The organism is Microbacterium sp. GW823-FHT02G05, assembly GCF_058797175.1.
Map to the genome: position 1 here is coordinate 1,691,639 of NZ_JBXAJK010000001.1, position 113,985 is coordinate 1,805,623.

General features: G+C 67.1%; 101 protein-coding genes and 3 tRNA genes (2 of these 104 only partly in view). 70 read left to right on the forward strand and 34 right to left on the reverse strand.

Features of this window, described 5'->3' with window-relative positions:
* Both AC1REM_RS08270 and AC1REM_RS08275 read left to right on the forward strand, forming a co-directional pair.
* Positions 1-60, forward strand: the 3' end of a protein-coding gene (locus AC1REM_RS08270; RefSeq protein WP_204939374.1) for an HNH endonuclease. The gene continues 438 nt to the left of window position 1, outside the view; the window shows 60 of its 498 coding nt (coding positions 439-498); the start codon falls outside the window, past its left edge; the stop codon is at positions 58-60.
* Positions 61-209: 149 nt separating this feature from the next.
* Positions 210-3,767 (forward strand): efflux RND transporter permease subunit, encoded by a 3,558-nt coding sequence (locus AC1REM_RS08275; protein WP_492514190.1) that lies wholly within the window; start codon positions 210-212, stop codon positions 3,765-3,767.
* A gap of 9 nt (positions 3,768-3,776) precedes the next feature.
* Here the strand turns inward: AC1REM_RS08275 and AC1REM_RS08280 are convergent.
* The 3 genes from AC1REM_RS08280 to AC1REM_RS08290 form a co-directional block, all read right to left on the reverse strand.
* Positions 3,777-3,853: transfer RNA gene (locus tag AC1REM_RS08280), tRNA-Arg, on the reverse strand.
* Positions 3,854-3,928: 75 nt separating this feature from the next.
* Positions 3,929-4,273, reverse strand: coding sequence for a histone-like nucleoid-structuring protein Lsr2 (locus AC1REM_RS08285; protein WP_378787926.1), 345 nt, complete (start codon positions 4,271-4,273; stop codon positions 3,929-3,931).
* 103 nt (positions 4,274-4,376) lie between these two features.
* Positions 4,377-5,225 (reverse strand): LuxR C-terminal-related transcriptional regulator, encoded by an 849-nt coding sequence (locus AC1REM_RS08290; protein ID WP_492514191.1) that lies wholly within the window; start codon positions 5,223-5,225, stop codon positions 4,377-4,379.
* 133 nt (positions 5,226-5,358) lie between these two features.
* On the opposite strand from AC1REM_RS08290, the gene AC1REM_RS08295 reads away from it, so the two are divergent.
* On the forward strand, positions 5,359-5,706 hold the full coding sequence (locus AC1REM_RS08295; RefSeq protein WP_492514192.1) for a DUF485 domain-containing protein: 348 nt from the start codon (positions 5,359-5,361) through the stop codon (positions 5,704-5,706).
* Complete coding sequence (locus tag AC1REM_RS08300; RefSeq protein ID WP_492514193.1) at positions 5,703-7,331, forward strand: monocarboxylic acid transporter; 1,629 nt, start codon at positions 5,703-5,705, stop codon at positions 7,329-7,331. Before AC1REM_RS08295 ends, AC1REM_RS08300 begins: the two co-directional genes overlap by 4 nt.
* A gap of 46 nt (positions 7,332-7,377) precedes the next feature.
* Here the strand turns inward: AC1REM_RS08300 and AC1REM_RS08305 are convergent, their stop codons facing one another.
* Positions 7,378-7,923: a methylated-DNA--[protein]-cysteine S-methyltransferase gene (locus tag AC1REM_RS08305; RefSeq protein WP_492514194.1), complete on the reverse strand. Its 546-nt coding sequence runs from the start codon at positions 7,921-7,923 to the stop codon at positions 7,378-7,380.
* Between the two features lie 205 nt (positions 7,924-8,128).
* On the opposite strand from AC1REM_RS08305, the gene AC1REM_RS08310 reads away from it, so the two are divergent.
* A complete protein-coding gene (locus AC1REM_RS08310) occupies positions 8,129-11,803 on the forward strand; it encodes an AAA family ATPase (RefSeq protein WP_492514195.1) in 3,675 nt (1,224 codons plus the stop codon).
* A complete protein-coding gene (locus AC1REM_RS08315) occupies positions 11,796-12,002 on the forward strand; it encodes a hypothetical protein (RefSeq protein ID WP_492514196.1) in 207 nt (68 codons plus the stop codon). The genes AC1REM_RS08310 and AC1REM_RS08315 overlap by 8 nt, the downstream gene beginning before the upstream one ends.
* Before the next feature lie 21 nt (positions 12,003-12,023).
* Here AC1REM_RS08315 and mscL read toward each other — a convergent pair whose 3' ends face one another.
* Genes mscL through AC1REM_RS08330 form a run of 3 tightly spaced genes read right to left on the reverse strand, consistent with a single transcriptional unit; the run spans position 12,024 to position 13,366 of the window.
* Positions 12,024-12,440, reverse strand: coding sequence for a large conductance mechanosensitive channel protein MscL (gene mscL, locus AC1REM_RS08320; RefSeq protein WP_204939381.1), 417 nt, complete (start codon positions 12,438-12,440; stop codon positions 12,024-12,026).
* 23 nt (positions 12,441-12,463) lie between these two features.
* Positions 12,464-12,739, reverse strand: coding sequence for an FmdB family zinc ribbon protein (locus AC1REM_RS08325; RefSeq protein ID WP_492514197.1), 276 nt, complete (start codon positions 12,737-12,739; stop codon positions 12,464-12,466).
* Positions 12,740-12,769: 30 nt separating this feature from the next.
* Positions 12,770-13,366: a 5-formyltetrahydrofolate cyclo-ligase gene (locus AC1REM_RS08330; RefSeq protein WP_492514198.1), complete on the reverse strand. Its 597-nt coding sequence runs from the start codon at positions 13,364-13,366 to the stop codon at positions 12,770-12,772.
* A 42-nt stretch (positions 13,367-13,408) separates the two neighbouring features.
* Between AC1REM_RS08330 and galU the strand changes: the two genes are divergently transcribed.
* The 11 genes from galU to AC1REM_RS08385 all read left to right on the forward strand — a co-directional run bounded on the left by galU (position 13,409) and on the right by AC1REM_RS08385 (position 23,584).
* Positions 13,409-14,296 carry a UTP--glucose-1-phosphate uridylyltransferase GalU gene (gene galU, locus AC1REM_RS08335; protein WP_492514199.1) on the forward strand — a complete coding sequence of 296 codons (888 nt, stop codon included), beginning with the start codon at positions 13,409-13,411 and terminating at the stop codon, positions 14,294-14,296.
* Positions 14,297-14,321: 25 nt separating this feature from the next.
* Positions 14,322-14,948 (forward strand): GNAT family N-acetyltransferase, encoded by a 627-nt coding sequence (locus AC1REM_RS08340; RefSeq protein WP_204939385.1) that lies wholly within the window; start codon positions 14,322-14,324, stop codon positions 14,946-14,948.
* A 58-nt stretch (positions 14,949-15,006) separates the two neighbouring features.
* A complete protein-coding gene (locus AC1REM_RS08345; protein ID WP_492514200.1) occupies positions 15,007-15,870 on the forward strand; it encodes a hypothetical protein in 864 nt (287 codons plus the stop codon).
* A gap of 28 nt (positions 15,871-15,898) precedes the next feature.
* Positions 15,899-15,971 (forward strand) — tRNA-Ala (locus AC1REM_RS08350).
* 133 nt (positions 15,972-16,104) lie between these two features.
* Complete coding sequence (locus AC1REM_RS08355) at positions 16,105-16,713, forward strand: hypothetical protein (RefSeq protein ID WP_492514201.1); 609 nt, start codon at positions 16,105-16,107, stop codon at positions 16,711-16,713.
* Positions 16,714-16,848: 135 nt separating this feature from the next.
* Positions 16,849-18,180 carry an MFS transporter gene (locus AC1REM_RS08360; RefSeq protein ID WP_492514202.1) on the forward strand — a complete coding sequence of 444 codons (1,332 nt, stop codon included), beginning with the start codon at positions 16,849-16,851 and terminating at the stop codon, positions 18,178-18,180.
* Entirely contained in the window at positions 18,177-20,396 is a 2,220-nt protein-coding gene (locus AC1REM_RS08365) for an arylsulfatase (protein ID WP_492514203.1), read from the forward strand. Before AC1REM_RS08360 ends, AC1REM_RS08365 begins: the two co-directional genes overlap by 4 nt.
* Positions 20,383-21,348: a nucleoside hydrolase gene (locus AC1REM_RS08370; protein WP_492514204.1), complete on the forward strand. Its 966-nt coding sequence runs from the start codon at positions 20,383-20,385 to the stop codon at positions 21,346-21,348. The genes AC1REM_RS08365 and AC1REM_RS08370 overlap by 14 nt, the downstream gene beginning before the upstream one ends.
* Positions 21,345-22,157: a ribokinase gene (locus tag AC1REM_RS08375; protein WP_492514205.1), complete on the forward strand. Its 813-nt coding sequence runs from the start codon at positions 21,345-21,347 to the stop codon at positions 22,155-22,157. Before AC1REM_RS08370 ends, AC1REM_RS08375 begins: the two co-directional genes overlap by 4 nt.
* Positions 22,158-22,164: 7 nt before the next feature.
* On the forward strand, positions 22,165-23,133 hold the full coding sequence (locus tag AC1REM_RS08380; RefSeq protein ID WP_492514206.1) for a LacI family DNA-binding transcriptional regulator: 969 nt from the start codon (positions 22,165-22,167) through the stop codon (positions 23,131-23,133).
* A gap of 37 nt (positions 23,134-23,170) precedes the next feature.
* Positions 23,171-23,584: an SIP domain-containing protein gene (locus AC1REM_RS08385; protein WP_492514207.1), complete on the forward strand. Its 414-nt coding sequence runs from the start codon at positions 23,171-23,173 to the stop codon at positions 23,582-23,584.
* On the opposite strand, the gene AC1REM_RS08390 is transcribed toward AC1REM_RS08385, so the two are convergent.
* Positions 23,566-24,435: an IclR family transcriptional regulator gene (locus AC1REM_RS08390; protein WP_492514208.1), complete on the reverse strand. Its 870-nt coding sequence runs from the start codon at positions 24,433-24,435 to the stop codon at positions 23,566-23,568. The genes AC1REM_RS08385 and AC1REM_RS08390 overlap by 19 nt on opposite strands.
* 52 nt (positions 24,436-24,487) lie before the next feature.
* Here AC1REM_RS08390 and hutH point away from each other — a divergent pair, with 52 nt between their 5' ends.
* The 5 genes from hutH to AC1REM_RS08415 all read left to right on the forward strand — a co-directional run bounded on the left by hutH (position 24,488) and on the right by AC1REM_RS08415 (position 31,182).
* Positions 24,488-26,029: a histidine ammonia-lyase gene (hutH, locus tag AC1REM_RS08395; RefSeq protein WP_492514209.1), complete on the forward strand. Its 1,542-nt coding sequence runs from the start codon at positions 24,488-24,490 to the stop codon at positions 26,027-26,029.
* Positions 26,022-27,698 (forward strand): urocanate hydratase, encoded by a 1,677-nt coding sequence (gene hutU, locus AC1REM_RS08400; protein WP_492514210.1) that lies wholly within the window; start codon positions 26,022-26,024, stop codon positions 27,696-27,698. The genes hutH and hutU overlap by 8 nt, the downstream gene beginning before the upstream one ends.
* Positions 27,695-28,882, forward strand: a complete 1,188-nt coding sequence (gene hutI, locus AC1REM_RS08405) for an imidazolonepropionase (protein ID WP_492514211.1) — start codon at positions 27,695-27,697, stop codon at positions 28,880-28,882. The genes hutU and hutI overlap by 4 nt, the downstream gene beginning before the upstream one ends.
* Positions 28,879-29,784, forward strand: coding sequence for an arginase family protein (locus AC1REM_RS08410; protein WP_492514212.1), 906 nt, complete (start codon positions 28,879-28,881; stop codon positions 29,782-29,784). The genes hutI and AC1REM_RS08410 overlap by 4 nt, the downstream gene beginning before the upstream one ends.
* Before the next feature lie 72 nt (positions 29,785-29,856).
* On the forward strand, positions 29,857-31,182 hold the full coding sequence (locus tag AC1REM_RS08415; protein ID WP_492514213.1) for a cryptochrome/photolyase family protein: 1,326 nt from the start codon (positions 29,857-29,859) through the stop codon (positions 31,180-31,182).
* A 5-nt stretch (positions 31,183-31,187) separates the two neighbouring features.
* Here AC1REM_RS08415 and AC1REM_RS08420 read toward each other — a convergent pair whose 3' ends face one another.
* A complete protein-coding gene (locus AC1REM_RS08420) occupies positions 31,188-32,462 on the reverse strand; it encodes a DUF445 domain-containing protein (protein WP_492514214.1) in 1,275 nt (424 codons plus the stop codon).
* A 61-nt stretch (positions 32,463-32,523) separates the two neighbouring features.
* Between AC1REM_RS08420 and AC1REM_RS08425 the strand changes: the two genes are divergently transcribed.
* Positions 32,524-32,796, forward strand: coding sequence for a metal-sensitive transcriptional regulator (locus AC1REM_RS08425; RefSeq protein WP_204939401.1), 273 nt, complete (start codon positions 32,524-32,526; stop codon positions 32,794-32,796).
* Between the two features lie 7 nt (positions 32,797-32,803).
* Here AC1REM_RS08425 and AC1REM_RS08430 read toward each other — a convergent pair whose 3' ends face one another.
* From AC1REM_RS08430 to AC1REM_RS08440, 3 genes are read right to left on the reverse strand one after another with little or no spacing between them, the layout of a single operon-like run.
* Positions 32,804-33,985 carry an acyl-CoA dehydrogenase family protein gene (locus AC1REM_RS08430; RefSeq protein ID WP_492514215.1) on the reverse strand — a complete coding sequence of 394 codons (1,182 nt, stop codon included), beginning with the start codon at positions 33,983-33,985 and terminating at the stop codon, positions 32,804-32,806.
* Between the two features lie 18 nt (positions 33,986-34,003).
* Positions 34,004-34,915, reverse strand: coding sequence for a sugar kinase (locus tag AC1REM_RS08435; protein ID WP_492514216.1), 912 nt, complete (start codon positions 34,913-34,915; stop codon positions 34,004-34,006).
* On the reverse strand, positions 34,912-36,078 hold the full coding sequence (locus AC1REM_RS08440; protein ID WP_492514482.1) for an MFS transporter: 1,167 nt from the start codon (positions 36,076-36,078) through the stop codon (positions 34,912-34,914). The genes AC1REM_RS08435 and AC1REM_RS08440 overlap by 4 nt, the downstream gene beginning before the upstream one ends.
* Positions 36,079-36,476: 398 nt before the next feature.
* Here AC1REM_RS08440 and nrdH point away from each other — a divergent pair, with 398 nt between their 5' ends.
* From nrdH to AC1REM_RS08465, 5 genes are all read left to right on the forward strand, one after another.
* On the forward strand, positions 36,477-36,710 hold the full coding sequence (gene nrdH, locus AC1REM_RS08445) for a glutaredoxin-like protein NrdH (RefSeq protein ID WP_204939404.1): 234 nt from the start codon (positions 36,477-36,479) through the stop codon (positions 36,708-36,710).
* Between the two features lie 18 nt (positions 36,711-36,728).
* Positions 36,729-37,163, forward strand: a complete 435-nt coding sequence (nrdI, locus tag AC1REM_RS08450; protein ID WP_378787776.1) for a class Ib ribonucleoside-diphosphate reductase assembly flavoprotein NrdI — start codon at positions 36,729-36,731, stop codon at positions 37,161-37,163.
* Positions 37,145-39,304: a class 1b ribonucleoside-diphosphate reductase subunit alpha gene (nrdE, locus tag AC1REM_RS08455; RefSeq protein ID WP_492514217.1), complete on the forward strand. Its 2,160-nt coding sequence runs from the start codon at positions 37,145-37,147 to the stop codon at positions 39,302-39,304. The genes nrdI and nrdE overlap by 19 nt, the downstream gene beginning before the upstream one ends.
* Before the next feature lie 33 nt (positions 39,305-39,337).
* A complete protein-coding gene (gene nrdF / locus AC1REM_RS08460) occupies positions 39,338-40,318 on the forward strand; it encodes a class 1b ribonucleoside-diphosphate reductase subunit beta (protein WP_204939407.1) in 981 nt (326 codons plus the stop codon).
* A gap of 678 nt (positions 40,319-40,996) precedes the next feature.
* Complete coding sequence (locus tag AC1REM_RS08465; RefSeq protein ID WP_492514218.1) at positions 40,997-41,353, forward strand: sigma factor; 357 nt, start codon at positions 40,997-40,999, stop codon at positions 41,351-41,353.
* A gap of 72 nt (positions 41,354-41,425) precedes the next feature.
* Here the strand turns inward: AC1REM_RS08465 and AC1REM_RS08470 are convergent, their stop codons facing one another.
* Positions 41,426-42,226: a metallophosphoesterase gene (locus AC1REM_RS08470; protein ID WP_492514219.1), complete on the reverse strand. Its 801-nt coding sequence runs from the start codon at positions 42,224-42,226 to the stop codon at positions 41,426-41,428.
* 862 nt (positions 42,227-43,088) lie between these two features.
* Between AC1REM_RS08470 and AC1REM_RS08475 the strand changes: the two genes are divergently transcribed.
* The 6 genes from AC1REM_RS08475 to AC1REM_RS08500 all read left to right on the forward strand — a co-directional run bounded on the left by AC1REM_RS08475 (position 43,089) and on the right by AC1REM_RS08500 (position 50,240).
* Positions 43,089-43,937 (forward strand): LOTUS domain-containing protein, encoded by an 849-nt coding sequence (locus AC1REM_RS08475; protein WP_492514220.1) that lies wholly within the window; start codon positions 43,089-43,091, stop codon positions 43,935-43,937.
* A 6-nt stretch (positions 43,938-43,943) separates the two neighbouring features.
* Positions 43,944-45,107, forward strand: a complete 1,164-nt coding sequence (locus tag AC1REM_RS08480; RefSeq protein ID WP_492514221.1) for a hypothetical protein — start codon at positions 43,944-43,946, stop codon at positions 45,105-45,107.
* 53 nt (positions 45,108-45,160) lie between these two features.
* The gene (locus AC1REM_RS08485; RefSeq protein ID WP_492514222.1) at positions 45,161-45,556 is read left to right on the forward strand and encodes a hypothetical protein; all 396 of its coding nucleotides are present in this window, start codon (positions 45,161-45,163) and stop codon (positions 45,554-45,556) included.
* Positions 45,557-45,725: 169 nt separating this feature from the next.
* Entirely contained in the window at positions 45,726-46,631 is a 906-nt protein-coding gene (locus tag AC1REM_RS08490; RefSeq protein WP_492514223.1) for a hypothetical protein, read from the forward strand.
* A 154-nt stretch (positions 46,632-46,785) separates the two neighbouring features.
* The gene (locus AC1REM_RS08495; protein ID WP_492514224.1) at positions 46,786-47,106 is read left to right on the forward strand and encodes a hypothetical protein; all 321 of its coding nucleotides are present in this window, start codon (positions 46,786-46,788) and stop codon (positions 47,104-47,106) included.
* 395 nt (positions 47,107-47,501) lie between these two features.
* A complete protein-coding gene (locus AC1REM_RS08500; protein WP_492514225.1) occupies positions 47,502-50,240 on the forward strand; it encodes an NACHT domain-containing protein in 2,739 nt (912 codons plus the stop codon).
* Positions 50,241-50,699: 459 nt separating this feature from the next.
* Here AC1REM_RS08500 and AC1REM_RS08505 read toward each other — a convergent pair whose 3' ends face one another.
* Complete coding sequence (locus AC1REM_RS08505; RefSeq protein ID WP_492514226.1) at positions 50,700-53,582, reverse strand: HAD-IC family P-type ATPase; 2,883 nt, start codon at positions 53,580-53,582, stop codon at positions 50,700-50,702.
* Positions 53,583-53,776: 194 nt separating this feature from the next.
* Here AC1REM_RS08505 and gad point away from each other — a divergent pair, with 194 nt between their 5' ends.
* The 3 genes from gad (at position 53,777) to AC1REM_RS08520 (ending at position 57,638) form a co-directional block, all read left to right on the forward strand.
* Positions 53,777-55,153 carry a glutamate decarboxylase gene (gene gad, locus AC1REM_RS08510; RefSeq protein WP_492514227.1) on the forward strand — a complete coding sequence of 459 codons (1,377 nt, stop codon included), beginning with the start codon at positions 53,777-53,779 and terminating at the stop codon, positions 55,151-55,153.
* Between the two features lie 11 nt (positions 55,154-55,164).
* Positions 55,165-56,682 carry a glutamate/gamma-aminobutyrate antiporter GadC gene (gene gadC, locus AC1REM_RS08515; protein ID WP_492514228.1) on the forward strand — a complete coding sequence of 506 codons (1,518 nt, stop codon included), beginning with the start codon at positions 55,165-55,167 and terminating at the stop codon, positions 56,680-56,682.
* 86 nt (positions 56,683-56,768) lie between these two features.
* Positions 56,769-57,638: an AraC family transcriptional regulator gene (locus AC1REM_RS08520; protein ID WP_492514229.1), complete on the forward strand. Its 870-nt coding sequence runs from the start codon at positions 56,769-56,771 to the stop codon at positions 57,636-57,638.
* Positions 57,639-57,704: 66 nt separating this feature from the next.
* On the opposite strand, the gene AC1REM_RS08525 is transcribed toward AC1REM_RS08520, so the two are convergent.
* Positions 57,705-58,499: an SDR family oxidoreductase gene (locus AC1REM_RS08525; protein WP_492514230.1), complete on the reverse strand. Its 795-nt coding sequence runs from the start codon at positions 58,497-58,499 to the stop codon at positions 57,705-57,707.
* A gap of 37 nt (positions 58,500-58,536) precedes the next feature.
* Positions 58,537-59,145, reverse strand: coding sequence for a GNAT family N-acetyltransferase (locus tag AC1REM_RS08530; protein WP_492514231.1), 609 nt, complete (start codon positions 59,143-59,145; stop codon positions 58,537-58,539).
* Between the two features lie 31 nt (positions 59,146-59,176).
* Between AC1REM_RS08530 and AC1REM_RS08535 the strand changes: the two genes are divergently transcribed.
* The gene (locus AC1REM_RS08535) at positions 59,177-60,115 is read left to right on the forward strand and encodes an aldo/keto reductase (protein WP_492514232.1); all 939 of its coding nucleotides are present in this window, start codon (positions 59,177-59,179) and stop codon (positions 60,113-60,115) included.
* A gap of 9 nt (positions 60,116-60,124) precedes the next feature.
* On the forward strand, positions 60,125-60,502 hold the full coding sequence (locus AC1REM_RS08540; RefSeq protein ID WP_492514233.1) for a PLD nuclease N-terminal domain-containing protein: 378 nt from the start codon (positions 60,125-60,127) through the stop codon (positions 60,500-60,502).
* Here AC1REM_RS08540 and AC1REM_RS08545 read toward each other — a convergent pair.
* The 3 genes from AC1REM_RS08545 to AC1REM_RS08555 are packed head-to-tail and all read right to left on the reverse strand — an operon-like array spanning position 60,499 to position 63,278.
* Positions 60,499-61,458, reverse strand: a complete 960-nt coding sequence (locus AC1REM_RS08545) for an epimerase (RefSeq protein ID WP_492514234.1) — start codon at positions 61,456-61,458, stop codon at positions 60,499-60,501. The two genes, AC1REM_RS08540 and AC1REM_RS08545, sit on opposite strands and share 4 nt — an antisense overlap.
* Positions 61,455-62,075 (reverse strand): DUF4166 domain-containing protein, encoded by a 621-nt coding sequence (locus tag AC1REM_RS08550; RefSeq protein ID WP_492514235.1) that lies wholly within the window; start codon positions 62,073-62,075, stop codon positions 61,455-61,457. The genes AC1REM_RS08545 and AC1REM_RS08550 overlap by 4 nt, the downstream gene beginning before the upstream one ends.
* A gap of 15 nt (positions 62,076-62,090) precedes the next feature.
* Complete coding sequence (locus tag AC1REM_RS08555) at positions 62,091-63,278, reverse strand: ROK family protein (RefSeq protein ID WP_492514236.1); 1,188 nt, start codon at positions 63,276-63,278, stop codon at positions 62,091-62,093.
* A gap of 114 nt (positions 63,279-63,392) precedes the next feature.
* Between AC1REM_RS08555 and AC1REM_RS08560 the strand changes: the two genes are divergently transcribed.
* From AC1REM_RS08560 to AC1REM_RS08590, 7 genes are all read left to right on the forward strand, one after another.
* Positions 63,393-64,496, forward strand: coding sequence for a Gfo/Idh/MocA family protein (locus AC1REM_RS08560; RefSeq protein WP_492514237.1), 1,104 nt, complete (start codon positions 63,393-63,395; stop codon positions 64,494-64,496).
* Positions 64,493-66,013 carry a sugar ABC transporter ATP-binding protein gene (locus AC1REM_RS08565; RefSeq protein ID WP_492514238.1) on the forward strand — a complete coding sequence of 507 codons (1,521 nt, stop codon included), beginning with the start codon at positions 64,493-64,495 and terminating at the stop codon, positions 66,011-66,013. The genes AC1REM_RS08560 and AC1REM_RS08565 overlap by 4 nt, the downstream gene beginning before the upstream one ends.
* Positions 66,010-67,035, forward strand: a complete 1,026-nt coding sequence (locus tag AC1REM_RS08570) for an ABC transporter permease (protein WP_492514239.1) — start codon at positions 66,010-66,012, stop codon at positions 67,033-67,035. The genes AC1REM_RS08565 and AC1REM_RS08570 overlap by 4 nt, the downstream gene beginning before the upstream one ends.
* Entirely contained in the window at positions 67,032-68,129 is a 1,098-nt protein-coding gene (locus AC1REM_RS08575) for an ABC transporter permease (protein WP_492514240.1), read from the forward strand. The genes AC1REM_RS08570 and AC1REM_RS08575 overlap by 4 nt, the downstream gene beginning before the upstream one ends.
* A gap of 2 nt (positions 68,130-68,131) precedes the next feature.
* On the forward strand, positions 68,132-69,340 hold the full coding sequence (locus AC1REM_RS08580) for a substrate-binding domain-containing protein (RefSeq protein ID WP_492514241.1): 1,209 nt from the start codon (positions 68,132-68,134) through the stop codon (positions 69,338-69,340).
* Positions 69,341-69,417: 77 nt separating this feature from the next.
* Positions 69,418-70,275 carry a sugar phosphate isomerase/epimerase family protein gene (locus AC1REM_RS08585; RefSeq protein ID WP_492514242.1) on the forward strand — a complete coding sequence of 286 codons (858 nt, stop codon included), beginning with the start codon at positions 69,418-69,420 and terminating at the stop codon, positions 70,273-70,275.
* Between the two features lie 24 nt (positions 70,276-70,299).
* Positions 70,300-71,307, forward strand: coding sequence for a sugar phosphate isomerase/epimerase family protein (locus tag AC1REM_RS08590; protein WP_492514243.1), 1,008 nt, complete (start codon positions 70,300-70,302; stop codon positions 71,305-71,307).
* A 12-nt stretch (positions 71,308-71,319) separates the two neighbouring features.
* Here the strand turns inward: AC1REM_RS08590 and AC1REM_RS08595 are convergent, their stop codons facing one another.
* Both AC1REM_RS08595 and AC1REM_RS08600 read right to left on the reverse strand, forming a co-directional pair.
* Positions 71,320-72,228, reverse strand: a complete 909-nt coding sequence (locus AC1REM_RS08595; RefSeq protein ID WP_492514244.1) for an NYN domain-containing protein — start codon at positions 72,226-72,228, stop codon at positions 71,320-71,322.
* 4 nt (positions 72,229-72,232) lie between these two features.
* Positions 72,233-73,219: a Gfo/Idh/MocA family protein gene (locus AC1REM_RS08600; protein ID WP_492514245.1), complete on the reverse strand. Its 987-nt coding sequence runs from the start codon at positions 73,217-73,219 to the stop codon at positions 72,233-72,235.
* A 33-nt stretch (positions 73,220-73,252) separates the two neighbouring features.
* On the opposite strand from AC1REM_RS08600, the gene AC1REM_RS08605 reads away from it, so the two are divergent.
* Positions 73,253-74,107: a sulfurtransferase gene (locus tag AC1REM_RS08605; RefSeq protein ID WP_492514246.1), complete on the forward strand. Its 855-nt coding sequence runs from the start codon at positions 73,253-73,255 to the stop codon at positions 74,105-74,107.
* Here the strand turns inward: AC1REM_RS08605 and AC1REM_RS08610 are convergent.
* The 4 genes from AC1REM_RS08610 to hrpA form a co-directional block, all read right to left on the reverse strand.
* Positions 74,104-75,648: a UDP-N-acetylmuramoyl-L-alanyl-D-glutamate--2,6-diaminopimelate ligase gene (locus AC1REM_RS08610; RefSeq protein WP_492514247.1), complete on the reverse strand. Its 1,545-nt coding sequence runs from the start codon at positions 75,646-75,648 to the stop codon at positions 74,104-74,106. The genes AC1REM_RS08605 and AC1REM_RS08610 overlap by 4 nt on opposite strands.
* 21 nt (positions 75,649-75,669) lie before the next feature.
* Positions 75,670-77,022 carry an O-acetylhomoserine aminocarboxypropyltransferase/cysteine synthase family protein gene (locus tag AC1REM_RS08615; protein ID WP_492514248.1) on the reverse strand — a complete coding sequence of 451 codons (1,353 nt, stop codon included), beginning with the start codon at positions 77,020-77,022 and terminating at the stop codon, positions 75,670-75,672.
* A 71-nt stretch (positions 77,023-77,093) separates the two neighbouring features.
* Complete coding sequence (locus tag AC1REM_RS08620) at positions 77,094-78,035, reverse strand: quinone oxidoreductase family protein (protein WP_492514249.1); 942 nt, start codon at positions 78,033-78,035, stop codon at positions 77,094-77,096.
* Positions 78,036-78,069: 34 nt separating this feature from the next.
* Positions 78,070-81,975, reverse strand: coding sequence for an ATP-dependent RNA helicase HrpA (hrpA, locus tag AC1REM_RS08625; protein WP_492514250.1), 3,906 nt, complete (start codon positions 81,973-81,975; stop codon positions 78,070-78,072).
* Positions 81,976-82,032: 57 nt separating this feature from the next.
* Here hrpA and AC1REM_RS08630 point away from each other — a divergent pair, with 57 nt between their 5' ends.
* From AC1REM_RS08630 to AC1REM_RS08655, 6 genes are read left to right on the forward strand one after another with little or no spacing between them, the layout of a single operon-like run.
* A complete protein-coding gene (locus tag AC1REM_RS08630) occupies positions 82,033-83,211 on the forward strand; it encodes a heparan-alpha-glucosaminide N-acetyltransferase domain-containing protein (protein ID WP_492514251.1) in 1,179 nt (392 codons plus the stop codon).
* Positions 83,212-83,243: 32 nt separating this feature from the next.
* Entirely contained in the window at positions 83,244-83,918 is a 675-nt protein-coding gene (locus AC1REM_RS08635; RefSeq protein WP_492514252.1) for a hypothetical protein, read from the forward strand.
* Positions 83,918-84,205, forward strand: a complete 288-nt coding sequence (locus AC1REM_RS08640) for a transcriptional regulator (RefSeq protein WP_492514253.1) — start codon at positions 83,918-83,920, stop codon at positions 84,203-84,205. Before AC1REM_RS08635 ends, AC1REM_RS08640 begins: the two co-directional genes overlap by 1 nt.
* Before the next feature lie 4 nt (positions 84,206-84,209).
* Positions 84,210-85,046, forward strand: a complete 837-nt coding sequence (locus AC1REM_RS08645) for an aldo/keto reductase (RefSeq protein WP_492514254.1) — start codon at positions 84,210-84,212, stop codon at positions 85,044-85,046.
* A gap of 18 nt (positions 85,047-85,064) precedes the next feature.
* Positions 85,065-86,906 (forward strand): thioredoxin domain-containing protein, encoded by a 1,842-nt coding sequence (locus tag AC1REM_RS08650; protein ID WP_492514255.1) that lies wholly within the window; start codon positions 85,065-85,067, stop codon positions 86,904-86,906.
* Positions 86,903-88,273: an amino acid permease gene (locus AC1REM_RS08655; RefSeq protein ID WP_492514256.1), complete on the forward strand. Its 1,371-nt coding sequence runs from the start codon at positions 86,903-86,905 to the stop codon at positions 88,271-88,273. The genes AC1REM_RS08650 and AC1REM_RS08655 overlap by 4 nt, the downstream gene beginning before the upstream one ends.
* Positions 88,274-88,276: 3 nt before the next feature.
* Here AC1REM_RS08655 and AC1REM_RS08660 read toward each other — a convergent pair whose 3' ends face one another.
* Together AC1REM_RS08660 and AC1REM_RS08665 are read right to left on the reverse strand one after the other, a co-directional pair.
* The gene (locus tag AC1REM_RS08660; RefSeq protein WP_492514257.1) at positions 88,277-88,510 is read right to left on the reverse strand and encodes a hypothetical protein; all 234 of its coding nucleotides are present in this window, start codon (positions 88,508-88,510) and stop codon (positions 88,277-88,279) included.
* Positions 88,510-90,060, reverse strand: a complete 1,551-nt coding sequence (locus AC1REM_RS08665) for a dolichyl-phosphate-mannose--protein mannosyltransferase (protein ID WP_492514258.1) — start codon at positions 90,058-90,060, stop codon at positions 88,510-88,512. Before AC1REM_RS08665 ends, AC1REM_RS08660 begins: the two co-directional genes overlap by 1 nt.
* A 22-nt stretch (positions 90,061-90,082) precedes the next feature.
* On the opposite strand from AC1REM_RS08665, the gene rsmI reads away from it, so the two are divergent.
* The 4 genes from rsmI to AC1REM_RS08685 all read left to right on the forward strand — a co-directional run bounded on the left by rsmI (position 90,083) and on the right by AC1REM_RS08685 (position 94,081).
* Positions 90,083-90,898: a 16S rRNA (cytidine(1402)-2'-O)-methyltransferase gene (rsmI, locus tag AC1REM_RS08670; RefSeq protein WP_492514259.1), complete on the forward strand. Its 816-nt coding sequence runs from the start codon at positions 90,083-90,085 to the stop codon at positions 90,896-90,898.
* Positions 90,895-91,533, forward strand: a complete 639-nt coding sequence (locus AC1REM_RS08675) for a class I SAM-dependent methyltransferase (RefSeq protein ID WP_492514260.1) — start codon at positions 90,895-90,897, stop codon at positions 91,531-91,533. The genes rsmI and AC1REM_RS08675 overlap by 4 nt, the downstream gene beginning before the upstream one ends.
* Before the next feature lie 69 nt (positions 91,534-91,602).
* Positions 91,603-93,180 (forward strand): methionine--tRNA ligase, encoded by a 1,578-nt coding sequence (gene metG, locus AC1REM_RS08680; protein WP_492514261.1) that lies wholly within the window; start codon positions 91,603-91,605, stop codon positions 93,178-93,180.
* A 13-nt stretch (positions 93,181-93,193) separates the two neighbouring features.
* Positions 93,194-94,081: a TatD family hydrolase gene (locus AC1REM_RS08685; RefSeq protein ID WP_492514262.1), complete on the forward strand. Its 888-nt coding sequence runs from the start codon at positions 93,194-93,196 to the stop codon at positions 94,079-94,081.
* On the opposite strand, the gene AC1REM_RS08690 is transcribed toward AC1REM_RS08685, so the two are convergent.
* Positions 94,060-95,298, reverse strand: a complete 1,239-nt coding sequence (locus AC1REM_RS08690) for an MFS transporter (protein ID WP_492514483.1) — start codon at positions 95,296-95,298, stop codon at positions 94,060-94,062. The two genes, AC1REM_RS08685 and AC1REM_RS08690, sit on opposite strands and share 22 nt — an antisense overlap.
* A 72-nt stretch (positions 95,299-95,370) precedes the next feature.
* Here AC1REM_RS08690 and rsmA point away from each other — a divergent pair, with 72 nt between their 5' ends.
* The 7 genes from rsmA to AC1REM_RS08725 all read left to right on the forward strand — a co-directional run bounded on the left by rsmA (position 95,371) and on the right by AC1REM_RS08725 (position 102,941).
* Positions 95,371-96,225: a 16S rRNA (adenine(1518)-N(6)/adenine(1519)-N(6))-dimethyltransferase RsmA gene (gene rsmA, locus AC1REM_RS08695; RefSeq protein WP_492514263.1), complete on the forward strand. Its 855-nt coding sequence runs from the start codon at positions 95,371-95,373 to the stop codon at positions 96,223-96,225.
* A complete protein-coding gene (locus AC1REM_RS08700; protein ID WP_492514264.1) occupies positions 96,222-97,286 on the forward strand; it encodes an aldo/keto reductase in 1,065 nt (354 codons plus the stop codon). The genes rsmA and AC1REM_RS08700 overlap by 4 nt, the downstream gene beginning before the upstream one ends.
* Before the next feature lie 7 nt (positions 97,287-97,293).
* Positions 97,294-98,229 carry a 4-(cytidine 5'-diphospho)-2-C-methyl-D-erythritol kinase gene (locus tag AC1REM_RS08705; protein ID WP_492514265.1) on the forward strand — a complete coding sequence of 312 codons (936 nt, stop codon included), beginning with the start codon at positions 97,294-97,296 and terminating at the stop codon, positions 98,227-98,229.
* Between the two features lie 73 nt (positions 98,230-98,302).
* Positions 98,303-100,114 carry an ABC-F family ATP-binding cassette domain-containing protein gene (locus tag AC1REM_RS08710; protein ID WP_492514266.1) on the forward strand — a complete coding sequence of 604 codons (1,812 nt, stop codon included), beginning with the start codon at positions 98,303-98,305 and terminating at the stop codon, positions 100,112-100,114.
* A gap of 126 nt (positions 100,115-100,240) precedes the next feature.
* Positions 100,241-101,152, forward strand: coding sequence for a MetQ/NlpA family ABC transporter substrate-binding protein (locus tag AC1REM_RS08715; protein WP_492514267.1), 912 nt, complete (start codon positions 100,241-100,243; stop codon positions 101,150-101,152).
* A gap of 86 nt (positions 101,153-101,238) precedes the next feature.
* Positions 101,239-102,282, forward strand: coding sequence for a methionine ABC transporter ATP-binding protein (locus AC1REM_RS08720; protein WP_492514268.1), 1,044 nt, complete (start codon positions 101,239-101,241; stop codon positions 102,280-102,282).
* Complete coding sequence (locus AC1REM_RS08725; protein ID WP_492514269.1) at positions 102,282-102,941, forward strand: methionine ABC transporter permease; 660 nt, start codon at positions 102,282-102,284, stop codon at positions 102,939-102,941. Before AC1REM_RS08720 ends, AC1REM_RS08725 begins: the two co-directional genes overlap by 1 nt.
* A 7-nt stretch (positions 102,942-102,948) precedes the next feature.
* Here the strand turns inward: AC1REM_RS08725 and AC1REM_RS08730 are convergent, their stop codons facing one another.
* Positions 102,949-103,896, reverse strand: coding sequence for a pseudouridine synthase (locus AC1REM_RS08730; RefSeq protein ID WP_492514270.1), 948 nt, complete (start codon positions 103,894-103,896; stop codon positions 102,949-102,951).
* A gap of 19 nt (positions 103,897-103,915) precedes the next feature.
* A complete protein-coding gene (locus AC1REM_RS08735; protein WP_492514271.1) occupies positions 103,916-104,410 on the reverse strand; it encodes a MarR family winged helix-turn-helix transcriptional regulator in 495 nt (164 codons plus the stop codon).
* A gap of 90 nt (positions 104,411-104,500) precedes the next feature.
* Here AC1REM_RS08735 and AC1REM_RS08740 point away from each other — a divergent pair.
* From AC1REM_RS08740 to AC1REM_RS08765, 6 genes are all read left to right on the forward strand, one after another.
* Positions 104,501-104,572 (forward strand) — tRNA-Gln (locus AC1REM_RS08740).
* A 1-nt stretch (position 104,573) separates the two neighbouring features.
* Positions 104,574-106,004, forward strand: coding sequence for a bifunctional UDP-N-acetylglucosamine diphosphorylase/glucosamine-1-phosphate N-acetyltransferase GlmU (gene glmU, locus AC1REM_RS08745; RefSeq protein WP_492514272.1), 1,431 nt, complete (start codon positions 104,574-104,576; stop codon positions 106,002-106,004).
* A 7-nt stretch (positions 106,005-106,011) separates the two neighbouring features.
* Positions 106,012-107,046 (forward strand): ribose-phosphate diphosphokinase, encoded by a 1,035-nt coding sequence (locus AC1REM_RS08750; RefSeq protein ID WP_492514273.1) that lies wholly within the window; start codon positions 106,012-106,014, stop codon positions 107,044-107,046.
* Positions 107,047-107,166: 120 nt separating this feature from the next.
* Positions 107,167-107,631 (forward strand): FMN-binding protein, encoded by a 465-nt coding sequence (locus AC1REM_RS08755; RefSeq protein WP_492514484.1) that lies wholly within the window; start codon positions 107,167-107,169, stop codon positions 107,629-107,631.
* 5 nt (positions 107,632-107,636) lie between these two features.
* A complete protein-coding gene (locus tag AC1REM_RS08760; RefSeq protein ID WP_492514274.1) occupies positions 107,637-108,524 on the forward strand; it encodes an FAD:protein FMN transferase in 888 nt (295 codons plus the stop codon).
* Positions 108,521-110,071: an FAD-dependent oxidoreductase gene (locus tag AC1REM_RS08765; RefSeq protein ID WP_492514275.1), complete on the forward strand. Its 1,551-nt coding sequence runs from the start codon at positions 108,521-108,523 to the stop codon at positions 110,069-110,071. Before AC1REM_RS08760 ends, AC1REM_RS08765 begins: the two co-directional genes overlap by 4 nt.
* Here AC1REM_RS08765 and AC1REM_RS08770 read toward each other — a convergent pair.
* The 4 genes from AC1REM_RS08770 to AC1REM_RS08785 form a co-directional block, all read right to left on the reverse strand.
* Positions 110,065-111,612 carry a sensor histidine kinase gene (locus AC1REM_RS08770; protein ID WP_492514276.1) on the reverse strand — a complete coding sequence of 516 codons (1,548 nt, stop codon included), beginning with the start codon at positions 111,610-111,612 and terminating at the stop codon, positions 110,065-110,067. The two genes, AC1REM_RS08765 and AC1REM_RS08770, sit on opposite strands and share 7 nt — an antisense overlap.
* Positions 111,613-111,634: 22 nt before the next feature.
* Entirely contained in the window at positions 111,635-112,366 is a 732-nt protein-coding gene (locus tag AC1REM_RS08775; RefSeq protein WP_378787641.1) for a response regulator transcription factor, read from the reverse strand.
* Positions 112,367-112,518: 152 nt separating this feature from the next.
* Positions 112,519-113,250, reverse strand: coding sequence for an orotidine 5'-phosphate decarboxylase / HUMPS family protein (locus tag AC1REM_RS08780; protein WP_492514277.1), 732 nt, complete (start codon positions 113,248-113,250; stop codon positions 112,519-112,521).
* A 5-nt stretch (positions 113,251-113,255) separates the two neighbouring features.
* Positions 113,256-113,985, reverse strand: the 3' portion of a protein-coding gene (locus tag AC1REM_RS08785) for an NAD(P)-dependent oxidoreductase (RefSeq protein WP_492514278.1). The gene runs 221 nt beyond the window's last position; only the last 730 of its 951 coding nucleotides appear in the window; its start codon lies beyond the right edge, outside the window — the gene reads right to left on this strand; it ends in the stop codon at positions 113,256-113,258.

Sequence of the window (113,985 nt, forward strand, 5' to 3'; positions counted from 1 at the left end):
GTGCGCGGTACCGAGCGCGGTGACCCGCAGTGGGCACCGTACCTGGGGCTCGCAGCCTAGGGGCATTCTGGCCGGAAGGCCGATGCTCGGGTCGTGCCGTCCGTCCAAAGGATGACAGGCGAATGGTCCCGTAGGGGGAAGCGCGTCAGGCGGGGTGCCGGAAACACTGGAAGGGTCCCTCTTCCCGTCAGTTGACCGCAAAGGCCCCCATGACGTCTCTCACCCGTGCCAGCGTGAAGAATCGCCTTCTCGTCGCGCTCCTCACCGCCGCCGTCGCTCTCTTCGGACTGATCTCGATGGGAGCCCTCAAACAAGAGCTCATGCCATCGATGACGGTGCCGATGGCGGCTGTGTCGTTCACCTCCGACGGGCTGAGTTCCGCGGAGATGTCGCGCAGCGTGACCGAGCCCGCGGAGAAGGCGCTCATGACGGTCCCCGGAGTGAAGAACGTCACCTCGACGACGAGCGCGGGAAGCAGCCTGATCCAGGTCGAATGGGCGTTCGGCAAGGACGACGAGGAGACCCTGCGCACACTGCGAAGCACAGTCGACGCGTTGAAGCCGGTGCTGCCGACCGGCAGCGAATCGCAGGTCCTCTCGGGAGGAATGGACGGCATGCCCGCGATGGTGGTCAGCGTCGCGAGCACGAAGGACGACCCGGCGTTCGGCGAGACGATCCAGACCACGGTCGTGCCAGCGCTGCAGGGCGTGGCCGGCGTGCAGCGCGTCGAGGTCGCGGGTCGCGACGAACAGCGGATCGTGATCGCGCTGCGTGCCGCGGATGTCTCCCGCCTCAAGGTGGAGCCGGCGGGGATTCCCGCCGCGCTGCAGGCCTTCGGGGCCACAGCCTCGGCTGGCGAGGTCGCCGGCGCGGATGGCAAGGTGTCGGTGACGGTCGGGCAGGGTCTGGCCTCCGTGGAAGACATCCAGGCGCTGCCGATCGCTACCGCGGACGGCGTCGTGGCAATGGCGGATTTCGCCGATGTCGTCCTTGAGACGGTTCCGCAGGGGAGCCTGTCGCGTGTCAACGGCAAGAGCGCGCTCACGCTGCAGATCCTGCCCGCACAGGGAGCGAACGTCGTCGACATCTCGCACGGTGTCAACGCGGAGCTGGATCGACTCGCGCCGACGCTGCGTGCTGACTTCGTGACGGTGTTCGATCAGGCCCCGTACATCGAGCAGTCGATCAAGGACCTCTCGGTGGAGGGCGGGCTCGGCCTCATCTGCGCCGTGCTGGTGATTCTCGCGTTCCTGGGTTCGTGGCGTTCGACGATCATCGCGGCCGTGTCGATTCCGCTCTCGCTGCTGATCACGCTGATCGGGCTGCTGTGGAGCGGCAACACGCTCAATGTGCTCACGCTCGGCGCACTCACGATCGCGATCGGGCGCGTCGTGGACGACTCGATCGTGGTGATCGAGAACATCACGCGCCGCCGCGGCAGCGGGCCACTCACGATCGAGGGCGTCGTCGCATCCGTGCGCCAGGTCGCCGGAGCGATCACGGCGTCCACTCTCACGACCGTCGCGGTCTTCGCGCCCATCGCACTCGTCTCGGGGATCACCGGTCAGCTCTTCCGGCCGTTCGCCATCACCGTGACGATCGCACTGCTGGCGTCTCTGCTCGTCGCTCTCACCGTGGTGCCCGTCCTCGCGTACTGGTTCCTCCGCAACCGCCCGGCGCACGGCGCGGCGGGCGAGGACGCTGCGGCATCCGCTGAGCACGAGGACGACCTCGCTGAGATCCACACGCGACCGGATCGTCTGCAGGGGGCGTTGATGCCTGCGCTCGCGGCGACGCGACGCCATCCGGTCATCACCGTGGCAGCGGCGAGCGTGATCCTCGTCGCCACACTCGGCATGAGTTCCCTTCTCCGCACTGACTTCCTCGGCTCGTCCGGGGCTGAGACCCTGCAGTTGGTGCAGACGCCGCCGACGGACGCGAAGGCGGATCCGCTGGAGGTCGTCGAGCCGGTCGAGCGGGCGCTTGCGGAGGTGAAGGGTGTGCGCGATGTGATCACCGCCATCCCTGTCGCCAAGTCCGGTGAGCGTATGAACATCACCTACGACGTGATGCTGGCCAAGGGCGCGACGGCCGAGCAGGTCCGCGGCGATGTCGACAAGGCACTGAAGGGCGTGAAGAATGCGGGCGACGTGCAGGTCGTCACACAGGACTCCTTCGCCGCCGGTGGGGCGATGACCCTCCAGATCCGCGGCAATGACGCGGATGCGCTCGCCGAGGCGAGCGACCAGCTGCAGAAGCGCCTCGCGGATGCGGACGGCGTGCAGTCGGTTCGCAGCGATGCCAAGGGGGAGCAGACGGTCGTGCGGGTGCAGCTCGACAAGATGCTGGCGGCTCGCCTCGGCTTCGATCCGGGCAGCATCGCACGGACGATCCACGCCGCGCTCGAAGGCCAGACCGTGGGACAGATCGTCCTCGATGGGCGCGAGCACGCGATCCTCGTCCGCACGCCAGGCATGGAGAACACCGCAGACGCGTTGAGCACGCTCATGCTGCCGGTGACACCGCAGCAGACCGCGGAGGCGCGAAAGGTCGCACAGGACCAGCTGACGGCAAAGGCAGAGGCGGAGATGGCGCAGGCGCGCAGCAAAGCCGAATCGCAGCTGAACTCGCAGATCTCGGATGCCGCCGACCAGCGCGCCCAGCTGGTGAGCCAGTCTCAGGAGCTGAACGCGCAGTTGCAGGCGCTTGCGGCCGCTCCGATCGTGCCGGCCCCGTATGACGACCTGGACGAGGAGGCCGTGGCGCGCGCGCACCAGGAGCGCGCGGAGCAACTGGCGGCCCTGCAGGGGGCGATCGCGGGAATGCAGGACGGGATCGCGGGCATCGACACGCAGATGTCGAGCCTGCGTGATGCGCAGCGCGAGGCATCCGATGCCGCCGCGGCACAGGACGCCGCCACGCAGGAGCAGCGCGCGGCGATGGACATCACTGGCGCACCGATCCCGCTTTCGGCGATCGCCACGGTGACGGAGGAGAAGACCGCGCCCACGATCACGCGGGCCAACGGAGAGCGGCAGGTCGAGCTCACGATCGAACCGAAGAAGGGGGCGTTCGACGCTGCGGATGCCGCAATGCAGGACGCGATCGCGGAGGCCGAGCTTCCCGCGGGAGTCAGCTTCGTCGTCGGTGGCGTCGGCGCTGATCAGGATGAGGCGTTCGCTCAGCTGGGACTCGCGATGCTCGCCGCCATCCTCCTCGTGCTGCTCGTGATGGTGGCGACGTTCCGCAGTTTCCGCGGCCCGCTGGTGCTGCTGATCTCGATCCCGTTCGCCGCCACGGGCGCGTTGCTCGGTCTGCTTCTGACCGATACTGCACTGGGCCTTCCGGCAATGATCGGTCTGCTCATGCTGATCGGCATCGTGGTCACGAACGCGATCGTGCTCATGGATCTCGTGGGACGCCTGCGCGCGGCCGGAGCCACACTGGACGAGGCGATCGAGCACGGCACGCGTCTGCGCCTGCGCCCGATCCTCATGACGGCGGCCGCGACGATCTTCGCGCTCGTGCCCATGGCCCTGGGGCTCACCGGTGGTGGGGTGTTCATCTCCAAGCCGCTTGCCATCGTGGTGATCGGCGGGCTCATCTCGTCGACGCTCCTGACGCTCATCCTCGTGCCGATTCTGTACGGATTCGTTGAGCGACGCCATGACCGCGCCGTCGAGCGCCGTCGGGCGCGACGAGAAGCACGGCAGGTGCGGGCGCAACACGACAGCGAGGGACAGATGGAGGAACTGCTCGAGGCGTAGCGGTACCGGTGGTGCCCTCGACAGGATTCGAACCTGCGACCTGCCCTTTAGGAGAGGGCTGCTCTATCCTGCTGAGCTACGAGGGCATTGCGTCCGCATGAAACGACGAGGGCGCCCCGCCAGTCTAATCGACCGGTGCGGGGCGCCCTCGTCGCGTCGAGTCAGTGCGCTGCGGCGTACGCGGCCGTGATGTCGGCGGGAATGCGGCCTCGCTCTGAGACCTTGTAGCCGTTGTCGAGCGCCCACGCGCGGATCGCGGCGATCTCGTTGTTGCGCGGAGCGCGCTTCGCGGGAGTGGATGCTGCGCGTGCCGCCGCACGCGGTGCCCGGCGACCTGCCGAGATGTAGGGCTTCAGTGCATCGCGCAATGCCTGTGCATTGGCGTCGGTCACATCGATCTCATAAGCGGTGCCGTCGAGCGAGAAATGTACCGTTTCTCCTTCTCCGGCCTCAAGAACGGTCCCGTCGATATCGTCGACGAGCTGGTGAATGATTTTGCGTGCCATTCGGCAACAATACGTCCCGCAATTCGCGGCGCGCAACGCGACGCACGGTGAATATCGTGCGCATCGGACAATGCTGTTTTCGTCAGCTACCCGAACAATTGGTTCAGGGGAGGAGTCCGCGTCTGCGTGCACCCGCCACGGCGGCATGACGGGTGGAAGCCCCGAGCTTTGTCATCGCTGTTCCCAGATAGGCCTTCACCGTTCCTTCGCGAAGGCTCAGTTCTGCGGCGATTTCCGCATTTGTCAGGCCGAGTGCGGCGCAGGCGAGAACGTCGATTTCACGCGGAGAGAGATGGATTGTCGTCATCGGCTGCGTGGTCACCGATTCGGTATCGCCGGAGAGGGAGAGCAGGCGATTCTCCAGAGATGCGAGACGCTCTCTCAACCGCGCATCTTTCAGTGCGGCCGAAATACTGCGCAATTCAGCGTAGCTCTCGCGCAGTTCTTCGCGCTGCACGGGAGTCAGCGCGGGAGGAGTGGTGTCGGGCGCCGGCAGTGTGCGCATTCTCCGCTCGACTTCTTCGCGGACGCGGATCTCCGAAGCGAGGAGTTCTGCGACCTGCACGGCGGGGGCTGTGCTGAGATCGCCCACCGGTGTTTCGGCCCACGCTCCCGCGTAGAGGACGCCGCGGGAGCGCCCGCCGACGATGACCGGGATGGCCAGTAATGTGCGCAGTCCCTCGCCGAGGACGAATCCGTCGTAGTCGTGCGTGATGAGCTGGGAGCTGCCGTAGTCATGGGTCATTCGGGGGCGTAGCTCGGTCATCGCGCGGCCGCCGAGTCCGCGCTGTGGCTGTACGCGCAGACCCTCGAGGCTTCGGGTGCGGTTGCCGATGATGGCTGTGACGGCGACGGAGTTGCCGTCGAGCAGCCCGCCGAAGGCCACGGGAAAGCGGGTACGGCGAGCAAGCTCGCGTACTGCGTATGACAACAGCTGCGCGTCGGTGCCCATCGACTCCATGGGATACATCGACTACCTACTTTCGGGAGTGTTGACCCGCTCCCCGGATTCGTAGCGTCGACGCTACCACTCGGATGCGAACGATGCACCGGGTGACTTTCCGACCATGTGGCAAGGAGGCCCCATGACCGAAACGACCGGAGAACCTGTGGCAGCGGGGATCGACTATGTGGGCGTGGAGGAGTCGCCCCAGTTCCAGAAACTGAAGCGGAATCAACGCTCGTTCATCTTCCCGCTCGCGGCGATCTTCCTCATCTGGTACTTCGCCTACGTGCTGCTCGCGGCATTCGCGCCGGAGTTCATGGCGCAGCGCGTGTGGGGCGATGTGACCATGGGCCTGCTGTTGGGGCTGGGGCAGTTCGTGACCACATTCGGCATCACGATGGGCTACGTCGCGTTCGCGAATCGCACACTCGACCCGCAGGCGCGTGCGATTCGCGAAGAGCTTGAAGCACAGGAGATCCGCGCATGATGGTCTCCTCGGCTGCCGGAGGGACGCTCATGGAGAGCAACCCCGTCCTGAATATCTCGGTGTTCCTCGCCTTCGTCGCGGTGACGCTCTTCATCGTGATCCGCGCGAGCCGCAACAACAAGACGGCCGCGGACTACTACGCGGCCGGTCGCTCGTTCACCGGCCCGCAGAACGGTTTCGCGATCGCGGGAGACTACCTGTCGGCCGCATCCTTCCTCGGGATCTGTGGAGCGATCGCCGTGAACGGATATGACGGATTCCTCTACTCGATCGGCTTTCTCGTCGCGTGGCTGGTCGCGCTACTGCTGGTCGCGGAGCTCATGCGCAACACCGGCAAGTTCACGATGGCAGATGTGCTGTCGTTCCGTCTGAAGCAGCGTCCGGTGCGCATGGCCGCGGCGATCACGACGCTCGCGGTCTGCTTCTTCTATCTGCTCGCACAGATGGCCGGTGCCGGCGGACTCGTGTCGCTGCTGCTGGGCATCGATGACAAGCTGGGCCAGTCGCTCGTCATCGCCGTCGTCGGCGTGCTGATGATCCTGTACGTGCTGATCGGTGGCATGAAGGGCACCACCTGGGTGCAGATCGTGAAGGCGTTCCTGCTGATCGGCGGCGCGGCGGCGATGACGATCTGGGTTCTGGCGCTCAACGGATTCAACCTGAACACGCTGCTGGAGAGTGCCGTGGCGGCGTCGGTGTCCGATCCGAAGGATGCCATCCTCGCCCCGGGCCTGAAGTACGGTGCCAATCCCTGGGACTTCATCTCCCTCGGACTCGCCCTCGTGCTCGGCACCGCGGGTCTGCCGCACGTGCTGATGCGCTTCTATACGGTCCCGACTGCGAAGGAGGCGCGTCGCTCGGTCGTCTGGGCGATCTGGCTGATCGGCATCTTCTACCTGTTCACGCTGGTGCTGGGCTACGGCGCCGGCGCACTCGTCGGTCCTGACGTGATCGCAGCAGCACCCGGCGGCGTGAACTCCGCCGCGCCACTGCTCGCGCTGTATCTCGGCGGACCCGTACTCATGGGATTCATCTCGGCGGTGGCGTTCGCGACGATCCTCGCGGTCGTCGCCGGTCTCACGATCACAGCGGCGGCATCGTTCGCGCACGACATCTACGCCAACGTGGTGAAGAAGGGCAAGAACGGCGACGGTGTCTCCGATTCAGACGGCGAAGTCAAGGTCGCTCGCCGTACGGTCATCGTGATCGGTGTGCTGGCGATCCTCGGTGGCATCGGTGCGCAGGGTCAGAACATCGCGTTCCTCGTGGCGCTCGCGTTCGCCATCGCGGCGTCTGCGAACCTGCCGACGATCGTGTTCTCGCTGTTCTGGCGGCGATTCACGACGCGCGGCGCGGTGTGGAGCATGTACGGCGGTCTGACAGCGGCGGTCGTGCTCATCATCCTCTCGCCGGTCTTCTCGGGATCGCCGACGTCGACGCTGCCGAATGTCGATTTCGCGATCTGGCCGCTGGAGAACCCGGGTATCCTCTCGATTCCGCTCGGTTTCTTCCTCGGATGGCTCGGATCCGTCACCGACAAGACCGTCGAGAGCCGCACTCTTGCCGCTGAGATGGAGGTGCGCTCGCTCACCGGCTTCGGTGCAGAGAAGGCCGTCGAGCACTGACGACCGTGTGAGTACGCCCGGTGAGCCCCGACCGAGACGTCGGGGCTCACCGCTGCGAGGCCGGAATGCCGCGCTGGCGCGCAGAGTCGGCCTCAAGGTCGAGAAGGTAGCGCTTGCGCTCGGGGTGCGCACCGTAGTGACCGGGGGTGCCGTCACTGCGCACGACCCGGTGCACGGGAACCACGATCGAGAAGGGGGTCAACCTGCAGGCGGTGCCGACAGCGCGGGCGGCTCCCGGGCTGCCGGCGAGGACGGCGACTTCGCCGTAGCTCGCGGTCTCCGCCCAGGGGATCTCACAGACCTCTTGGAGGGCACGCCTCGTAAAGCCGTCGGTGAGGGACCAGTCGAGCGGGATCTCGTCGTCGAATCGCACCGGCTCGCCATCGAAGTAGGCGTCGAGGAGATCGTTCAATGCCGCCGCATCGCCCGGTGCCGCGACCGGAGCGGAACGCAGCGCGCGACTGGCGCCGTCGAGGAGCCACGTCGCCGGGAAGTCGGATTCGGGAAGGTCGAAGCGAACGAGTCCGGCATCGGAGAACACGGCCAGCGCGTCGCCGAAGGGCGTCGGTGCGAAGTCGTAGCGAAATGTCATGGATCCATCCTGCGTCGGCGCCGCACAGGTGGCGCGGTTGTCCGCGCACCCGGGGAGAAGTCGAGAGAACGCCTCATCGGTGCAGAAAACGGCACGAATCGGGTGAAACTCGCTCACCTTACCGGAAGTCCGGGCAAGTCGCGCATACTCTCTAGATGTGTGGCGACGTGACGGAAAGACCGCTGAAGCGGTAGAGGCAGAGTCCTTGACGACGCCAGCCGACGTCGAGATCGTGGAGGTGCCCGCTCCGCGCAGCGTGCATGCGGCTGCGGCCGAGCGACGTCGTCTGCGTGCGGAGGCGAAGGAGCTGGGAGGATCCTCGCCGCTCATCAGCTACGTCGACACGGCGGAGGCGGGGATCGACATCTCCCGTGCGCACCCGGGCAGCCTGCCGCAGTTCATCACCGGCCGTTCGACGCTCCTCTCCAATCTCTTCCGCGATGAGGTCGGTCTGCGTACGGCCCGCCTGGCCGCTGAGCGGATCACCGCGAAGAACACCGAGCTGCGCACGGTGCGGGGCATCGAAGCCGTGCACCTCGCCGTCGGTCTCGCTGCGTGGAAGCTCGGTGGCCGCTCGTATGCGGCACCGGTGCTCCTGCGACCGCTGGCGATTCGACGGCACCACTCCGACTTCGAGCTGAAACTGCACAGCGGCTTCTTCGTGAACCCCGAGCTCGTGCGTATCGCAAGTGAGCACTTCGGCATCACGATCGATCCGGATGCGCTCGCTGCGCTCGCGTACGACGGCGGCATCTTCAAGCCGCAGCCGGCGATCGACCAGCTTCGTGCCGCGACCGAGTCCATCGACACCTTCTCGGTGCAGCCGCGGATCGTCGTCTCGACCTTCGCGGACGTGGGGGCGGCGATGGCACGGGACGCGCACGATCTCGACCACACGCTTCTGAACGCCCTGGCCGGCCACGCCGCCGACCGTGAGGCGGTCACGGCGCCGCGGAAGACACCGACGATCATCAGTCCGGACGATCGCGCACCGGCATCCGACAACCTGCTGCTGGACGCGGACGACGAGCAGGAGGCCGTCCTCGCCAAGATCGCCGCCGGTCACTCTCTGACGATCGCCACACTGCCTGGCACCGGTGGCACGCAGACCGTGATCAATGCGGCCGGCGAGCTCGTCCGCGCGGGCAAGCGCGTGCTGATCGTCTCGGCTCGCCGTTCAACCCTCGATGGCGTCCGGCATCGGCTCAGCGGCATCGGTCTCGACGGCTTCGCTGTCTCGCCGACGACAGTGCGTCGTGACCTGGTGCGCGCGATCGGCCGCAACGAGAAGGCGAAGGCCCCCAAGCTCGCGGAGATCGACGAGGCGCTCGTCCGTCTGCGCACGGTTCTGCGTGACTATCGCAGTGCGCTGGTCGACCGCGATCCGCAGCTCAAGGCGTCCGTCCTCGACGCCACCCGAGTGCTCACCCGTCTGGCGTCGTTGGAGACGCCGCCCACGACCACCGCGCGCCTCGACCGGCAGGCGCTCGCACGGCTTGCCGGCGACCGCACCCGCGCCGCGGAGGCGCTCGCGCTCGCCGCACGCCTTGGCGAGTTCCGCTTCGGACCGGATGACTCGCCCTGGTACGGGGTCACCTTCTCTTCGACGGATGCGGCGCGCGCCGCGCACGCGCTCGCCGAGCGTCTCCACGGCACGAGCGTGCCGACACTGCTGGAGCGCGGATACGAGATGGTCGCGCAGACGCACATGCGACCGTTCTCGACCATCAGTGAGCTGGGCGACTATCTGCGGCTTCTGCAGGGCATCCGTGATTCGCTGGACCGTTTCAGCCCCACCGTCTTCGAGCGCCCTCTCGGGGAGCTCATCCAGGCGCACGGGTCCCGCCGGGACGCCCCGAACATGACGGGCGCGAACAGGCGTCGTCTGCGTCGCCTCGCGAAGGAGTACGTCCGCCCCGGTGCGCACGTCAGTGACATGCATGAGGCGCTGACGCGTCTGCAGATGCAGCGCACGCAGTGGCAGCGTCTCGTCAACGCCGGTGTGGCCCCTGAGGTGCCCCTGGGGCTGGCCGATGTGCAGGTGGCATGGCAGCACGTGGAGGCGCAGCTCGCCGAACTTGATGCCGCGCTCGGACGGCGTGAGCCTCTCGCGACGCTTCCCGTTGCGCGCCTCGTCCGCACGCTCGCCGGGCTCGCGGCGAAATCAGATGTGTTCGACAACCTCGTCGAGCGCGCGCAGATCCGCGATGAGCTCGCCGGGCTTGGCCTGGAGCCGCTGCTCGTCGACCTGTCGGTGCGGCATGTCGCAGAAGACCGTGTCGGCGAAGAGCTGGAGTTCGCCTGGTGGCAGTCGCTCCTCGAGCTCTCGCTGCAGCAGAACCGCGCACTGCTCGGTGCGAACACGGCGGTCGTCGATCGGCTGGAGAAGGATTTCCGCCTCGTCGACGACGCCCACACGGCCGAATCCGGACCTCTGCTCGCCTGGCAGCTCGCGGGGCAGTGGCGCATCGGAATCGTCGACGAGAAGCAGGAAGCGGCGAACCTTCGGCGCGCGCTGACCGAGGGCAACGCCTCGACAGCAGAGATCGTCAGCGCCGCCCCCACCCTCATGCGTGCGCTGGCACCGGTCTGGATCTCCTCGCCGTACCACGTCGTCGACATCCCCGACAGTGTCGAGTTCGACACGGTGCTGCTGGTCGATGCCGCAGCGATCAACCTCGCTGAGGCGACGCCGGCGATCCGTCGTGCCCGCCAGGTCGTCGCGATCGGGGACCCGGTCACGCAGCGGCCCACCCCGTTCGAGGTCGCGACCGTCGCGTCTCCGGAGTGGGAGAGCGAGTCGGCCTTCGACACCGTCTCGGCATTCGAGCGTCTTGCGGAGCTCCTTCCGATCGTCACGCTGACTCGCAGCTATCGCGCCGGTGGCGAAGATCTCGCAGAGCTCATCAACGACGCGTTCTACGGCGGCGAGATCGTCTCGCTGCCCTGGGCAGGCTCGTACCTCGGGCGCGGCAGCCTGACCGTCGACTACGTCGAGGGCGGCACCGGCACTCCCGACCCCGTCTCGGGTGCCGTGGAGAGCCCGGATGCCGAGGTCGCCCGCGTCGTCACGCTTGTCGTCGAGCACGCCGTGCACCGCCCGAACGAGTCGCTCATGGTGATCACCGCGAGTCGCCGGCACTCGGAGCGCGTTCTCGCCGCCGTCACCGAAGCCTTCGCCGGTCGGGCGGACGTCGCAGATTTCGTGGGCCGCGATACGCCCGAGGCGTTCGCCGTCCTGACGCTCGAGGAGTCGGTGGCGGAGAGTCGCGACCGCGTCGTGTTCTCGCTGGGATTCGGTCTCACGAAGCACGGTCGCGTGCTGAGCGACTTCGGTGACCTCTCAACGCCGGACGGAGAACGTCTGCTCACCGTCGGAATGACGCGCGCCCGCCGCTCGATGGTCATCGTCTCGTCGATTCGCCCCTCGTCGTTCGACGATGGCCGGCTCTCGCACGGGGCGGCCACGCTGATGTCGATCCTCGGGGGACTCGCCGCACGGGCCCGCGAGGCACGTCTGGAAGATCTCGCCGATCCGCTCACTCTCGCTCTCGCCCGCGAACTGCGTCGCCTCGGCGCGTCCGTCGACGTCGACTACCGGGGCCTGCTCCCACTGGTCGCCCAGCACAAGGGCAAGGCGGTCGTGATCGAGGCGGATCCTGAGTCGCGTGGCGAATCGCTGCGTGAGTCGCTGCGTCTGCGTCCGCAGGTGCTGCGCCGACTCGGCTGGCACTACATCCGTGTGCACGCCTTCGACCTGTACAGCGATCCGGCCTCGGTCGCGCGTCGGATCGCCGAGGTCCTCGGCATCTCCGCGTCCGCGCCTCCTGCCGAGACAGACACGCAGCCGATCGCGACGGTGCCGTCGAACGATGACTGAGTCCGAGCCGCGTCAGCGGATCGTGCGTGTCGCAGGCTCTCGTCGAGCGAAGCTGACCTCTGTCGCCGGCTCGGAGCCCGAACCGGCCGTTCCTCGTGAGAACGATGAAGCGGCTGTGTCCTCCGTCGATGCGAAGGACACAGCCGCTTCCGGGCCGAACGATGCGCGTCTGCGCAGTGAGGTTCCGCCCCACTACTGAGGCGCGCCGCGCGGGACGCGCTTAGCTGCGGGCCTGGTTCTTCTCGAGCAGGTCGCGGATCTGGATGAGCAGCTCCTGCTCGCTTGGGACGACCTCTTCGTCTTCGACGCCGGCCGCGATCTTGGCGGCACGGTGCTCCTTCCACTTGTTCATGGGAAGAACGAAGACGAAGTAGACCACGAGCGCGACCGCGAGGAAGCTGATGATCGCGGAGATCAGGTCGCCCAGTGGGAAGGTGACGGGATCGCCGTAGATGTTGGTGATCGTGGGGCCGAACTTGCCCGCCTCATCCGCCTGGAAGAAGAGCGCGACGAGCGGGTTGATGATGCTGGCGACGACCGCGTTCACGATGGCCGTGAATGCACCGCCGATGACCACGGCCACGGCCAGGTCGATGACGTTGCCCTGGGCGATGAACTCCTTGAAACCCTTGAACACGGGTCCTCCTTTGACGTCGAACCTCAGGAAGTCGAGGTGCCGGTCGAGGCAGGCGCCGGGCTGGCGCTGCTCTTCGACTCAGACTTCGATGATGCCGAAGCGACGCCCGAATTGCCACCAGTGCCACGCGAATCGGTGCGATAGAAGCCGGAGCCGTTGAAGGTCACGCCGATGGATCCGTACTCTTTGCGCAGCGCGCCACGGCACTCGGGGCACTCTGTGAGTGCGGCGTCGGAGAAGCTCTGGACGGCGTCGAAGCGGTGCTGGCATGCAGTGCAGCGGTAGGCATAGGTGGGCATGGTGATTCTCTGCGTTCTGTGCGGGGTGAGTCAGCGCGCGGATGCCGCGAGCGTGAGTGTTCGGGTGGGAGTGACGACGCCCGTGACGGGCTGGTCGTGGAGATCGGCGGGGACGCCGGGCAGGAACTCGGTGTCGTAGATGACCGCATACACCGGGGGAGTGCGCTCCATCGATCCGAGGGTCTTGTCGAAGTAGCCGCGTCCCCAGCCCAGGCGCATCCCGGCCTCGTCGACGGCTGCGGCGGGAATGATCATGAGATCGACATCGCCGACCGCGATCGGCCCGAGCACCTCCCCGGTCGGCTCGTCGAGACCGTAGGCGCCGACGATCGTGTCGTCGATGCTGCCGGCGACGGCCCAGTCGAGCAGTCCGTCGGCGCGGGTGATCGGCAACAGCACGCGGATGCCGCGGGCGATCGCGGTCGTGAGGAAATCACGGGTTCCGGGCTCGGTCATCATCGACAGGTAGCAGGAGATCGACTGCGCGCCGTGTGCGCTGATCAGCGCATCGAGCTGCGCGGCGATACCGACGGAGGCCGACTCGCGCTGCGAATCGGAGAGCAGCTGTCGGCGCTCGCGAATCTCCGCGCGGAGCGCACGCTTCTCATTGTCGATGTCGTCGGACATGCCAATGAGTCTACGTCGGGCCCACGGGCTAGGCTGAGCGCCATGGGTTCACACAAGATCAAGGCCGTCATCCCCGCCGCAGGGCTCGGAACGCGGTTCCTCCCGGCGACGAAGGCGATGCCGAAAGAGATGCTCCCCGTCGTCGATAAGCCGGCCATCCAGTATGTGGTGGAAGAGGTCGTCGAAGCGGGTATCGACGACATCCTTGTGATCATCGGGCGCAACAAGAACGCGATCTCCGACCACTTCGACTCCGTGCCGGAGCTCGAGGTCAAGCTGCAGCAGAAGGGCGACACCGGTCGTCTGGAGCGCGTCATGAAGTCCAGCGACCTCGCCGACATCCACTTCGTCCGCCAGGGCGAGCCGAAGGGACTCGGCCACGCCGTGCTGCGCGCCCGCACCCACGTCGGTGACAGCTCCTTCGCTGTTCTCCTCGGTGACGACCTGATCGACGAGCGCGACCCGCTGCTGACCACCATGCTCGACAAGCACGTCGAGACCGGAGCGACGATCATCGCGCTCATGGAGGTCGATCCCTCCAGCATCCACCTCTACGGTGCGGCCGCGGTGGAAGCCACGGGTACCGACGACTTCGTCCGTGTGACCGGGCTCGTCGAGAAGCCCGCCGCCGAAGAGGCACCCTCGAACCTCGCCGTCATCGGACGCTACGTGCTTCCCCCCGCCGTCTTCGACATCCTCGAGCGCACAGAACCGGGCAAGGGCGGGGAGATTCAGCTGACGGACGCCCTGCAAGAGCTGGCCGCCGATCCGGCGGGCCCCGGCGTCTATGGCGTGATCTTCCGCGGACGCCGATACGACACCGGAGACCGCGTCGACTACATCAAGGCGATCGTGCAGCTGGCATCCGACCGAGACGACCTCGGCGAAGACCTCCGCCCCTGGCTGAAGGAGTTCGCTCAGACTCTCTGAGAGCCGGAGCGGAGAAAGGCCCACCGTGGACGCTCTTGCACCTCGCCAGCATGGCGCGATCAGCATCCGCCTCGTGCGCACGCGTGACGCGCGGGTGCTGCAGCAGGAGCTGCTGTCGAACCGCGCCTGGCTGCACCGGTGGGAGGCGACCCTTCCGGGAGCCCAGGTGGGTTTCGACATGCGAGTCAGCATCCGCCGTCTCCTGCAGCAGTACCGTGACGGTGGCGGGTATCCCTTCGTCATGGAGTATGAAGGCGAGGTCGCCGGGCAGCTCAACATCTGGGGCGTCGCGCGGGGTTCGTTGTGCTCCGCGACGATCGGCTACTGGGTCAGCGAGCGCTTCGCCGGCCGGGGGATCACCCCGACAGCGGTCGCGTTGGCGACGGATCTGGCCTTCACCGAGCTGGACCTGCACCGGATGGAGATCTGCATTCGTCCCGAGAACGCCGCGAGCGTGCGAGTCGTGCAGAAGCTCGGCTTCCGCTATGAGGGTGTGCGTCGGCGATACATCCACATCGATGGTGACTGGCGGGATCACCTTGCCTTCGCGCTCGTGAAGGAAGATGTGCCGCAGGGTGTGCTCGCCCGCTGGCTGGCCGGGCAGGTGCCGGCGGATGCTTCCGCCGTTCCGCCCGCGGATCTGCCGCGCTGAGCGCGACACGCGAGGCGCCTGTTGGCAGACGAGGGGTGTTGTCCCATACCGTGGACGTATGGATGGGCCAGTGCTGAGTGGGGGCGTGATCGTCCTCGTCGCTGTGCTCCTCTGGGTGCTGTACTTTCTGCCCTCGTGGCGAGGTCGGCACCAGTTCGAGGCGGCAGAGCGCAATGCGGTGCGCCTGAACCGTGCCCTGCGTGTCCTCGCGGAGACCAGCGAGACTCCGGAGGAGGTTCGCCTGGAGCTCACCGCCCGCACGGCCCTCGCGCAGCAGCGTCTGGCGAAGCGCGTTCAGTCCGAACGTGAAGCCGCCGAGCTCGAGAAGCTGCGTCAAGAGCTCGCTGCGACGCGGGCCGATCCGGCAGTACGACAGGCTCGGGCGCGCCGTCACACGCGGATGACCGCGACCGTCTTCCTTGTGCTGGGGTTGACGGCGGTCGGACTCGGTATCTGGCAGCTCGTCGTTGCCGGAGCATCCGTTGCGCTCTGGGTGGGCGCGGGCGTCACGGTGCTCAGCGCCGTGGTCTTGCAGCGGATGGCATCTGTGGCGTCGAAGATCGCGCGTCGCGCGCATCAGGAGACGGCAGCACCGCCCGTCGCCGTCGAGCGGGTCGCGCCGCCGCTGCACGATCAGGGGCGCCCGGAATGGACGCCTCGCTCGTTGCCGCAGCCCATGGTCTCCGTGGCGGGATCGCGCGCGCAGGCCGCACGTGCTGCCATCGAAGCACGTGAGGCTGCCGTGCGCGCGGCGCGTGCCGAGGAACTCCAGCGTCGCGCGGCCGAGATGGCCCCGCAGGCGCCTGCAGTGCTGGCTCCCGCGGCAGAAGCGACCTCGCCGTACGCGACGATGGGCTTCGTCGACGACGAAGAGATCGAAGCGCACGTGCGCCAGCTGCTCGAGCGTCGCGTCGCAGGGTGATGGGCGTGATAACCTAACTGAGGTTCACGGGCCTATGGCGCAGTTGGTAGCGCGCCTCGTTCGCATCGAGGAGGTCAGGGGTTCGAATCCCCTTAGGTCCACACTGTGTTGAGACAGTGAAAGAAGCCCCGCATTCGTGCGGGGCTTCTTTTCTTCCGCGGAGCACCTTCGGGCCGAGCTTCCAGACCCGTCTGGGGGCTCGCCGTCTGGGGAACTCGGCTATGGTCAGGTGCCATGAGCGTGCGTGGGTGGCGGATCATCGTCGGCGGTGTGGCGCTTCTGGTCGCAGCGCTCATCATCTGGGTAGACCTCGCGACCGATGTCTGGCAGAAGTACGTCGTCATCTCCGGGCTCGCCGGCGGACTGGTCACTTTCACGTTCACGGCGTTGATCGTGGATCGCTTCATCGCGAGGGCGGCCCATGAACGATGGGAGCCGGTGACACGTCTGGCGCTGGGTGACTTCCGTCGCCGTCTGAGTGATCCGCACGAGGAGCGGCGTGAGCGTCGGCTTCCGGATCCGCGGCGCGACCGCGCTGCGCTGCGTGCGTTGCGAGAGGCGTCGGAACGCGAGCGGGATCGGCTGATCGGAGCATTGGCGCGCTGGTCGTCCTTCCTGTCGTCGAGCGCGGATGTCGAGGACATCATGGATTCGATCGCCCTCGTGGCGACGGAGCTGGATCGCGTGGACGCGGAGGCCCGGATGCTCGCGCAGCCGGATGCCTCCGAAGACGGGTGGGCTCGGCTCTCTTCGGCGATCGAGGAGTATCACCGCACCGCTGAGGGACTGATCGCGCACATCGATGCGGCGCTCGCGCGGATCGAGAGGGTCGCCGTCCGCTGATCTCCGCTGTCGGAGGACGCGGAATATACCGATCCCGGCTGGACGGTGCCGACGGTGTGATCTATCATCAATGGAATCGATTCCAGGAATCGATTCCATTCTTGAATTGCTGATTCACTTTCGATGAGGAGAACCATGAACAGCACGGCAATATCGGCACCCGCGGAACAAAGCTCCGCCCGCACCGCTCGCACAGCGGTCGCCGCGAGCACGATCGGCTCGATTCTCGAGTACTACGACTTCTTCGTGTACGGGACGCTGTCGGCGCTCGTGTTCGGTCAGCTCTTCTTCCCCTCCGACAACGCCGCCATCTCGACGCTGCTGTCGCTGGCCAGCTTCGCGGTCGGCTTCGTCGCGCGCCCACTCGGCGGCATCCTGCTCGGGCACTTCGGCGACCGCATCGGACGCAAGCCGCTGCTGCTTTTCACGTTCCTGCTCACCGGCGTCGTCACGGTCCTCATCGGACTGCTGCCGACATATGCACAGATCGGCCTCGCCGCTCCGCTGCTGCTGGTCTTCCTGCGCATTCTGCAGGGGATCGGCATCGGCGGCGAATGGGGTGGCGCAGCGCTGCTCGCTGTCGAGCACGCGCCGGCCCACAAGAAGGGCCTCTACGGAAGCCTGGTTCAGGCCGGCGCGCCGGTCGGTGTGATCCTCTCGTCGGGAAGTGTGGCGCTTCTCACCGCGACGCTCACTCAGGAGCAGCTGCTCAGCTGGGGCTGGCGCATCCCGTTCCTCGCGAGCGCTCTGCTGCTGCTCGTCGGCCTCTTCCTGCGCTTCAAGGTCGCAGAATCCCCGGAGTTCGACATGATCAAGAAGACCGGCACCAAGGTCAAGCAGCCGGTCTGGCAGGCGATCCGCACGTACCCCAAGCAGATCGTCACCGCCATCCTCATCCACATGAGCGACACGACGCTCGGTCTCATCCAGGGTGTTTTCATCCTGGGCTACGCGTCGGGCGTGCTCGGCATGAACCCCACCATCGTGCTGCTGGCCAACATCTTCTCCTCCGTCATGAACCTCATCACCACGCCGCTCGCCGGCATGCTGGGTGATCGCATCGGTCAGAAGCGCGTCGTGATGATGGGTCTGGTGGGGCTCGCGCTCTGGGCGTTCCCCATGTTCCTGCTGATCGGCACGGAGACCGTCGTCGGTCTGTTCATCGCCATGGGTGTCGGCGGCATCCTGGTCGGCTGGCTGTTCTCGGGCCAGGCGACGCTGTTCGCCGCGTTCTTCCCCGCAGAGGTGCGCTACTCGGGCATGTCGCTCGGCTTCCAGATCGGCACGGTCTTCGGTGGTGGTTTCGGCCCCCTGATCGCGCAGGCGCTCACAGGTGCCACCGACGGCGCCACCTGGTCGGTGTCGCTCTACATGCTGGTCATCGCGATCGCCGCGCTGATCGCCACGAGCACCGTCAAGATGCAGCCCCGCGCGGCGCGCACGACGATCGGAGCGGATGCCGCATGAGCGCGTTCACCCCGCCCTTCGAAGGCACCGTCCGCACCACGGTCGCCGAGTCGACGCCGTGGTGGCCCTCCACGAACGGCACGAAGAAGCCCAACGTCGTCATGGTCATCCTCGACGACACCGGCTGGAGCGATCTCGGATGCTACGGCTCAGAGATCCACACGCCCACCCTGGATGGCCTGGCGCAAGGCGGCGTACGCTTCACCCGCTTCCACGTGACGCCGTTGTGCTCACCCACCCGTGCGGCACTGCTCAGCGGTCGGAACCACCACTCGATCGGCATGCGCTTCCTCGCCGACACCGACACCGGCTTCCCGAACTCCCGCGGGAGCATCCGCGACGACGTGCGCCTGCTGCCGCAGATCCTCGGGGAGAACGGCTATGCGTCGTACCTCGTGGGCAAGTGGCACCTCGCACCTCTGCACGAGATCACTCCTGCGGGCCCGCACCACAACTGGCCGCTCGCCCGCGGATTCGACCGCTACTACGGTTTCCTCGACGGGTGTGTCGACCAGTATGAGCCCGAGCTCTACGCGGACAATCACGCGATTCCGGTGCCGCAGCGTGAGGGATACCACCTCAGCGAGGACCTCGCCGACCAGGCGATCCGCCTCGTCACCGATCACACGACGTTCCGCCCCGATGCGCCGTTCTTCCTGCAGTTCGCGACGGGCGCTACACACGCACCGTTCCAAGCGCCGCGTGAGTATATCGACAAGTACGTCGAGGTCTTCACGAAGGGCTGGGACCAGACGCGTATCGATCGCCTCCAGCGGCAGATCGACATGGGTATCGTTCCCGAAGGCACGAACCTGGCCGAGCGCAACGACGGCGTCCTGCCCTGGGATGAACTGGATGACGAGCAGAAGCACGTCTACACATACCTCCAGGCGGCGTTCGCCGGATTCCTGGAGCACGCGGATGCGCAGCTCGGACGTGTGCTCGCCGCGCTCGACGAGCTCGGCGTCGCCGACGACACGATCGTGCTGGTGCTCTCAGACAACGGCGCAAGCCGCGAAGGCGGCCCCACCGGCGATGTCGACACGAACGCCCCCTACAGCGGAGTGCGCCGCGCGCCCGCAGAGCAGATTCCGCTGCTCGACGAGCTGGGCTCGCTCACCGGGGGTGCGCACTACCCGGAGGGCTGGGCGATGGCGGGCAACACCCCCTTCCGCCACTACAAGCAGTTCGTCGACCTCGGTGGTGTGCGCTCGCCGCTCATCGTCTCCTGGCCGAGAGCGGGCGAAGCCATGCGCGGCGTGCGGGAGCAGTTCGTGCACGCCGTCGACGTCACCCCCACGCTGCTGGAGATGCTCGGCGTGGCACCGGAGCGCGGTGTCGACGGCGAGAGCGTCGCGGCAGGGATGACCGACCCGACTGCTGTCGCCGGTCGCGAGACGCAGTACTGGGAGACGCTCGGGCACCGGGCGATCTGGAACGACGGCTGGAAGGCGGTGACCGCGCACGTGGCCGGGGTGCCCTACGAGGCGGATGCCTGGCGCCTGTACGACACGCGGTCAGACTTCTCCGAGTCGCGGGACGTCGCGGCGGAGCATCCCGAGCGACTGCAGATGCTGCAGCAGCTGTGGTGGCGCGAAGCAGGTCGTAACGATGTCTTCCCACTGGACGACCGTCCTCTGCGCGAACTGATCGAGGAGCGCGGTCCCATCGGGCTGTTCGCGCAGACGCACATCACGCTGCGCCCCGGGCAGTCTCACGTCCCGTATCCGAGCGCGATCACCGGATCCAACCGGAACATCGACGTCACCGCGCACGTCTCGCCTCTCGCCCGCTCTGTGAACGGCACGCTGCTCTCCAGCGGAAACGCGCAGGGGGGTTACCTGTTCTCGCTGCAGGACGGCGCCCTGTGCTTCGAGCACGGACATCTCGGTGAAACCGTGCTCGTGCGCGCCGAGCTTCCCGAGTCACCGGTGTCGGAGCTCGCCTTCCGACTTCGCACCGAGGATGACGGCTCCGTGACGGTGCAGCTCTTCATCGACGGTGCGGCCGTCGGCGACGCACGGATCCCGCGGTACTCGAGCCACCTCTCCTTCTGGGGACTCGATGTCGCACACATCCCCAACAGCACGTTCAGCTCGCGTGTGGCAGCGCCGTTCGCTCTGCCCGCGCGCATCCTGGACCGGATCGACATGATCGTGCATCCGGCGGCCGACGATGCCGCCGAGTACGCGGAGGTTCTCCTTGCCAGCGAATAGCATCCCCGTCATCCTCGACGTCGACACCGGGATCGACGACGCCCTCGCTCTGTTGCTCGCGGTGCGGCACCCGGCACTCGAGGTGCGGGCCGTCACCTGCGTCGGCGGCAACGTGCCGCTCGCGCAGGTCGTGGACAACACCCTGGGCGTGCTCGCGCTCGCAGGTGGGAAGGACATCCCCGTCGCCGCCGGGATGAGCGCGCCGCTCATCGAACCCGCCCGCGACGCCAGCTACGTTCATGGCGAGAACGGTATCGCCGATCTCCGGCTTCCCGCGCACTCGATGAGTCCCGTGCCCGTGCATGCAGTAGAACTTCTGCGCCGTACGCTCATGGACGCCGATGAGCCTCTGACCATCATCGCGCTCGCTCCGCTGACCAACATCGCCGTGTTGCTGCGGATGCACCCCGAGGTGATGAACAAGATCGAGCGCATCCTGTTCATGGGAGGGGCCGTGGGAGCGGGCAACGCGACGGCCGCGGCCGAGTTCAACATCTGGCACGATCCCGAGGCGGCCGACATCGTCGTGCGCAGCGGAGTGCCGACCACGATGTACGGGCTCGAGCCCTTCTATCGGGTGTGCTGCGACGCCGAGACGATCGCCTCGTTCGACGGTGCATCGGACCCGGTGGGTGCGACGGTGGGAGCGCTGCTTCGGCACCTGGCGCAGGTCACGGAAGACGAGGCGCGTATCGTGCATCCCTTCGGCGCCGCGATCGGCGATGCCGGCGCTGTGTGCGCCGTCATCGACCCCGCGGGTGTCACGGTGCGGCGTGCCCCTGTGTCCGTGGCCCTGCACGATGTGCAGACACGCGGGCAGACGGTCGTGGATCTCCGCTCCGGGCTCGGAGCGGGCGGCGAGGTCACGAAGGACGCACGGGGCAACATCGACGTAGTGCTCGAGGTGGACGGCGACCGCTACGCACGGCTGTTCCTCGACACGGTGCGATGATGGGGCGCGTCATCGTTGTCGGCTCGCTCAACATCGACACGGTTCTGCGGGTCGCCCGACACCCCCGGCCGGGCGAGACGGTGCATGCGCTCGGTGCCCAGAGTGTCCCGGGCGGCAAAGGCGGAAACCAGGCCGCTGCTGCGGCGGATGCCGGCGCGGAGACGCTCTTCATCGGCGCGGTCGGCGACGACGGCGCGCGCTACCTGCGGCACCTTCAGGCCGGCGGCGTGGACGTCTCTGGCGTCCAGCGGTGCACGGACATCGGCACAGGGGCGGCATCGGTCGTCGTCGACGATCGCGGCGAGAACTCGATCATCGTCGTCGAGGGTGCCAACGGGCGGGTGAGGGCAGCGCAGATCGACGCCCTCGACCTGCGCGAGGGCGACGTGGTCTCGCTGCAGTTCGAGCTGCCGGACGCGGTGAACGCGGAAGTCGCAGCGCGAGCCTCCCGTTGTGGCGCCACGGTGCTGATCAACCCTTCGCCCTGGCGCGAGTCGCGTGCGGATGTGCTCGCACTCGCAGATGTCGTGATCGTCAATGAGATCGAAGCCGAGCAGCTCGGCGATGTCGTCTCCGCGGGTGCGCTCTGCATCACTGCGGGGGGAGCTGGGGCGCGATGGGGTGACCTGAGCGCCGCAGCTCCTCGTATCGAACCGGTCGACACGACGGGGGCGGGGGATCGCTTCGCCGGCACGCTGGCGGCGATGCTCGCACGCGGGCGCACGCGGCAGGATGCCTTGGAGTACGCCGTCGCCGCGGCGAGTGAGGCCTGCCTGCGTCACGGTGCCCAGCAATGGCGTTCAGTATGATCGCACCGTGAGCAAGCCTTCCGAGAGCGCGACGATCCTCGATGTGGCGCGACGCGCGGGAGTCTCGCGGACGACGGTCTCCCGTGTGCTCAACGAGCCCGATCGAGTCTCGCCCGACACGTTGAAGCGTGTGCAGGACGCGGCGGAGGCGTTGAACTACGCGCCGAACAGCTTTGCACGGGGTCTGCGCAGCGGCCGCACTGGCGTCATCGCGCTCCTCGTCGGTGACATCTCGCAGCCATTCCACGGCAGTCTCGCCCAGGCGGTTGCGGCAGCCGCAGAGGAGCGCGGGCTCGGAGTGATGCTCTACGACCTCGGGCACAGCACAGCGCGGCTGGAGTCGGTGCTGCGCAAGCTGCCGCGACAGGGGGTGGATGGCCTGATCATCGCGACCGCAGATGACATCTCGACCGCGGCTGTGGCAGACGCGGTGGCGGATGCGCGCGCTCAGGGGCTTGCCGTGGTCACGGGCGTCGAGCAGTTCGGCGTCGAGGGCATTGCCTTCGTCCGCACAGAGCACGCAGAGGCCCCCCGCCTGGCCCTCGAGAAGCTGGCCGCCGCGGGTGCGCAGCATCCGGTGCTGCTGCTTGGCGACCGGCATGGTCCGATCGGTCGGCAGCTTGTCCTCGGGGCGGGGGAGGCCACCGTCATCGACGCGGGGTACTCCTTCTCGCACGCGGCCGAAGCGGTGCGCGCTCTCGGACCTGAACATGATGCGCTCGTCGTCACGACGATTCCGATGGCGCTCGGGGCCATGTCGGCCCTCGCTGCGATCGGTCGGCAGCTACCGGTCATCGTCTGCGAAGAGGTGCCGTTGGCGGCCCATGTCACGCCAGCCTTCTCTACGTCCGCGGTGCCTCCGGAGGAGACGGGGCGCGAGATGGTGCGGCTCATGGCAGCGCTGCTGGACGGCACGCAGGTCGAACCGCGTGTTCTCCGTCCGGTGTACACCGGACGAGACTCCTTCCCCATTTAGTTAGGTAAGGCTGCCCTAACTGTGCCATGCTGGTGGCATGGTCAGAGATCGCACCCATTTCCTGCTCGTCGGCGACGAGGGTGACATCGCCATGATCCACACGATCCTGCGCCGCCTGCCGGTCGACGCCTACGGGCAGGTCTACATCGAGGTCGACGAAACGAGGCCTCTTCCGTCGCTGGCCATGCCGGAAGGCATGACGCTCACCTGGCTGCGGCGTGATTCGCGAATGCGCCGAGATGGGAGTGCTCACGATCATGGGGCACTGGCCGCGGGAGCCATCGATGTCTGGCTGCAGGAGTGGATGCCGGATGCCGACGCCGCCGAAGATCCATACGTGATCTGGATCGGATGCACGGCGAGCGGCCGTGTGGACCTGCTCTATCGCGACCTGCGTGCGCGACTGCCGATGCTGCACGTCCATCATCCGCACTACGACAGTCCCCGCTGACGACCGGGCGCGCGGAACGACACGTCCGAGCGTTGTCCTGCGGCACCCGATCCGATGCTGCGCTCCAGCTCTCGGGCCCGCTCCTTCATCTCCGTGACGATCTCCGCCACATCGCGGCTGTCTGTCGACGTGTCACCGGGAGTCTCCCAGGTCACGGCGATCGCGGCGACGGGCCACCCGGTGTGGTCGTGCACGGCGACCCCGACGGAGGAGAAGCCGTCGGTGACCTCACCGTCTTCGGAAGCGTGTCCCGCTGTACGCACGGCACGCAGCAGCTCCCGCAGCTCTGAGGGGCGCGTGGGGCCGCGTCCCGTGCGCACGGTGAACGCAGAAGCATCCGGATACAGTGCGCGCACCTGCGGGCGGGGAAGCACGGCGAGCATCGCGCGGCCCGTCGCCGTCAGGTGCGCGGGCAGGCGCACGCCGACGTCGGTGACCAGCGCTGCGCGGCGCATCGCGCGCTCCTCGACGATGTAGAGCACGTCCCGGCCACTCATGACGGCGAGGTGCGCGCTCTCGCCCAGTCGGTCGGCGAGGGTTGCGAGAAGCGGCCGACCCAGGCGTGCGAGGGGCTCTTGCCGTGCGTAACCGCCGGCCAGTTCGAACGCCGCCGTGCCCAGTCCCCACCGCCGCTCCTGCGCGAGATGCACGACGAAACCGTGCGCCTCGAGCGTCGCGAGGAGGTGATAGACGGTCGAGCGCGGGATGTCGAGTTCTCGGGCGAGCGTCGACGCGGCGACGGGGCCGGGGCGGCGCGCGAGATGGCGCAGGATGCGGAGGGTCTGATCCGCTGCCGGCACCTGCGGGCGACCCGGCCCACCCTCATCGCTGTTGTCTGGGATCACAGACACAGAATGCCATGGATGCCTGTTGGCGGGAAAGCCGCCACGGTGGAATGAAGCCATGACCGAAGTTGCTCCCGTTCTCGTCGGCGCCGCGCCGCTGCATCCCGCCGCCGTCGTCGCCGTCGCTCGCCACAACGCCCCTGTCTCGCTCGACGCCGACGCCCTCGCGCGCGTCGTTCAGGCGCGCGCCGTGATCGAGTCGCTCGCGGTCGACCCCGTGCCGCACTACGGCGTCTCGACCGGATTCGGCGCGCTCGCGACCACCTTCATCGCCCCGGAGCGTCGTCACCAGCTGCAGGCGAGCCTGATCCGCTCGCATGCCGCAGGCACAGGTGCCGAAGTCGAGACCGAGGTCGTGCGCGCGCTCCAGCTGCTGCGGTTGCAGACCCTCGCCTCCGGGCACACGGGAGTGCGCCCGCTCGTCGTCGAGACCTACGCGGCCATGCTCAATGCGGGAATCACGCCGGTCGTGCGCGAGTACGGCTCACTCGGCTGCTCGGGAGACCTTGCCCCGCTCGCACACATCGCACTCGCCGCGATGGGCGAGGGTGACGTGCGCGATGCGTCCGGCGCTCTCATCCCGGCATCCGCCGCGCTCGCCGCCGCAGGCATCGAACCTCTTGTGCTGCTCGAAAAGGAGGGACTCGCGCTCATCAACGGCACCGACGGCATGCTCGGGATGCTCGTGCTGGCGCTGCATGATCTGGAGATGCTGCTGACGACGGCCGACCTGGCGGCGGCGATGTCGATCGAGAGCCAGCTCGGCACGGACGCCGTCTTCGCCGCCGACCTCATGGCGCTGCGCCCGCAGAGCGGGCAGGGGGAGAGCGCTGCGAACCTGCGCGCCTTCCTCGGCACGTCACCGATGGTCGCCAGCCACAAGGGGCCGGAGGATGGTCGGGTGCAGGACGCCTACTCGCTGCGCTGCTCGCCGCAGGTGCACGGCGCCGCCCGCGACACGATGGCGCACTCCGCGATGATCGCCGGTCGCGAGCTCGCCTCGGTCATCGACAATCCGGTGGTCACGAGTGACGGTCGCGTGCAGTCGAACGGCAACTTCCACGGAGCGCCCGTCGCGGCGGTTCTCGACTTCCTCGCGATCTCGGTCGCCGACGTGGCATCCGTCTCGGAGCGCCGCACCGACCGCGCCATGGACCCGGCCCGCAACCACGGACTGCCGCCGTTCCTCGCGCATGAGATCGGCGTCGACTCGGGCCTCATGATCGCCCAGTACGCCGCCGCCGGGATCGTCTCCGAGCTCAAGCGGCTCGCGGCTCCCGCGTCCGTCGACTCGATCCCCTCTTCCGCCATGCAGGAGGACCACGTGTCGATGGGATGGGCCGCTGCGCGCAAGCTGCGCCGTGCGATCGACGGCCTCGGCCGCGTGCTGGCCATCGAGATCCTCACCGGAGCTCGCGCCCTCGACCTGCGCGCCCCGCTCGTCGCCGGGCCCGCCACGGGTGCCGTGCGCGACCTCGTGCGCACCGTCGCCGAGGGCCCCGGGCCCGACCGCTTCCTCTCGCCGGAGATGGAAGCCGTCACCGAACTCGTTCTGTCGGGCGCCGTCGCCCGCGTTGCAAAGGAGCACATCCATGGTTGAGAAGACGACGCTGCCTGAGAACGTCGATCGCCGCAGCATCCGCGCCGCCCGCGGCCCTGAGCGCACCGCGAAGAGCTGGGGTGCCGAGGCCGCCAAGCGGATGCTCATGAACAACCTCGACGCCGAGGTCGCCGAGCACCCTGAGGACCTCGTCGTGTACGGCGGCACGGGACGCGCGGCGCGCAGCTGGGAGGCGTACGACGCGATCGTGCGGACGCTTGACGAGCTCGAACCCGACGAGACGCTGCTCGTGCAGTCGGGCAAGCCCGTCGGCGTCTTCCGCACGCACGAGTGGGCGCCGCGGGTGCTGATCGCGAACTCGAACCTCGTGGGCGACTGGGCGAGCTGGCCGGAGTTCCGCAGGCTCGAGGAGCTTGGACTCATGATGTACGGCCAGATGACCGCGGGCTCGTGGATCTATATCGGCACGCAGGGCATTCTGCAGGGCACCTACGAGACCTTCGCGGCCGTCGCCCGGTCGCTGGGACGAGAGTCGCTGCGCGGCACCCTCACGCTCACCGGCGGCGCCGGAGGGATGGGCGGCGCCCAGCCGCTCGCGGTGACGATGAACGACGGCGCCGTGCTGATCGTCGACGTCGACGAGACCCGCCTCGCCCGCCGCGTCGATCACGGCTACCTCGACGAGTACACGACCTCGCTCGATGAGGCGGTGGCGCGGGTTCTTGCAGCCAAGGATGCCGGGGAGGCGCTCTCGATGGGCGTCGTCGGCAATGCGGCCGAAGTGTTCCCCGAGCTCCTGCGACGGGGCGTCCCGATCGACATCGTGACCGATCAGACCAGCGCCCACGATCCGCTCGCCTACCTGCCGATCGGCATCTCGGTCGCCGACTGGAAGGCGGAAGCCGAGCGCGACCCGGAGGAGTTCACCCGTCGCTCGCGGGAATCCATGGCAGCGCACGTCGCGGCGATGGTCGCCTTCCAGGATGGGGGAGCGGCGGTCTTCGACTACGGCAACTCGATCCGTGCGGAGGCGAAGCTCGGCGGCTTCGACCGGGCTTTCGAGTTCCCCGGTTTCGTGCCGGCGTACATCCGCCCCCAGTTCGAAGAGGGCCGTGGGCCGTTCCGCTGGGCGGCGCTGTCTGGGGACCCCGAAGACATCTACAGGACCGACCGCGCGATCGCGGAGCTCTTCCCCGAGGACGCCGCTTTGCACCGGTGGCTGGCGAAGGCCGGCGAGAAGGTGCACTTCGAGGGCCTGCCTGCCCGCATCTGCTGGCTCGGCTACAAGGAACGCCACCTTGCGGGGCTGAGGTTCAACGAGATGGTCGCCTCGGGAGAACTCAAGGCGCCGATCGTGATCGGCCGCGATCACCTCGATTCGGGATCAGTCGCATCCCCGTACCGGGAGACGGAGGCGATGAAGGACGGCTCCGACGCGATCGCCGACTGGCCGTTGCTCAACGCGCTGCTCAACACGGCGTCGGGTGCGTCGTGGGTGTCGCTGCACCACGGCGGTGGTGTCGGCATCGGGCGCTCGATCCACGCGGGTCAGGTGACCGTGGCGGATGGCACAGCGCTCGCCGCAGAGAAGCTGGAACGGGTGCTCACGAACGATCCGGGCACCGGCGTCATGCGCCACGTGGATGCCGGCTACGAGCACGCGCGCGACATCGCCCGCGAGCGCGGTCTGAAGGTGCCGATGCTATGAGCGTCCTCCTCACGAACATCGGCGAGCTGACGACGAACGTCGCGACCGGCGACGACCTGCTCGGCACGCTGCACGACGCCGCGGTGCTGATCGACGGCGAGCGGATCGCCTGGGTGGGTTCGGCATCGGAGGCCCCCACGGCCAATGAGGTCGTGGATGCCGTGGGCAGAGCCGTCATTCCCGGGTTTGTGGACAGTCACAGTCACATCGTGTTCGGTGGCGATCGTGCCGCCGAGTTCGAAGCGCGCATGGCGGGGCAGAAGTATGCCGCGGGCGGCATCCGCTCGACCGTCGCCGCGACGCGCGCCGCGAGCGATGACGAACTGCGTGCGCGCCTCCACGGCTTCCTCGCAGAGATGCGGGCGCAGGGCACGACGACGGTCGAGATCAAGAGCGGGTACGGGCTCGATGTCGAGACGGAGGAGCGTCTCGTGCGACTCGCCGCCGAGGTCACTCCCGAGGTCACGTACCTCGGAGCACACGTCGTGCCCGCCGAGTACGCTGACCGCGCGGACGAGTATGTCGACCTCGTCACGGGACCCATGCTCGATGCCTGTGCCCCGCACGCCAAGTGGATCGACGTGTTCTGCGAGACCGGCGCTTTCACCGTGCCGCAGTCACGTCGTGTTCTCGAAGCGGGCATGGCCCGCGGACTCGTGCCCCGCGTGCACGCCAGCCAGCTCGGACCCGGCGAAGGCGTGCAGCTCGCGGTCGAGCTGGGCGCGGCATCGATCGATCACGGCACGTACCTCACCGATGTGGATGTCGCCGCGCTCGCCGCTTCCGACACGGTGCTCACCCTGCTGCCCGGCGTCGAGTTCTCGACGCGCCAGCCGTATCCCGATGCGCGACGACTGATCGATGCGGGCGTCACCGTCGCGATCGCCTGCGATACGAACCCCGGATCGAGCTTCACCTCGTCGATGCCCTTCTGCATCGCGGTCGCCGTGCGCGACATGGGCATGACGCCGTCCGAAGCCGTCTGGGCGGCGACGGCGGGCGGCGCGCGAGCCCTGCGACGCGACGGCATCGGTGTGATCGCTGCGGGGATGCGAGCGGACCTCGCGATGCTGGAGGCGCCCAGTCGTGTGCATCTCGCCTATCGTCCCGGGGTGCCGCTCGTCGCGAAGGTCTGGAAAGACGGCGTCTCCTCGCACGGCGCCGCCGCAGGAGGTGCCGCATGAGTCTGTCGCGTGACGTGCTCTGGCCGCGCGCGGGTGGCTGGCCCGTGCATACGCCGGGAGAGCGGGCGGATGCTGTGCTGCTGGGCGTTCCCACCTGGCGTTCGTCGCTCTCGCCGACCGGCGCGCATGCAACGCCCACGGCGATCCGCGAGGCGCTGCCGCGCTACAGCGCGACGCTCATGGGCCCGCCGGCCATCGATCTGAATGAGGCTCTGCGCGTCACGGATGCGGGTGACATCGCCGACCCGGACGGGGAGGACGGGATCGCCGTGACCGCTGACAGGGTGCGGTCTCTCGCGCACGACGCAGGCCTCGTGATCGCCCTCGGCGGCGACAACTCGCTGACCTACCCGGTGGCACGGGGAGCCGGTGCATCCGGTCTCATCACGATCGATGCGCATTTCGATCTGCGCGACGGCGTCTCCAACGGATCACCCGTGCGCCGCCTCGTGCAGGACGCTCCGGACGGCGAGCGGATCGATCCGACGCGGATCGTGCAGATCGGTATCGCTGACTTCGCGAACTCGGCTGCGTACGCGCGGCGCGCCGCGGACTGGGGCATCCGCGTCATCACGCTCGACGAACTGCGTCGCCGCGGCGTCACGGATGTCGTTGCCGAGGCCGTCGAGATCGCCGGGGCGGGCGTCGACGCACGGGTGCACCTCGACATCGATGTGGATGCGGCCGACCGTGCTGTCGCGCCGGGCTGCCCGGCGAGCGTGCCGGGTGGACTGCAGGCATGGGAGCTGCGTGCGCTCGTGCGGGCGATCGCCGAGGATCAGCGGATCGTGAGCGCTGACATCGCCGAGGTCGATGCCACTGCCGATGCCGACGACGCACGCACCGTGCGCCTCGCAGCCCTGTGCGTGCTCGAACTGCTGGCGGGCCTCGCCCGGCGGTGACTCCTCGTCCCGGGCGCGGAGCCCGGGGCACCGTGCTCATCGACGTTGCACCGTGCTGATTAGCATGGGGTGATGACGACGCTTGTGTGGTTTCGCGACGACCTGCGGATCACGGACCATGCCGCGTTGCACGCGGCCGCCGAAAGCGGCGACGACATCGTGGCCCTCTTCGTCTTGGAGGACGAATCCGCGCACGTGCGTGCCCTCGGAGGTGCCGCGGCGTGGTGGCTGCACCACTCTCTCACCGCACTGCGCGCAGCGCTTGCCGAGCACGATGTGCCGCTCATCTTGCGGCGAGGGGCGGCAGAGCAGGTCGTGCCCGCGGTCGTGCGTGAGAGCGGTGCATCGCGCGTGCTCTGGAACCGCCGTTACGGACAGGCACGCCACCATGACGCCGCGCTCAAGATCGCCTTGCGAGAGACCGGCTGCGACGTCGGCTCGTTCTCCGGCGATGTGCTGTTCGAGCCGTGGACCATCGCCACCCAGGACGGCGGCGCCTACAAGGTCTACTCCGCCTTCTGGCGTGCCTGCACGGCTGCTCCCGCTCCGGCGCTCCCGCTTCCTGCGCCTTCCGTCCTCGTCGCGGCGTCCACGCAGCCTCGCAGCGAGAGCCTCGACTCCTGGGAGCTGCTGCCGGCCGCGCCGGACTGGGCAGGAGGACTCGCCGAACGGTGGACACCGGGCGAGGTATCCGCGCAGCGCACTCTCGAGGAGTTCCTCGAAGAACGTCTGGCCCACTACGGCGAGCGGGACTACCCGGCCGAACAGAACTGCTCCGAGCTTTCCCCTCACCTGCGCTGGGGAGAGATCAGCCCCCGCACCGTCTGGCACCAGACGCTGCGGGCCACGGGAGATGTGGGACTGTTCCTGTCTGAGTTGGGCTGGCGCGAGTTTGCGAAGCACACCGCCTTCCACCTCGGACCCCTGCACCGTGATCACATCAACCACCGCTTCGACGGTTTCCCCTGGCGTGCGGACGGCGACGACGCTCTCGCCGCCTGGCAGCAGGGGCGGACCGGTTTCGGGCTGGTCGATGCCGGAATGCGCGAGCTCTGGCAGACCGGGGTGATGCACAACCGGGTGCGCATGGTCACTGCATCATTCCTCACCAAGAATCTGCTGCTCGACTGGCGCATCGGGGAGGCCTGGTTCTGGGACACGCTCGTTGACGCGGACGAGGCGAGCAACCCCTTCAACTGGCAGTGGGTCGCAGGATGCGGCGCGGATGCTGCTCCGTACTTCCGCGTCTTCAACCCCGAACTCCAGCAGAAGAAGTTCGACCCCGATGGGCGCTATGTCGCGCTGTGGGCACCGGACAGTGCCATGCTGCCGCCGATCGTCGACCTGAGAGCGACCAGGGCGCGGGCGCTGGACGCGTACCACTCGCTGCCTCGGTAGCCGTCTCAGACCGGGATGATCGCATGGGCGACGGCGAAGATCGCCAGCCCCGCCAGCGCGCCGACGACAGTGCCGTTGAGGCGGATGTACTGCAGGTCGCGGCCGACCATGAGCTCGATCTTCTCTGTGGTCTCGGCCGGGTCCCAGCGCTCGACGGTGTCGGTGATGATCGAGGCGATGTCGTGGCGGTAGCGGTCGACGAGGAAGACCGCCGCATCGGACACCCAGGTGTCGACGCGCGTCTGCAACGCGGCATCCGTCGTCAGTCTCTCGCCGATCTCTTGGAGCGCCTGACGCGCTCGCCGGCGCAGACCGCTCTCAGGGGCTGCGAGAGCCGCGAGCAGCCCTGCCTTGGCGGTGTTCCAGGCTTCCGCGGCGAGAGCGCCGACGCGAGGGCTGTCGAAGAGTGCGGCTTTCGCGTTCTCGAGCCTCGCGCGCGTGGCGGCGTCGTGCTGCAGGTTGTCCGCGAGGCGCGCCAGATACCCGTCGAGGGCCCTGCGGGCGGGATGGTGCGGATCGGCCTGCACCGCCTGGACGAACTTCACGGCCTCGTGATAGACGGTGTCGTCGACGAAGCGGTGCGCCAGCTTCGGCACCCATCCTGGTAGCCGTCGCGACACGAGCCCGGTGAAGGCGGTCGCATTGGCGTCGAGCCAGTGGGCGATCGAGTCGACCGCGAGGTCCACGGCACCGTGGTGGGCGTCCGCGTCGACGATCGTCCGGAGCCACGCGCCCGCGGGAGGCCCCCACTCCGGGGTGAGCAGGTGCTCCCGCGCGAGGTCGGAGATGAGATCCCGCACCTCATCGTCGCTGAGTGCGTGCAGCACGGCGGTGGCGATCGTCGCGCCTTCGGCAGCGACCCGCTCCGCGTGCTTCTCCTCCCGCAGCCACTCGCCGGCACGACGCGCGATGTCGGTCTGCGCGAGCTTCGTGCGTACGACATCGGATGCGAGGAAGTTCGTCTCAACGAACTCGCCGAGGCTGCGTCCGATCTCATCCTTGCGGGTGGGGATGATGGCCGTGTGCGGAATCGGGAGCCCCAGCGGGCGCCGAAACAGCGCGGTGACGGCGAACCAGTCCGCGAGGGCGCCGACCATGCCGCCTTCGGCTGCGGCGCGCACGTACCCGAGCCACGGATGCTGGCCCTGCAGCCAGAATGCGACGACGAACACGCCCGCCATGACGAGCAGCGCCCCCAGGGCGACGGCCTTCATCCGGCGCAGCGCGCGCAGGCGCTCCTGATCGGCGGGAGAGAGCAGTGCCAGAGGAGTGCGCGGCATGCGGCTATCCTCCCACGCTCGTTCTCGGCATTCCTGCTGCCAGGGGGAGTAGCCTCAAGTGGTGATCGAAGACATCAAGAAGCGTGCTCTGCACCGGACGAGCATCCTCGAAGGCCAGCTGCGTGGAATCACGCGCATGATCGAGGGCGAGGAGTACTGCATGGACATCATCACGCAGACCCGCGCGATCCAGAAGTCACTCGAGTCCCTCAACCGCCTGCTGCTGGAGAATCACCTTCGTACGCACGTGACGCACATGATCGAGGCCGGCGGAGACACCCGCGACCAAGCGGTCGCCGAACTCATGAAGGCGTTCGACTTCCAGGGCAAGTAGCCGCGACTCAGTCCTCGATCGGTCCCAGCAGGGCGCTCGCGACGGTGGAGTGCGCCGACTCCGGGTCGGAGGGATGGAACGCGCCCGCCAGCACATCGCGGTAGATCCGCGACAGCTCGTGCGCAGAGAAGTACGAGCTTCCGCCGGCGACGAGCATCGCCTCATCGGCCACCTGCTTGGCCATCATCGTGGCACGGTGCTTGAGTCCGGCGAGCTGCGGGAACCAGCGCGCGCCGTGATCGACGAGCTCGTCGACATCGCGCGCGAGTGCGGCGATCTGCGGGGGCAGGGCATCGACGGCGAGGCCCATCTCCGCGATCCGCCAGCGGATGTCGGGGTCCTGCGCGTAGGTCTTGCCGGTCTTCTTCGATCGGCGCTTCTGCGCGGTCTCGACCGCCAGCTCCAGCGCACGCTGCGCGATACCGGTGTACACCGAGGCGAGCAGGATCTCGAACACCGAGAAGATTCCGAAGATGATCGGATCGGGGGTGGGACCCGGATCGATGCGGCGCACGATGCGGTCGGCGGGGGCGACCGCGCCGTTGAGGCGCGTCGTGCGGCTCTGCGTGCCGCGCATGCCGAGGGTGTCCCAGTCGTCGCCGGTCACCACCGCGTCGGTGCGGTCGATGAAGCCGAACACGAGCTTCGGGGCATCCGAGCTCGTGGTGTCGAGGCCGTGCAGGCCCAGGCGCGTCCAGACGGGCGCCAGCGAGGTGAAGATCTTCAGGCCCGTGAATGCGTAGGAGCCGTCTGCCTGCGGCACAGCCTCCGTGTCGCTGCCGAAGAGCACGAGATCGTTGCCGCCCTCGCTGATCCCGAATGCGAAGACCTCGCCGGCGACTGCGCCGTCCTGTATGAACTCCATCCCGGGGACACCCCGATCGGAGAAGACCTTGGCGACGCCCGTCCACACGAGGTGCATGTTGATCGCCAGCGCCGTGGCGGGGGCGGCGCCTGCGAGGCGCTGCTGGAGGATCGCCGCCTGGGCGAGGCTCAGCCCCGCGCCGCCGCGTTCGGTCGGCACGAGGATGCGAAGGTAGCCCGCGTCGCGCAGTTCATCGAGGTCCTGCTGCGGAAACGTGTTCTCGCGGTCGTGGATCGGCGCGCGCTCGCGGATCCGGGCGAGCAGATCGTCCGGAAGGAAGGAAGTGGGATCGAACGGGGCAGGGGCAGCGACCGAAGCGGACATGCCCCCAGCCTATGACCGTCAGCGCAGGGGAGGCAGGTCGTGCGGCACGACCAGAACCCGCGCGGCGGCGGCGTGGCCGGCGGAGAGGCGCTCGGCGTAGGAGAGATCCTGCAGCGTCGCAGTGAGGAAACCCGATGCGAACGCGTCACCGGCGCCGACGGGCTCCACGACCTCGACCGTGGGGGCCGGAACGAACACCGGCGCCTCCGCACCGACGAACGCCGTCGCGCCCACATCGCCGTCCTTGACGATGAGGACCGCGCAGTCGGGAAGATGGCGGCGGATGTCTTCTGCTGTCGCGGTGCCCCAGAGGCGCTCGGCCTCGTCGCGGCCGACGAAGGTGAGGTCGGCGGCGTTGGCGTAGCGCGCGAGTGCGGATGCCGCCTCGTCCAGAGACCACAGTGCGCGGCGGTCGTTCACGTCGAAGGAGACGAGAGCGCCGGCGGCGCGAGCATCCGCGAAGAGCTGATCTGTCATCTCGGCGCAGGACACCGACAGCGCCGGAGTGATGCCCGTCGTGTGCACGATGCGCACGCCTGCGAGCTGCGCGGACGAGAGGAAGCCGCCGGTCATCCGCGACGCAGCGGAGCCCCGGCGGTAGTAGTAGACATCAGAGCTCTCGGCACCCGGATCCTTGAGCATGACACCGGTCGGAGCGTCGGAATCGCGCTCCGCCCACGCCTCGACGCCGCGCGCCTCCAACTCGGACAGCACGCGCGTGCCGAGCGGGTCATCGCCCAGACGAGACGCCCACACCGCACGGTATCCGTTCGCAGCGACCTGCGCGGCGACGTTCGATTCTGCTCCCGCCAGGCCGACCGTCGCCGTGTGCGCGCTCGAGAGCGGGGCATCGGTGGGGGTGATGAGTGCCATGCACTCGCCAACGCAGATCAGATCGGGGGCAGGAACGGAAGCAGGCGACGACGTCATGATGAAGGAAGGATGACCGGTTCTGTATCGGGGATCGGACTGGGATCCCGATCGCGAAGATCGGGGAAGGCCCGCACGAAGACTATCGAAACCAGGAGCCCCACGGCGGCGAAGAGCGTTGCGGCGAGATATGCGCCCTGCGCACCGCCGGTCTGGTCGATGAGGAACCCGGCGGTCGCGGATCCGGCTGCCGCCCCGATGAGCTGTCCGGTGCCCACCCAGCCGAAGGCCTCGGCCGACTCGCTGAACTTCACGCTCGCCGTGGTGATGGCGAAGAGGACGGCGAGAGCGGGGGCCACGCCGAGACCGGCGAGCAGCAGCGATCCACCCAGCCAGAACACGTTGAGGGAGATCATCGTGAGCGCGAGGCCGACCGTCACGATCGCGAAGCGGCGGGCCATCGCCCAGGGCCCGATCGGCACGCGGCCGCTGGCCAGACCACCGGCCAGACTGCCGACGGAGAACACGGCCAGGACGAGGCCCGCCTCCAGTCCGCCGTGGTCGAAGGTCGCGACGACGCCGACCTCGACCGAGGCGCAGGCGCCGATCAGGAGAAACCCGATGACGGTCGCCAGCATGACCGGCGGCTTGAGGACGACAGCCCCGAAGCCCCGTCGGCTGCGGGGGATGCGCACACGACCGACCTCGCGGGAGAGGATGAACCACGCGCCTCCCAGCACCTGGATCGTCGCGACGAGGAGCAGACCCTGCACGGTTCCCACCTGCGTGGACACGAAGGTGATGACGACCGGGGCGACGATCCAGATGATCTCCTGCAGCGATGCATCCAGAGAGAAGAGAGGTGTGAGCTGCGAGGAGTTGACCATCTTCGGATAGATGGTGCGCACCGCCGCCTGCACGGGCGGAGTGGAGAGCCCCGCGATGAGCCCGAGGGCCATGTACCCGGCGAGGTGGAGCGGGGCGAGTGCGAGAGCCGTGACGGCGAGCACGCAGACGAGCAGGGTGAGCGTGAGGACTCGACGCATGCCCCACCGACCCATCCAGCGGCTCGTCACGGGGCCGGCGACCGCCTGACCCACGCTGGTCGCGGCGAGGACCAGACCCGCCGCGCCGTAAGAGCCCGTCGTGTGCTCGACGTGCAGCAGGATCGCCAGACTTGCCATCCCGCTGGGGAATCGGGCGGTCAGCTGTGCGGCGATGATGCGCCCCACTCCGGGGGTGCGCAGGAGTTCGCGATATCCGGATGCGGCCACCTGACAACGGTACTCGCAGCGACACGCCCACGACACGCCGAACCACGGATTCCACACCCTGAGGAATGTCCGAAGTCGGCTGTAGCGTCCGATCTGTGGATGGATCCGAATGCCGTCGTTCCGAGGCGCGGGAATCCGCGCTTCGCGACCTCCTTCGGGGTGGTGTCGGCTGTGGATGAAACCGTGGAGAACCTGTGGGGGAACCCGTGGAAAGCGGTGGAAAACTACAGAGATGTAACTACTACCCCTTGTGGTCGCCCCTAATGTCCGTCCCTATATGTAGTATTGAAGTCCTGGTGGGGGGCCTGCCGGGAAACATCAGGTTCAAGGGAAGAAGAGGCGCAATTATGTCGATTACCGTCTACACGAAGCCGTCCTGCGTCCAGTGCAACGCGACCTACCGCGCGCTTGACGCGAAGGGCATCGAGTACGACATTCTCGACCTGTCGGAAGACCCGGCAGCGCTCGAGCAGGTCAAGGCTCTCGGCTACCTGCAGGCACCCGTCGTCATCACCGACGAGGACCACTGGTCGGGCTTCCGTCCCGACAAGATCGACGAGCTCGCATCGCGGCTCGCATAGTCTGCCGGCGGGTGTGCGATGAGTGCGGTCACGACCGCCGTTCCCCTGCTCGTCTACTTCTCGAGCATCTCGGGTAATACCGCGCGCTTCATCGAGAAGCTCGGCCTCCGCGCCGAACGTATTCCGCTGTACCGCACCGACGAAGAGCTCCTCATCGAGGAGCCTTTCGTTCTCGTCACCCCGACATACGGCGGGGGACTGGGGCGAAACGTCGAGACGGGAGCTGTACCCAAGCAGGTCATCCGGTTCCTCAACGATGAGCGCAACCGCCGACACATCCGGGGAGTCATCTCCACCGGAAACACCAACTTCGGCGACTCCTTCTGTCTCGCCGGAGAGATCATCAGCCGCAAGTGCCACGTGCCTCACTTGTATCGGCTTGAAGTATTCGGCACACAGGAAGACGTCGATCGCGTAGGCGACGGATTGGAACGATGGTGGAATCGACAGTGACAGACCCGGTGGCGTTCAAGATCAACCCCAACTATGAGGGTCTGGACTACCACGCCCTCAACGCGATGCTGAACCTGTACGACGCGAACGGACAGATCCAGTTCGACGCCGACCGTCGTGCCGCGCGGGAGTACTTCCTGCAGCACGTCAACCAGAACACCGTGTTCTTCCACTCGCTCAAGGAGCGGCTCGACTACCTCGTTGAGAAGGAGTACTACGAGGGTGCAGTGCTGGAGCAGTACTCGTTCGAGTTCATCCAGAAGCTCAACGACCTCGCCTACTCGAAGAAGTTCCGCTTCGAGACCTTCCTCGGCGCGTTCAAGTACTACACGAGCTACACGCTGAAGACGTTCGACGGCAAGCGCTACCTCGAGCGCTTCGAAGACCGCGTCGTCATGACCGCCCTCGGTCTCGCCGCGGGTGACGAGCAGCTCGCCATCAACCTGGTCGAAGAGATCATCTCCGGTCGCTTCCAGCCGGCGACGCCGACGTTCCTCAACTCCGGCAAGGCGCAGCGCGGTGAGCTCGTCAGCTGCTTCCTGCTGCGCATCGAAGACAACATGGAGTCGATCTCGCGCGGCATCAACTCCTCGCTGCAGCTGTCCAAGCGTGGCGGCGGCGTGGCGCTGCTGCTCTCGAACATCCGCGAGGCGGGTGCGCCGATCAAGCAGATCGAGAACCAGTCGTCGGGGATCATCCCCGTCATGAAGCTCCTCGAAGACAGCTTCAGCTACGCCAACCAGCTCGGCGCACGTCAGGGTGCAGGGGCCGTGTACCTCTCGGCGCACCACCCGGACATCATGAAGTTCCTCGACACCAAGCGTGAGAACGCGGACGAGAAGATCCGCATCAAGACGCTCTCGCTGGGCGTCGTCGTTCCCGACATCACGTTCGAGCTCGCCAAGAAGGGCGAGGACATGTACCTGTTCTCGCCGTACGACGTCGAGAAGGTCTACGGCGTGCCCTTCGGCGACATCTCGGTGACCGAGAAGTACCACGAGATGGTCGACGATGCGCGCATCAAAAAGACCAAGATCAACGCGCGCGAGTTCTTCCAGACGCTTGCCGAGATCCAGTTCGAGTCGGGCTACCCGTACATCATGTTCGAGGACACGGTGAACAAGGCGAACCCGATCAAGGGCCGCATCAACATGTCCAACCTCTGCAGTGAGATCCTGCAGGTGAACACTCCGACGACGTACAACACCGACCTGTCCTACGACCAGATCGGCAAGGACATCTCGTGCAACCTCGGTTCGATGAACATCGCCCTGGCGATGGACGCGCAGAACCTCGGCGCCACGGTCGAGACCGCGATCCGCGGCCTGACCGCGGTCAGCAATCAGAGCCACATCAGCTCGGTGCGCTCGATCGAGGATGGCAACGACCGCACGCACGCGATCGGTCTCGGCCAGATGAACCTGCACGGCTACCTCGCTCGCGAGCGTGTGTTCTACGGTTCGGAAGAGGGCCTGGACTTCACGAACATCTACTTCTACACGGTGCTGTTCCACGCGCTGCGCGCCTCGAACAAGATCGCCATCGAGCGTGGCGTCGCATTCGAGGGCTTCGAGGACTCGACCTACGCGTCGGGGGAGTTCTTCGACAAGTACACCGAACGGGCATGGGTTCCCGAGACCGAGAAGGTCAAGGAGCTCTTCGCGGGGCACCACATCCCGACCCAGCAGGACTGGGAAGAGCTGAAGGCGTCGATCCAGAAGCACGGCATCTACAACCAGAACCTGCAGGCGGTGCCGCCGACCGGCTCGATCTCGTACATCAACAACTCGACGTCGTCGATCCACCCGATCGCATCGAAGATCGAGATCCGCAAGGAAGGCAAGCTCGGTCGCGTCTACTACCCGGCGCCGTTCATGACGAACGACAACCTGGAGTACTACCAGGACGCGTACGAGATCGGCTACGAGAAGGTCATCGACACGTATGCCGCCGCGACGCAGCACGTCGACCAGGGTCTGTCGCTGACGCTGTTCTTCAAGGACACAGCCACGACGCGCGACATCAACAAGGCGCAGATCTACGCATGGCGCAAGGGCATCAAGACGATCTACTACATCCGTCTGCGCCAGCTCGCCCTTGAGGGCACCGACATGACCGAGTGCGTCAGCTGCATGCTGTGATCGCCGCTCACTGATTGATTCAAGGAACAAACGATGACTCCTACCCCGAAGCTGCCGCTGATCGATCACGTGCAGGCGATCAACTGGAACCGCATCCAGGACGACAAGGACCTTGAGGTCTGGAACCGTCTGGTGAACAACTTCTGGCTGCCCGAGAAGGTGCCGCTGTCGAACGACATCCAGTCGTGGCAGACGCTCACCGAAGACGAGAAGCTCATGACGATGCGCGTCTTCACCGGGCTCACCCTGCTCGACACCATTCAGGGCACGGTCGGTGCGGTATCGCTGATTCCGGATGCGGTCACCCCGCACGAGGAGGCCGTTCTCACGAACATCGCCTTCATGGAGTCGGTGCACGCGAAGAGCTACTCGTCGATCTTCTCGACGTTGTGCTCGACGAAGGAGATCGACGAGGCGTTCCGCTGGTCGGTAGAGAACCCGTATCTGCAGAAGAAGGCGCAGATCATCGTCGACTACTACCGTGGCGACGACCCGCTCAAGCGCAAGGTCGCCTCGACCCTGCTGGAGTCGTTCCTGTTCTACTCGGGCTTCTATCTGCCGATCTACTGGTCGTCGAAGGCGAAGCTCACGAACACGGCCGACCTCATCCGCCTCATCATCCGTGACGAGGCCGTGCACGGCTACTACATCGGGTACAAGTTCCAGCGTGCGCTGGAGAACGAGACCGAAGAGCGTCGCCAGGAGCTGAAGGACTACACCTTCAACCTGCTGTTCGAGCTCTACGACAACGAGGTGCAGTACACGCAGGACCTCTACGACGGCGTTGGGCTGACCGAGGACGTCAAGAAGTTCCTGCACTACAACGCCAACAAGGCGCTCATGAACCTCGGCTACGAGGCGATGTTCCCCTCGACGGTCACGAACGTGAACCCGGCGATCCTGTCGGCGCTCTCGCCGAACGCAGACGAGAACCACGATTTCTTCTCCGGGTCGGGCTCGTCGTACGTCATCGGCAAGGCCGAGGCCACGGAAGACGACGACTGGGACTTCTGAGTCCAGATGTGCGGCGTCACACATTGTGGCGCCACACCACGTTGAAGTTGGCACACATCACAGGAGTTGGCGCAGATTCCGTAGTTGGCGCAAGAAACCATTGAGAGTGGGGTGCAGGGTCCTATGCCCAACAAGCCGCACCCCACTCCCAGGGATCTCACCACCTCATGGCCAGACGAACCCTCTTCGGATCCCGCAGGCGAGGCAGCGCGCCGTTTCGTGGTGAACCTCCGTGCAGCGATGGGGGAGTCGAGCATCCGGAGCGTAGCTGCGCGTGCGGGAGTTGAAGAGGCTTCTCTGCGAAGAGTTCTTTCCGGTGCAGCATGGCCTCACCTGCGAACGATGGTGTTGTTGGAAGAGTCTCTCGGCGTGCGGCTGTACACAGCGCAAGAACGGCATTTGGGATGCCGAGAAGCATGGTTCACGGCGGATGAAGTCTGATCCGGGGTGAGGCGCCCTGGACCAGATCCGCGCCGATCCTCAGGCGATCATCCAGATGTTGGGGGACGAAGGTCAATGGGAGGTCCCCGGGCCCGGCGTAACACCGTCCCAAGACGATCTCTATGCGACCGCGCACTGGGTAGCGATACGCGAAGAAATACGCCAGCAGGCGAACGAGGCCGGCGTGGTGTTCGGCTTCGGCGGCGACCAGCATATGCAGTGCGAGGCCGTTGCCCCGTGACCTCGACCAATCGCAAGAAGCGGCTGTTGACCACGACGCTGCGCGATTCGAATGCGGACCTGCTGCGATTCCTGCACCGACGAGTCGGCACGGACGATGCTCCGGATCTCTTCGGCGAGACTCTCCTGATCGCGTGGCGACGGGTCGAGGACCTGCCGGACGACGCGACCGAAGCCAGAATGTGGCTGTTCGGTCTCGCGCGAGGGACGCTGTTGAATCACTCGCGGGGTCGGCGCCTCTTGGCTCTCGCCGACAAGGTGCGCCATCAAGACCTTGGCGACCGCAGGCAGGGCTGGCTCTCAACGCTCCGGAGCTTCCGGGTAGTTCGATGTCGTCTTCTCGACGCCAGCTGAGATTTTCTCCCCGGAGTGGCGTGCGCCCGCTTAGTCAACGTGCCGGATGAGCGCAGCCGTGGATCCTTGTCGTCATCGTTCTGCCGCGTCGCGGATTTCTTGGAGTGCGGGTGTCTGCATGGTGAGTGTTCGCATGTCGAGGATTGCGAGGCTGCCTTGCTGCATGTCCTTGCCGAGGCTCGCGACTCGTCGTCCATCGTCTGCGATGCCTCCTCCGGGTACATGTATGTGCCCGTGTAGGAGGAGCTCGGGGCGGGTGCTATCCCAAACCTCGGCGACGCGGGCGCGCGAGGCCGCAGATTCTTTCAGTGCGTCAGCCGGGAGACGCATCGGGTTGGTTCGCAATGCCTCCCGTACTGCGCGGACGGGAGTGCGGGCGGGGGAGTCGTGAGTGAGCATGAGGTCAGCAGGCCCGCCTGCGATGGCCTCGGAGACCTGCTCGTCGGTGATGTCTTCATCCGGCCACCAGTTCACACCGCCCGCTCTCCGGGACTTGTCGATCGATGTTGCACCGCTCAGGGAGAGTGCGCTGCGTCCGCCGATGCGTAGGCGCGCCGGCCGGGATAGCAACCAGGTGGTGTTGGAGACGCGTACGGCAGTGTCACCCAGGATCGGTGTGATCTGTCCCCATGGCTCGTGGTTTCCGAGGGTGACGTAGATTGCTGTGATGCCCGACCCGGCGAATGCTTCGTCTATGGCAGCGGGGTCCATCCACCAATCGCCAAGTTGGAGGATTGTCGTCACGTCGGGGGCAAGCACCGGCAGCGCCCGGCCAAGCAGGCGAACCCAGGCCTCGTTGCCGTGCCAGTCGCCACATACGGCGACCCGCTGATCTGGAAGGTCGATGCTGCTGGCGTGCTCGAGAGCTCTCACGTCTCTATCCGATCCATACATTCACTAGACACCGGGCTGCAGCATCCTGCAAGAGCAAATACGGGTCGCATACTCGTCATGACCAACGAGCACCCGCCACCCGCGCAGGGCCGGCGCGCATGTCACACGCTGACGAGCGGTGCCCAGACCAGTCAGATCTTTGCTCACGGCATGACGACGGTCGAGCCTCCTCCGCTAGATCCGCTCAGCGAGGACGAGCTCGGACCTGAGGCAACAGTCGCCGACTTCTGGCGGTTCGCACTCCCGGACATAGTGACGAACAACGTCTGCGGCCGGCTAGCGGAGTACGTCGTGTGCGATCTATCGGTGTCGAGCGCCCGGTACGCGTGGAGTGGAACGTGTTCGACGTATTCTGGCGTCGTGACATCCGATTCGAGGTCACGTCCCGACGTGGGCGCAGCGTTGCCCATCCATACTTACGCTCACAGGCCTGCGCGGCGGTGTATTGGGCCCGTCAACGAACGACTACTGTTGCCGCAGCTCAGGCTCGCCCTGGCGTAACGCGCATAGGGGGAGTTGCGAGCGCTTCGCTTTCCTCGTCTATACTGGTGAGGCAACGAACACACATCGTCGCAACACAACTAAAGTCGTCAGCCCTCAGAGGGCTTGACATACCTCAGGTGAGTTGACCTGGTCGAAAGCGAAGTTGGCCAGTATCCGCTCATCGAATGCCGGTAACCGCTAGTACACGGGGTCCTGCATTCGCGAACCTACGGGGACCTCCAGTGCTTCGGCTGCGGAGGTGGGGTCACTGCCGTGAAATTCGTGGACGACATCATGGTTTTGGGATAGCCTTCACCGGTTGGTGAGGGCTATCGCCATATCCGAAGGAGATACCTTGATGGCGGAGTCCACCCCGACGTTGCCCGACGTGTTCGATGCGCTCAGTCGCGTGGCAACCGAATACACCGAGCGCGGTGCAGTGCTGTACGGCGCATACGCGAAGAAGTACCTGGGTGAAGTCTTCCCCGGCTTCAATGAGCGCACCTTCGGGTTCAAGAAGTTCGTGCATCTTTTGAGCGAAGGGGACAGCGAAGGGCGCTTCCGGCTGGAACTTGTCGACGGTCACCCTCGCCTGCACGGCCTTCAATCGTTTGGGCCAGAGATGCCTCCGCGCTCGCGCTTGAAAGCCGACTTGTGGTCCACCATGCTGACGTGGGACACCGGTGTCCGGCAGTGGGACCGGCGGCGAGGGCGTGCCGTGTTTGTGCCGTCCGGTGAGGACGGTGCGCCCCTGTGGGAAAGCGAGCCAGACAGCTTCGTGGCCATCGCGCCCGTGACGATGAATGACCAACTGTCGTGGATGCGTGAATTCGCGCAGGAGCAGAACGAAGACAAGCGAGTACAGCTTGTCGAGTCCTTGGACGACCCGAACCCTGGTGCTTTCAAGCGTGCGCTCACCCGTCTCCGTCTTCAGGGGGCGTGGACTGTTCGTCTGCAGCAGAAGGTCGCCGAGCACGCATCATCATGGGCGGTGGGAAACTCGGTTCCCGTGTCAGAGATCATCGACACGCGTCCGCGCGAACAAGCAGCAAAGCGACCCTCCGACAGTCCACCTATCGAACCGCCGCGGCAGAACGGGGGCGTCGAGGCTGAGCTGCGGGAGAAATTGCACCGGGTCATCGACCAGATGAGTCTCGCGGAGCTCGCCGCGCTGCCCATCCCCGCCGGCTACTTCGTCGCCCGCTGAACGGGGATGCCCAGGCAGACCGCGCAACCGATCCGCGACGCACTGACATTCCTCAGCACGCGCGACATCTCGGATATCGACCCCGAGTTCGTCGAATCGTGGCAGGGGGAGCGAACGTCGCGGGCGCTGCTTCATGCAGCCCTCCAGCGCCATTCCGACTTCACCTTCGTCGAGTCGCTGTCGATTCAGCTCGAGAGCGCGCTCGGCGTCGAAGGCATTAACCAAACTCTCGCCGCTCGCCTCGTTGCTGATGTGCTCGCGGCGCCCTCGTTCAGTGTGAAGAAGACTGACGGCGCACTCGAGCATGTCCGTCAGGCTGTGATCTTCGGTCGAGACGATAGCAACGAGCTCCCCCTGGAGCTGCTGGTAAAGCTCGACACATGGATCCTGCCGCGACACACCCCGGAAGGGGGGCGCGTCCCGGTGCCGGCGAGTGTTCAGAAAAGCAGCATCGCGGTGACTGTCCTGGATATGGACGGCGATGCGCAGCTCGGGGAAGTGATGCGTACTTACCTGAGCTGGCTAAACGAGTTCCCACTTCCGACGCGCGCTTCTCGAGATCTCGAATTCTCCGTCGTGTTTCTGGGTGCTCCAGCGGGGCTTGGGGCCCTCGACGTGCCCGACCAATGGCGGCAGCAGCTCTCGAACCTCGCAGCGGCCTTCGGGGTCGCGGCGGCCTTCCACCACGGTCCGAGTTTCACTGGCGCGGTCGGCGACAAGGTCCGGCAAGTGATCCGGTTCGATCCGTGGAAAGGTGAGGCACCCGTCACATCCGAGGGGGATAAGCTCTCTGCCACCACTATCGATGTCCGCCACCTTCCTTTCGACGACGTATATCAACTCGTTGCGGTCGCCCTCGCCTCCCACGTGGTGGAGGAAGAGACGTCCGCCTTCGAACGTCGTGACCTCAACGTGGGGCAGGAGATCTTCCACCGCAAGGTTGGAAGCAACCGAAGGTACGACAACTTCGATGCCGGAGCACCTACGCCGTGCACACATGGGCGTTCATCCTTCGTGCGCTGGTCCGGCCCGAAAGCGACGAAAGGGATGGAGCACCGGTACTCGAACTTTGTTCCCGCCTGGCTCCACCACTGCAAGAAGTATCCAAACTGCGGCGTCTACGCCGTCTTCCATCCTGGCGCTACCGAAGACGCCGAAGCAGAAGCTTGAACTCGGATCGAGACGACTTCCCACGGTAGAGATCCCAGCGATGCTCAATGTTGGTGCCAACCTGGCACGCCGCCGCTGCAACCTTCGTCTCGAAGTCTTTCCTACTCCAGCCCGAGTTCAGCGAGCGACCGGAACGCATCGATAGAGCTCGCGTAGTCAGCGATGCGCACGTGCCACGCGTCCCAGCGGTCAGTCGTCGTGAAACGACTGAAAACACTCTCAGTCGGGACCAACAGACCGTCGTAGAAGCGCAGCTGGCAGACGGCGACTACATCTACGACAAGGGCGTTCGCAGTATCGTGTTTGCGCGGTTCAAAGACCCGGTGCTCCTGACGCGGTACTACCGGTTCCTGGGCGTCTTCGAGATCTCAGACATCGAGACGACGGAGAAGAAGGGAGTGACGTACTCGCGGGTCGCGTGCCAGATCGATCTAGCGTCCATTCCCTGAACCACGCACATCACGAGAGGGTGAACAGATGGCTTCCTTGTGTGTGTTCTGTGGTTCGGATGCTCCGCTCACCTTGGAGCACGTCTTCGGTCAATGGCTGAGTCGCATCGGTCTCCCGATGGGAACGGCCCTACACGCCGCGGGACAGCTAAATCAACTCGGCCGGAGCATGGGCGTTCGTGCACCGTTCAGCCAGACCGTCAAGTGCTTCTGTGCGGCGTGCAACAACGGGTGGATGAGTAAGCTGGAGGCCCACGTACAACGCATCCTCACTCCCTCCATCCTCGATAAGCCCGGACGCATCGAGGCGAGTGACCTGCAGGCTGTCGCGACGTGGGCGCACAAGACTGCCTTGGTATCGATGCTCGTATCGAGCCAGGATGAGCGCGACCGGGGGCATGGCGTCCCGGCGGTTGAGTACCGGGCGCTGTTCGACGCGCAGGAGCCGCTGCCGGACTCCAGCTTCTGGATCGGGCGCACGGACATTCCCGGGTGGGGAGTGCGGGTGACCCCGGTTGTCGTGCACATCGGCGGCAACCCCATCACGGACGTTCCGCAAGGGTATGCGATGACGGTCACCGTCGGTGCCCTTGTCTTGTACGGAATCCGATTCATGTCCCCGGCGCTGTCGGTGGATGTTGAGACCAACTTCGACCTCGCCCGCCTGTGGCCGGCAGAGGGAAGTGTCGAATGGCCGACCGGCCGGACTGTGACGCGAGAGAGCTACATGGAGTTGGCGAACGCGCGTTCGCTGCGCTCCGACCATCCCCTGGTGAGTGTGCGTCCGCTCGCCTCGGCGGTCGACCTCCCCCAAAACGACCTGCGTGCAGACCAGGTGCAGCTTCCGCTGATGTGCGGTAGACACCACACCCAGTACCCAGCAGAAATCGTCCGGAAGCGCACCGCGGCCGCTTCTATTGGTTCACTGTGGCGTGCGAGTGCCCGATGGCGTACCTCATCGAGACGCACGAAACGGGAGTGCGTTGCATCGCCGCCGCGGAAGCCGCAGAAATCGACGAACAGTTCACGGTGCTGCCTGGCCTCGAGCGAACGCTCGCATCGATCTTGCGTGTAAAGACGAGGATGCTGTGACCGTGTAGACGCGGGGTGGAGCAGGTGAAGTGCAGGCACGTACACGGGATTCATGTCACAGTCACGGGGAAGCGCCGCGCATGGACGGGTGAGTCGTCGACCGCCGGCCCATCATTTCGTTTTCCGGGACGTGCCCCATGCCATCCTCTGCCTGCCATCCGTTCGATGTCGGCGACCTCCTCGTCTCTTGTTGGGGCGTCCCGCAGACGATCGTCGACTTCTACCAGGTGACCCGCGCATCCCCGAAGACAGTCGTCATCCGACGCATCGATGCTCGCATCGTCGAGATAGTTGGTCCCAACGGAGCCATCGTCGAGGCGATCCCCGATGCGTTTCGAGGCGAGGAGCAACGCCGCCGACCCCGCGGCGAAGCGGGGGAGTGGGTGGTGGGCGTGGAAAGCTGGGAGCGAGCGACGCGATGGGATGGTTCGTCGATGCGGACGGTCCGGTACGCGTGAGACGACGAACCACCTAGGCGCGTCGTGAGCGTCGGTGGAGTATCCAACTCTATGGAGCGACGCCTCCGACGTGACCACGAGGAAGAAAGCAACGCGTTCCTCGACCTTCGCGACCTGACGTTGAGGACCCTGAGCCCTCGCAGTTGTGGAGTGTGTGAAGCGACTCAGGCGATGCGGTTGCGATGCACTTGCCTGCTGACTCGAGGCTCAAACCCTATCTACTCATTTCCAGTGGCTGCTTTCCAGCGGCTGCGCTCTGTTTCGAGTTTCCCGACGTGCGCGACACACACGAACCACAGAACAGTCATGGTCCACGCTACGGAACGAAGACCGTATTCAACGTGGCGCGGGACCCGGAGCTGTCAAGTGGTGTGTCCACACCGTAGTCTCGGAGCATGCTTGAGTATGTGCCCGCAGTCACTGGTGCCGCGCGCGGAGTGAAGCCGGCTGTTGAACTGTCCCGACGGGCTCTGCAACGGTTGCGACTGTTCGGAACCTTCCCTATCCGATGGCTTGAACTCGATGGACGTAAAGGGCTCACTGCCGCTGACGTCACCGATCTTGAGGAGTTCCTCGACCAGCGGGAATCGCGTGCGCTGCTCAGTGTGCTCGCCCTCACGATGCTCACGCCCTCTTCTGATGTGCGGAAAGAGTCGCTGGAAACGGTGCAGGAGTTCTTCATGAACGCTGCCCAACAGTGGTGGTCGGCGCGGTCTAGCCGATGGTATGACCGTCGTACGGCGGTATGGGATGCCCTCACCCACATTTACGACAAGGCGACGCCCGCCGGCAAAGAACTCGGAGACGCAGCCTCGGAATTCGAGGACTTCCTTCAAACCTCTCTTGGACGTGCGGTCGCTCGCGATGACGGTGGCCCGACGCCGTCTCGCTATGTGGAACGCTTAGCTGGACTCGGCGCTGATGTCGACCGCGTTGTCGACGCGCTGTCGCTCACGGAGCGGATCAAGACGGCACTGGCGAACGCCCCCGCGCCTCCGATCATCACTTATCGGAGCATGGACCGCCAAGCGACGTTTGGCGAACTCTATGTCAGTCGCACGCTAATCAACAAGGCGACGGACGAGCGAGTTGACGGATCGCAACTGGGAGAGCGCGGAGCACCATATCGCGCGGTGGTGCATGGTGCGCCGGGTGCAGGGAAGAGCACGTTCGTGCGAAATCTACTGCAGGAACTCAATGGGGATCCGGGGAGTCAGCCGGCGGTACTGCTGACCGCACGAAACTACTTTCCAGGCGCACAGGACCTATCCATCGTCGAGTATCTGCACGCCGACCTTCGCGCGTCGTCGAGCGTCGAGGTCCCTCGGCAGGGCATCAGCGACGCACTTACGCTTGGTCTGATGGTGGTCATATTCGATGGGCTCGATGAGATTACTGACATCACCCAGCGCGTGGAGATGGTGCACAGGATTACCATGTTCGCCGCGGAGTTCCCGGCTACGCCCATCCTGGTGACCTCGCGCTCCATCGGATACGAGCGCGCTCCGCTACCGCGGGCTGTATTCAACACCCTCACGTTGGACGAGTACAGCCCAGAGCAGTCCAGTGAGTACATTCAAAAGTGGTTCGCCTATATCCAACGTCCCGAGCTTGCTCCGCACTTCCAGAACGAATCGGAGTCGGTAGCTGACCTGCGCAAGAATCCGCTGCTTTTGTCGCTGCTGTGCATTCTTTACCGTGAGCGAGGGTCGATCCCCATCCGGCGGCGGGACATCTACGGTGACTGTGCAGACCTGCTGTTCCACAAGTGGGACTCGCATCGCCATATCGGGCAGCCGGAAGAGCTCCACAAGAACGGTGACCGGATCATGCAGGAGCTGGCACGCTGGGTGTACAACTCTCAGGCGGCACAGAACGGCCTGTCCGAGTCGGTCATCACGAAAACCATCGGTCAGTATCTCCGTGATGCGACAGGTGTTGAAGACGGAGAAGCGCGCCGACGCGCCGGGGAGTTCCTGGAATTTTGTGCCGATCGAGCCTGGTTGCTCGGGTCGACAGGGACCGACCACGGGGAGCGGATGTTCGAGTTCACTCATCGAACGTTCTTCGAATACTTCACCGCAGAAGCCCTCGCCCGCACGAGCATGGATCCCGATCAGATCGCGAAGATTCTCGTCGACGCACACAATCGCGACGCGACGACCGTGCTCCCCGAGCTCTTGCTCCAGGCAGTCGATGACAAGGTAGATCGAGGAGCTGCGAACACCTTCAAGGTCGTGTGCGAGCGCACCCGCGACGAAGTCCTCATTATGCAGCTGATGGAGGGGGTGCCACTTCCGGCTACTGCGAGAGCGAAAGGATTCGACAGGATCCTTGAGCTGTGGCAACAATCGCGAAACATCCCGCGTGGGTCGTTCCTGACGCTGCTGACTCTGCATAGCGATGCCCGTGACCAGTTCATCCGCGAGTATCTCATCGCCGGAAACCCGCTCGCTCGCAGCCTCTTCCTAGGGGCATGGGTTTCCCTTGACGTATTCGACCAGATCGGTGCCCATACGGAACCGTGGAAGACGGCCGTTGCCGTCCTGGTCGCCGAGCACCAGCCGAGCCACGGCGCCTGGTACGAAGGCGCTGTGGCTGCGTGGCGGTGGAGGCACCATGCAGTCGCGATGCCTGTCTCCAAGGCTGTCCTCTACACGTCGGAGGGGGCCTCGGGGCGATGCCCTGGAACGCTTTGGTTCGGGCTTGAGCTCGCCGCCGAGTCGAAAGGTCAGACCCAAGACGACGACCTTGAGAGCCTGTTCAAGGGCACAGTCATACGTGCTCGGTCACGACAGACTCCTTTGAATCCAGCGGTCTCTCGCGAGTTCGCCGAACTAGCGCTGCGGCGTGTTGAATACCTCGGTGTGCCGAACGGGCGGGTGCTCAGCGGAGATGCCTTGTGGTCCTACCTGTATGCGATGGGAATTCTCTACGAGACGACTGAGGGCGACTCGGAGGCGCAGGACCGGCTGACAGAGGAGCTACCGATTCTGGCGCGCGATCTGTGGCAGCACCGGACCGCATCTCTCAAAGCGGGAAAACGTCCGACCGCTCCACGGTCCATCGAGCATGTCCCGAGGTGGCTGCGCGACTGGAGCATAGGGCGGCACTCATTCACCTACTACGGCTGACCGTCGAGTCTTCAAGTCGACACGAGGGACAACGCCGTCGTCCCTGCAGCGTGGCGGAGGAGTTGGTGGTGTGTGTCGAACGCTGGGAGCCGTTGACGCCCAGCGGTCGGTTCGCCGACGGTCCGGTACACGCGATGCGACGATTCACGTCGGCGCATCGCGAGATCCAGCGGGACGACCAACCGGTTGGTGGGACGACGGGGCAAATACTGTGCCACCTTCTGTGACGCACTAGGGCTGGCGCTTGGACCGGCGACCTCAGGTGGGACTTGCGCCAAGTGCGACGAATCAGTGCCAAGAGTGTCGACGCTGCACACCAGATCAAGGCCAAAAACGAAACAAGCCCCTGCGGTGCTGATGCGAATCCTCGCTCAGCGCCGCAGGGGCTTCTTCGTGTGCGCGCACCGCGCGCATGCGAAGGCGTGTGCGTGCACGGTGCCAAACTGGCCGACGCCTGCGTCATGCGGCGCTGTCGTGGCCACCTTCTGCAGTTGCGGTCTCGTTCGGCGTGGCGAAGATCGATGCGACCGGCGGGATCCAGAGCGCCGAGGCGATGGCTGCGGAGACGACGACCGAGATGATCGCCCATACGTCCCACGCATCTCCGGCGAGGATGCCGATGATGCCGAGCAGGGCGAGGATCGTGGCGTAGATCGTGATCAGCACCCGCGTCGGACGGCTGCCTCGGAGCACCCCACCGGAGACAGCCACCACGAAGAGGCCGAAGAGGGTGATGCCCGCTCCGACGAGAGAGAGCGCGACCACTTCAGCGTCGTCCGCACCGGAGTATCGGTCGAGGAGGAGCAGCACCCCGAGCAGACTCGTGAGAAGGCCGTGCGCGAGCACCACGAGAGCCACGATCCGTGCCACCGTGGTCGCGACCAGCGAGCTGCGCGGTCGCCGTCCCCTTGGGGCTGTTGTGTCGCTGGTCACGGCGGGTGTTGCGGCGATCCGGCGCAACACCCGTCTGTGAACGAGGCGCACTAGCTCGATCCCACAGAGCATCAGGATCGCGATGGCGGCAACGAGCGTCGCGGCGTCGGGGCCGGGGTCGACCAGCGCGAAGAACTGCGTCGACAGGGGAAGAGTGAAGACCCCGATCAGCGCGAGGAACATCGCCCCGACCACAACGATCTTCACGGCGCTGAGCGGCCTCGCCAGCACGCTGAGCACCCAGATGCCGACGACGGCGAGAATGATCGTCGCCCCCGTGCGCAGCTGCTCCTGACTGATCCCCAGATCGCGTGCGGCAAGGGTGTACGCCGTGATCCCGACCGCCACGATGATGCCCGCGGGAATGGCGAAGCTCAGCGACCGTCGGAGGAACCCGGGGACATAGCGCTGCGCGTTCGGCAGGAGCGCGAGGAAGAAGGCCGGGATCCCGATCGTGAGCCCGTCGGTGATGGAGAGCTGGCGCGGCAGGAACGGGAACTCAAGCAGGAGCACACCGAAGAGCAGCGCGAGCCCGGTGGCGTACACGGTCTTCGTGAGGAACAACATCGACACTCGTTCGATGTTGGCGATCACCTGACGCCCCTCGGCCACGACATCGGGGAGGTGTGAGAACTGACCGTCGAGCAGCACGAGTCGTGCGACGGCTTTCGTCGCCGGCGAGCCCGAGTTCATCGCGATCCCGATGTCGGCCGACTTGATCGCGAGCGCATCGTTCACCCCGTCGCCTGTCATTGCGACGGTGTGGCCGGACTGTTGCAGCGCCGAGACCATCAGCTTCTTCTGCTCGGGCGTGACCCGGCCGAAAACGGTGTGCTCGTCGAGCACGCGGGCGAGCTCGACGAGATCCTCGGGCAGTTCACGGGCATCGAACCCGTCCGCGGCGTCGAGCCCGACCTCCCGAGCGATCGCAGCAACGGTCCGGGGGTTGTCGCCGGAGATGATCCGCACCCCCACGCCCTGCCGTCGGAAGTACTCGAGGGTGCGGGCGGCGTCCGGGCGCACCTGCTCGCGAAAGGTCAGAACCGTGACCGGGCTCAGATCCGCGGGCAGACGCTCAGCCTCGGCATCCCGTTCTTCGAGCGACGCGGGCGCGTAGGCGAGGACGAGCGTCCTGCGACCGGTTTCGGCCAGACGGATGACCTCCGCGCCGAGGGGTGTCGTCACGGAGGTGGCCAGGTCGCCGAACACCATCTCCGGGGCGCCCAGGACCCAAGTGCCCGAACGCTCGACGAAGGAGACGGCGCTCCACTTTCGCGCGGACGAGAAGGGAATGTACTGGGCGGGTGTATGCGAGGCGGTATCGCGACCGAACCGCGACCGCAGGGCCCGTGCGGTCGCGTTGGCGTCCGGAGCGCTGCCGTACCACCCCAGTGCGTCCTCCCACCCGTCCACGGGGGTCGAGAGAGGATGCGCGTCGTCGAAGACGATCTCGCCGAGTGTGAGCGTCCCCGTCTTGTCGAGACAGATGATGTCGACGCGGGCGAGGCCCTCCACCGCCGGTAGCTCATTCACCAGGACCTGCTGTCGGGCGAGCTTGGCAGCTCCGACCGCGAACGCGATGCTGGTCATCAGCACCAGGCCCAGCGGCACCATCGCCGTCAAGGCGGCGATCGTGTTGACGACGGCCTGCACCCATGCTCCGGTGGTGAACGCCGCCTCGTACCCTCCGGCCACGATCACCTGTGCGTTGAAGACCAGCAAGCCGATCGGGCCGATGCCCCAGCTCACCCATTTCAGCACCCGGTTGACGGACGAGCGCAGTTCGCTGGCGACGAGGGAGAACTTGCGTGCCTCACCCGCGAAGCGGTTGGCGTAGGAGTCCGCGCCGACGCGCGACACCCGAGCCACCCCCTCACCGCCGACGACGATCGACCCCGAGAGTGCGAGCTCTCCCGACCTCTTGTCGACCGGATCGGATTCTCCGGTCAGCATCGACTCGTCGATCTGAAGCCCCCGAGAGGAGCTCACCTCCGCGTCCGCGGGCACCTGGTCGCCCGCTCGGAGGATGAGGATGTCGTCGAGCACGACATCGTTCGGCGGCACCTCGATCTCGGTGCCGTCCCTGCGCACGCGCGCGGGCGCAGCGCTCAGCAGCGCCAGTCTGTCCAGAGCGGCCTTGGCGCGGAACTCTTGGATGCATCCGATGATCGCGTTTCCGAAGGCTGCGAAACCGAAGAGCGCGTCCTGCCACCGCCCGACGAGGAACAAGATGAAGAAGCAGGCGAAGACGATGCCGTTGAACAACGTGAAGACGTTGGAGCGGACGATGTTCCACGCGCTGCGGCTGGTGTCGGCGTCGTAGGCGTTCGTCTCGCCGCGGGCGATGCGATCGGCGACATCCGCGGCCGTCAGACCTGCGTCGGGGCTCGTCACGACAGGGGCGCTCATGCGCTCAATGTAGCGTGGGCCGCGACACCGGCGCAGCAGCCGCCGCCGATGAGATCAGTGGGCGCTCACGGGGCCGTTTGCTTGCGCGTTCGTCGAACGCGGCCTAGCTTGTTCACATTCGAGCAGACGGCGTGGAACCGATTTGGCTTGATCGGACCCTCGCTGTCGGCGCACATGCGGAACAAGGAGACGACATGACCAGCGATGATTCCTTCAGCCCGGCTGCCCCTCTTTTCACAAGGCCGACGGAGGCAACGGGCGCACCGCGCCACGTGATTCCCGCCACAGAGACGCTTCCCGCCACGGCGAAGCAGATCGTCGAGGACGAGACGATGCTCGACGGCAATGCGCGGCTGAATCTCGCGACTTTCGTCAGCACCTGGATGGACGACGAAGCGCGACAGGTCTACGAGGCATCGTTCGACAAGAACATGATCGACAAGGACGAGTATCCGCAGACGGCCGCGATTGAAGACAACTGCTGGCGCATGCTGGCGAATCTCTGGAACGCTCCGGATGCCGCGCACAGCATCGGCACCTCCACGATCGGCTCATCCGAGGCGTGCATGCTCGGTGGTCTCGCTTTCAAGCGGCGCTGGCAGCAGGCCAGACGTGCGGAAGGCAAGGACACCTCCTCGCCGAACCTCGTGATGTCCTCAGCCGTGCAGGTGTGCTGGGAGAAGTTCTGCAACTACTTCGACGTCGAACCGCGCTACGTGCCGATCAGCGAGGAGCACAAGACGCTCGACGGGCACGACCTGGCGAAGTACGTCGACGAGAACACGATCGGCGTCGTCGCGATCATGGGCGTGACCTACACGGGTATGTACGAGCCGGTCGCGGAGATCGCCGCAGCCCTCGACGAGATCCAGCGGACGACGGGCCTTGACATCCCCATCCACGTCGACGGCGCCTCGGGTGCGATGATCGCGCCCTTCCTGCAGCCGGACCTGGTCTGGGACTTCCGGTTGGACCGCGTTCACTCGATCAGCACCTCCGGCCACAAGTACGGACTGGTGTATCCGGGATTGGGCTGGGTGATCTGGCGGGACGCGAAGTGGCTGCCGGAGGATCTGGTGTTCAAGGTCAGCTATCTGGGCGGAGAGATGCCCACGTTCGCTCTGAACTTCTCGCGCCCGGGCGCGCAGGTCGTGCTGCAGTACTACCTGTTCCTCCGGCTCGGCTTCGAGGGCTACCGTGCCGTGCAGCAGGAATCTCAGGATGTCGCGAAGTTCCTGTCCGCGGGCATCGCGAAGCTCGACGCCTTCGAACTGTGGAACGACGGCAGCGACATCCCCGTCTTCGCGTGGCGGCTCAAAGAGGGGCACACGAACAACTGGACCCTCTACGACCTGCAGGACCGACTGCGGATGCGCGGCTGGCTGATCCCGGCGTACCCGATGCCCGCTGATCTCGAGCAGATCACTGTGCAGCGCATCGTCGTCCGCAACGGGCTCAGCATGGATCTGGCCCAGTCGCTGCTCCAGGAGATCGAGAACGAGGTCGCCTATCTCGACAATCTCACCTCGCCCATGCCCCGTGAAGCATCCCACGCGGCATTCCACCACTGAGGCGTGCCGACATGTCCACTTCGAAGACACCGGCTCCTCGCACCCCGTCCGGTACGTCCGGGGCGGTCTCGAATCACCCTCTTGCGCCGCGTTCCACCGTGACGAGCTTCCTCGGCGTCGGCCAGCTCGCCCTGCTCACCCTGGTCGTCGTCGCCAGTCTGCGGTCGCTTCCGGCGATGGCCGTCTTCGGCCTGGGAAGCGTGACGCTGTACATCATCCCGGCGATCCTGTTCCTCATCCCCACGGCTCTCGTGGCGGCCGAGCTGGCCACCGGCTGGAAGGGCGGTGTGTACATCTGGATCAGAGAGGCGATGGGCAACCGCTGGGGCTTCACCGCCGTATGGCTGCAGTGGATCCAGAACGTCGTCTGGTACCCGACGCAGCTCGCGTTCATCGCCGGCGCGCTCGCGTTCGTCGTGCTCGATCCCTCCCTGTCGAGCTCCGGATTCTTCACCGCAGTGGTGATTCTCGTTCTCTACTGGGGCTCTACGCTGATCGCGCTGCGCGGAGGGAACCTCTTCGCGAAGCTCGGCTCCTGGGGTGGCATCCTCGGAACCTTGCTGCCCGCTGCTCTGCTGATCGTCTTCGGCGCGATCTGGGTGTTCAGCGGTGAGAAGACGCAGGTGCCGCTCACTCCGGAGGCGGTGATTCCGCCGTTCACCGGCATCGCGTCGATCGTGCTCATCGTGTCGAACTTCCTCGCCTACGCCGGCATGGAGGTCAACGCTGTGCATGTGAATCAGATGAAGGATCCGGGGCGCGGGTTCCCGCGTTCGATCTTCCTTTCCGCCATCCTCATCCTGCTCGTGTTCATCCTGCCGACGATTGCGATCGCCGTGGCGGTGCCGCAGAAGGAGCTCGGCTTGACCAATGGCATCATGCTCGCGTTCCAGGCGTACTTCGGACACTGGGGTGTCGGTCAGTGGGCGACGGCGGTGGTGTCGGCGCTGATCGCCGCCGGTGCGCTGGCCTCAGTGATCACCTGGATCGTCGGTCCGTCGAAGGGCGTGCTCGCTGCAGCGGAGACGGGGCTGCTGCCGCGCTGGCTGCAGAAGAAGAACAAGGCCGGCGTGCAGTCCGGGATCCTGATGCTGCAGGGGACGATCGTCACGGTGCTGGCCGCGATCTTCATCATCGTCCCGAACGTCAGCGCCGCCTTCGTCGCGCTGATCGACATGTCCGCCGCGCTGTATCTCATCATGTACATGATGATGTTCGCCTCAGCGGTCATTCTGCGGCGGACGCAGGGGGGAGTGAAGCGCGCATATCGCGTGCCAGCCCTCGGGCTGGTGGCGGGCGTCGGGTTCTTCGCAAGCGCGACGGCCTTCGTGTTCGCTTTCATCCCCCCGCAGGGCTTCACGGCCTTCCCACCCGCGCTCTACCCGTGGATCGTCGCGGCGGTGATCGTGGTTCTCGGAGGCCCACCGCTTCTCTTCTACGCATTGAGGAAACCCTCGTGGGACACTCGCAGCGATGCAGAGAAGGCTGCGCATGGCACACACGACGAGGACACCACCTCCACGGCCTGAGATCTCCGGGAGCAGATCACATCGGGCACGGATTGTCGGGTGTGCGCGCTGGCGCGAGGACAGACTCGATCTCGAAGGGGGACACCATGATCTCTGAGCTCAACGGACTCATCGACGAAGTCGAGGTGCGCCTGGCTGAGGATCTTGATGTGCCTGTTCTTGCTCGTCGCCTCGGCACGACGGAGTATCACCTGCGACGGATGTTCTCGTCGCTCGTGGGGATGCCGCTGTCCGAGTACGTGCGGCGGCGTCGGATGACGGTTGCGGCCGCCGATGTCCTGGCGGACGTGCCGCTGCTCGACGTCGCCGTCCGCTACGGGTATGGCTCGACGGAGGCGCTCAACAGGGCGTTTCGTGCGGTGCACGGCATCAGCCCCGCAGAGCTGCGTCAGCACGGTGGCCCCCTTCGCTCTCAACCGCAGCTCAGGCTCCGCCTGACGATCGAAGGACACTCCACCATGGACTCTCGCATCACTGACCACCCGCCGTTCCGCCTCGTCGGCCATGCCGCACAGGTGCCGCTCATCCACCGAGGGGCCAACCCGCATATCCAGGCGCACATCGCATCGCTTCCCCTGGCGGAGCATGAGCGGCTCAAGAAGCTCGGCGACAGCGAGCCGGCAGGCCTCCTGCAGGTGAGCGCCGACGTCGACCCCGACTACGCCGAGGGCAGCACGCTCACCTACCTGCACGGCGTCGCCATCGATCGCGCCACAGCGGTTCCGGATGACCTCGACGTCATCGACGTACCGGCCGGATCCTGGGTCGTGTTCCGCTCATCGGGCCCGTACCCGGAGGCGTTGCAGGAAACCTATGCGGCATCGGTCGCGGACTGGTTCCCTTCGAACCCCTGGCGTCTGCGCGAGGGGCCGTCGATCGTCGCGGTCATCGACCGCGCTGAGGACTTCCGCACCGCGACGACGGAACTCTGGATGCCGATCGAGCGTCAGGCCTGAGACGCCGAAGCGGTCGGGGCGGAACTGCCGTTCCGACCCGGCCGCTCTTCATGTCAGCGCTTCGCCTCAGTCGTTCCACGACCAGACGTCGTCGCCACGCAGTGTGGCGTCGGCGCCGCCGTCGACGTAGATCGTCTGACCGGCCATGTGCGTGTTCTCGACGCTCGTGAGCCAGATCAGAAGAGTTGCGATCGACTCAGCGGGCTGGTGGTAGTTGAGCGGCATCGGCACGTGGGCGTCAACGAGCGCCAGGCCCTCGGGGTTGTTGAGCAGTTCCTGCGTCATCGGCGTGATGACGGTGCCGGGGGCGACGGCGTTGAGGGGGATGCTCGCGCCGGCCCAGTTCTCGGTGATCGACTCACGGCGCACCCATCGTGAGATGGCGCGCTTCGACGAGGGGTATGCGGCGCGAGCCGCACGGGGATCCTGCGCGATAAGGTCTTCCGCCACGGCCAGCGTCGCCGCTTCGTCGCCGGAGAGCGCCGCCTCGACCAGACGTGCGGAGTTCGGCTGCAGCGAGGCCATCGACGACACGACGGCTGCGCGCGGAGCATCCGATGCGCGCAGCGCCGGAAGCAGGCCCTCGAGCACCTCAGTGACGCCGAAGTAGTTGACCGACATCGTGAGCGGCTTCGGCGCGGAGATGCCGGCGCAGGCGATGACGCCGTCGATGACCCCACCCGACGCCTCGATCGCCTGCGCGACCGCCGCGGCTCGGCCCTCGGCCGTGGAGAGGTCGGCTTCGATGTCGGCATCGCGCAGGTCGATGCCGATGGTTCGCTCGCCGCGCTCCTGCAGAAGACGCACGGTGGTGGCGCCGATTCCCGAGGCGGCTCCGGTGACGACGTAGGTGCGGGTCATTGTGATCCCCTTCGGTGCAACAGTGTGTGCACCGAGCCTACGCTCGTGATCTGGTTGCCAGCCGTGCCTCAAGGCCTGCCTTCACTGCCGGCCATTCGGGTTCGATGATCGAGTACTCGACACTGTCGCGCAGTGCGCCGTTGCGGTACCGGCTCACCGCGCGCATGACGCCGTCCTGCTTCGCGCCGAGGCGTTCGATCGCCGCACGGGACTGCTGGTTCACCCACTGCGTCGTGAGTCCGACACGGAAGACCCCCAGCGTCTCGAAAGCGTGGCGAAGGAGCAGCAGCTTCGATTCCGCGTTCGTTCCGGTGCCGTGCGCGGAAGGTCGGTTCCACGTGTAGCCGATGTGCAGCCGCGGCACCGTCTCCTCGATGTCGTAGTACGAGGTCATCCCGATGATGCGGCCAGCGGCGTCGAAGGTCGTGAAGGGGATCATCTCGCCCTTCTCCAAAAGGCCCAGGCGGCGCTCGATCTCGCTCTCCAGGCCGTCGGCCGTCGGGACAGAGGTGTACCAGGAGCGCGCGCGCAGATCGCCTTCGCCGGAGGCCTCGAGCAGACCGTCGTGGTGCGCGCGCTCCAGCGGGCGAAGCTCGACGAGCGAGCCGGTCAGAGTCAGCGGGGCGGGCGGGGTGCGAAAGGTCATGCGCACATTCAACAGGAGCAGCGCGGGTATCGTGAAACAGGTGAAGACTGTGCCTTTCGCCGGAGCATCCGCCGCTGCCCTGATCGCGGGAATGATGCGGATTCCCGACAAGTCGGATGCCGAGATCCGTGAGCTCTACGACACGGCGCGCGGAGCCGGAATCGACTTCTTCGATCACGCCGACATCTACGGCGGACAGATGCACCTGTGCGAAGAGCGCTTCGGCGCAGCGCTGCGCCTGAGCGCGGCCGAGCGCGCCGAGGTCATGATCCAGACCAAGTGCGGCATCGTGCCGGCGCAGGGCATGTTCGACTTCTCCTACGCGCACATCGTGCGTCAGGTCGAGGACTCGCTGCGCGCTCTGCAGACGGATTACGTCGACGTTCTCCTGCTGCACCGGCCCGATGCCCTCGTCGAACCCGACGAGGTCGCGCGCGCCTTCGATGAGCTCGAAGCAGCCGGAAAGGTGCGCGCCTTCGGCGTCTCGAACCACACGCCGCGCCAGATCGACCTGTTGAAGACGGCCGTGCGCCAGCCGATCGTCACGAACCAGCTCCAGCTGTCCATCACGCACGCCCCGATCATCGCCCAGCCGCTGGCGGCGAACATGGAGGGGCTGGCGCAGAGCGCAGTGCTCGACGGCGGTGGCATCGTCGAGTACTGCCGCATCAACGGGATCACGATCCAGGCGTGGTCGCCGTTCCAGGCCGGATTCTTCACGGGGGTGTTCCTCGACAACCCGGAGTACCCCGAACTCAACGAGGTGATCGCCCGCCTTGCCGCGTCGTACGGCGTGACGCCCACAGGCATCGCGACGGCCTGGATCACCCGCCACCCGGCGAAGATGCAGGTCGTGCTCGGGACGACCACACCGCAGCGCATCGTGGATGCTGCGGCGGGCGCCGGCATCGAACTCACCCGCGCGGAGTGGTACGAACTCTTCCGTGCGGCCGGACACCTGCTTCCCTAGGCTGAAATCATGTACATTCTGCTCTCGCTGCTGATGCTCGCCCTCATGGTCGGGGCGATCATCGACATCATGCGTCGTGACGACAGCGAGGTGAAATTTCTGCCGAAGATCGCATGGGTGCTCATCGCCGTTCTGATCCCGTTGGGCGGGCTGCTCTGGTTCGTGCTCGGACGCGAATACAACGGATCCGGGGTCGCGCTGCCGCGGATGCCCCGGCGAGAGCGCGCGCCCAGGAAGCCGCAGACACCGTCTGCGCCGGCGCGGCCCACCGACACCCGCTCGACGGAACAGCAGATCGCGGATCTCGATCGTGAGATCGAGGAGTGGCGCCTGCGCGCGGAGATCGAGAAGCGTCGCCGCGAGGGCGGCGAGAGCGACCCGGTCTAGGCGCGGGCGAAAGCGTCGCGCAGGGCGGGCTCCAGCTCGGGGTAGCGGAACGAGAACCCGGCAGACAGCAGGGTCTCCGGAAGCACCCAGCGGCTCTTGAGGATGAGCTCTGTCTCGGTGCGGATGCCGATGGCGCCGAGCTCGAGCATCCATCGCGGCATCGGCGGACCGAACGGCACGCCCAGCACGTTGCGCACGGTCGCCATGAAGGTGCGGTTGTCGACGGGGTGAGGTGCCGCGGCGTTGATCGGCCCGTGCAGCCAGGGCGTCGCCTCGAAGAAGTCGAGCATGCGGGCGACGTCGTCGATGTGCACCCAGCTGAAACGCTGGGCGCCGCGGGGAGCGCCGAAGTCGTGCGCTGTTCCGGCGGCACGCCGTGCGGCGCTGACGGGCCATCGTCCGTCGTGCTGAGCGCCGCCCATGCCGAGGCGGGCGAGAGTGCGCAGGGGGCCGAGTACGCCGCCGTCACCGAGCACGATCGCCGTGCGCAGCGCTATGCGTCGTGTGGCGGGCAAGGGCGCCGCGAAGAGTTCGCGCTCCCAGCTCTTGGCCACCTCGACGGAGAAGCCCGTGCCGAGTTCGCCCGTCGATTCCGTCATCGGGCGGTCTTCTGCATGGCGATAGATCGTCGCCGTGGAGGAGTTCACCCAGAGAGCGGGCGGAGCGGATGCTGCGGCGATCGCCGTGCCGAGTGCTGAGGTCGTCTCCTCACGGGAGCGGAAGATCTCCGCCCGGTTCTCGGCGGTGTAGCGGCAGTTCACGCTCTTGCCGGCCAGTCCCACCACGAGGCTCGCGCCGTCGACGGCCTCCGCGATGCCGACGGAGTCATCCCAGCTGAGGTCGGCGCCACGGCGAGAGATCGTCACGACCTCGCGACCTGCAGAACGATAGCGTTCTTGCAGCACCCCACCCATGAACCCGGTCGATCCGCCCAGCACGACACGTCCGTCGGTCATCCGTTCTCCTTCTCGATGCGGTAGTCGAACCAGCCCTCGTACTCGTACACGCGCCCGATGAGCGGCGCGTCGACCGTGAGGCTCACGTGCTGTTGCGCTCGCTCGTCGTCGAAGCGCTCCACGAGGCGGACCGTCGGGGAGAGGAGTCGCGGGAGGCGCGCACGCAGGCGCCCCCATCGCACTCCGACCCGAACGCTTGTGAGCAGCAGTGCGCCGTCGTGGACGTCGACATCGAAGGATGCTGCGATGGTGCCGGGTTCGCCGAGCTCGTCGACGATGCGTCCGTAGGGGCCCAGGGCGACGGCATCCTGCATGATCCAGGTGCCGGAGGGACGGTGGAACTCGCGCTCGGCGATCGCGCGGAACGCGATGGTGCGGTTCAGGACACGGAAGGGGACGTCGTGCTCCCATCCGGCGAAGAGCACGCCGCGCTTCTCGAGAGGGCGCAGAAACGGCCACAGCCACCGGCGGGGTGTGCCGGCGCGAGTGAACACGCCCTCGCCGACGCCGACATGGCCCGTGGGAATCGGAGAGAAGTACAGCCGGAGACGGGGATGCAGGGCGGCTTCGCGCGCCGCGATCGCCCGCCGATACGGGGATTGCGGGATCGCGGTCACCTCACGAGCGTATCGTCACCGGTCGGCGTGCGCGGCGACGTAGGCGTCGACCCGGGCAGGGGAGAGGATCTCGTTCGCCACCATGATCGCCGCCCCGAACACGGCGGCGCGCTCGCCGCCCTGCGACTGCACGATCGCGAGATGCTGTGTGGCCAGCGGGATCGAACGCCGGTAGACGACCTCGCGCACCCCGGCGAGCAGATGCTCTCCTGCGCGCGCGATGCTGCCGCCGATCACGATGGTCGATGGATTGAGCATGTTCACCATGGTCGCGAGGACTTCACCGACGTCGCGTCCGGCCTGGCGCGTCGCGGTGATCGCCGCCTGGTCTCCGGCGCGCACGAGATCGATGACATCCGCGCTGCGATGGGTGTCGTAGCCCTGATCCCGCAGGACTGCGGCGATCGCCGGCCCGCTCGCGAGAGCTTCGAGGTCGCGGTCATCGGCCGGGTCGCGCCCGGAGTCCTGCCGATAGGGAACGTGGACGTGGCCCATGTCGCCGGCCGAGCCCTGCGCGCCGCGCTGCAGCTGTCCGCCCGCGATGATGCCCGCACCGATACCGGTGGAGACCTTCACGAAGAGGAGGTCATCGACGTCCGACCAGCGCAGTGCGTGCTCGCCGAGAGCCAGGATGTTCACATCGTTGTCGACGAGGACGGGAACGGCATGCGTGCGCTGCACATAGGACGGCACGTCGAAGCGGTCCCAGCCGGGCATGATCGGCGGGTTCGTCGGCCGCCCCGTGGAGTGCTCGACAGGGCCAGGGACGCCGACGCCCACCCCGAGCAGCGGTCGCTGCGGCGTGATCAGGTCGGCGAGCAGCTCTGCCCCGTCAGCGAGGATCGAGTCGAGAACGCGTTCGGGACCGTCGGCGATGTCGATCGCGCGGGTGCGCGCGTCGAGGATGCGCCCGGAGAGGTCGGCGACAGCGGCGGTGCCGTGGGTTGCGCCCAGGTCGAGGGCGAGGACGACGCCGGCCTCGGTGTTGAATGCGATGCGTGCGGGAGGGCGTCCGCCCGTGGACACGGCTTCGCCCGCGGGGTGCAGCAGCCCTGAGGCCACGAGAGCGTCGATGCGCAGAGCGACGGTGGAGCGTGCAAGCCCGGTCATCGCGGCGAGCTCGGCTTTCGTGCGTGCCTGTCCGTCGCGGAGGATCTGGAAGATCTCACCGGCGCCGGAATTGGCGAGAGTCGTCGCAGTCATTCGGTCAGTAAACCACACCCCTTATGGGGAGCATCTGTCTTCTTCTGATTGTCGTCAAAATACTTTTGACAAAGAACTAGCAAAAGTTGTCGAAGTTGTGTCAGAATCATCGACATGACAACGGACGTCACAGACACCGGCGTCGGAACGATCCGATCCGGCATCCTTGGTGGGGGCTTCATGGCCCGCGTGCACCGCGCAGCGGTGCGCAACGCGGGCGGCGAGGTCACCTCGCTCGCCACCTCCTCCCTCTCCAGCGCGGAGCGCGTTGCGCGCAGCCTCGGAGTGGAGCGCGCGCAGAGCACGCCCGAGCTGCTGGCAGATCCCGGCATCGATCTCGTCCACGTCTGCACGCCGAATGCCACACACGCGCAACTGGCGCTCGCGGCCATCGCGGCGGGCAAGCACGTCGTCTGCGAGAAGCCACTGGCAACAACCCCTGCGGATGCCGACCTCCTTGTCGAAGCCGCCGCGCGCGAGGGCGTCGTCGGAGCCGTCCCCTTCGTCTACCGGTATCACCCCATGGTCAGAGAGGCGCGAGCCCGCGTCCTGGCGGGACAGGCCGGCGCGCTGCTCTCGCTGGACTGCGGATACCTGCAGGACTGGATGCTGCACGAGAGCGATGACGACTGGCGCGTGCAGAGCGCCACGGCCGGAGACTCTCGGGCTTTCGCGGACATCGGTTCGCACCTCTGCGACCTCATCGAGTTCGTGACCGGTGAGCGCATCATCCGCCTCACCGCTCGCACGCGCCGCGTTTTCCAGGACCGGGGTGGGAACACCGTCGACACGGAAGACATCGCAGCCGTTCTCGTGGAGATGGAGAGCGGCGCGCTCGGCAGCCTCCTCGTGTCGCAGATGGCACCGGGTCGCAAGAACGCGCTGACACTGGAGATCCACGGCAGCCGCGAGACCCTTCGCTTCGAGCAGGAGCGACCCGAAGAGCTCTGGCTCGGCGGACGTGAGAGCTCGGCGCTGCTGCTGCGCGACCCCGCGACGGCGAGCGCCGACTCCGCCCGACTGCAGACCCTGCCCGCGGGGCATGCGATGGGCTACCAGGACGCCTTCAACGGCTTCATGGCCGACGTGCACGCTGCGATCGCCGGCGCTGAGCCCGAGGGGTTGCCCACCTTCGCGGACGGACGCCGTGCGGCGATCATCACGGATCTCGTGCTGCAGTCGGCGTCGACGAACTCGTGGATCGAGGTGCCCGCATGAACGCGCAGATCGGCGAGGTCGTCCTTCGCACCCGGGGCGTCGGCAAGTCGTTCTTCGGCGTCCGTGTGCTCTCCGACATCGACCTCGAGGTGCGGCGCGGTGAGGTGCACGGCCTTGTCGGGGAGAACGGCGCGGGCAAATCCACCCTCATGAAGATCATCGCCGGCGTGCAGCCCGCGAATGAGGGAGTGGTCGAGTACCGCGGCGAACCGGTGCGGTACTCACATCCGCGTCAGGCCATGGATGCCGGCATCGTGACGGTCTTCCAGGAGTTCACCCTCCTGCCGGAGCGGACGGTCGCACAGAACGTCTACCTCGGGCGAGAGCCCCGACGCGGCGGATTCCTCGATCAGAAGGGCATGGTGCAGCGCACCCGCGCGCTTCTGGAGGATCTCGGTGTCTCGTTCATCGATCCGACGGCAAGGGTCGGGTCGCTGACGGTCGCCGAGCAGCAGATCGTCGAGATCGTCAAGGCGCTGTCCTTCGACGCGCAGGTGATCTCGATGGACGAGCCGACCGCTGCGCTGAGCGACAACGAGGTCGAGCTGCTCTACGCGATCATCCGACGGCTCACCGCTCGAGGCGTCGCTGTCATCTACGTCTCCCACCGTCTCAAGGAGATCTTCGACCTCTGCGATCGCATCACGATCCTGAAGGATGGCGCCCACGTCTCCACGGACGCCGCCGCCGACCTCACCACCGACGAACTCGTACGCCGCATGGTCGGCCGCTCGATCCAGTCATTCTTCCCCGACCCGATTCCGGGCACAGAGCGGGGCGCTGCGCGACTCGAGCTCGACGGTGGCGGCAACGACTACATCGACGGTGTGGACCTCGCTCTGCACGCGGGAGAGATCGTCGGTCTCGCGGGGCTGCAGGGATCAGGGCGCACGGAACTTCTCGAAGCCCTCTTCGGCGTGCACGGCTTCACCCGTGGCAGCGTTCGACTGGATGGCGCGCCGGTGCGCATCACCAGCCCACGGAAGGCGATCAAGGCGGGTCTCGCCCTGGTCACCGAAGACCGGAAGGCGCAGGGACTCGCCCTCGGACAGTCCGTCCTCGACAACGCGCTGCTCGTCGTGCGCGGTGTCTTCGCAGGACGCACAGCGAGCGCACGACGCGAGGTCCCCGGCATCCTGAGCACGCTCGAAGTCAGCTCGCGCAGCTCTGACCGCGAGGTGCGCTTCCTCTCCGGAGGCAACCAGCAGAAGGTCGTGCTGACCAAGTGGCTGCTCACGTCTCCGCAGATCGTGCTCTTCGATGAGCCCACGCGCGGCATCGACGTCGGAGCCAAGTACGCGGTCTACGCGCTCATGCGGCAGCTCGCCGCCGATGGGTGCGCGGTGCTCATGGTCTCCAGCGAACTGCCGGAGGTCATCGGCATGAGCGACCGCATCCTCGTGATGCGGGACGGACGCCTGGCCGGCGAGCTTCCGGCCGGCGCGGAGGAGCACGAGATCCTCGGAGCCGCCACGGGTGCCACATCGCACACGCACACGGAAGGGGACGCGCGATGAAGCGCATCCGGATCGACTCGACGCTCATCGTCTTGGGCATTCTCGTGCTGACACTCATCGTGGGAGCAGTCCTCGTCGCAAGTGTCGGGCGCAACTTCTTCAGCGATGGCAACATCCGCGACATCCTCACCGGGATGAGCGTGCTGGGCCTCGTCGCGATCGGACAGACGTTCGTGATCCTCGGGGCCTCGCTGGATCTCTCGGTCACGTATGTGATCAGCCTCGCGAGCCTGCTCGCCGCGACGATCATGAACGGGCAGGCGGCGAACATCCCGCTGGCTGTCGCGATCACGCTGCTCGTCTGCGCCGGCATCGGGCTTGCCAACGGGCTCATCGTGACCGTGCTCAAAGTCAACGGCTTCATCACGACTCTCGGCGCCGGCCTCATCCTGCAGGGCATCCTGAACACGAACTTCCAGGGCTCGGCCGGAAGCATCCCGTGGGAGTTCCAGCTCATCGGCGCCACCGGCGTCGGGCCGATCCCGGTCTCGACGATCATCATGCTCGCTCTCGCGGCGATCATGTGGTTCCTGCTCAACCGCACCCGCACCGGCGCGCATCTCTTCGCCGTCGGAGGGGATCCGGAGACGGCTCGCCTGTCGGGTGTGCGCACCCGCCCCCCGCTGATCGCCGCGCACGTGCTCAGCTCGCTGTTCGCCGGCCTCGCCGGGCTCCTGCTGGCCAGCCGCCTCGGTGTGGGGACACCGACGGTGGGGCAGCAGGGCGGCTACGACCTGCTCTCGATCGCTGCGGTCGTCCTCGGCGGCACCCTGTTGCTCGGCGGCCGAGGTTCGATCTGGGGCTCGATCGGGGGCGTGGCGATCCTCGCGGTCGTCGACAGCGTCATGAGTGTCATGCAGGTCAACCCCTTCCTCAAGGACGTCGTCCGCGGCGTCGTGATCGTCGCCGCGGTGGCCGTCTACAGTCGCCGGACCATCAGCCGCCGCAGGGCGCGCTTCGGAGCCGCCGTCCCGGCATCCGCTCCCGAAGCCAGCCCCGACACCGCAGGAGCCCGCTCATGAACATCGTGCGCACACTCATCAGCCCCCGTGGCGCGGTCTTCCTCCTGCTCGCGGTGCTGCTCGTCGCGGTCATGATCCTGAACCCGAACTTCGCGGATGCGGGGCAGCTCATGCGCTTCATCCAGCGTGTCGCCCCGGTCGCGATCGTCGCGATCGGCCAGTTCTTCGTCATCGTGTCCGGGGAGTTCGACCTCTCGCAGGGCTCGCTCATCACCGCACAGGTGATCATCGCCGGCAACGTCGTGGGCCAAGACGATTCCCGCACGGTTCCGGTGCTGATCCTGATGATCGTCTTCGGACTCGTGATCGGGCTCATCAACGGCCTCCTCGTGACGCTGCTCAAGGTGCCGTCCTTCATCGTCACCCTCGGCATGATGCTCGCCCTCCTTGGCGCTGTCATGTGGTGGACCGGCGGAGCGGCCACGGGCAACCCCGCCGACAGCTTCCGCGAGATCGGACGCGGCGGCATCCGCAACGTGCCGGTGCTGGAGTTCGTGCCGTGGGCAGCGATCATCCTCGCCGTCTGGCTCGCACTGGCGATCTGGATCACCCGTCGTCCGCTCGGCAAGCTGCTCATGGCCACGGGAGACAATGCCCGCGCCGTCGACTTCGCCGGCGCACGCCGGGCACGTGTGACGATCAGCGCGTTCATGATCTCCTCGGTCTCGGCCACGGTCTCCGCCGTGCTGCTGGTCGGCTATGCGGGCGTGCATCCCTCAGTCGGACGCGGATACGAGTTCGTAGCGATCACCGCCGTCGTCCTCGGTGGGGTCGTGCTCGGCGGCGGACGCGGTTGGGTCGTCGCCGCTGTCGCGGGAGCCTTCGCACTGGAGGCGCTGTTCATGCTCCTCAACATCGCCGGCGTTCCGTCGACCCTTCGCCCCGCGGTCCAGGGCGTCATCATCATCGCGGCCGTCGCCTACTCGGCTGTCGCTCTGCGCAGCCGTCGCGGCCGCGCCCCCACTTCACCCGAACAGGGAACTGCTTCACCCGACCAGGGGAAGGAGCCCGACGCGTCGCCCGACGCCATGGCTCGTACGTCTGCATCACCTGCCCTCGCCGCCGAGGGTTCCACAGAAACCAGAGGAGACTAGCAATGCGACGATCAGTGAAGATCGCCACCGCCGGGGTGGCCCTCTTCGGCCTCATCGCGCTCGCCGGGTGCACGACTGACCCGAGTGTGGCGCCGCCCACGACCGAGGAGTCCGAGGCGCCGGCCGAGACGAGCGAATGGTTCGACCAGGCGCTCTTCGACAAACAGGACGCAGAGCGTGGGGTGACCCCTCAGGGTCCCGCCGACGAGCCGTACCTGCAGCACATCAACGCCGAGATGGTCGACACCAGTGGCTTCGCCAGTGCCGGTGCCAAGAAGGCCTGCTTCGCGAACGCATCGATCTCGAACCCGTGGCGTCAGACGGGCTGGATCACGATGAACCAGCAGCTCAAGGTCCTGCAGGAGTCGGGCGCCATCAGCGAGATGGAGACCCGCGACGCGCAGGACTCCGATGACACGCAGATCGCCGACATCGACTACTTCATCGCCGAGGGCAATTGCGACGTGTTCCTCATCTCGCCGAACTCCACAGCGGCGATGACTCCCGCTGTCGAGCGTGCGTGTGCGACCGGCAAGCCTGTCGTCGTGTTCGACCGCGGTGTGAACACGGACTGTCAGGTCACGTTCATCCACCCGATCGGAGGCTTCGCATGGGGCATCGACACGGCGGAGTTCCTCATTGACAACCTCAAGGAAGGCGACAAGGTCGTGGCCCTGCGCATCCTTCCGGGTGTCGATGTCCTCGAGCACCGCTGGGCCGGCGCGAAGAAGCTGTTCGACGAGGCCGGCATCGAGGCCGTCGACTACTTCACGGGCGCTGACCCTGCTGAGATCAAGAGCATCATCAGCGATGAGCTCGCCAAGGGCGAGGTGAAGGGCATCTGGATGGATGCCGGTGACGGTGCTGTCGCGGCGATCGAGGCGTTCGAGGACGCAGGGGCCGACTACCCGGTCATGACCGGTGAAGACGAGATGAGCTTCCTGCGCAAGTGGAAGGACACCGGCCTCACGGGTCTGGCTCCTGTGTACTCCAACTTCCAGTGGCGCACGCCGCTGCTGGCCGCGCAGATGATCTTCGCGGGCCAGGAGGTTCCGAAGGAGTGGGTGCTCCCGCAGAAGCCGATCACCAAGGGTGAGCTCGACACGTACCTCGCGGCGAACGAGGGCATGCCCGACGGACACTACGCGAAGTTCGGCGGCGAGAACCTGCCGGGCTACCCGGAGGTCTGGCAGAAGCGCCAGATTCCGTAAATCGACACTCGCTCTCACCCTTCCGTCTCGCTCGCGCGGGATGGGAGGGTGAGAGCGTCACAATGCAAGGGGGCAGGATGCTGCGCACGATCGCCGTCAACACATGGGTGTGGACATCGCCGTTGACCGACGAGAACCTGCCGCCGATCGCGGAGAAGGCCGCCGCGCTGGGGTACTCCGCGCTCGAGCTGCCGTTGGAGAATGTCGGGGACTGGGATGCGGAGCGAACGCGTGCCGTCCTCGACGGCCTTGGCCTCGCCGCTGCCGTGGTGGGGGCGATGGGACCAGGGCGCTCCCTCCTCGCGCAGGCAGGCGATGTCGCGGCGACGCAGGACTACCTTCGCGCCTGCACGGATGCGGCTGTCACACTGGGTGCCACGGTGGTGGCCGGCCCGTTCTATGCGCCCACGGGTGTGACCTGGCGCATGGACGACGCCGCGCGTGCAGCGGCCGTGCACGAGCTGCAGGTCAATCTGAGTCCGGTCGCGGAGCACGCGGCCGCCGCCGGAGTGACACTCGCCGTCGAGCCGCTGAACCGCTATGAGACGAGCCTCATCAACACAGTGGATCAGGCGCTCGATGCGCTCGGACCGCTGCTCGGCCACGGTGTCGGCCTCGCGCTGGACACCTACCACCTCAACATCGAGGAGAAGCGCCCGGACGACGCGATTCGCAGAGCGGCCGCGGCGATCGCCCATGTGCAGGTGTGTGGCAGCGATCGCGGTGCCGTGGGCGACGATCACACGGACTGGCCGGCGATCCTCCGCGCGCTCGACGACGTCGGGTACGCGAGCATGCTGGGACTGGAGAGCTTCACCGGCGAGAACGCCACGATCGCGGTCGCAGCGTCCGTCTGGCGTCCGCTCGCACCCTCACAGGACGAACTCGCGGCACGCACGATCCGTGCGCTCCGCGCCTTCGGAACCGCTCGCTGAGCACGAAACCCAAGGGAGATCACCATGAGCACGCACCCCGTCACCCTGTTCACGGGCCAGTGGGCCGACCTGCCCCTCGAAGAGGTCGCGCGCCTGGCGGCGTCGTGGGGATACGACGGCCTGGAGGTCGCGGCATCCGGAGACCACCTCGACCTGCGCCGCGCAGACGAGGACGACGAGTACCTCGCCTCCCGCAAGGAGATCCTGGATCGTCACGGACTGAAGATCTTCGCGATCTCGAACCACCTCGCAGGGCAGGCGGTCTGCGATGCGCCGATCGACTTCCGTCATCAGGCGATCCTGCGCGACTACGTCTGGGGAGACGGAGACGCCGAGGGCGTGCGTCAGCGTGCCGCGGACGACATGATGCGCGCCGCGCGCGTGGCCCGGAAGCTCGACATCGATACGGTCGTGGGATTCACGGGGTCGTCTGTCTGGCCCTACGTCGCGATGTTCCCGCCCGTGCCGGCCGACGTCATCGAGGCGGGCTTCGATGACTTTGCCGCGCGGTGGAACCCGATCCTCGATGTCTTCGACGGGGAGGGCGTGCGCTTCGCGCATGAGGTGCACCCCGGCGAGATCGCCTACGACTACTGGACCAGCGTGCGCGCGCTCGAGGCGATCGACCACCGCAGGGCTTTCGGGTTCAACTGGGACCCCTCACACATGATGTGGCAGAACATCGACCCCGTCGGATTCATCTGGGATTTCAAGGACCGGATCTACCACGTCGACTGCAAGGACACCCGGATGCGCCCGCAGAACGGCCGCGCGGGAGTGCTGGGCTCGCATCTGCCCTGGGGCGATCCGCGCCGGGGTTGGGACTTCGTCTCGACAGGGCACGGTGACGTGCCCTGGGAGGATTCCTTCCGGGCGCTGGAGGCCATCGGCTACTCGGGTCCGATCTCCATCGAGTGGGAAGACGCCGGAATGGACCGCCTGCACGGCGCTGCCGAGGCGGTCGACTTCGTCCGCTCGCTCCTGTGGCCTCTGCCCACTGCCTCCTTCGACGCGGCGTTCAGTAACCAATAGGTGCCAGGCGGCTCAGACCTCCCGCAGCCTCACTAGACGCTCGTGTCCGGTCTCTTCGAGCTCGGCGATATCGTCGCGCGACTTCAGGAAATCGGAGAACGAGCGGTAGCCGAGTGCCTTCTCGCTGAATGACGGGTCCATGCGGCGAATCTGCGTCTTCACAGCGGAGCTGTGCAACCACTCGTCGGCATCGCTCTTGTCGTGACCGAGGCGCAGCGCGCGCTCGAGCGTCTTCGTCGCCTGCTCCTGATCCGTCAGCGCGGGCGCTTCCGACGCCGCAGCCTTCTCGGCCCTGGTCTTGGCACGCAACTGCGGCTTGGCCTTGGCTGCTTTCTCCGCCTTCGTGGGTTCGGGGGGCTCGACGCCCGGGAGTGAGTCGTAGGCTTCGAACTCGTCGCACGCGGCTGCCAGGGACTTCGCGGTGGAACCGGCCACCCCGACCCCGATGACGTAGCGGCCGAGGCGCTTGCAGCGCTGCGCGAGCGGCACGTAGTCGGAGTCGCCCGCGACGATCACGACATGCGTCAGATCGGGAAGGCGGAACATGTCCTCGACCGTGTCGACGGCGAGGCGGATGTCGGCGCCGTTCTTCGCGTATGCGGCGGCCGGGAACAGCTGCACCAGATCGACGGCACGGGCCACGAGCTGCGACCGGTAGACGGCGTTCACCGGTGATGACCAGTCGGCGTAGGCGCGGGTCAGCACGAGCGTGCCGAACGACGAGGCGTAGTCGATGATCGCGCCCACGTCGATCGTGGCGCGGGACACACGCTCGGCGACCTCCGCGTCGTTCGGGTCGTCGGCGATCCGCTGACGGTCCTTGCCGTAGGCGTTGCGCCCGTGCACACGGTCGTACCAGGAGATGACGATGTTGTCGAAGTCCAGGTACACCGCGACGCGAGCAGACTGCGAATCGTTCATACTGCTATTCCTTCGGATAGGAGACGCCGATTTGTGTGCGGATCTCGTCGAGGCATCCCATGATGGCGACGCTTTCGGCGATCGGCAAGCGGTCGCTGTCGAGGGTACCGTCTGCGACGAAGCGCTCGGCGGCCGCCGCCTGCATCTGCATGCCGCGGCCTGCTGTTCCGGCGTCGTATGTCTCGAGCACGGTGCCGTCGGTCGCGATGACGGTGAAGGAGGTCGGGGCGTACCAGACGCGATCGATCTCGATCCGCGCCTCGGCGCCGATGATCGTGGCGGTGTTGCGTCCCGCAGCGCGTGAAGAGGACAAGGTCGTGGAGACCGCGCCGCCCGCATGGGTCATGACGGTTGCGACCTCGGTGTCGGCGCCGGTTTCGCCGAGACGGCCCACCGCACGGATGGAGGTCGGCGCACCCAGGATGTCCCACACGAAGGAGACGGGGTAGATGCCGAGGTCGAGGAGTGCTCCGCCGCCCAGCTCGAGCGCATTGAGGCGATGCGACGGGTCGATGGGCAGGGACTGCGTGTGATCCGCGGTCACGGCGCGGATCTCGCCCAGGGTGCCTGCGGCGATGATCTCGTGCACGCGGGCGATGTGCGGCAGGTAGCGAGTCCACATCGCCTCCATCACGAGCAGCCCGCGTTCCCGCCCCAGCTCCTGGAGTTCCTTCGCCTCTGCCTGATTGAGCGTGAACGCCTTCTCGACCAGCACGTGCTTTCCGGAGGTGAGCGCGAGGCGTGCGCCGTCGACGTGCATCGGATGCGGCGTCGAGATGTAGATGATGTCGACATCGCTGTCGGCGACGAGATCCTCGTAGCTGCCGTGGGCGTGCGCCGGATCGATGCCGAATTGCGCAGCGAAAGCATCCGCAGACTCCTGCGTCCGGGAGCCGACCGCCACGAGGTCGTGGCCGGCGGTGCGCAGATCAGTGGCGAAGGCGGTGGCGATGCCACCGGTGGCGAGGATGCCCCAGCGAAGTCCAGTCATGACTCCAGCGTAGGGGTTGAGACAATGGTGCTCATGAGCTTCATGCCGTTGACGACGCCCCTCATCTCCGTCGACCACCTGCGCACCATGATCGACGCGAACGTTCCGCTGCGTCTGTTGGACGTGCGCTACCGCCTGGGGCACACGGACGGGCACGATCTCTACCGTGCCGGACACATTCCCGGGGCCGTCTACGTCGACCTCGACACCGAGCTCGCCGGACACGGTGAGCCGCAGGAGGGGCGACACCCGCTGCCGGCGCACGACGAGCTGCAGGCCGCAGCGCGCCGGTGGGGAATCTCCGCGGGCGACACGGTCATCGTCTACGACGATGCGCGGATGCTCCCCGCGAGCCGGGCCTGGTGGGCACTGCACCGGACCGGGGTCGATGTGCGCGTGCTCGATGGCGGTCTCGCCGCGTGGCGCGACGCTGGCGGTGAGATCGAGACCGGTGAGGCGCTGCCTGAACCGGGTGAGGTCACCCTGACCGAGCCCTCCGGTGACGATGTGATCGGCACTGACGAGGCCGCGCAGTGGCCGGGGCACGGGGTGCTCTTGGACGCGCGCGCGAGCGAGCGCTATCGCGGCGAGACCGAGCCGATTGACCCGATCGCCGGTCACATTCCCGGGGCTCGCAACCTGCCTATCGCGGACCTTCTGACATCAGACGGACACTTCCGCGATGCCGAAGAGATCACCGAGGCGTTCGAGGAGCGCGGTGTCGCTGAGCGCACGAGAGTGGCGGCCTACTGCGGTTCGGGCGTGACCGCCGCCCAGCTGGCGCTCGCCGGAGCGATCATCGGACGCGACGTGAGCGTGTACGTCGGCTCCTGGAGCGCATGGTCGAACACGCCGGATGCGAAGATCGCGACAGGTGAGGACTCTTAGAGGCTTTCGATGACCTCGCGCAGGACATCGGGGTCGTACCAGGCGATGTCGCCGCCGGCGAGGGCGTGATAGCGCTCGTGGCCCTTGCCGAGAACCACCACGGTGTCTTCGGGGCGGGCCATGCGCACAGCAGCGGCCATCGCCTCGCGGCGGTCTCCGATCTCGATGATCTCTGCCGCCGATGAGCGTGCGCCGTCGATGATCATGGCGCGGATCTCAGCCGGATCGTCGTCGTAGGGGTTGTCGTCCGTGACGACGAGTACATCGGCGAACATCGCGGCGAATCGCCCCATCATGCGTCGCTTGGACGTGTCGCGGTTGCCGTTCGCGCCCAGCACGGCGATGAGCCGTCCCTCGGGTGACGTGGTGCGGATCGCACGCAGCGCCGCGTTGATCGCCTCCGGCTTGTGCGCCGAGTCGACGATCGCCGTGAACGCCTGACCGAAGTCGAAACGCTGCAGGCGTCCCTCGACGCTCGGAAGCGCCGCGATGCCCTCGACAAGCGATTCGAGGGGCTGACCGATCTCGGCAAGGCCCGCGACCGCGGCGAGGATGTTGTTGACGTTGAAAGCGCCGGTGAGCTGCGTCGTGAAACGGACGCGCTCGCCACGCGGCGAGACGACGACGAAGGAGGAGCCGTCGGGGCGCAGCTTGATCTGCTCGGCGCGCCAGTCGGCGTCGTTTCCGGCAGTGGACACCGTGCGCACGGGCACTGTGGCCTGCTCGGCCATGACCCGACCCCAGTGCGAGTCGACGTCGACGATGCCGAGGCCGGAGCGCTCGGGCGTCAGCAGGATGGCCTTCGCGGCGAAGTAGTCGGCCTGCGTGGGGTGGTAGTCGCGGTGATCGTGGCCCAGGTTGAGGAAGAGCCCAACGTCGAAGGTGAAGCCCTCCACGCGTCCGAGCATGAGCGCGTGACTGGAGGCCTCGACGGCGACCGTGCCGAGGCCCTGCTCGCGCATGACGGCGAAGAGCGCCTGCAGTTCCGGGGCCTCAGGGGTCGTGAGCTTCGGGGGGAAGAAGTCGTCGCCGACGGTCGTGCCGATCGAGCCGATCGTGCCGGAGCGCTGCATGCCCATCGCGGCCGCGACGTAGAACGCTGTCGTCGTCTTGCCCTGCGTGCCGGTGATGCCGACCGTCTGGAGGGCGGAGGCGGGGTCACGGTACAGCTGTGCGGACGCGGGGCCGACTGCACGCCGCGGATCGCCGACTACGAGGGCGGGCACGTCTGCGGGGAGCAGGGCCGCACCCGCCGCATCCGTGAGCACGGCGCTCGCGCCGGCTTGGCGTGCCTTCTCTGCGAACCGTGCGCCGTGCGCGTTCTCTCCTTGCACGGCGACGAAGAGGTCACCGGGCCGCACATCGTCGGTCGCCATCGCGATACCGGTGAAAGCGGCTTCGGGGTGCGGGGGAGTCTGCGTCGGCCGCGCCTCTGCCGCCTCTGCGCGGAGGCGCTCAACGACGTCGCCGAGAGTTGATCGGAAGATCTCGGTCGGTCGGGCGTCGAGGCGCGGCGTGGGGTACTGCGAAGCGGAAGGCATAGCAGCCCAAGTCTACGTGGACTACCTCGCAGATCCGACGGGTACCGGCACCAGCGCGAGGGCGTTCTCGAAGTCGGCGATGATGTCGTCGACGTCTTCGATGCCGATCGAGATGCGGATCGTGGTCGCGGAGATCCCCGCGCCCGCACGCTGCTCGGCGTTGAGGTGGGAGTGCGTCATCGATGCCGGGTGCGCGACCATCGAGCGTGCGTCGCCGATGTTGGCGATGAGGCGCACGACGCGAAGCGCGTCGATCACGCGCTCGATCTGGTCCTGGTCGGCCTGCTCGTCGCCTGTGGAGACGAGGTCGATCGAGAACACCGATGGCACGCCCCGCGGCAGGTAGCGCTGCGCGAGCGGGTGCCAGCGGTTGTCGTCCAGGCCGGGGTGGTGCACCGCCGTGACCGCCGGATGCTGCTGCAGCCGCTGTGCGACTGCGAGCGCCGATGCGCTCTGGCGAGACACCCGCAGGTCGAGGGTCTCGATGCCCTGGAGGATCTGCCAGGCGTTGAACGGAGACAGGGAAGGGCCGAGATCGTGCACGTACTTCGACTTGACGAGAGCAGCGAAGGCGAAGCCCTGGCCGAACCGCTCCCACAGCACGAGCTCGCCGAAGCGCGCATAGGCGGCGGTGAACTGCGGCCAGCGCTCAGGGTTGCGGCCGAAGTCGAAGCTGCCCTGGTCAATAGCGACACCGCCCAGGGAAGTGCCATGCCCGCTGAGGAACTTCGTGGCCGAGTGCACGACGAAGTCGGCGCCGTGCTCGCCGGGGCGGATCAGGTACGGAGTGCCGACGGTGTTGTCGATCACGAGGGGGATGTCGGCCGCGTGCGCGATGTCGGCGACGGCGCGGATGTCGAGCACCTGAGCGATCGGGTTCGCGACCGACTCGGCGAAGAACGCGCGGGTGCGCGGGGTGATGGCCGTACGCCAGGCGTCGAGGTCGTCCTGGTCGACGAAGGTGACGTCGATGCCGAAGTCGACGAAGGTCTCCTGCAGCAGGTCGACGGAACCGCCGTACAGCTGCGTGGCTGCGACGATGTGCCCCTGCTGCCCGGCGAGTGCGAGCAGCGTGACGGCGACCGCGGCCTGACCGGAGGCGACAGCGACTGCTGAGACGCCACCCTCAAGGGCGGTGACGCGATCTTCCAGCACCTGCTGCGTGGGGCTGGCATTACGGCTGTACAGGTTGCCTGAGCGGCGCAGCGCGAACAGGTCTCGCGCCTCGCTGAGGGAGGAGAACTCGTAGGCGGCGGTCTGGTAGATCGGCGGCACGGCGCTGTTCTGCGGCAGCCCTGAGACGTAGCCGCCCTGCACCTGGCGGGTGGCGAAGTTCAGAGGCGAACAGTCAGAGGAGTCGTGCGCGGCGGTCATGCCTCCATCATCCGGCCAGCGGCGGATTGTCGGTCGGCATGTGTCGCTCTGTTGCGACGCGGGAATACGCGTCAGGGACGCAGAACGATCTTGCCCGGCGTGTTCGCTTCGACCAGGCGGTGCGCGTCGGCGGCATCCGCGAGCGGCAGCTCGGGGCCGAGTTCGACCGAGAACTTGCCGTCGGCGATCAGCGCGAGCGCACGTGGGAGAGCGTCAGCGCGCAGCTGCTCCTCTTCGTCTGTCAGAGGGTGCGGGCTGCCGCCGCTGAACGCGCGGATGCCGAAGTCGGCTGCATCAGGACCGCGCACGATCGTGGCGATGCGGTCGCGGTCGGCGACCAGCGCGAGCGAGGCGGCAATCGCCTCATCCGTACCCGCCGCGTCGACGGCGACCGTGAACGGAGCGGGCGCGGCGTCGCGCAGCCGCTGCTCGAGGCCATCGCCGTAGGTGACGGGGATCGCGCCAAGCGTGCGCAGGCGCTCGTGGCGCGCGAGGCTCGCCGTTGCGACGACGGTCACGCCCTCTGCCACGGCGAACTGGATGAGAGCCTGTCCGACGGCGCCGGAGCCCGCGTGCACGAGGAGCACATCATCGGGCTGCACGTTCAGCGAGCGCAGCACCTGGTAGGCGGTACCGGCGGGGATGCCGAGCGAAGCGCCCAGCGCGTCGCTCACGCCGGCGGGCAGCAGCGCCACATCGCGAACGCCGACCGCGAGTGCGCTCGCGTAGCTGCCGAAGGCGTCGCGCACGGCGACCCGGTCGCCGACGGCGAAGCCGGTCACCCCCTCGCCGAGCGCGGTGATGACGCCCGCGGCGTCGAGCCCGAGGCGGTGCGGCTCATCGCTGGGCGGGAGCGGCCGCACGCCGCTGCGCACCTTCACGTCGCGCGGGTTGACCCCCACGGCGGTCAACTGCACGACGACCTCGCCGGGACCTGCGGTGGGATCGGGGATCTCGACCAGACGCAGAACCTCCGGCGGACCGACATGCGTGAAGACGATTGCGTGAGCCATGCCTCCAGGCTAGCTGCGCGCGAGCGACCAGGGGTCAGCGGCCGGCCAGCACCTTCTGGATGCGCTGCGGCGACACCGGCTGTGCGGTGCCGAGACGCTGGGCGAACAGGCTCACCCGGTATTCCTCCAAGAGCCAGCGCACCTCGACCAGCGCGGGTGGAGCATCTTGAGGGAGCGGAATCGTTCCGCCGGCGTCGGCGAACACCTGCGCCATGCGCTCGAACTCGCTCATGCGACTGCGGTCCTTGCCGGGGGCATCGGCGACGCCCTTGAGTCGCTCCTTCATGCCCTCCAGGTAGCGGGGCAGATGGGCGAGTCGTGTGACCCCCGTCGCGGACACGAAGCCGGGATGAATGAGCCCTGCGAGCTGTGTGCGGATGTCATTCAGGGGGCCGAGGAGCGACAGCGAGTTCTGCGACTTGATGCCGCGCTCGACGTCGCGCACGGTCGTGAGCACGCGCGCCACAAGGGAGACGGTCGCGAAGAGCTGATCCACGAGGCCCGCCGAGACGACATCGCGGACGCGCGCGAACTCGGCCTCCGTGCGGATGACGCCGCCCGGCACCTCGCTCTCGACGATTCCGCGGATGACAGCGGCACGGCAGTCCTCGATCAGCGCTGCCGCGGAGGGGTAGGGAGAGGCGGCGAGGGCGAGCTTCTCCGCAGAGGTCAAGTGTCCCTGGATGTAAGTGGCAGGCGAGGGGATCGCGAGCAGCAGCAGGCGCAGCACGCCGTCGCGGGTGGCTGCCGCGGCCGCATCCGCCGTGGCCTCGACCCGCACGGCGACCGTCTTGCCCTGATCTACCACGGCGGGGTAGCCGCGCACGACGCCGCCGGCGACCTTCGTATCGAGGACTTCGGGGAGATCGCCGAAGGTCCAGCTCGTCAGGCCGTCCTGTTCGATCGGGCCGCGCGCAGATGCGGCGGCGACGCGTTCTGCGGGTGCGGGTCCTCGTCCTGGCTTCTCTGGACGGGCGATCGAGCGCGCCACCGAGGCGCGGGAGCGGTCGGAGAGTTCCTGCTGAAGGGCTGCGAGATCGCGATGGGAGCCTACGATACGGCCGCGCTCATCGACCGCGCGGAAGTTCATCTGCAGGTGGCCGGGGACGCGCTCCCCGTCGAAGTCGGAGGCGGTGACCTTCTGATTCGCGAGCGGCTGGATGAGGCGGGCCAGGGCGTCGCGCAGCGAGCGCTCGGGGATGCCGCCATGCGACTCCGGGCCGCTGCCGGTGAGTTCCGCGCCGAACTTGTCCGCCCAGTCTGCGGCGGGAACGACGTGCCGGCGGATGGCCTTGGGCAGGGCGCGCAGAAGCCCCGTGATGAGTTCCGCGCGGAGACCGGGCACCTGCCAGTCGAATCCGGTGTCCTGGATCTGCTGCAGCAGGGGGAGGGGGATCACGACGCTCACGCCGTCGTCGGGCGCCCCCGGTTCGAATCGGTATGCGAGGCCGAGCACCTGGTCGCCCTGCGTCCAGCGCGTCGGGAAGTCGTTCTGGTCGGCGCGACCGTCGCGATCGATCAGGTCGTCTTCGCGCATGACGAGGAGCTTGGGCGTGCGCTCCAGAGACTCACGCCACCACTTCTCAAAAGAGCGCACGTCGAACACTTCGGACGGCACGCGCTCATCGTAGAAGCGGAACACGGCCTCATCGCCCGCGAGGATGTCGCGGCGGCGCTCCCGCTCTTCGAGCTTCTCCAGGCGACGGCGCAGTTCGGTGTTGCTGCGCCAGAACGCCGAGACGCGCTTGTCGATGCGGCTCGGATCCCATTCGCCTTCGACGAGAGCATGACGCAGGAACATCTCGCGGGAGGCCGCCCGGTCGATCCGGGCGAACTGCACGCGACGACGCGGGATGATCTCCAGCCCGAAGAGCGTCACCTTCTCGTAGGCGACGGCAGCGCCGGCATCCTTCGACCAGTGCGGCTCAGAGATCTGACGCTTGGCGAGATCGCCCGCGAGCGGCTCTGCCCAGGCCGGATCGATCTGGGCGACCGTGCGCGCGAAGGTGCGGGACGTCTCGACGATCTCCGCGGCGATCACCGTACGCGGGGCCTTCTTGCGCAGGGCGGACCCGGGGAAGATCGAGAAGCGGATGCCCCGCGCGCCGCGGTACTCGGCGGCGCGACGCTGCGCGTTCGTGACCTTCGCGCCCGTCTTGGTCTCGCGCTCGTCGAGGATGCCGATCTGCGAGAGGAGACCTGCGAGCAGAGCGCGGTGAATCGCGTCGGGATCGGGCTCACCGGCGGCATCCGGAGCCTGCAGCTTGGCGCCCGACAGCAGCGAGCGCAGCTGGCGGTGCACATCGAACCACTCGCGCACACGCACGTAGTTGAGGTACTCGGCGCGGCAGAGCCGGCGGAAGGCGCTCGATCCGAGCTCGCGCTGCTTCTCGCGCAGGTAGTTCCACAGGGCGAGCAGCGAAAGAAAGTCGCTCGTCGGGTCGGCGAAGCGCGCGTGCTGCCGGTCGGCGTCCTCGCGACGCTCTTCGGGGCGCTCGCGCACATCCTGAATCGTGAGGCCGGCGACGATCGCGAGCACATCGCGCGTCACGACCGTGCCGCCGGGTGTCGAAGGACGACCCGCTTCGATGAGCATGCGGGCGAAGCGCGGGTCGATCGGCATACGGGCGATATCGCGGCCGATGCGCGTGAGTCGGGTGCCGTCGACGGCGCCGATCTCGGTCAGCAGGTCGAACGCCGCCTTCACGCCGCGGGAATCCGGCGGGGTGAGGAACGGGAAAGCGGCGAGGTCGCCGAAGCCGAGCGACAGCATCTGCAGCGTCACGGATGCCAAGGAGGTGCGCAGGATCTCCGGCTCGGTGAACTCCGGACGCTTCTCGAAGTCCTCCTCGCTGTAGAGGCGGATCGCGATGCCGGGGCTCGTGCGGCCCGCACGCCCGGAGCGCTGGTTCGCCGAGGCCTGCGAGATGGCCTCGATCGGCAGACGCTGCACCTTCGAGCGCGTGCTGTAGCGCGAGATGCGGGCGGTTCCGGTGTCGATGACGTAGCGGATGCCCGGCACGGTGAGGCTCGTCTCGGCGACGTTGGTCGCGAGGATCACGCGACGGCGGATGCCGGCGACGCGACTGGTCTCGAAGACGCGATGCTGCTCGGCGGATGACAGTCGGCCGTAGAGCGGGAGCACCTCGGTGGGGGAGGTGTCCCTCGCGTAGGCGCCGCGAATCGCGTCGGCGGCGTCCTTGATCTCGGCCTCGCCGGGGAAGAACACCAGCACATCGCCGCGTTCATCTCGATCGAGTTCGCGCAGCGCCGCGACGACGGCCGACACTTCGTCGGCGGGGTCAGCGGCGGCATCCTCGTCGTCCTCATCGACCAGCGGGCGGTAGCGGATCTCGACGGGGTAGGTGCGGCCGGAGACCTCGATGATGGGCGCCGGGGTGTCGTTCGCCGGCGCGAAGTGCTTTGCGAAGCTCTCCGGGTCGATCGTCGCCGAGGTGATGATGATCTTGAGATCCGGGCGTTCCGGGAGGATGCGGGCCAGATATCCGAGCAGGAAGTCCACGTTGAGTGAGCGCTCGTGGGCCTCGTCGATGATGATCGTGTCGTAGCGGCGCAGCAGACGATCGCGGTGGATCTCGTTGAGAAGGATGCCGTCGGTCATCAACGCGATCGCCGTGGCATCCGACACCTGATCGGTGAAGCGCACCTTGTAGCCGACGAGCCCTCCGAGCTCGACGCCCAGCTCTTCCGCGACGCGCTCGGCGATCGTGCGCGCGGCGAGTCGGCGTGGCTGCGTGTGTGCGATCTTCTCGCGACCGAGTTCGAGGCAGATCTTCGGCAGCTGCGTGGTCTTGCCCGACCCCGTGGCGCCCGCGACGATCACGACCTGGTGATCGCGGATGGCGTCGGCGATCTCCTCCCGCGCCGCGCTGACGGGCAGCTCGGGCGGATACGTGATCACAGGGAGGGCGGAAGACATAGCCCTCCATCGTATGACGCCCGGGCGCGGCGGGCATACCGATCGTAGGATCGGCCTGTGACGACCCTCAGCCCCGCGCCCAGCCCGGCATCCCTTACTCTCTGGCAGCGCCCGGCACACTGGTGGCGCACATTCGGACGCCCCCCGCGGCTCATGGGACTGGATGTCGCGCGTGGCCTCGCGATCCTCGGGATGGTGGGCGCTCACATCGGTGGCGTCGGCGACCTGGTGATCTTCGATGTGAGCACCTGGGCGGGCATCGTGCACGGGCGCCCCTCGATCCTCTTCGCCGTGCTGGCGGGCGTGTCCATCGCGCTCATGACCGGTCGCACGCAGCCTCCGTCCGTCGACGCGCTGCCGCGCATTCGCCTGCAGCTCGTCGGTCGCGGCGCGGTCGTCTTTCTGATCGGGCTGTTCCTGGAGCTTCTGCACTCGCCGGTCGCGGTCATCCTCACTCTCTACGGTCTGCTCTACGTCGTGGCGATCCCGTTTCTGCGGTGGCGCATCCGCAGTCTGCTTCTCCTGGCGGGCGCGCTCGCGCTCTTCGGACCCGCCCTGCTGGCCGGTCTGCAGGCGCTCATGCTGGTGCCGACGGGGCCCGGGCTCGGTCTCACCCTCTACGGGATGTACCCGCTCACCGTCTGGGCGACGCTGATGTTCGCAGGGCTCGCCCTGGGGCGGATGCCGCTGGGACGAGCGCGCGTCCAGGTCGGATGCCTGGTCTCAGGTGCACTGCTCGCGATTGTCGGGGGCCTGCTCGGCGCGTGGGGCCACGGGTCGGCATCGCAGTTCGGTTGGGTGAGCGAGCCCTCTGGCATCACGACGACCTGGGAGGACTACGGCGAACGCCTGTCATCGCTGGATCCGTGGGGGATGGTGGTCGCCGCGATCACGGCGGATGCTCCGCATTCGGCGGGTACCGCAGAGATCATCGGCTCCGGGGGATTCGCGATTCTCGTCATCGGGGTCTGCCTTCTGATCAGCGGACCGCTGCGGTGGACCCTGCTCCCGCTCGCCGCGCTCGGGTCTATGCCGCTGACGGCCTACACCGCGCACGTCATCGCGATCGTGGTGGTCGGCAGCCCCGGCGGGTTCCCCGTCGATCCGGCGTTCTGGGGAGCGACGACGGTGGCTCTGCTGATCGGGGCGACGGCATGGTCGATGTTCGTCGGGCGAGGTCCTCTCGAACGTCTTACCGGGGCGGCAGCGCGAGCCATGGCGGGACGAAGTCATTGACAGTGCAAAGTACTTTGCGCTACAAAGTGGATATGAACCTGCATCAGAACCAGCAAGAGGCGGACGACTCGGCGCGTGACCTGGCGCAGATGCTCGACCTCGCCGAAGCTCAGCAGCGCGTCGTCGCCGGTCGGATGGGCGCCTTCGTGCCCGTCATCCTGCTCTCGTGGGGCGTCGCGTGGCTGGCGGGGTTTCTCGTGCTCTGGTCGATCGACCGCCCGGTCGGCTTCTCTCTGCCGATTGCCATCGCGGCTCCTCTTGTGATCGGGCTGTTCCTGGCGGCGGGCGCGGTCTCGACCGTGCTCGGCATGCGGATGGGGCGCGGAGTTCGCGCTGGTCGGACCTCGACGTTCACCGGGATCGTCTACGGCCAGGCGTGGTGGGTGGGCAGCATCGCGATCTGGCTGCTCGGCACGGCGCTGGTCCAGAACGGGATGGATGCGGCGCTGCTGAGCATCTACTTCCCCTCGGCGTACGTGTTCTTCGTGGGGGTCATGTACGGCATGGGTGGGATCATCTGGAAGTCGTCGGCGATGGTGATCCTCGGCGGCTGGTCGGTCGTGGTCAGCGCAGTGGCTCCCTTCTTCGGCGCCCCGACGAACCACCTGGTCTTCGCGATCGCCGGAGGTGGCGGGTTCCTCGTGGCGAGTCTGGTGAGCTTCCTCTGGCTCCGTGGCGCACTGGCGCGGACGGGCCATGCGCGCTGATGACCGAGCTCGATCCCGTCATCCACGCCGCGGCTCGGCTCCGCATCACGGCCGCGCTGGCGACGCTTCCCGCGGATGACAGCGTGACGTTCCCTCGCCTGCAAGAGTTGCTCGACATGACGGCAGGCAACCTGTCGACGCATCTGCGGAAGCTCGAGGATGCGTCGTACGTGCGTGTGGAGAAGTCGCACCGGGGGCTGAAACCGGTGACCTATGTGGCGCTCACCCCGCGAGGGCGAGGTGCTTTCGATGACTACACCGCAACGCTGCGCAAGCTCATAGGCTGATGTCATGACGATTCCTACGGTTGAACTCAATGACGGTCACCTCATCCCTCAGCTGGGCTACGGAGTCTTCAAGGTTCCGGCCGCAGACGCCGAACGTGCTGTGAGCGACGCGCTGGAGGTGGGTTACCGTCACATCGACACGGCGGCGATCTACGGCAACGAAGAGGGTGTGGGCGCAGCCATCGCGAAGAGCGGCATCGCGCGCGATGAGCTGTTCATCACGACGAAGCTGTGGAACGACCGTCACGACGGCGACGACCCGCATGCGGCGATCGCAGAGAGTCTTGAGAAGCTGGGACTCGAGCAGGTCGACCTCTACCTCGTGCACTGGCCGACGCCCGCCAACGACAACTACCTCAACGCCTGGCGGAAGCTCATCGAAATCCGTGACGCAGGCCAGGCTCGCAGCATCGGCGTCTCGAACTTCCTCGTGCCGCACCTGGAGCGCATCATCACCGAGACGGGCGTGACCCCGGCCGTCAACCAGATCGAGCTGCACCCGGCATACGCCCAGCACGAGACGGTCGAGTACGCGACGTCGCGGGGCATCCGCATCGAGTCGTGGGGTCCGCTCGGGCAAGGCAAATACGACCTGTTCTCGGTCCCTGCTGTCGCCGATGCCGCCGAGGCCACGGGCAAGACGGCCGCACAGGTCGTCCTGCGCTGGCACCTGCAGAAGGGCTTCATCGTCTTCCCGAAGTCTGTGCGCATCGAGCGTCTGCGCGAGAACCTCGACGTCTTCGACTTCGCTCTCAGCGACGCGCAGATGGCGGCGATCGATGAGATCGACCCGGGTGACGGCTCGGGTCGTGTCGGCACGCACCCGAACGATCTGAACTAGTGCGAGAGAGGTAGGGGCATGACGAACCGGCTCGCTGACACGCTCAGCCCCTACCTGCGCGCGCACGCCGACAACCCCGTCGACTGGTACCCGTGGGGTGAGGAGGCGTTCGCCGAAGCGCAGCGCCGCGACGTGCCGCTGCTCATCTCGATCGGCTACTCGACGTGCCACTGGTGTCATGTGATGGCGCGCGAGTCGTTCGCGGACCCCGTGACGGCGGCGGCCATCAACGCGGGCTTCGTCGCGGTGAAGGTCGATCGCGAGGAGCATCCTGATGTCGACAGTGCCTTCATGGCCGCCGCATCCGCTTTCACACAGAACCTCGGCTGGCCGCTGACGGTCTTCGCGACACCCGCAGGACGTGCGTTCTATGCGGGCACCTACTGGCCGCCGGTCGCGCGGGCGCCGCTTCCCGCGTTCAGCGACGTGCTCGCGGCGGTGCGTGAGGCGTGGACGGTACGACGAGAGGCGGCGGAGGAGTCCGCGGACGCCGTCGCTGACGTGCTGCGTTCGGCCGCTGCATCCGCCCCCAGCGACCTGCCGACTCCGGCGCAGCTCGCCGATGCCGCACGAGCCATCGCGGCCCGTGAGGACCCGCAGTTCGGCGGTTTCGGCGGCGCGCCGAAGTTCCCCGTCGCGACGACCCTGCGCTTTCTGCAGGCGCCGTTGATCCGACGGGAGGCTCCGGATGCTGCGGCGAGTGCCGCACGTGCGCTCGCCGCGATGGCCTCGTCCGAGCTGCGCGATGAGATCGACGGCGGCTTCTTCCGGTACGCGACGCAGCGCGATTGGAGCGTTCCGCACTACGAGCGGATGCTGATCGACAACGCGCAGCTGCTCGATGTGGCCCGTGACGAGGGTGATGCGCCCACCGCGCGCGGTATCGCCTCGTTCCTGCTCGCCGTGCTGCCGCGCGCAGAAGGAGGCTTCGGCGCCGCACAGGATTCGGAGTCGTGGATCGACGGAGAGCGCAGCGAAGGTGGCTACTACGCCCGCGGAGCCGCAGCCCGGGCGCTGCTCGAGGCGCCCGCGGTCGACGGCAAGGTCATCACCGGCTGGAACGGCTTGGCGATCGCCGCACTCGCGCGCGCGGGTGGTGCGTTCGGGGAGCTCGCCTGGATCACTGCGGCGGTCGCCGCCGCGCAGGCCGTGTTGCGCGACAACACCGTGGACGGAGCGCTCGTGCGAGCCTCCCTCGACGGCCATGCTGCCGACGCCCCTGCCACGCCCGCCGATCACGGTCAGTTCGCTGAAGCGCTCTTCGAACTGGCCGTCGCCACCGGAGATGCACAGTGGGCGGTGACGGCGCGCACGCTCTTGGATGAGGCGCTCGCGCTCGCTGCTGTCGGCGCCGAGGAGATGTCGCTCGTCGTCGACCCGGTGCTGAACGCACAGGGGATCGTCGCCTCGCCCGACGTCAGCGACGGCGACCTGCCCTCAGGGGTGTCCTCGCTCGCCTCTGCGGCGCTGGCAGCTTGGCGGTTGGGGGCGGGGGAGCGCTACCGCGATGCATCCGCCCACCTCGTGCGCCAGCACGCGGATGCCGCGCAGAAGCAGCCTTTCGCGCATGGCGCACTTCTGCGCATCGCGGCGGCGCTCGTCGATCCGCCGCGGCAGATCGTGGTGGTGACGGACCACCCGAATGCGCCACTCGCCCAGGCCGCCCGCGACGCCGATGCTGACGTCGTGGCGATCGTCTCGCCTGCGCAGGCGCGTGCCTTCGCGGATGCCGGATTCGAGCTCTTCGACGACAAGGACGCTCGCGCGGGCCTCGCGTATGACTGCCGCGCGTTCGTCTGCCGGCTGCCCGTCGGCGACCCCGGGCAGCTGCACCCTTCGCGGGAGGGAAGCATCACATGAGTGAGGTGCCGACGACCACGACAACGGCGCCGGGGTTGCACGCAGGACTCACACGTCGACAGATCTCGATGATGGGTCTCGGCGGAGCGATCGGTGCCGGGCTCTTCGTCGGATCAGGGCAGGCGATCGGCATCGCCGGCCCCGCGGTGCTCGTGTCGTACCTGGTAGCGGGCGGAATCGTCGTGCTCGTCATGGCGATGCTCGCCGAGATGGTGGCGGCGAACCCCAGCTCGGGCGCCTTCAGCTCGTACGCGCAGAAAGCGATGGGACGCAGTGCCGGCAGCGCGGTCGGCTGGCTCTACTGGCTGCAGCTCATCGTGGTGATCGCCGCCGAGGCGACCGGGGCCGCGCTCATCACTGAGGAATGGGTGCCGATCGTGCCCGCATGGGTATGGGTGCTGATCTTCATCACGGTCTTCACAGCGGTCAACCTCTTCGGCGTGCGCAATTACGGCCGCTTCGAGTTCTGGTTCGCGGCGATCAAGGTCGCCGCGATCATCGCGTTCCTCGTGATCGGGGTGTGCGCCATTCTCGGGCTGTTCCCCGGCGTGCCCGCCACGGGCATCAGCAACCTCTTCGACAACGGCGGCTTCGCGCCGAACGGCATCGACGGCATTGCCGCAGCCCTCCTGATCGTCGCCTTCGCGTTCGGCGGCACCGAGGTCGTCGCGATCGCGGCCGCGGAATCCGACGACCCCGCCCGCAACATCCGTCGCATCGTGCGCGAAGTGCTCGTGCGCATCATGATCTTCTACGTCGGTTCGATCTTCGTGATCGTGGCTGTACTGCCATGGAACGATGAAGACGTGCAGGAGGGGCCGTTCTCGGCCGTGCTCGCGACGCTCGGCCTGCCGGGAGTAGACCTGGTCATGTCGCTCATCGTGATCGTCGCACTGCTCTCGGCCATGAACGCCAACATCTACGGGGCCTCGCGCATGGCCTTCTCGCTCGGTGAGCGTCGGCTCGCACCGCAGGTCATCACCCGCACGAGCGTCAGAGGTGTGCCCTTCGTCGCGGTGCTCTCCTCGGTGTCGTTCGGTTTCGTCGCGGTCGCACTCAACTGGGCCTTCCCCGACCTCGTGATGCCCATCCTGCTGAACATCGTCGGGTCGACCGTGCTTGTCATCTGGGCGGCGACGGCGATCTCGCAGCTGATCCTGCGCCGGAGGGCCGACCGCGCCGGCACGCCGATGCCGATGCGCATGTGGGGCTTCCCCTGGCTGTCGTGGCTGTGCCTCGTGCTCCTTGCGGGGATGTTTGCTCTCTCGTTCACGAACGCCGTCGCGGGCACGCAACTGCTGCTCACTCTCGGCCTCACCGCCGCGCTGCTGCTGATTGCGCGGCTCACGCGGGGTGCGGCGCGCTGAGCGTCAGCGTCCGCGTGAGGAGCCGCCGTTGCGCGGATGCTGCGCGGCCGTGCGTTCGTTGCCGCGACGGTAGTTTCCCGTGAGCCTCGCCATGAGAAGTTGCGCATCCTCCGTCTCGACGCGGATGAGGAAATCCGCAGCCCGGGTTCCGCGCAGTGTCGCCGCGGGACGCCCGTGATGCAGGAGGACGACGTCCTCGCCGCGCGTCTCGTAGGTGAAACCAGCGGGCCCGCCCATCACACCCACCCCGGCAGCCAGTTGTGAATGAGCCAGAAGTCGTAGGGAACGGTCATGCCGACCCACGACGGGTAGAAGAACACGGACACCGCGAGGATGACGCCGACGACGACCGCGACGACGCGCTGCCCGGATTGTCTGCGCGAGAGCGGAGCATCCGCGCGCCCTGCGATCTCGCGCAGTGCCAGCACGAGCGCCAGCACCAGGAACGGGACCATGGCCACCGTGTAGAACTGGAACACCGTGCGATTCGGGATGAGCAGCCACGGAATCCACGTCGCTGCGAGTCCGACCAGGGGGATCGCGTACGTCCACGGCATCGGGCGCCGCTCGATGAGGCCGAGGGCGAACCGGTACAGCAGCCAGACCGCCGCGGCGACACCCAGGTACCACAGCACCGGGTTCGGCACGGTCGAGATCACGGCGATGCAGTGGTCAGAACCGAAGCAGGTCTCGTCGCCGCCGACCCAGACGGCCGTGGGCCGCAGCAGGAGCGGCCATTCCCATGCCGCGCTCGCGTAGGGGTGGCCGCTGGAGAGGCCGGAGTGGAAGCCGAGGATCGACTCGTGGTACTTCCACAGCGCCACCAGGGGATTGTCGGAGGCGGCGCGGTCGTAGCCGCCGGCTGTGACGAACCATCCGGTCCATGAAGCGAGATAGGTGAGGAGCGCAGCGGGCACCAGCAGCAGGAACGAGACAGGACCCTGTCGGAAGGCGGCATCCGTCGGCCACAGCAGCACCCCGGCGCGGCGGCGTGCGAGTGCATCGGTCACGACCAGGTACAGCCCGAGCGCCGCGAGCGCATAGAGTCCTGACCATTTCACTGCCGCGGCTGCGCCGAGTGCGATGCCGGCCGCCACGACCCACGGTCTGCGCCACAGCACGCGCCCCCACATCGGGAGCGGGCCGTCGTCGGTCACGCCGTGCGTCGCAGGGTTCTCCAGCAGCGGCATCGTGCGCCGGCGGTCGAGGAGGATGAACCAGAACCCGAGCAGGATGAAGAAGGTGAGTGTCGCGTCGAGCAGCGCGATGCGGCTCATGACGATGCTGAGTCCGTCGACGGCGAGGAAGATTGCGGCCAGGGCCGCGAGCGTCGTCGAGCGCGTGAGGGTGCGCGTCACGAGGTACAGCAGGAGCACCGTCGCTGTGCCGACGAGCGCGGTCGTGAGGCGCCATCCGACGCTCGATCCGGGGCCCAGCAGCCCCATGCCGAGGGCGATGATCCACTTGCCGAGCGGCGGGTGCACGACGAAGCTGCCGGTGGCTGTCAGCGCGCTCGTGTCGCCGTCGGCGAACATCTCGTTCGCGCCGGAGCCCCAGGTTCCCTCGTAGCCGAGCGTCCACAGCGACCACGCGTCTTTGACGTAGTAGGTCTCGTCGAAGGCGAGTGTGCCCGGGTGCCCCAGATTCGTCAGGCGCAGGACGCCCGCGAACACCGTCAGCAGCAGCGGAATCAGCCAGGAGGCTGCACGCGAGCGGCGGATGCTGTCGCGCAGTCGCTCCGCAGCGGTCGAACGCTGCTCGACAGGCGGTAACAGGGGCGCGGTCACCGCACCAGCCTATGCTGGGCGGGTGATCATCCTCGCGGCGACCCCGATCGGAAACCTTGGCGATGCGTCGAAGCGCCTCATCGAGGTGCTGGAGAACGCCGAGGTGATCGCGGCCGAGGACACCCGCACGACCCAGCGCCTGCTGCAGGCGCTGCACATCGAGAACCGTCCGCGTCTGATCGCGCTGCATGACCACAACGAGAAGCAGAAGGCCGCAGAGCTCGCCGCCCTCGCGCTCGACAGCGACCTTGTGGTGCTGAGCGACGCGGGAATGCCGACTGTGAGCGACCCTGGGTATGGGCTCGTCGCGGAGGCTGTCGCGCAGGGTGTGACGGTGACCGCGATCCCCGGCCCGAGCGCCGTTCTGACGGCCCTCGCGATCTCGGGCCTGCCCACAGACCGCTTCTCCTTCGAAGGCTTCCTTCCTCGTAAACCGGGCGAGCGGCGTTCGACGTTGCGAGCACTCGCGTCCGAGCAGCGCACGATGGTGTTCTTCGAATCCCCCTCGCGTCTCGTCAGCACCCTGGCCGACATGGGCGCTGCCTTCGGCGAAGATCGCCGCATCGCCGTATGCCGCGAACTGACCAAGTTCTACGAAGAGGTACGTCGCGGCACCTCCGCGGAGCTCGTCGCCTGGGCTGAGGGCGGCGTCAAGGGCGAGATCGTCGTCGTCGTCGAGGGGGCGACCGCACGCGATGTCTCCGCGGAGGACGCGCTCAGCCAGGTGCAGGCGCTCGTCGCGGACGGCATGCGGTTGAAGGAGGCAGCCGCAGAGGTGGCTGCACAGACCGGGCACTCCTCGCGTGAGCTGTACCAGGCGGCGCTCGCGGCGCGATGAGTCTCGACGCGAACGAGCGCACCGTCGAGAGCGCCTACGAGGCGCGGGCTGCCGAGTACGTCGATGTCCTGGGCGACATCTCGCAGATGGCCGACGCAGACCGTGCGCTGATCGCCGACTGGCGGGCGATGACGACGGGGCCGCTGGTGGATGCCGGCTGCGGCCCCGGACACTGGACGCAGTACCTCCGGGAGATGACGCCCGCCGGAACGGACCCGAGCGTGCTCGGCGTCGATCTCTCGGCGCAGTTCATCGCACACGCCAGGAGTCGCTATCCGGATCCGACGTTCTGGCAGGGAACGATCGCACGGCTGCCCTGCGAAGACGGCGCGCTCGGTGGCATTCTTGCCTGGTACTCCCTGATTCATGTACCGCCTGTGGAGGTGCCGCAGATCCTGCGCGAGTTCGCTAGGGTCATCCGCCCGGGTGGGAGCGCCCTCCTGGGATTCTTCGACGGCCCCTCCCGCGAGCGGTTCGCGCACGCGGTCGCTCCGGCATACTTCTGGGCTCCCGGCGACCTCGCCGGAGTGCTGAGCGACGCAGGATTCGCCTGCGACCCGCCGCTGCGCCGCGCCCGCGAAGACGGAGAGGCCAGCGCGCGTCCGCACGCCTCGTTGGTCGCACGACGCGGATGATTCTGCTGGGGACATCCGCTCCGCGTCACTCGGCAGCCCGCGTCACCGCTTCAGCCTAGAATCGAAGCCATGCCCGCAGGCGAATCTTTCTACATCACCACTCCGATCTACTACCCGTCGGATGTGCCGCACATCGGCCACGGCTACACGACCGTGGCCGTCGACACCCTTGCCCGCTGGCACCGCCAGGCGGGTGACCCGACGTGGATGCTCACGGGCACCGACGAGCACGGTCAGAAGATGCTCCGCGCGGCCGCGGCGAACAACGTCACGCCGCAGGAATGGGTCGACAAGCTCGTCACCGAGGCGTGGTTCCCGCTGCTGAAGACGCTCGACGTCGCGAACGACGACTTCATCCGCACGACGCAGGAGCGTCACGAAGAGCGTGTGAAGAAGTTCGTGCAGGCGATCTACGACCGCGGCTACATCTACGCCGGCGAGTACGAGGCGCTCTACTGCGTGGGCTGTGAGGAGTTCAAGCCCGACAGCGAGATCGTCGACGGCACCGGTCCCTTCGAGGGGCTGAAGGTCTGCGCGATCCACTCGAAGCCGCTGGAGCTGCTGCAGGAGAAGAACTACTTCTTCAAGCTCAGCGAGTTCCAGGACCGTCTGCTCGAGCTCTACCGTGATGAGCCGGATTTCGTGCGCCCTGAGTCGGCGCGCAACGAGGTCATCTCGTTCGTCAAGCAGGGACTGAAAGACCTCTCGATCTCGCGCTCGGCCTTCGACTGGGGCATCGAGGTTCCCTGGGACGACGCGCACGTCATCTATGTGTGGGTCGACGCTCTGCTGAACTACGCGACGGCGGTCGGCTACGGCGACGACACCGACGAGTTCGACAGCCGCTGGCCCGCGTACCACGTGGTCGGTAAAGACATCCTGCGCTTCCACGCCGTCATCTGGCCGGCGATGCTCATGGCTGCGGGCGTCGACGTGCCCAAGGGCGTCTTCGCGCACGGCTGGCTGCTCGTCGGTGGCGAGAAGATGTCGAAGTCGAAGCTCACCGGCATCGCGCCGACCGAGATCACGGATGTCTTCGGCTCGGATGCGTACCGCTACTACTTCCTGTCGGCAATCGCCTTCGGTCAGGACGGCTCGTTCTCCTGGGAAGACCTCGCGGCCCGCTACCAGGCAGAGCTCGCGAACGGCTTCGGTAACCTCGCCTCGCGCACCGTCGCGATGATCGAGCGCTACTTCGACGGCGTGGTGCCCACGGCATCCGAGTACACGGAGCAGGACCTCGAGATCCAGCGCATCGTCGCGAAGGCGGCATCGCAGGCGGATGCTGCCATGGAGCGCTTCCGCATCGACGAGGCCATCGAGTCGATCTGGACGATCGTCGATGCGCTCAACGGCTACATCACCGAGAACGAGCCGTGGGCTCTTGCGAAGGATGAGTCGCAGCGCGACCGTCTCTCGACAGTGCTGTACACCTGTGCTGACGGCCTGCGCGCGCTCACGGTGCTGCTGTCGCCGGTGATGCCGCAGTCGACGGCCACGCTCTGGGCTGCTCTTGGTGCGGCGGACTCGCTGGGTGCGCTGGACGCGCAGCCACTGCGTGAGGCCGGTGCCTGGGGCGTTCTTCCCGCGGGGGCGAAGGTCAGCACGCTGGCACCGCTGTTCCCGCGCGTGGAGACCTCGGCCTGATCCGAGCGGCACGATGACCCAGCATCCCGAGACCTACGTGCGCGAGCGCGCGACGGAGGGGCGCAAGAACCTGCTCTATCCGTCGGCGCCCGCGCCGCTCGCGGTTCCGGTCTACGACAACCACGCCCATCTGGAGATCACGGACGGCGACGACCCGCTGACGCTCGCCGAGCAGCTCGACCGTGCGCAGGAGGTCGGTGTGATCGGCGTCGTACAGGCCTCCGGTGACCTGGCGTCCTCGCGCTGGGCGGTCGCCGCGGCCGAGAGCGACCCGCGCGTGCTCGCGGCCGTCGCGATCCACCCGAACGACGCCCCGACGTACGCAGCGGCCGGTCTTCTCGATGACGCGATCACTGAGATCGATGAGCTCGCCGGACGCCCGCGCACACGTGCGATCGGCGAGACCGGGCTGGACTTCTTCCGCACCGGGCCCGAGGGACGTGAGGCCCAGTTCGTCTCCTTCGAGGCACACATCGCACTGGCGAAGAAGCACGGCATCGCGATGCAGATCCACGACCGCGACGCGCATGACGACGTTCTCGAGACCCTCGTTCGCGTGGGTGCGCCCGAGCGCACCGTGTTCCACTGCTTCTCGGGTGATGAGGCGATGGCGCGGATCGCCGCGGACGCGGGCTACTACCTGTCGTTCGCTGGCAACGTGACCTTCAAGAACGCGCAGAATCTTCGTGATGCACTGGCGGTCACGCCGCTCGATCGCATCCTTGTCGAGACGGACGCACCGTTCCTCACGCCGGTGCCGCTGCGCGGGCGTCCGAACGCGCCCTACCTCATCCCGATCACGCTGCGCTTCATGGCAGAAATGCTCGGCATCGACGTCGACGAACTCGCGGCGCAGGTCGCCGCGAACACGCTGCGCGTCTACGGCTCGTTCGACGACTGAACCTCAGCCGTCTCGTCGAGTACTGGCTTCGCGCTCACGATCTGCGAGATCGGACGCCACACGAGCACGAGGGTCAGCGCAGCACCGGCGAAGGCGAACCACCAGGGTGCCGTCAGTCCCCAGGTCTCCGCGATCACACCGCCGAGTGCCTGCCCGATGACCATGCCGCCGAAGACGCCCACCATGTTGACCGAGGCGACACGGCCCTGCAGTTCGGCGGGCACGAGCCGCTGCCGCACGGTCGTCGAGATCGTGCCCCACACGAACGCGTAGGCGCCGAAGAAGAACATGATCACGAGCGCGACCCAGCCGATCGAGGTGAGCGCGAAGGCGAGGTGCATGAGCACCTCCATCGTGAGCACGATGCGCATGAGTGCGGCGAAGGAGATGTGGCGTTCCAGCCAGCCGAAGCTGAACGTCGCGAGCAGTCCACCGGCAGCGGATGCCGTCGTCAGCATGCCGTAGCCGACAGCGCCGAGGTCCAGATGCTCGGTCGCGTACAGCACGAGCACACCCCAGGGGGCTGCCCAGGTGATGTTGAACGCGAGGATGATGATCACGAGCATGCGCACGGGTGGATTGCGCCACAGCCATCGGATGCCCTCGGCGATGTCGGTGTGCACGGCCGTCCGCTCGCCCGTCTCGCCCCGCGGCGGAATGGGGGTGCGCGCCATTCGTGAGATCAGCACGACGGCGAGGCTGACACAGACGATCTCCAGCAGGAAGGGCCAGGCCGTGCCTGCCGCGAACAGGAACGCGCCCAGCGGGGGACCGGCGAACTGGTTCGCGACGAGGTAGCCGGCCTGCAGGCGTGCGTTTCCCGTGCCGAGATCCGCCGGCTGCACGATCATCGGCAGCAGTGTGCTTCCGGCGGTGTCGACGAAGACCTCGGCGGTGCCGTAGAGGAAGGCCACCGCGAGCACGATGCCGATGTTCGCCGTTCCCGTCACGAGGAACACGCAGAGGGCGGCGAGCACGACGGCGCGGGCGGCATTGGCGAACATCACCAGTCGGCGTCGATCGAAGCGGTCGGCGATCGCGCCCGCATGCAGTCCCAACAGCAACCAGGGCAGGAACTGCAGGATGGCTCCGGATGCCACCAGGATCGGCGACGAGGTCATCGACGCGATCAGCAGCGGTGCGGCAGCGAGGGCGACGCCGTCGCCGACGTTGCTCGTCCAGGAAGAGGCGAGGAGCCAGCGGAAATCACGACCCATGCGGCGGGGCGCGATGAGTTCACCAGGGGAGGGCACCCGAAGATCCTACGGAGATTAGGGAAGAATGGGGGGATGACCGTGACCCTGCTCGGCGCCACCGAGATCCGCCGTCTTGCCGCTGAGCTCGACGTGACCCCGACCAAGAAGCTCGGCCAGAACTTCGTCGTCGACGCGAACACGGTGCGCAAGATCGTGCACGCCGCCGCCGTGCAGCCGGGGGAGCGGGTGGTCGAGGTCGGTCCCGGGCTCGGTTCGCTGACGCTCGCGATCCTCGAGGCTGGGGCATCCGTCACGGCGGTCGAGATCGACCATCGCCTGGCTGCGCGTCTGCCGCAGACCGCCGCCGAGCACGGGGTGCCGGACGGTGCGCTGACCGTGGTGGATGCCGATGCCCTGCGCGTGACAGAGCTGCCGGGCGAGCCGACGGTGCTCGTCGCGAACCTTCCGTACAACGTGTCGGTGCCGGTGCTCCTGCACTTCCTCGAGAACTTCACCTATCTGCAGCGCGGAGTCGTCATGGTGCAGGCCGAGGTCGCTGAGCGCCTCGCCGCGAAGCCGCACTCCAAGATCTACGGCACCCCCAGCGTGAAGGCCGCCTGGTACGGCGAGTGGAAGCTCTGCGGCACGGTCTCACGCCAGGTGTTCTGGCCGGTGCCGAACGTCGACAGTCTGCTCGTGGGGTTCGATCGCGCAGCGAACGTGCGCGGTTCCGAGGAGGAGCGCGTGGCGACGTTCGCGATCGTGGATGCCGCGTTCAACCAGCGCCGCAAGATGCTGCGCCAGGCCCTGTCTGGCCTGTTCGGCAGCTCGGCGGCGGCATCGGAGATCCTCACCAAGGCCGGCGTCGCTCCGACCGCGCGCGGCGAAGATCTCACGGTTGACGACTACCACCGCATCGCGCTCGCGGCCGCTAGCCTGGACGAGTGACCGCACCCCGCTTCAAGCCCCACGTCCCCGAGATCCACCGGCCGTACGCGGCTGCCGCGGATCGCTACCAGCGCTTCGAGTATCGCCAGGTCGGAGCATCCGGACTCTACCTGCCGCCGATCTCGCTCGGACTCTGGTGGAACTTCGGCGACAACATCCCGCTCGACAACCAGCGGGCGCTGCTGCGGCACGCCTTCGACATCGGCATCACGCACTTCGATCTCGCCAACAACTACGGCCCGCCCTACGGCTCGGCCGAGAAGAACTTCGGGCGGATCTTCGCGGAAGACCTGCGTCCCTACCGCGATGAGCTCATCATCTCGTCGAAGGCGGGATGGGACATGTGGCCGGGGCCGTACGGCGACCTCGGCTCGCGCAAGTACATCCTGGCGAGCGCGGAGCAGTCCCTGACGCGCATGGGTCTCGACCATGTCGACATCTTCTACTCGCACCGTGTCGACCCGGTCACCCCCATCGAAGAGACGATCGGCGCACTCGACACCCTCGTGCGGCAGGGCAAGGCCCTGTACGTGGGTATCTCGTCGTACAGCGCGGAGCGCTCGGCTGAGGCCGCGAAGGTCGCCCGTGAGCTGGGAACGCCCCTCGTGATCCACCAGCCCTCGTACTCGATCCTCAATCGCTGGGTCGAAGACGGCCTCACGGATCAGCTGCGCGGCGACGGGATGGGAGCCATCGCCTTCACTCCGCTCGCGCAGGGCCTGCTCACCGGCAAGTACCTGGGCGACGGCACGGCACAGCGCGCGCAGAAGCGCGGTTCGCTGCCGGATGCTCCTGTGTCGGAGGAGGGTCTGGCGATCCTCCGTCAACTCAACGACATCGCCGCCTCCCGCGGCCAGTCGCTCGCACAACTCGCGATCCAGTGGGTGCTGCGTGACCCGGTGGTCGCCTCGGCACTGATCGGCGCATCGCGGGTCGAGCAGCTGGATGAGAACGTCGCCGCCGTCACCGCGGCGCCGCTGACGGCGGAAGAGGTCGAGCAGATCGACGCGATCGCCGGTTCCATCGACGTCAACCTCTGGGCTGTGTCATCGGAGCTGTGAGCGCACGATGAGTTCTGCGTCCGCTCCGGCGTCGGTGCACGTGCGCGCCCCGGGAAAGATCAATGTCTTCCTCGCGGTCGGCGATGTGCACGACGACGGCTATCACTCGCTCGCGACGGTCTTTCAGGCGGTATCGCTCTACGAGGATGTCATCGCGACCGCGTCGCCGGACTTCACGGTGAGCGTCAGCGGACCCGACGTTGATCCGGCGACCGTGCCCTTGGATGATCGCAACCTCGCGGTGCGCGCGGCCAAGATCCTCGCCATGGCGACCGGATATCCGGGCGGTGTGCATCTCGAGATTCGCAAGAGCGTTCCCGTGGCGGGTGGGATGGGCGGGGGATCCGCGGATGCTGCCGCTGCCCTCGTCGCATGCGATGCGCTCTGGGGGACAGGCTTGTCTTCGCAGCGGATGCACGAACTTGCCGCCCGCCTCGGTGCGGACGTGCCGTTCGCGCTGCACGGTGGCACCGCTGTCGGCACGGGGCGGGGCGATCGCCTCACCCCGGCGCTCGCCCCGGGACGCTTCGACTGGGTGCTGGTGCTGAGTGATCAGGGGCTGTCGACGCCGCAGATCTACCGTCAGCTCGATGAATACCGTCTCGAGCACGGTGCGCTCGCGGATGATCCGCCGGAGTCTCTGGATGTCCCACCCGCCGTGCTGCAGGCCCTGCGATCCGGTGACCCCCGCGCGCTCGCGGAGGTCGTGTTCAATGACCTGCAGGTGGCGGCGCTGCAGGACCGCCCGGACCTGGAGCGTGTGCTCGCCGCAGGAGCGGACGCCGGCGCGCTGGCGGGACTCGTCTCGGGATCCGGCCCGACGATCGCGCTGCTGTGCGCGTCGGCGGATGATGCGCGGCGTGTGCAGGATGAGTGCGAAGAGCGCGGCCTGCGGGCGCTGCGTGTGCACAGCGCCGTGCCGGGTGCGCGCATCGTCCACTGAACAGCCGCGGACGAAGCGCGAGGCGATTTCTCCTACGACTGTGCCCAGCAATCTGCCGTAGCCTGGATCAGACATGGCACATCTTCTCGGGGCCGAAGGCCTCCACCTTGAGTACCCCACGAAAGTCGTCTTCGATTCGATCACGGTCGGCGTCGAAGAGGGCGATCGCATCGGCATCGTCGGTCGCAATGGCGACGGCAAGTCCAGCCTGCTGGCGATGCTCGCAGGCCGCAAGGAGCCCGATGGCGGTCGGGTCACGGTGCGCAGCGGTACCACGATCGGCGTGCTCGACCAGGCAGACACCCTCGACGACTCACTCACGGTCGGCACGGCCGTCGTCGGCGATGCCGAGGAGTACGAGTGGGCGGGCGATGCCCGCATCCGCGACATCATCAGCGGGCTGCTCGATGGCCTCGACTGGAACGCCCCCGTCACCGCGCTCAGCGGTGGGCAGCGCCGACGCGTCGCGCTCGCCAAGCTCCTCACGGGGGACTGGGACATCATCGCGCTCGATGAGCCCACCAACCACCTCGACGTCGAAGCGGTCACGTGGCTCGCGGGGCACCTCAAGAAGCGCTGGTCGCCGAACGCGGGCGCGCTCATGGTCGTCACCCACGACCGGTGGTTCCTCGACGAGATCTGCACCGAGACGTGGGAGGTACACGACCGCATCGTCGAGCCCTTCGAAGGCGGCTACGCGGCGTACATCCTGCAACGCGTCGAGCGCGATCGCATGGCAGCGGCGACCGAAGCGAAGCGTCAGAATCTTGCCCGTAAGGAGCTTGCCTGGTTGCGGCGCGGCGCACCCGCGCGTACGGCGAAGCCGAAGTTCCGCATCGATGCGGCAAACGCGCTCATCGCGGATGTTCCGGAGATCCGCGATCCTGTGTCGTTGCAGTCGCTGGCGGTGTCGCGCCTGGGCAAGGACGTCGTCGACATTCTCGATGTGAGCGTCACGTACCCCGCCACCGATGTGGGGCCGGAGCGAGAGGTCCTGCGCGACGTGGAATGGCGCATCGCGCCGGGCGAGCGTACGGGCGTCCTCGGCGTCAACGGCGCGGGAAAGTCGACCCTTCTCGGCCTCGTCTCGGGCACGGTGCAGCCGACCACGGGTCGGGTGAAGCACGGCAAGACGGTGAAGGTGCGCACGCTCACTCAACAGCTGGATGAACTGGTCGAGTTCTGGAATGATCCCGTCCGGGTGGTGATCTCGGGCCTGCGCACCTCCTACACGATGGGCACAGGATCGAAGGCGCAGGACCTGACGCCCGGCCAGCTGCTGGAGCGGCTCGGGTTCTCGTCCGCGCAGCTCTCGACGCCGGTGAAGGACCTCTCGGGTGGTCAGCAGCGCCGCCTGCAGCTTCTGCTCGTGCTGCTCGACCAGCCCAACGTGCTAATCCTCGACGAGCCGACGAACGACATGGACACCGACATGCTCGCGGCGATCGAGGACCTCCTCGACACGTGGCCGGGCACCCTCCTCGTCGTCAGCCACGACCGGTACTTCCTTGAGCGGGTCACCGACCAGCAGTACGCCGTCATGGGCGGTCGTCTTCGGCACCTGCCCGGAGGTGTCGATGAGTATCTGCGGCTTCGGCAGCATGAGATGGATGCTCCCGCCCCGACTCCTGCGAAGACGAGTACTCCCACGACTCCCCGGCTGGAGGGCGCAGAGCTGCGGGCAGCCCAGAAGGAGATCTCGGCCTTGGAGCGGCGGATCCAGAAGCTCACGCAGCAGATCGACGCCGCCAAGCACGCCCTCGTCGAACACGATCAGTCCGACTACACGGGCCTCGGTGAGAAGATGACCAAGATCGGCGCGCTCGAGGCAGAGGTCGAAGAGAGCGAGCTGCGCTGGTTCGAGCTCACTGAGCAGGTCGGCTGACAACGGGCGGAGTTGATTCCGTCCCGGCCCTGCGGAGGGCTGTGACGCTCTGTGACGACTCGATTCGGATGACATCGAGTGTCCTGAATAACGTTACGGAGTCCCCCAAGAGAGGAACCCGAATCCATGTCCCGCCGCCGCACCACCTCCGTCATCGCCGCACTCGCGGCGGTGCCCCTGTTTTTCAGCCTCGCCGCCTGCGCCACCCCTGCGGCCGATGCCGGCTCTTCCGCATCGACCGCAGATGAGGTCGTCAAGATCGGCGTCGTCGGCAAGTCCGACCCGCAGTGGCCCGCGTTCATCGACGCGGCCGCAGCCGAGGGCATCACCGTCGAGATCGTCGACTTCGGCTCCTATGAGCAGCCGAACCCGGCCCTGACCGCAGGCGACCTCGACCTCAACCAGTTCCAGCACATCGTCTACCTCGCGGGGTACAACGTCGCCGCCGGCGAAGACCTGACGGTCATCGGCTCGACGGCCATCTACCCGCTCGGCCTGTACTCAAAGAAGTACGAAGACGTGAAGAGCATCCCCGCAGGCGAGACCGTTGCGGTTCCGGATGACGCGTCCAACCAGGCTCGTGCGCTGCTCGTGCTGCAGTCGGCAGGACTCATCGAGCTCAAGAGCGGCGGCACTGCGTTCTCTGACCTGAATGATGTCGACACCGACAAGTCCAAGGTGCAGGTGACGGCGCTGGAGGCGGCGCTGATCCCCACGGCGCTTCCCGATGTCGCCGCGGCGATCATCAACAACGACTTCGTCCAGGACGCCGGTCTCACGTTCGAGGACGCGATCGCACAGGATGACCCGAACGACCCGAACGCGCTTCCGTACGTGAACATCTTCGCGGCGCGGGCTGATGACGCCGACAACGCCACGTACAAGAAGCTCGTTGAGATCTTCCAGACGAACGACGACGTGCGCAAGGGCCTCGCCGAGGCATCCGGCTTCACAGGTCTCTCGCTGCAGGTTCCGGTCGCCGACCTCAACGCCTCACTCAAGAAGGTCGAAGCAGACACCAAGGCACACAAGGGCTGAGTCCCTCTCAGCCAAGTACGAGAGAATCGGGCGGTGTCTTTTCTGGCACCGCCCGATTCCCCTTTTCTCTTCATCGGAGCACCCGCATGTCCATCGTGACTCTCACGAATGTGTCGAAGACCTACCCGCCCACCCAGAAGGGCGGCGCCGAGGTGACCGCCGTCGATGATGTCTCGCTCGAGATCGAACGCGGCGATGTCTTCGGCATCATCGGCTACTCCGGCGCCGGCAAATCCACGCTCGTCCGCCTGATCAACGCGCTGGAGCCCGCATCCGCAGGGACGATCGAAGTCGACGGCACCGACATCACCACGCTTTCCGAGAAGCAGTTGCGTGCGGTGCGCGGCGGCATCGGCATGATCTTCCAGCAGTTCAATCTCTTTTCCGCGAAGACCGTGCGCGCGAACATCGCCTACCCGCTGAAGCTCGCGGGGTGGTCGAAGGCCGACATCGATGCCCGCGTTGATGAGCTGCTGACGTTCGTCGGTCTGAACGACAAGGCGCGCGCGTACCCCGAGCAGCTCTCGGGCGGGCAGAAGCAGCGCGTCGGCATCGCCCGCGCTCTCGCGACGCGGCCGGCGATCCTGCTGGCCGACGAGGCCACGAGTGCACTCGACCCCCAGACCACGCACGAGGTGCTGGATCTGCTGAAGCGCGTCAATGCCGAGCAGAACGTCACGATCGTGATCATCACGCACGAGATGGACGTCATCCAGACGATCGCGACGAAGGTCGCTGTCATGGAGAACGGGCGCGTCATCGAGCAGGGCGACGTGTTCGAGGTCTTCTCCGCTCCGCAGAACCCGGCGTCGCAGCGTTTCGTCGCGACCGTCGTCAAGGGCATTCCCTCTCCGGCGGAGAGTGCGGCGCTGCGTGAGCGTCACGAGGGTCGACTCGTCACGTTCTCATTCCGCGACGGTGACTCCTCGCAGGCGCAGGTCTTCGTCGATCTCGCCGACGCCGGACTCGACTTCGAGCTCGTCTACGGCGGCATCAACGACATCCGCGGCCGCGCGTTCGGTCATCTGACGCTGGCGATTCGCGGATCGGATGCGGCGATCGACGCGGCGCTCGTGAAGATCGGTGCCGCTGTCGAAGTCACGGAGATCGAGCGAGAGGGGGCACGCTGATGGATCGTCTGATCGAACTCGGCCCTGAATTCTGGAAGGCAGCGCTCGAGACGCTGTACATGACCACTTACGCGCTCGTGCTGGGTGGGGTTCTGGGAACGCTCATCGGTCTCGGGCTGTACACGACGCGGGTGGGCGGTCTGCTCGCGAATCGGTTCGCGAATGGGCTTCTCAGCTTCGTCGTGAACTTCTTCCGACCGATTCCGTTCGTGATCTTTCTCGCGGTGCTGATGCCGTTCACACGCGCGGTGATCGGCACCGGCATCGGCGTGAACGCCGGAGCCTTCGCGATCGGTATCGCCGCAGCATTCGCGATCGGCCGTATCGTCGAGCAGCACCTGGTGTCGGTGTCGCCCGGTGTGATCGAGGCGGCGCGGGCGATGGGCGCGGGCCCACTGCGCATCCTCTTCACGGTCGTCGTGCCAGAGGCGCTCGGACCGTTGATTCTCGGCTACACGTTCGTCATCGTCGCGCTGATCGACATGACAGCGATGGCCGGTGCCATCGGCGGCGGTGGCCTCGGCGCGTTCGCGCTGGTCTACGGTCACCGCCAGTTCGAGCCGGTGGTCATGTGGGCAGCGATCATCCTGATCGTTGTGTTCGTGCAGATCGTCCAGACGCTCGGCACCCGTCTCGCCCGAAAGGCGATGCGTCGCTGAGTGTCGTCTACGACGTTTCGCCGTCCGGCGCATCCTGCAGGGTGCGTCGGGTGCGGAACGAGCGCGGCTCGCCACTCAGCGGGTCGACGAAGCGCAGTTCTCGCGCGAGCAGCTGCAGAGGACGGTCGTAGTCGTCCGGCGTCTCGTCGAGGAGATCGGGGTAGAAGGCATCGTTGCGGATGCCCGCGCCGAGCGCGGCGAGATGCACGCGGAGCTGGTGCATCTTTCCGCTGTGCGGGCGCAGCAGGGTATGCAGCACCCGGTCATCGTGCCCCAGGAGCTCGATGAGCGTCTCCGCGTTCGGATCACGCTCGTCATCGACGTTCACGCGCACCGTGCCACGTAGCTTCTTGATGTGGTTGCGGTAGATGAGGGGGAACTCACGGCCCGCGAGCATCGGCGCCTCCGGATCCCACCCCGCGGGAAGATCGGAGACGGCCTCGTACACCTTCTCGACCTGACGGTTCTCGAACAGCAGCTGGTACGGGCCGCGACTGGCCGGACGTGCCGAGAAGAGCAGGAGTCCCGCCGTCGCCCGATCGAGCCGGTGGATCGGCGCGATATCCGGATTGTCGAGCCGATTGCGCAGCCGCACGAGCGCCGAGTTCTGCAGGTAGCGACCCCCGGGCGTCGTCGGGAGGAAGTGCGGCTTGTCGAGGACGATCAGGTCGTCGTCGATGTGCAGGATCTCCTCGACTACAGGCAGCGGCGTCTCCACCGGAGGTTCCCGGTAGTACCAGACGAACTCCTCCGCCCCCAGCGGAGTGTCGCGCGCGAGCGCGGCACCCGTGATCGAGACGATCTCGCCGCGGTCGAAGCGCTCGCGCAGCACATCGGGGTCGAGGTGGAAGAAGCGCTCGACCATGTAGTCGGCGATCGTCGCCCAGGGGCCTGTGCGCGGCACGTGCAGGCGGGTGGCCCCGACGCCGTCGCGCACGGGGAGCGGGGAGCGCATGGCCATCAGCGTGCCGCCATCATGAGTCGAAGCTCAGGCTGAGCTTGCGCAGTAGCGCAGCGAGCCGTTCGCGGTCTCCGCGGGGGAGTGCGGCGAGCAGCTCGGCCTCGGCATCGACCAGGCGAGTGATCGCGGCATCCACCCGGATGCGCCCGTCATCGCTGAGTGTGACCAGCACGCTGCGCCCGTCGGCCGGATCGGCTTCGCGCTTGACCAGTCGGCGGCCCACGAGACGGTCGATCCGGTTGGTCATCGTGCCGCTGGACACGAGTGTCTGCTGCAGCAGCTGCTTGGGGGAGAGCTGGAAAGGGGCGCCTGCGCGACGGAGAGCGGACAGGACATCCCACTCCCAGGACTCCAGGTCGCTGCGCCGGAAGACCTCGCGACGTGCGCGGTCGAGGTGGCGGGAGAGGCGATCGACACGGGAGAGCACTTCCAGGGGCGAGAAATCCAGGTCGGGGCGCTGGGTGACCCACGCCGCGACGATGCGGTCGACTTCGTCGCTAGAGCTCATGAGGCCATTATCGCGGTCTCTCGATGGCGTCGCTGTCCGCGAGGAGTGCGCGTGGCGTGGCAGACTTATCAGGCGGCCTGCGCGCCGCGGTCCGCCGTGGTGTAATGGCAGCACGACAGCCTTTGGAGCTGTGAGGTCTAGGTTCGAGTCCTGGCGGCGGAGCATGACTGGGAACACTCTCGCAATCGTCATCCTCGCTGCAGGCCAGGGAACGCGCATGAAGTCGCGCCTCCCCAAGGTGCTGCATCCCATCGGCGGTCGCCCGCTCGTCGGTCACGTGCTGACCACCGCGGGGCGCCTGGGCGCCGATCACATCGAGGTGGTGGTCCGACATGAGCGCGACACGGTCGTCGCGACGCTGAGCGAGGCCTACCCCGACGCGGTCTTCGTCGACCAGGACGAGATCCCCGGCACCGGACGCGCTGTCCAGGTCGCCCTCGACGCCCTTCCCGACGACTTCGACGGCGACGTGCTCGTGCTCTCCGGCGACGTGCCGCTGCTCGATGCCGACACTCTGCAGGCATTGCTCGACGGCCACCGTGCGGCATCCGCCGCCGCCACCGTCCTGACCGCGCGCGTCCCCGACCCCAGCGGCTACGGCCGCATCATCCGCGACGACAGCGGCGCCGTCCTGCGCATCGTCGAGCAGAAGGATGCGTCGGCCGAAGAGGCCGCGATCGACGAGATCAACTCCGGCGTGTACGTGTTCCGTGCGAACCCGCTGCGCACCTTCCTCGCGCGGGTCGACCAGAACAACGCGCAGGGCGAGATGTACCTGACGGATGTCATCGGTCTGCTGCGTGCCGCGAAGGAAGCGGTCGCCGCGGAGGTCACCGCCGATGCCGTGGCCACCTTCGGCATCAACGACCGCGTGCAGCTCGCCGAGGTCGGTCGAGAGCTCAACGCCCGCATCGTGCGCCGCTGGCAGCGCGAGGGCGTCACCGTCATCGACCCCGCGACCACGTGGATCGACGACGATGCGACGCTTTCTCCCGACGTCACGATCCTGCCCAACACACACATCCTGCGGGCCACGACGATCGGCGAGGGCGCCATCGTGGGTCCTGACACCTCACTCGTCGACTGCGAGGTCGGCGAGGGGGCGATCGTCCGTCGCACGGATGCGACGCTCGCCGTCATCGGCGCGGGTGCGACCGTCGGCCCGTTCTCGTTCCTGCGCCCCGGCACGGTTCTCGGTGCCAAGGGCAAGATCGGCGCGTTCGTCGAGACGAAGAACTCGACCATCGGCGAGGGCAGCAAGGTGCCGCACCTGTCGTACATCGGGGATGCGAACATCGGCACGGGCGTCAATCTCGGCGCCGGCGCGATCACCGCGAACTACGACGACATCACCAAGCACCGCACCGAGATCGGCGACGAGGTGCACACCGGGTCGCACAACGTGTTCGTGGCTCCCGTTAGACTGGGCGCAGGCGCGAAAACCGGGGCAGGAGCGGTCATCCGCAAGGATGTGCCCGCCGGTGCCCTGGCTCTGAGTGTCGCCCCCCAGCGCAATGTCGATGGATGGGTCGAGAAGAACAGGGCAGGCACGGAAGCTGCGAACGCGGCAACCCGAGCACGATCGGCGGAGTAACCAGACCATGGGTCAGAAGAAGAAGAAGACCGATCTCGATCGGGCGAAGAGCGTCGCTCCGAGTCTCGTCGCGAAGACCAAGAAGCGACTCGTCGTCGCGGGCGGGCGCTCACACCCCGAGCTCGCGAAAGCCGTCGCTGCGGCACTCGGCACGGAACTCGCTCCCACTGAGCACCGCACCTTCGCCTCGGGTGAGATCTACTCGCGGTTCGATGTGTCGATCCGCGGGTGCGACCTCTTCCTGATCCAGTCCTTCGGTGAGCCCGTCAACGAGTGGCTCATGGAGACGCTGATCATGATCGACGCCGCAAAGCGCGCGTCGGCCAAGCGCATCACCGTCGTGGCCCCCTACTACCCGTACTCGCGTCAGGACAAGAAGGGCCGCGGCCGTGAGCCGATCAGCGCCCGCCTCGTCGCCGACCTGCTCAAGACGGCCGGCGCCGATCGTGTCATGAGCGTCGACCTGCACGCCGCGCAGATTCAGGGCTTCTTCGACGGGCCCGTGGACCACCTTTTCGCGAAGCCCGTGCTCCTGGACTACTTCGAGCGCACGCTCAGTGAAGAAGACCGCGAGACGCTGACGATCGTCTCGCCCGACATGGGTCGTGTGCGCGTCGCCGACACCTGGTCCGACAGCCTGGGTGCACCGCTCGCGATCATCCACAAGCGTCGCGATCCCAAGGTCGCCAACCAGGTCACCGTGCATGAGATCGTCGGCACCGTCGACGGTCGCACCTGCCTCCTCGTCGACGACATGATCGACACGGGCGGCACGATCGTCAAGGCCGCGCAGGCTCTCAAGGCGAACGGCGCACGCAAGGTCATCGTGGCGGCGACGCACGCGATCTTCAGCGACCCGGCCGCGGTGCGTCTGCAGGACGAGGCCGTCGACGAGGTCGTCGTCACCGACACCGTCCCTCTGGCCGCAGACCGCAACTTCCCGGGCCTCGTGATTCTCCCGATCGCACCGCTGCTGGCCCGCGCGATCCACGAGGTCTTCGAGGATGGCTCGGTGACGAGCATGTTCGGCGGCGAAGCGTAACCTCTCGCCACATCACAGCGCGTCCACAGTCGTGGCGCGTAGCGTCAGCGCGTGCGCGGAAGCATCCACGCAGAGGACGCCACGGCTGTGGCATCCGTTCTCACCGAGCAGGAGGAACGCATGATCCGTACACCCCTGACCCCGTCTCGCACCCCCGCGTTGCGGATGGCAGCGGCCCTCATCGGGGTCGCCGGTGCCACCGCCCTGGCCGGATGCGCGGCTCCCGCGTCGCCCGATGCGGGCGCAGACGCCAGTGCTCCCGCATCGACCGACAGCGCGAGCGGCTCCTACAAGGACGGCACGTACACGGCCGAGGGAACCTATCGCACGCCCGAGGGCATGCCCGAGACCATCTCCGTGACTTTGACCCTTGCCGATGGCGCCGTCGAGGGCGTCGAGGTGACGGGCGACCCGCAGGCGCGTGAGACCGTGCAGTACCAGGGGCAGTTCATCGACGGGATCGCGGCCGTCGTGACGGGCGTGCCGATCGATGAGCTGAAGGTCGATCGCGTTGCAGGGTCGTCGCTCACGAGTGGCGGCTTCAATCAGGCCGTCGAGGAGATCAAGGCGCAGGCCGCGGAGTAAGCGCCATGCCCGTCTGGCCGTTCGAGGCGATTGGCACGCACTGGGAGATCGAGACCGACGAGGTGCTCAGCCCGCAGCTGCGCGCGAGCGTTCGTGAGGAGATCACCGGGTTCGACCGGGGGTGGTCACGTTTTCGCGCTGATTCGCAGGTGTCGGCGCTCGCTGTGGCCGGCGGCGAGATCGCGGCACCGCCAGACGCCGTGCGGCTGCTCGACATTTACCGTGCGCTGTCGCACGCCACCGGAGGCGCGGTGAATCCGCTCATCGGCGACAGCCTGGCAGCGCTGGGGTACGACGCGGCGGTATCGCTGCGAGCGGATGCGCCGCGCGCGGCGCCGTCGGACTGGGAGCAGCGGCTGCGGTGGTCGGAGCAGTCTCTCTCGCTGGACGGGCCCGGAACGATCGATGTCGGCGCCATCGGAAAAGGTCGTCTCGTCGACCGGGTTCTCGCCGCGCTCGCGCCCGTGGAAGGACGCGTGATCGTCGACGCGAGCGGCGACCTCGCGACGCGCGGAGCGCCGGTGCGGGTCGCCTTGGAGCATCCCTATGATCCGAGGTCGGCGATCGGAGTCGTGACGATACAGGATGCGGCGCTCTGCGCATCCGCGATCAATCGGCGCGCCTGGGGAGACGGTCTGCACCATGTGCTCGACGGCCGCACGGGACAGCCGGTGCGCACCTGGGCGGCGACCTGGGCGATGGCCCCCGACGCGATGACGGCGGATGCGATCGCGACGGCGCTGTTCTTCGAGGGCGGCCCGGATCTCGCCGCGCGCTGGGGTGTGTCCTGGGTGCGCATGGGCACGGATGGACGAGTGGAGCAGTCTTCGGATGGCGTCGCCACGCTGTTCCTTGCCGACACGGCGCACGGACGGAGAGAGGGCCAGTCGTGATCACATCGCTCATCGCTGTGCGACAGCGGGTTCTTGCGCTTCTTGGGATGCTGTCGATGTACCGGACGGTGCTGCTCGCACTCCTCGCGCTCGCGGTGATCGCCCTCGTGCTGTCGTTCACGGGGCTCGTCGGGGTGAATCCCTTAGCGCTCCTGTCGTCCCTCCTGGTGCTGGCTGCGGCGGTCGCGGTCGTGGATGCGATCTGCCAGCGCGTGGTGCGCCGGGCCTGGCGGGTGGAATCGTCCCTCATCACCGCGCTCATCCTCCTGTTCGTGCTGCAACCCGGGACGTCCCCCGCCGAACTCGGCTCCCTCGCGGTGGCTGGTGCCGTCGCTGCACTGTCGAAGTACGTGATCGCCTGGCGCGGACGTCACTTCCTCAATCCGGCGGCGGTGGGGGCGACCGTCGTGACCGTGGCGGGCATCGGCACCTTCTCGTCGTGGTGGGTGGGCACACCGGCGCTCGTCGCGCCCGTGGTGCTTCTCGGACTCATCGTGCTGTGGCGCACCGAACGCGTTCGCATCGTCGCGCTCTTCGTCGCCGTCGCCGTCGCCACGGCTCTCGTGCGTGATGTCACGATCTCCGCGCAGTTCGGCCTGACCTTCTCCGCGGGAGAATCTCTCACGCTCTCACTGCTGCAATCCCCGGTGCTGTTCCTCGGCGCCTTCATGCTCTCTGAACCGCTGACCCTGCCGCCTCGCCGTCGGCAGCAGTTCACGGTCGCGACCGTCGTGGGTGTGCTCGTGGGGTGGCCCGTCCTCGTGGGTAGTTTCGTGACTCTCGGGCAGGAGCGCGCACTGCTCATCGGCAACCTGCTTGCGTTCGCCCTGGCACTGCGCGGAGGACTGCGTCTCACGCTCGCCGGGCGTCGGCTCGTCACTCCCACGGTGCACGAGCTGACCTTCGAGGTGGAAGGACGTCCGCGAGTCATCGCCGGACAGTATCTGGAGCTCGAGGTCCCGCATGCGCGGCCCGACGTCCGGGGTACACGCCGCGAGTTCAGCATTCTCTCCGCCCCGAGCGATCTTCCGGAGCTTCGCGTGGCGTACCGAGACGGCACGCAGCAGCATCCGTCCAGCTACAAGCGCGCGCTGCGGCAGGTCGGGGTGGGGCAGACGCTGCGCGCGACGGGCGTCTGGGGTGATTTCGTGCTTCCTCGGGGCGAAGCGCCGGTCCTTCTGGTCGCCGCCGGGATCGGCGTCACTCCCTTCGTGTCCCAGCTGCGGGAGCTTCAGGCGCAGGGCGGCGACCGCGACATCGTCCTCGTGTACGTCACCGCAGAGTCCGCCGAGCTGGCGTTCCGCGACGAGCTCGAGCGCTGCGGCGTCCGCGTCATCGCATTCACGCGCGACGAGCCGCCGGCGCTGTCGGCGAACTGGATGTGGGCCGGAGGAGCACGTCTCGACGGCACTCAGCTCGCGCGGCTGGTGCCCGACCTGGCCGAGAGGCACGTGCTCCTTTCCGGTCCGCCGCGGCTGATCGCCGACCTCTCGCCGGCGCTTCGGACCGCGCGCAGCGTGCGAACCGACGCCTTCGCCGGCTACTGATCCGCCGCGGGGTGCGGGGTCGCCTCCGCGTCTGACGTCTCCACCGGGGCAAGCGGCAGCCGCACCGTGAAGGTCGTGTCGCCCGGCTCGCTGTCGACCCGGATGGTGCCGCTGTGGCCCTCCACGATCGCCTTGACGATCGCAAGCCCGAGACCGCTGCCGCCGGTCTGCCGCGCGCGGGAGACATCGCCGCGCGCGAAGCGGGCGAACAGCTCCTCGCGGTGCTCCGGGGCGATTCCCGGCCCGTCATCGTGCACGCGCAGCACGGCCGTGTTCCTGTCTCTTTCCAGACGGAGAGTGACCTGCGTGCCCGCCGGGGTATGCGTGCGTGCGTTCGCCAGGAGATTCACGATCACCTGGCTCAGGCGGCCGGAGTCACCCGTCACGATGACGGGTTCGTCGGGCAGCTCGATGTTCCAGGAATGATCGGGCGCCGTGGGTCGGGCATCCGCGACTGCTTCGACGGCCAGTCGGGACAGGTCGACGGCGCTGTGCACGAGTTCGCGTCCCTCATCCAGACGCGCGAGCAGCAGCAGGTCCTCGACGAGGCGTGTCATGCGTAGCGACTGCGCCTGGATGCGCTCCAGCGCCGTGTGGGTCGTCTCGGGGAGAGTCGTGTCGCGCAGCGAGAGCTCGGAGTAGCCGCGGATCGACGTCAGCGGGGTGCGCAACTCGTGGCTTGCGTCGGCGACGAAGCGCCGCATCCGCTCTTCGTTCTTCTGCCGCGCCGCCAGCGAGGCGTCGACGTGGTCGAGGAGCTTGTTGAGCGCGGCGCCCACGAGTCCTGTCTCGGTGCGCGGATCGGCTTCCGTGGGGGGAACGCGCTCCTGGATCTGCACGGCACCGCGGTCCAGCGGCTGGTTCGCGACACGAGTGGCGGTCGCCGCCACCGCGCGCAGCGGACGCAGGCCGAGACGGATCGTGATCGCTGTCGTGAGCGCGAGCAGGATGAGTCCGCCGAAGGTCGTGAGCGCGATTGTCGTGAACAGGGCGCCGATGTTGCGCTGGATCTGCTCGCGAGGAAGACCCACGATGATGTTCACATCGCCGCCGAGCAGCTGCGTCGTCTGCAGCACGTCGTGGGTCACCTGGTAGGAGCCGAGTGAGCTGATCGCCGTGGTTCCGCGGTTCTCGGTGATCGCGAGGCCCGCCTGCTGCATCTGCTGGGTCGTGAGCTCTGTCGTCGTGCCGTCGTCGCCGACGACGGCACCGGTGGCGGTGCGGTCGGGCGCGATGAGGATGAGCAGAATGCCCGGGGGGACTGAGCGCCCGATCAGCAGATTCGTCGCGGTCGGCACGGTGTGCGAGAGCAGCGCTTGCTCGGTCGTGATCTGCGCGACGCGGTCGCGGTTCGTGAGCAGCTGCTGGCGCAGGCCCTCTTCCAGGGTTTGGCCGAGCGTCGCGCTCGTGATGATCGCGATGATCACGACGATCAGCGAGACGAAGCCGATGACGGCGGCCATGAGTCGCGCCTGCAGCGTCAGCGGGCGACGCGGCGAGGGCGCGGTGAAGACGGCGGCGGGTGGGGGAGAAGCGCTCACGGTACTCAGCTGTCGGCGGATGCTACTGCGGCGACTTGATCATGTAGCCGACGCCTCGGACGGTGTGGATCAGCGGCGTGCGTCCGGCGTCGATCTTCTTGCGGAGGTACGAGATGTACAGCTCGACGACGCTGGAGCGACCGCCGAAGTCGTAGCTCCAGACACGATCGAGGATCTGCGCCTTCGACAGCACGCGGCGCTCGTTGCGCATGAGGTAGCGGAGGAGTTCGAACTCCGTCGCGGTGAGCTCGATCTCGGTGCCGTCGCGCAGCACTTCGTGGCTGTCCTCGTTGAGGCTGAGATCGCCGACCTGCAGAATCGCGTCGGCGCCGTCGGATGCCGCACCGCCGCTTCGTCGGATCACCGCACGCAGACGGGCGACGACCTCTTCGAGGCTGAAAGGCTTGGTGACATAGTCATCGCCGCCCGCGGTGAGACCGGCGATGCGGTCGCCGACGGCGTCCTTCGCCGTGAGGAAGAGCACGGGAACGAGGTTGCCCGCCTCGCGCAGTCGCTTGAGGACGCCGAGTCCGTCGAGGTCGGGCATCATGACGTCGAGAACGAGTGCGTCCGGCCCGAATTCGCGCACGACCTGCAGCGCCTCGGTGCCCGACGCCGCGGTACGCACCTCCCAGCCCTCCATGCGCAGAGCCATGGCGAGCAGGTCGGTCAGCATCGGTTCGTCGTCGACGGCGAGGATGCGCAGCGGGGAACCATCCGGACGGCGAAGCTCAGGAGCAGGCAGATCGTTCATGCTTCTATTGTCCTCGCTCGCCTATGAGTTTCCTATGAGAGCTTTCGGGATCGTCACTACGCGAGAAACCACCCCCTGCCCGAGACGCACGTGCTGACGTGGTTTCTCGCGCGGGAAGTGGTTTCTCGGCAGGGGAGAGCGACCGCGGGGCTTTAGCTCGGGTAGACGATCGGGGCCGCGTGCACGCGGGCGCAGGCATCCGTGAGAACGCCGAGCAGGTCCCCGTCCGCTGCGCTGAACGACTTTCCATCGATCGCGAGCGGAGCACCGAACACCACGACCGGGGCGCCGATCGCGGGGCATCCGGCGGCCTGCTCGATCGAGAGTCCGCCGACGGCCTGCACCGGCACGGTCGTCGCCGCGACGATGCCCGGAAGGTCGGTCAGCGGCGTGAGACCCAGGTGCGGGTTGGCGTTGCGGTGGTCGTAGCCGATGTGGTGGATGACCATGCCGACCCCGAGCGCCTCCAGCCGTGCGCATTCGGCGACGCGATCCGCGGCACCCAGATCGTCACCCATCACGAGCATGCCGAAGCGGTCTCCCGCCTCGATGACCGCGGCGATCGTGGCGTCGTGCGCCTGACCCATCACGATCACGGCGTCGGCGCCGGCGTCGCCCATCATCTCGGCTTCGAGGTAGCCGCCGTCCATCGTCTTCAGGTCGACGATGATCGGCTTGTCCGGGAACTCCTTGCGCAGCGCGCGCACCGCGTGCAAGCCCTCGGCCAGCACGAGTGGCGTACCCACCTCGATCCAGTCCGCACCCGCCTCGACCGCGATCGCGGCCGTGCGCAGCGCTTCGGTGTTGTTGGTGAGATCGAGAGAGATCTGCACGAGCGGGCGAGTGAGGGATTCGCGTGTGATTCCACGGATCGACGTCGACATGCGGTTCAGGCCTTTCGTGTGGGGTGTACGACATTGCGCAGCGATTCGCCGTGCAGATGAGCAGAGAGGTTGTGAGCGATCAGATCGGCCGCGCCCAGGGGGCGGCCGCCCGCGGCGTGCGGCGTGAGGATCAGGTTGGGCAGGTCCCAGAGTGCGGAGTCCACGGGCAGCGGCTCGACGGCCGTCACGTCGAGCGCCGCGCCGCCGATCCGGTTGTCGCGCAGCGCATCGATGAGCGCGCCTTCGTCGATCGTCGTGCCGCGGCCGACGTTGATGACCCAGGCGTGACGGGGGAGTGCCGCGAGCAGTTCCGCGCTCATCGCACCATCGGTCGCGGCAGACGCCGGCAGGATCATGATCACGACGTCGGTCTCGGGGAAGAGCGCGGGGAGCTCCGCCGAGGTGACGACGGAGACATCGCCTTCGACGCGGGGCGTGGTGCCGACGCCGGTGACCTGCGCCCCGAGGGCCGCGAGGTGAGGGGCGAGGGTCGAGCCGATGCTGCCGTAGCCCCAGATCACCACACGCGCACCGCGCAGCGTCGAGAACACCCCGGGGCTCGGCTCCGGCTGGATGCCACCGATCTCCTCCGCCCAGCGGTGGCCGATCTGCGCGCGCCCGAGGGTGTGCAGACGGCGTGCGGCCGCGAGGGTCAGTGCGAGCGCGTGCTCGGCGACGGGGGCATCGTGCAGTGAACGGCCGCTCGTGATGACGATGTCGTCGCGGAAGCCTGCG

Bases quoted from the DNA above. Each gene is read 5' to 3' on its own strand.
- AC1REM_RS08275 (WP_492514190.1), top strand. From the start codon at position 210: ATGACGTCTCTCACCCGTGCCAGCGTGAAGAATCGCCTTCTCGTCGCG.
- AC1REM_RS08285 (WP_378787926.1), bottom strand. From the start codon at position 4,273: ATGGCACGCAAAATCATTCACCAGCTCGTCGACGATATCGACGGGACC.
- AC1REM_RS08290 (WP_492514191.1), bottom strand. From the start codon at position 5,225: ATGGGCACCGACGCGCAGCTGTTGTCATACGCAGTACGCGAGCTTGCT.
- AC1REM_RS08295 (WP_492514192.1), top strand. From the start codon at position 5,359: ATGACCGAAACGACCGGAGAACCTGTGGCAGCGGGGATCGACTATGTG.
- AC1REM_RS08300 (WP_492514193.1), top strand. From the start codon at position 5,703: ATGATGGTCTCCTCGGCTGCCGGAGGGACGCTCATGGAGAGCAACCCC.
- AC1REM_RS08305 (WP_492514194.1), bottom strand. From the start codon at position 7,923: ATGACATTTCGCTACGACTTCGCACCGACGCCCTTCGGCGACGCGCTG.
- AC1REM_RS08315 (WP_492514196.1), top strand. From the start codon at position 11,796: ATGACTGAGTCCGAGCCGCGTCAGCGGATCGTGCGTGTCGCAGGCTCT.
- AC1REM_RS08325 (WP_492514197.1), bottom strand. From the start codon at position 12,739: ATGCCCACCTATGCCTACCGCTGCACTGCATGCCAGCACCGCTTCGAC.
- AC1REM_RS08330 (WP_492514198.1), bottom strand. From the start codon at position 13,366: ATGTCCGACGACATCGACAATGAGAAGCGTGCGCTCCGCGCGGAGATT.
- galU (WP_492514199.1), top strand. From the start codon at position 13,409: ATGGGTTCACACAAGATCAAGGCCGTCATCCCCGCCGCAGGGCTCGGA.
- AC1REM_RS08345 (WP_492514200.1), top strand. From the start codon at position 15,007: ATGGATGGGCCAGTGCTGAGTGGGGGCGTGATCGTCCTCGTCGCTGTG.
- AC1REM_RS08355 (WP_492514201.1), top strand. From the start codon at position 16,105: ATGAGCGTGCGTGGGTGGCGGATCATCGTCGGCGGTGTGGCGCTTCTG.
- AC1REM_RS08360 (WP_492514202.1), top strand. From the start codon at position 16,849: ATGAACAGCACGGCAATATCGGCACCCGCGGAACAAAGCTCCGCCCGC.
- AC1REM_RS08365 (WP_492514203.1), top strand. From the start codon at position 18,177: ATGAGCGCGTTCACCCCGCCCTTCGAAGGCACCGTCCGCACCACGGTC.
- AC1REM_RS08375 (WP_492514205.1), top strand. From the start codon at position 21,345: ATGATGGGGCGCGTCATCGTTGTCGGCTCGCTCAACATCGACACGGTT.
- AC1REM_RS08385 (WP_492514207.1), top strand. From the start codon at position 23,171: ATGGTCAGAGATCGCACCCATTTCCTGCTCGTCGGCGACGAGGGTGAC.
- hutH (WP_492514209.1), top strand. From the start codon at position 24,488: ATGACCGAAGTTGCTCCCGTTCTCGTCGGCGCCGCGCCGCTGCATCCC.
- hutU (WP_492514210.1), top strand. From the start codon at position 26,022: ATGGTTGAGAAGACGACGCTGCCTGAGAACGTCGATCGCCGCAGCATC.
- hutI (WP_492514211.1), top strand. From the start codon at position 27,695: ATGAGCGTCCTCCTCACGAACATCGGCGAGCTGACGACGAACGTCGCG.
- AC1REM_RS08410 (WP_492514212.1), top strand. From the start codon at position 28,879: ATGAGTCTGTCGCGTGACGTGCTCTGGCCGCGCGCGGGTGGCTGGCCC.
- AC1REM_RS08415 (WP_492514213.1), top strand. From the start codon at position 29,857: ATGACGACGCTTGTGTGGTTTCGCGACGACCTGCGGATCACGGACCAT.
- AC1REM_RS08420 (WP_492514214.1), bottom strand. From the start codon at position 32,462: ATGCCGCGCACTCCTCTGGCACTGCTCTCTCCCGCCGATCAGGAGCGC.
- AC1REM_RS08430 (WP_492514215.1), bottom strand. From the start codon at position 33,985: ATGTCCGCTTCGGTCGCTGCCCCTGCCCCGTTCGATCCCACTTCCTTC.
- AC1REM_RS08435 (WP_492514216.1), bottom strand. From the start codon at position 34,915: ATGACGTCGTCGCCTGCTTCCGTTCCTGCCCCCGATCTGATCTGCGTT.
- nrdH (WP_204939404.1), top strand. From the start codon at position 36,477: ATGTCGATTACCGTCTACACGAAGCCGTCCTGCGTCCAGTGCAACGCG.
- nrdI (WP_378787776.1), top strand. From the start codon at position 36,729: ATGAGTGCGGTCACGACCGCCGTTCCCCTGCTCGTCTACTTCTCGAGC.
- nrdE (WP_492514217.1), top strand. From the start codon at position 37,145: ATGGTGGAATCGACAGTGACAGACCCGGTGGCGTTCAAGATCAACCCC.
- nrdF (WP_204939407.1), top strand. From the start codon at position 39,338: ATGACTCCTACCCCGAAGCTGCCGCTGATCGATCACGTGCAGGCGATC.
- AC1REM_RS08475 (WP_492514220.1), top strand. From the start codon at position 43,089: ATGGCGGAGTCCACCCCGACGTTGCCCGACGTGTTCGATGCGCTCAGT.
- AC1REM_RS08480 (WP_492514221.1), top strand. From the start codon at position 43,944: ATGCCCAGGCAGACCGCGCAACCGATCCGCGACGCACTGACATTCCTC.
- AC1REM_RS08490 (WP_492514223.1), top strand. From the start codon at position 45,726: ATGGGCGTTCGTGCACCGTTCAGCCAGACCGTCAAGTGCTTCTGTGCG.
- AC1REM_RS08495 (WP_492514224.1), top strand. From the start codon at position 46,786: ATGCCATCCTCTGCCTGCCATCCGTTCGATGTCGGCGACCTCCTCGTC.
- AC1REM_RS08500 (WP_492514225.1), top strand. From the start codon at position 47,502: ATGCTTGAGTATGTGCCCGCAGTCACTGGTGCCGCGCGCGGAGTGAAG.
- AC1REM_RS08505 (WP_492514226.1), bottom strand. From the start codon at position 53,582: ATGAGCGCCCCTGTCGTGACGAGCCCCGACGCAGGTCTGACGGCCGCG.
- gad (WP_492514227.1), top strand. From the start codon at position 53,777: ATGACCAGCGATGATTCCTTCAGCCCGGCTGCCCCTCTTTTCACAAGG.
- gadC (WP_492514228.1), top strand. From the start codon at position 55,165: ATGTCCACTTCGAAGACACCGGCTCCTCGCACCCCGTCCGGTACGTCC.
- AC1REM_RS08520 (WP_492514229.1), top strand. From the start codon at position 56,769: ATGATCTCTGAGCTCAACGGACTCATCGACGAAGTCGAGGTGCGCCTG.
- AC1REM_RS08525 (WP_492514230.1), bottom strand. From the start codon at position 58,499: ATGACCCGCACCTACGTCGTCACCGGAGCCGCCTCGGGAATCGGCGCC.
- AC1REM_RS08530 (WP_492514231.1), bottom strand. From the start codon at position 59,145: ATGACCTTTCGCACCCCGCCCGCCCCGCTGACTCTGACCGGCTCGCTC.
- AC1REM_RS08540 (WP_492514233.1), top strand. From the start codon at position 60,125: ATGTACATTCTGCTCTCGCTGCTGATGCTCGCCCTCATGGTCGGGGCG.
- AC1REM_RS08545 (WP_492514234.1), bottom strand. From the start codon at position 61,458: ATGACCGACGGACGTGTCGTGCTGGGCGGATCGACCGGGTTCATGGGT.
- AC1REM_RS08555 (WP_492514236.1), bottom strand. From the start codon at position 63,278: ATGACTGCGACGACTCTCGCCAATTCCGGCGCCGGTGAGATCTTCCAG.
- AC1REM_RS08560 (WP_492514237.1), top strand. From the start codon at position 63,393: ATGACAACGGACGTCACAGACACCGGCGTCGGAACGATCCGATCCGGC.
- AC1REM_RS08565 (WP_492514238.1), top strand. From the start codon at position 64,493: ATGAACGCGCAGATCGGCGAGGTCGTCCTTCGCACCCGGGGCGTCGGC.
- AC1REM_RS08570 (WP_492514239.1), top strand. From the start codon at position 66,010: ATGAAGCGCATCCGGATCGACTCGACGCTCATCGTCTTGGGCATTCTC.
- AC1REM_RS08575 (WP_492514240.1), top strand. From the start codon at position 67,032: ATGAACATCGTGCGCACACTCATCAGCCCCCGTGGCGCGGTCTTCCTC.
- AC1REM_RS08580 (WP_492514241.1), top strand. From the start codon at position 68,132: ATGCGACGATCAGTGAAGATCGCCACCGCCGGGGTGGCCCTCTTCGGC.
- AC1REM_RS08585 (WP_492514242.1), top strand. From the start codon at position 69,418: ATGCTGCGCACGATCGCCGTCAACACATGGGTGTGGACATCGCCGTTG.
- AC1REM_RS08590 (WP_492514243.1), top strand. From the start codon at position 70,300: ATGAGCACGCACCCCGTCACCCTGTTCACGGGCCAGTGGGCCGACCTG.
- AC1REM_RS08595 (WP_492514244.1), bottom strand. From the start codon at position 72,228: ATGAACGATTCGCAGTCTGCTCGCGTCGCGGTGTACCTGGACTTCGAC.
- AC1REM_RS08600 (WP_492514245.1), bottom strand. From the start codon at position 73,219: ATGACTGGACTTCGCTGGGGCATCCTCGCCACCGGTGGCATCGCCACC.
- AC1REM_RS08605 (WP_492514246.1), top strand. From the start codon at position 73,253: ATGAGCTTCATGCCGTTGACGACGCCCCTCATCTCCGTCGACCACCTG.
- AC1REM_RS08610 (WP_492514247.1), bottom strand. From the start codon at position 75,648: ATGCCTTCCGCTTCGCAGTACCCCACGCCGCGCCTCGACGCCCGACCG.
- AC1REM_RS08615 (WP_492514248.1), bottom strand. From the start codon at position 77,022: ATGACCGCCGCGCACGACTCCTCTGACTGTTCGCCTCTGAACTTCGCC.
- AC1REM_RS08620 (WP_492514249.1), bottom strand. From the start codon at position 78,035: ATGGCTCACGCAATCGTCTTCACGCATGTCGGTCCGCCGGAGGTTCTG.
- hrpA (WP_492514250.1), bottom strand. From the start codon at position 81,975: ATGTCTTCCGCCCTCCCTGTGATCACGTATCCGCCCGAGCTGCCCGTC.
- AC1REM_RS08635 (WP_492514252.1), top strand. From the start codon at position 83,244: ATGAACCTGCATCAGAACCAGCAAGAGGCGGACGACTCGGCGCGTGAC.
- AC1REM_RS08640 (WP_492514253.1), top strand. From the start codon at position 83,918: ATGACCGAGCTCGATCCCGTCATCCACGCCGCGGCTCGGCTCCGCATC.
- AC1REM_RS08645 (WP_492514254.1), top strand. From the start codon at position 84,210: ATGACGATTCCTACGGTTGAACTCAATGACGGTCACCTCATCCCTCAG.
- AC1REM_RS08650 (WP_492514255.1), top strand. From the start codon at position 85,065: ATGACGAACCGGCTCGCTGACACGCTCAGCCCCTACCTGCGCGCGCAC.
- AC1REM_RS08655 (WP_492514256.1), top strand. From the start codon at position 86,903: ATGAGTGAGGTGCCGACGACCACGACAACGGCGCCGGGGTTGCACGCA.
- AC1REM_RS08660 (WP_492514257.1), bottom strand. From the start codon at position 88,510: ATGGGCGGGCCCGCTGGTTTCACCTACGAGACGCGCGGCGAGGACGTC.
- AC1REM_RS08675 (WP_492514260.1), top strand. From the start codon at position 90,895: ATGAGTCTCGACGCGAACGAGCGCACCGTCGAGAGCGCCTACGAGGCG.
- metG (WP_492514261.1), top strand. From the start codon at position 91,603: ATGCCCGCAGGCGAATCTTTCTACATCACCACTCCGATCTACTACCCG.
- AC1REM_RS08685 (WP_492514262.1), top strand. From the start codon at position 93,194: ATGACCCAGCATCCCGAGACCTACGTGCGCGAGCGCGCGACGGAGGGG.
- AC1REM_RS08690 (WP_492514483.1), bottom strand. From the start codon at position 95,298: ATGGGTCGTGATTTCCGCTGGCTCCTCGCCTCTTCCTGGACGAGCAAC.
- rsmA (WP_492514263.1), top strand. From the start codon at position 95,371: ATGACCGTGACCCTGCTCGGCGCCACCGAGATCCGCCGTCTTGCCGCT.
- AC1REM_RS08705 (WP_492514265.1), top strand. From the start codon at position 97,294: ATGAGTTCTGCGTCCGCTCCGGCGTCGGTGCACGTGCGCGCCCCGGGA.
- AC1REM_RS08710 (WP_492514266.1), top strand. From the start codon at position 98,303: ATGGCACATCTTCTCGGGGCCGAAGGCCTCCACCTTGAGTACCCCACG.
- AC1REM_RS08715 (WP_492514267.1), top strand. From the start codon at position 100,241: ATGTCCCGCCGCCGCACCACCTCCGTCATCGCCGCACTCGCGGCGGTG.
- AC1REM_RS08720 (WP_492514268.1), top strand. From the start codon at position 101,239: ATGTCCATCGTGACTCTCACGAATGTGTCGAAGACCTACCCGCCCACC.
- AC1REM_RS08725 (WP_492514269.1), top strand. From the start codon at position 102,282: ATGGATCGTCTGATCGAACTCGGCCCTGAATTCTGGAAGGCAGCGCTC.
- AC1REM_RS08730 (WP_492514270.1), bottom strand. From the start codon at position 103,896: ATGCGCTCCCCGCTCCCCGTGCGCGACGGCGTCGGGGCCACCCGCCTG.
- AC1REM_RS08735 (WP_492514271.1), bottom strand. From the start codon at position 104,410: ATGAGCTCTAGCGACGAAGTCGACCGCATCGTCGCGGCGTGGGTCACC.
- glmU (WP_492514272.1), top strand. From the start codon at position 104,574: ATGACTGGGAACACTCTCGCAATCGTCATCCTCGCTGCAGGCCAGGGA.
- AC1REM_RS08750 (WP_492514273.1), top strand. From the start codon at position 106,012: ATGGGTCAGAAGAAGAAGAAGACCGATCTCGATCGGGCGAAGAGCGTC.
- AC1REM_RS08755 (WP_492514484.1), top strand. From the start codon at position 107,167: ATGATCCGTACACCCCTGACCCCGTCTCGCACCCCCGCGTTGCGGATG.
- AC1REM_RS08760 (WP_492514274.1), top strand. From the start codon at position 107,637: ATGCCCGTCTGGCCGTTCGAGGCGATTGGCACGCACTGGGAGATCGAG.
- AC1REM_RS08775 (WP_378787641.1), bottom strand. From the start codon at position 112,366: ATGAACGATCTGCCTGCTCCTGAGCTTCGCCGTCCGGATGGTTCCCCG.
- AC1REM_RS08780 (WP_492514277.1), bottom strand. From the start codon at position 113,250: ATGTCGACGTCGATCCGTGGAATCACACGCGAATCCCTCACTCGCCCG.